The 115,343-nt window shown below is 57.2% G+C and carries 94 protein-coding genes, 1 tRNA gene, 3 pseudogenes and 1 riboswitch (1 of these 99 running past the window's edge); of the genes and pseudogenes, 66 read left to right on the top strand and 32 right to left on the bottom strand.

What is annotated here, in order from left to right; translation table 11 throughout:
- Window positions 1-1,126: the 3' portion of an FMN-binding glutamate synthase family protein gene (locus M0G74_RS00490; RefSeq protein WP_248213344.1), read on the top strand. It extends 419 nt beyond the left edge of the window; 1,126 of the gene's 1,545 nt are visible here — the last part of the coding sequence; its start codon lies beyond the left edge, outside the window; its stop codon occupies window positions 1,124-1,126.
- Window positions 1,127-1,147: 21 nt separating this feature from the next.
- Window positions 1,148-2,389, top strand: a complete 1,242-nt coding sequence (locus M0G74_RS00485; RefSeq protein WP_248213342.1) for a sodium:proton antiporter — start codon at window positions 1,148-1,150, stop codon at window positions 2,387-2,389.
- Between the two features lie 212 nt (window positions 2,390-2,601).
- Here M0G74_RS00485 and tdh read toward each other — a convergent pair whose 3' ends face one another.
- The 5 genes from tdh to M0G74_RS00460 all read right to left on the bottom strand — a co-directional run bounded on the left by tdh (window position 2,602) and on the right by M0G74_RS00460 (window position 8,765).
- Window positions 2,602-3,627, bottom strand: a complete 1,026-nt coding sequence (tdh, locus tag M0G74_RS00480) for an L-threonine 3-dehydrogenase (RefSeq protein WP_248213341.1) — start codon at window positions 3,625-3,627, stop codon at window positions 2,602-2,604.
- A 9-nt stretch (window positions 3,628-3,636) separates the two neighbouring features.
- A complete protein-coding gene (locus tag M0G74_RS00475) occupies window positions 3,637-4,836 on the bottom strand; it encodes a glycine C-acetyltransferase (RefSeq protein ID WP_248215270.1) in 1,200 nt (399 codons plus the stop codon).
- 295 nt (window positions 4,837-5,131) lie between these two features.
- On the bottom strand, window positions 5,132-5,347 hold the full coding sequence (locus tag M0G74_RS00470) for a hypothetical protein (protein WP_160152995.1): 216 nt from the start codon (window positions 5,345-5,347) through the stop codon (window positions 5,132-5,134).
- Between the two features lie 81 nt (window positions 5,348-5,428).
- A riboswitch (SAM-I-IV-variant riboswitch) is annotated at window positions 5,429-5,563 on the bottom strand.
- A 65-nt stretch (window positions 5,564-5,628) separates the two neighbouring features.
- Window positions 5,629-7,062: an aldehyde dehydrogenase family protein gene (locus tag M0G74_RS00465; RefSeq protein WP_248213339.1), complete on the bottom strand. Its 1,434-nt coding sequence runs from the start codon at window positions 7,060-7,062 to the stop codon at window positions 5,629-5,631.
- 62 nt (window positions 7,063-7,124) lie between these two features.
- Window positions 7,125-8,765: a 5-guanidino-2-oxopentanoate decarboxylase gene (locus M0G74_RS00460; protein ID WP_248213337.1), complete on the bottom strand. Its 1,641-nt coding sequence runs from the start codon at window positions 8,763-8,765 to the stop codon at window positions 7,125-7,127.
- A 258-nt stretch (window positions 8,766-9,023) separates the two neighbouring features.
- Here M0G74_RS00460 and pdxH point away from each other — a divergent pair, with 258 nt between their 5' ends.
- Window positions 9,024-9,662 carry a pyridoxamine 5'-phosphate oxidase gene (gene pdxH / locus M0G74_RS00455; RefSeq protein WP_248215268.1) on the top strand — a complete coding sequence of 213 codons (639 nt, stop codon included), beginning with the start codon at window positions 9,024-9,026 and terminating at the stop codon, window positions 9,660-9,662.
- A 155-nt stretch (window positions 9,663-9,817) separates the two neighbouring features.
- Here pdxH and M0G74_RS00450 read toward each other — a convergent pair whose 3' ends face one another.
- Window positions 9,818-10,942, bottom strand: a complete 1,125-nt coding sequence (locus M0G74_RS00450; protein WP_248213334.1) for an acyl-CoA dehydrogenase — start codon at window positions 10,940-10,942, stop codon at window positions 9,818-9,820.
- Between the two features lie 15 nt (window positions 10,943-10,957).
- Window positions 10,958-12,157 (bottom strand): acyl-CoA dehydrogenase family protein, encoded by a 1,200-nt coding sequence (locus M0G74_RS00445; protein ID WP_248213332.1) that lies wholly within the window; start codon window positions 12,155-12,157, stop codon window positions 10,958-10,960.
- 685 nt (window positions 12,158-12,842) lie between these two features.
- On the opposite strand from M0G74_RS00445, the gene M0G74_RS00440 reads away from it, so the two are divergent.
- Window positions 12,843-15,131, top strand: a complete 2,289-nt coding sequence (locus M0G74_RS00440) for a TonB-dependent receptor (protein WP_248213330.1) — start codon at window positions 12,843-12,845, stop codon at window positions 15,129-15,131.
- Window positions 15,132-15,239: 108 nt separating this feature from the next.
- A complete protein-coding gene (locus M0G74_RS00435) occupies window positions 15,240-16,217 on the top strand; it encodes an NAD(P)H-quinone oxidoreductase (RefSeq protein WP_248213329.1) in 978 nt (325 codons plus the stop codon).
- Window positions 16,218-16,455: 238 nt separating this feature from the next.
- On the opposite strand, the pseudogene M0G74_RS00430 reads toward M0G74_RS00435, so the two are convergent.
- From M0G74_RS00430 to xseA, 3 genes and pseudogenes are all read right to left on the bottom strand, one after another.
- Window positions 16,456-18,123: pseudogene (locus M0G74_RS00430) on the bottom strand (transporter substrate-binding domain-containing protein); the annotation flags it as partial.
- A gap of 456 nt (window positions 18,124-18,579) precedes the next feature.
- Window positions 18,580-20,850 carry a transporter substrate-binding domain-containing protein gene (locus M0G74_RS00425; protein WP_248213327.1) on the bottom strand — a complete coding sequence of 757 codons (2,271 nt, stop codon included), beginning with the start codon at window positions 20,848-20,850 and terminating at the stop codon, window positions 18,580-18,582.
- Between the two features lie 92 nt (window positions 20,851-20,942).
- Window positions 20,943-22,298 carry an exodeoxyribonuclease VII large subunit gene (gene xseA, locus M0G74_RS00420; protein ID WP_248213325.1) on the bottom strand — a complete coding sequence of 452 codons (1,356 nt, stop codon included), beginning with the start codon at window positions 22,296-22,298 and terminating at the stop codon, window positions 20,943-20,945.
- A 160-nt stretch (window positions 22,299-22,458) separates the two neighbouring features.
- Between xseA and guaB the strand changes: the two genes are divergently transcribed.
- The 7 genes from guaB (at window position 22,459) to M0G74_RS00385 (ending at window position 36,678) form a co-directional block, all read left to right on the top strand.
- Window positions 22,459-23,946 carry an IMP dehydrogenase gene (gene guaB, locus M0G74_RS00415; protein ID WP_160153005.1) on the top strand — a complete coding sequence of 496 codons (1,488 nt, stop codon included), beginning with the start codon at window positions 22,459-22,461 and terminating at the stop codon, window positions 23,944-23,946.
- A gap of 114 nt (window positions 23,947-24,060) precedes the next feature.
- Window positions 24,061-25,638, top strand: coding sequence for a glutamine-hydrolyzing GMP synthase (guaA, locus tag M0G74_RS00410; protein WP_160153006.1), 1,578 nt, complete (start codon window positions 24,061-24,063; stop codon window positions 25,636-25,638).
- Window positions 25,639-26,625: 987 nt separating this feature from the next.
- On the top strand, window positions 26,626-27,318 hold the full coding sequence (locus M0G74_RS00405; RefSeq protein ID WP_248213318.1) for a cellulose synthase operon protein YhjQ/BcsQ: 693 nt from the start codon (window positions 26,626-26,628) through the stop codon (window positions 27,316-27,318).
- Window positions 27,319-27,354: 36 nt separating this feature from the next.
- Entirely contained in the window at window positions 27,355-31,782 is a 4,428-nt protein-coding gene (gene bcsA / locus M0G74_RS00400; protein ID WP_248213316.1) for a UDP-forming cellulose synthase catalytic subunit, read from the top strand.
- Window positions 31,772-34,315, top strand: a complete 2,544-nt coding sequence (locus M0G74_RS00395; protein ID WP_248213308.1) for a tetratricopeptide repeat protein — start codon at window positions 31,772-31,774, stop codon at window positions 34,313-34,315. The genes bcsA and M0G74_RS00395 overlap by 11 nt, the downstream gene beginning before the upstream one ends.
- Entirely contained in the window at window positions 34,316-35,641 is a 1,326-nt protein-coding gene (locus M0G74_RS00390; RefSeq protein ID WP_248213302.1) for a cellulose synthase subunit BcsC-related outer membrane protein, read from the top strand.
- A gap of 119 nt (window positions 35,642-35,760) precedes the next feature.
- On the top strand, window positions 35,761-36,678 hold the full coding sequence (locus M0G74_RS00385; RefSeq protein WP_248213300.1) for a glycosyl hydrolase family 8: 918 nt from the start codon (window positions 35,761-35,763) through the stop codon (window positions 36,676-36,678).
- 106 nt (window positions 36,679-36,784) lie between these two features.
- Here M0G74_RS00385 and M0G74_RS00380 read toward each other — a convergent pair whose 3' ends face one another.
- Both M0G74_RS00380 and M0G74_RS00375 read right to left on the bottom strand, forming a co-directional pair.
- Entirely contained in the window at window positions 36,785-37,900 is a 1,116-nt protein-coding gene (locus tag M0G74_RS00380) for a hypothetical protein (RefSeq protein ID WP_248213295.1), read from the bottom strand.
- On the bottom strand, window positions 37,893-39,416 hold the full coding sequence (locus M0G74_RS00375) for an adenylate/guanylate cyclase domain-containing protein (protein ID WP_248213294.1): 1,524 nt from the start codon (window positions 39,414-39,416) through the stop codon (window positions 37,893-37,895). Before M0G74_RS00375 ends, M0G74_RS00380 begins: the two co-directional genes overlap by 8 nt.
- Before the next feature lie 387 nt (window positions 39,417-39,803).
- Here M0G74_RS00375 and M0G74_RS00370 point away from each other — a divergent pair, with 387 nt between their 5' ends.
- The 4 genes from M0G74_RS00370 to M0G74_RS00355 are packed head-to-tail and all read left to right on the top strand — an operon-like array spanning window position 39,804 to window position 44,280.
- On the top strand, window positions 39,804-40,622 hold the full coding sequence (locus M0G74_RS00370) for a hypothetical protein (RefSeq protein WP_248213291.1): 819 nt from the start codon (window positions 39,804-39,806) through the stop codon (window positions 40,620-40,622).
- 60 nt (window positions 40,623-40,682) lie between these two features.
- Window positions 40,683-41,732: a substrate-binding domain-containing protein gene (locus tag M0G74_RS00365; protein WP_248213290.1), complete on the top strand. Its 1,050-nt coding sequence runs from the start codon at window positions 40,683-40,685 to the stop codon at window positions 41,730-41,732.
- Window positions 41,729-43,264, top strand: a complete 1,536-nt coding sequence (locus M0G74_RS00360) for an iron ABC transporter permease (RefSeq protein ID WP_248213287.1) — start codon at window positions 41,729-41,731, stop codon at window positions 43,262-43,264. The genes M0G74_RS00365 and M0G74_RS00360 overlap by 4 nt, the downstream gene beginning before the upstream one ends.
- Window positions 43,264-44,280, top strand: a complete 1,017-nt coding sequence (locus M0G74_RS00355) for an ABC transporter ATP-binding protein (RefSeq protein ID WP_248213286.1) — start codon at window positions 43,264-43,266, stop codon at window positions 44,278-44,280. Before M0G74_RS00360 ends, M0G74_RS00355 begins: the two co-directional genes overlap by 1 nt.
- A 519-nt stretch (window positions 44,281-44,799) precedes the next feature.
- Here M0G74_RS00355 and M0G74_RS00350 read toward each other — a convergent pair.
- From M0G74_RS00350 to M0G74_RS00315, 8 genes are all read right to left on the bottom strand, one after another.
- Window positions 44,800-45,894 (bottom strand): OmpA family protein, encoded by a 1,095-nt coding sequence (locus M0G74_RS00350; RefSeq protein ID WP_248213283.1) that lies wholly within the window; start codon window positions 45,892-45,894, stop codon window positions 44,800-44,802.
- Between the two features lie 462 nt (window positions 45,895-46,356).
- A complete protein-coding gene (locus M0G74_RS00345) occupies window positions 46,357-47,127 on the bottom strand; it encodes an RNA methyltransferase (RefSeq protein WP_248213281.1) in 771 nt (256 codons plus the stop codon).
- Window positions 47,124-48,050, bottom strand: coding sequence for a Rossmann-like and DUF2520 domain-containing protein (locus M0G74_RS00340; protein ID WP_248213279.1), 927 nt, complete (start codon window positions 48,048-48,050; stop codon window positions 47,124-47,126). Before M0G74_RS00340 ends, M0G74_RS00345 begins: the two co-directional genes overlap by 4 nt.
- A complete protein-coding gene (locus M0G74_RS00335) occupies window positions 48,051-48,806 on the bottom strand; it encodes a pyridoxine 5'-phosphate synthase (protein ID WP_248213277.1) in 756 nt (251 codons plus the stop codon).
- Window positions 48,803-49,399, bottom strand: a complete 597-nt coding sequence (locus tag M0G74_RS00330) for a peptidylprolyl isomerase (RefSeq protein WP_248213274.1) — start codon at window positions 49,397-49,399, stop codon at window positions 48,803-48,805. The genes M0G74_RS00335 and M0G74_RS00330 overlap by 4 nt, the downstream gene beginning before the upstream one ends.
- A gap of 140 nt (window positions 49,400-49,539) precedes the next feature.
- Window positions 49,540-50,223, bottom strand: a complete 684-nt coding sequence (locus M0G74_RS00325) for a TIGR04211 family SH3 domain-containing protein (RefSeq protein ID WP_160153016.1) — start codon at window positions 50,221-50,223, stop codon at window positions 49,540-49,542.
- 72 nt (window positions 50,224-50,295) lie between these two features.
- Window positions 50,296-50,595, bottom strand: a complete 300-nt coding sequence (locus M0G74_RS00320) for a YciI family protein (protein WP_160153017.1) — start codon at window positions 50,593-50,595, stop codon at window positions 50,296-50,298.
- Window positions 50,596-50,652: 57 nt separating this feature from the next.
- Window positions 50,653-51,390: a VC0807 family protein gene (locus tag M0G74_RS00315; RefSeq protein ID WP_248215266.1), complete on the bottom strand. Its 738-nt coding sequence runs from the start codon at window positions 51,388-51,390 to the stop codon at window positions 50,653-50,655.
- 329 nt (window positions 51,391-51,719) lie between these two features.
- On the opposite strand from M0G74_RS00315, the gene M0G74_RS00310 reads away from it, so the two are divergent.
- The 5 genes and pseudogenes from M0G74_RS00310 to rluB form a co-directional block, all read left to right on the top strand.
- Window positions 51,720-52,700: a PHP domain-containing protein gene (locus tag M0G74_RS00310; RefSeq protein WP_248213273.1), complete on the top strand. Its 981-nt coding sequence runs from the start codon at window positions 51,720-51,722 to the stop codon at window positions 52,698-52,700.
- 49 nt (window positions 52,701-52,749) lie between these two features.
- The gene (locus M0G74_RS00305; protein WP_248213270.1) at window positions 52,750-53,373 is read left to right on the top strand and encodes an L-threonylcarbamoyladenylate synthase; all 624 of its coding nucleotides are present in this window, start codon (window positions 52,750-52,752) and stop codon (window positions 53,371-53,373) included.
- A gap of 204 nt (window positions 53,374-53,577) precedes the next feature.
- Window positions 53,578-54,420, top strand: a pseudogene (locus M0G74_RS00300) (ScpA family protein); the annotation flags it as partial.
- A gap of 305 nt (window positions 54,421-54,725) precedes the next feature.
- Entirely contained in the window at window positions 54,726-55,556 is an 831-nt protein-coding gene (gene scpB / locus M0G74_RS00295) for an SMC-Scp complex subunit ScpB (protein WP_248213261.1), read from the top strand.
- Window positions 55,553-56,377 (top strand): annotated as a pseudogene (rluB, locus tag M0G74_RS00290) (23S rRNA pseudouridine(2605) synthase RluB); the annotation flags it as partial. The gene scpB and the pseudogene rluB, both read left to right, overlap by 4 nt.
- 510 nt (window positions 56,378-56,887) lie before the next feature.
- Here the strand turns inward: rluB and M0G74_RS00285 are convergent.
- From M0G74_RS00285 to M0G74_RS00275, 3 genes are all read right to left on the bottom strand, one after another.
- Complete coding sequence (locus tag M0G74_RS00285) at window positions 56,888-57,598, bottom strand: SRPBCC family protein (RefSeq protein ID WP_248213254.1); 711 nt, start codon at window positions 57,596-57,598, stop codon at window positions 56,888-56,890.
- A gap of 162 nt (window positions 57,599-57,760) precedes the next feature.
- Window positions 57,761-59,134 carry an ATP-binding protein gene (locus tag M0G74_RS00280; protein ID WP_248213251.1) on the bottom strand — a complete coding sequence of 458 codons (1,374 nt, stop codon included), beginning with the start codon at window positions 59,132-59,134 and terminating at the stop codon, window positions 57,761-57,763.
- Window positions 59,135-59,139: 5 nt separating this feature from the next.
- On the bottom strand, window positions 59,140-59,844 hold the full coding sequence (locus M0G74_RS00275) for a response regulator transcription factor (RefSeq protein ID WP_160153023.1): 705 nt from the start codon (window positions 59,842-59,844) through the stop codon (window positions 59,140-59,142).
- A 231-nt stretch (window positions 59,845-60,075) separates the two neighbouring features.
- On the opposite strand from M0G74_RS00275, the gene M0G74_RS00270 reads away from it, so the two are divergent.
- The 3 genes from M0G74_RS00270 (at window position 60,076) to M0G74_RS00260 (ending at window position 61,707) form a co-directional block, all read left to right on the top strand.
- On the top strand, window positions 60,076-60,564 hold the full coding sequence (locus M0G74_RS00270; protein ID WP_248213249.1) for a Spy/CpxP family protein refolding chaperone: 489 nt from the start codon (window positions 60,076-60,078) through the stop codon (window positions 60,562-60,564).
- Window positions 60,565-60,770: 206 nt separating this feature from the next.
- Entirely contained in the window at window positions 60,771-61,322 is a 552-nt protein-coding gene (locus M0G74_RS00265) for a flavodoxin (RefSeq protein ID WP_248213247.1), read from the top strand.
- A 7-nt stretch (window positions 61,323-61,329) separates the two neighbouring features.
- Window positions 61,330-61,707, top strand: coding sequence for a hypothetical protein (locus M0G74_RS00260; RefSeq protein WP_248213245.1), 378 nt, complete (start codon window positions 61,330-61,332; stop codon window positions 61,705-61,707).
- A gap of 76 nt (window positions 61,708-61,783) precedes the next feature.
- Here the strand turns inward: M0G74_RS00260 and dapE are convergent, their stop codons facing one another.
- From dapE to map, 7 genes are all read right to left on the bottom strand, one after another.
- The gene (gene dapE / locus M0G74_RS00255; RefSeq protein WP_248213243.1) at window positions 61,784-62,914 is read right to left on the bottom strand and encodes a succinyl-diaminopimelate desuccinylase; all 1,131 of its coding nucleotides are present in this window, start codon (window positions 62,912-62,914) and stop codon (window positions 61,784-61,786) included.
- Window positions 62,915-63,330: 416 nt separating this feature from the next.
- Window positions 63,331-64,362 (bottom strand): 2,3,4,5-tetrahydropyridine-2,6-dicarboxylate N-succinyltransferase, encoded by a 1,032-nt coding sequence (gene dapD, locus M0G74_RS00250; RefSeq protein WP_248213233.1) that lies wholly within the window; start codon window positions 64,360-64,362, stop codon window positions 63,331-63,333.
- A 77-nt stretch (window positions 64,363-64,439) separates the two neighbouring features.
- The gene (locus tag M0G74_RS00245; RefSeq protein ID WP_248213230.1) at window positions 64,440-64,784 is read right to left on the bottom strand and encodes an ArsC family reductase; all 345 of its coding nucleotides are present in this window, start codon (window positions 64,782-64,784) and stop codon (window positions 64,440-64,442) included.
- A gap of 39 nt (window positions 64,785-64,823) precedes the next feature.
- Entirely contained in the window at window positions 64,824-65,492 is a 669-nt protein-coding gene (nth, locus tag M0G74_RS00240; RefSeq protein ID WP_248213228.1) for an endonuclease III, read from the bottom strand.
- A gap of 23 nt (window positions 65,493-65,515) precedes the next feature.
- Window positions 65,516-66,703 (bottom strand): succinyldiaminopimelate transaminase, encoded by a 1,188-nt coding sequence (gene dapC, locus M0G74_RS00235; RefSeq protein ID WP_248213225.1) that lies wholly within the window; start codon window positions 66,701-66,703, stop codon window positions 65,516-65,518.
- 65 nt (window positions 66,704-66,768) lie between these two features.
- On the bottom strand, window positions 66,769-69,504 hold the full coding sequence (locus M0G74_RS00230; RefSeq protein ID WP_160153032.1) for a [protein-PII] uridylyltransferase: 2,736 nt from the start codon (window positions 69,502-69,504) through the stop codon (window positions 66,769-66,771).
- A 135-nt stretch (window positions 69,505-69,639) separates the two neighbouring features.
- Window positions 69,640-70,410, bottom strand: coding sequence for a type I methionyl aminopeptidase (map, locus tag M0G74_RS00225; RefSeq protein WP_160153033.1), 771 nt, complete (start codon window positions 70,408-70,410; stop codon window positions 69,640-69,642).
- A 470-nt stretch (window positions 70,411-70,880) separates the two neighbouring features.
- Here map and rpsB point away from each other — a divergent pair, with 470 nt between their 5' ends.
- The 15 genes from rpsB to rnhB all read left to right on the top strand — a co-directional run bounded on the left by rpsB (window position 70,881) and on the right by rnhB (window position 86,405).
- A complete protein-coding gene (rpsB, locus tag M0G74_RS00220) occupies window positions 70,881-71,630 on the top strand; it encodes a 30S ribosomal protein S2 (protein WP_160153034.1) in 750 nt (249 codons plus the stop codon).
- A 120-nt stretch (window positions 71,631-71,750) separates the two neighbouring features.
- Complete coding sequence (gene tsf / locus M0G74_RS00215) at window positions 71,751-72,614, top strand: translation elongation factor Ts (RefSeq protein ID WP_160153035.1); 864 nt, start codon at window positions 71,751-71,753, stop codon at window positions 72,612-72,614.
- A gap of 314 nt (window positions 72,615-72,928) precedes the next feature.
- On the top strand, window positions 72,929-73,666 hold the full coding sequence (gene pyrH / locus M0G74_RS00210) for a UMP kinase (RefSeq protein ID WP_078084825.1): 738 nt from the start codon (window positions 72,929-72,931) through the stop codon (window positions 73,664-73,666).
- Window positions 73,663-74,220, top strand: a complete 558-nt coding sequence (gene frr / locus M0G74_RS00205) for a ribosome recycling factor (protein ID WP_160153036.1) — start codon at window positions 73,663-73,665, stop codon at window positions 74,218-74,220. Before pyrH ends, frr begins: the two co-directional genes overlap by 4 nt.
- The gene (gene uppS / locus M0G74_RS00200) at window positions 74,220-74,981 is read left to right on the top strand and encodes a polyprenyl diphosphate synthase (protein WP_160153037.1); all 762 of its coding nucleotides are present in this window, start codon (window positions 74,220-74,222) and stop codon (window positions 74,979-74,981) included. The genes frr and uppS overlap by 1 nt, the downstream gene beginning before the upstream one ends.
- A gap of 48 nt (window positions 74,982-75,029) precedes the next feature.
- A complete protein-coding gene (locus M0G74_RS00195; protein ID WP_160153038.1) occupies window positions 75,030-75,875 on the top strand; it encodes a phosphatidate cytidylyltransferase in 846 nt (281 codons plus the stop codon).
- Window positions 75,876-75,983: 108 nt separating this feature from the next.
- Complete coding sequence (ispC, locus tag M0G74_RS00190) at window positions 75,984-77,231, top strand: 1-deoxy-D-xylulose-5-phosphate reductoisomerase (RefSeq protein ID WP_248213224.1); 1,248 nt, start codon at window positions 75,984-75,986, stop codon at window positions 77,229-77,231.
- Window positions 77,232-77,236: 5 nt separating this feature from the next.
- A complete protein-coding gene (gene rseP, locus M0G74_RS00185; protein WP_248213222.1) occupies window positions 77,237-78,595 on the top strand; it encodes an RIP metalloprotease RseP in 1,359 nt (452 codons plus the stop codon).
- Between the two features lie 113 nt (window positions 78,596-78,708).
- Complete coding sequence (gene bamA / locus M0G74_RS00180) at window positions 78,709-81,276, top strand: outer membrane protein assembly factor BamA (RefSeq protein WP_160153041.1); 2,568 nt, start codon at window positions 78,709-78,711, stop codon at window positions 81,274-81,276.
- 133 nt (window positions 81,277-81,409) lie between these two features.
- Window positions 81,410-81,925 carry an OmpH family outer membrane protein gene (locus tag M0G74_RS00175; protein ID WP_160153042.1) on the top strand — a complete coding sequence of 172 codons (516 nt, stop codon included), beginning with the start codon at window positions 81,410-81,412 and terminating at the stop codon, window positions 81,923-81,925.
- Between the two features lie 30 nt (window positions 81,926-81,955).
- A complete protein-coding gene (gene lpxD / locus M0G74_RS00170; protein ID WP_248213215.1) occupies window positions 81,956-83,011 on the top strand; it encodes a UDP-3-O-(3-hydroxymyristoyl)glucosamine N-acyltransferase in 1,056 nt (351 codons plus the stop codon).
- 150 nt (window positions 83,012-83,161) lie between these two features.
- Window positions 83,162-83,599, top strand: coding sequence for a 3-hydroxyacyl-ACP dehydratase FabZ (fabZ, locus tag M0G74_RS00165; protein WP_160153044.1), 438 nt, complete (start codon window positions 83,162-83,164; stop codon window positions 83,597-83,599).
- A 175-nt stretch (window positions 83,600-83,774) separates the two neighbouring features.
- A complete protein-coding gene (gene lpxA, locus M0G74_RS00160) occupies window positions 83,775-84,554 on the top strand; it encodes an acyl-ACP--UDP-N-acetylglucosamine O-acyltransferase (protein ID WP_160153045.1) in 780 nt (259 codons plus the stop codon).
- Between the two features lie 55 nt (window positions 84,555-84,609).
- Window positions 84,610-85,737 (top strand): lipid-A-disaccharide synthase, encoded by a 1,128-nt coding sequence (lpxB, locus tag M0G74_RS00155; protein ID WP_160154895.1) that lies wholly within the window; start codon window positions 84,610-84,612, stop codon window positions 85,735-85,737.
- 53 nt (window positions 85,738-85,790) lie between these two features.
- Window positions 85,791-86,405 carry a ribonuclease HII gene (gene rnhB / locus M0G74_RS00150; protein ID WP_248213213.1) on the top strand — a complete coding sequence of 205 codons (615 nt, stop codon included), beginning with the start codon at window positions 85,791-85,793 and terminating at the stop codon, window positions 86,403-86,405.
- 63 nt (window positions 86,406-86,468) lie between these two features.
- Here rnhB and M0G74_RS00145 read toward each other — a convergent pair whose 3' ends face one another.
- Complete coding sequence (locus tag M0G74_RS00145) at window positions 86,469-87,740, bottom strand: HlyC/CorC family transporter (RefSeq protein WP_160153047.1); 1,272 nt, start codon at window positions 87,738-87,740, stop codon at window positions 86,469-86,471.
- A gap of 69 nt (window positions 87,741-87,809) precedes the next feature.
- Window positions 87,810-88,634, bottom strand: a complete 825-nt coding sequence (gene ccsA, locus M0G74_RS00140; RefSeq protein ID WP_248213211.1) for a cytochrome c biogenesis protein CcsA — start codon at window positions 88,632-88,634, stop codon at window positions 87,810-87,812.
- 141 nt (window positions 88,635-88,775) lie between these two features.
- On the opposite strand from ccsA, the gene ffh reads away from it, so the two are divergent.
- The 27 genes from ffh to M0G74_RS00005 all read left to right on the top strand — a co-directional run bounded on the left by ffh (window position 88,776) and on the right by M0G74_RS00005 (window position 114,662).
- Complete coding sequence (gene ffh, locus M0G74_RS00135) at window positions 88,776-90,203, top strand: signal recognition particle protein (protein WP_248213209.1); 1,428 nt, start codon at window positions 88,776-88,778, stop codon at window positions 90,201-90,203.
- Between the two features lie 255 nt (window positions 90,204-90,458).
- Entirely contained in the window at window positions 90,459-90,698 is a 240-nt protein-coding gene (rpsP, locus tag M0G74_RS00130; protein WP_160153049.1) for a 30S ribosomal protein S16, read from the top strand.
- A gap of 51 nt (window positions 90,699-90,749) precedes the next feature.
- Window positions 90,750-91,298: a ribosome maturation factor RimM gene (gene rimM, locus M0G74_RS00125; protein WP_248213207.1), complete on the top strand. Its 549-nt coding sequence runs from the start codon at window positions 90,750-90,752 to the stop codon at window positions 91,296-91,298.
- Entirely contained in the window at window positions 91,298-92,065 is a 768-nt protein-coding gene (gene trmD, locus M0G74_RS00120) for a tRNA (guanosine(37)-N1)-methyltransferase TrmD (RefSeq protein WP_160153051.1), read from the top strand. The genes rimM and trmD overlap by 1 nt, the downstream gene beginning before the upstream one ends.
- A gap of 78 nt (window positions 92,066-92,143) precedes the next feature.
- Window positions 92,144-92,494, top strand: coding sequence for a 50S ribosomal protein L19 (rplS, locus tag M0G74_RS00115; RefSeq protein WP_160153052.1), 351 nt, complete (start codon window positions 92,144-92,146; stop codon window positions 92,492-92,494).
- Between the two features lie 104 nt (window positions 92,495-92,598).
- On the top strand, window positions 92,599-93,519 hold the full coding sequence (gene xerD / locus M0G74_RS00110) for a site-specific tyrosine recombinase XerD (protein ID WP_248213193.1): 921 nt from the start codon (window positions 92,599-92,601) through the stop codon (window positions 93,517-93,519).
- A gap of 297 nt (window positions 93,520-93,816) precedes the next feature.
- Entirely contained in the window at window positions 93,817-94,566 is a 750-nt protein-coding gene (locus M0G74_RS00105) for a DsbC family protein (RefSeq protein WP_160153054.1), read from the top strand.
- A 227-nt stretch (window positions 94,567-94,793) separates the two neighbouring features.
- On the top strand, window positions 94,794-96,161 hold the full coding sequence (locus tag M0G74_RS00100) for a homoserine dehydrogenase (RefSeq protein ID WP_248213191.1): 1,368 nt from the start codon (window positions 94,794-94,796) through the stop codon (window positions 96,159-96,161).
- Window positions 96,162-96,244: 83 nt separating this feature from the next.
- Window positions 96,245-97,636, top strand: coding sequence for a threonine synthase (thrC, locus tag M0G74_RS00095; RefSeq protein ID WP_248213189.1), 1,392 nt, complete (start codon window positions 96,245-96,247; stop codon window positions 97,634-97,636).
- Between the two features lie 77 nt (window positions 97,637-97,713).
- A complete protein-coding gene (recJ, locus tag M0G74_RS00090) occupies window positions 97,714-99,444 on the top strand; it encodes a single-stranded-DNA-specific exonuclease RecJ (RefSeq protein ID WP_160153057.1) in 1,731 nt (576 codons plus the stop codon).
- 73 nt (window positions 99,445-99,517) lie between these two features.
- Window positions 99,518-100,429: a DMT family transporter gene (locus M0G74_RS00085; RefSeq protein WP_248213187.1), complete on the top strand. Its 912-nt coding sequence runs from the start codon at window positions 99,518-99,520 to the stop codon at window positions 100,427-100,429.
- Window positions 100,430-100,478: 49 nt separating this feature from the next.
- Window positions 100,479-101,105, top strand: coding sequence for a LysE family translocator (locus tag M0G74_RS00080; protein WP_248213180.1), 627 nt, complete (start codon window positions 100,479-100,481; stop codon window positions 101,103-101,105).
- 35 nt (window positions 101,106-101,140) lie between these two features.
- Window positions 101,141-101,644 (top strand): hypothetical protein, encoded by a 504-nt coding sequence (locus M0G74_RS00075; RefSeq protein ID WP_248213179.1) that lies wholly within the window; start codon window positions 101,141-101,143, stop codon window positions 101,642-101,644.
- A 34-nt stretch (window positions 101,645-101,678) separates the two neighbouring features.
- Window positions 101,679-102,212: a CinA family protein gene (locus M0G74_RS00070; RefSeq protein ID WP_248213176.1), complete on the top strand. Its 534-nt coding sequence runs from the start codon at window positions 101,679-101,681 to the stop codon at window positions 102,210-102,212.
- A 169-nt stretch (window positions 102,213-102,381) separates the two neighbouring features.
- Complete coding sequence (gene recA, locus M0G74_RS00065) at window positions 102,382-103,413, top strand: recombinase RecA (protein ID WP_248213173.1); 1,032 nt, start codon at window positions 102,382-102,384, stop codon at window positions 103,411-103,413.
- Window positions 103,414-103,415: 2 nt separating this feature from the next.
- The gene (locus M0G74_RS00060) at window positions 103,416-103,994 is read left to right on the top strand and encodes a regulatory protein RecX (RefSeq protein WP_248213164.1); all 579 of its coding nucleotides are present in this window, start codon (window positions 103,416-103,418) and stop codon (window positions 103,992-103,994) included.
- Between the two features lie 243 nt (window positions 103,995-104,237).
- Entirely contained in the window at window positions 104,238-104,987 is a 750-nt protein-coding gene (locus M0G74_RS00055) for a DUF969 domain-containing protein (protein WP_248213163.1), read from the top strand.
- A 2-nt stretch (window positions 104,988-104,989) separates the two neighbouring features.
- Window positions 104,990-105,937, top strand: coding sequence for a DUF979 domain-containing protein (locus M0G74_RS00050; RefSeq protein WP_248213155.1), 948 nt, complete (start codon window positions 104,990-104,992; stop codon window positions 105,935-105,937).
- A complete protein-coding gene (gene pcp / locus M0G74_RS00045) occupies window positions 105,934-106,569 on the top strand; it encodes a pyroglutamyl-peptidase I (RefSeq protein ID WP_248213152.1) in 636 nt (211 codons plus the stop codon). The genes M0G74_RS00050 and pcp overlap by 4 nt, the downstream gene beginning before the upstream one ends.
- Before the next feature lie 123 nt (window positions 106,570-106,692).
- Window positions 106,693-108,177, top strand: a complete 1,485-nt coding sequence (gene glpK, locus M0G74_RS00040) for a glycerol kinase GlpK (RefSeq protein WP_248213150.1) — start codon at window positions 106,693-106,695, stop codon at window positions 108,175-108,177.
- Window positions 108,178-108,292: 115 nt separating this feature from the next.
- A complete protein-coding gene (locus tag M0G74_RS00035; protein ID WP_248213148.1) occupies window positions 108,293-109,153 on the top strand; it encodes an alpha/beta hydrolase in 861 nt (286 codons plus the stop codon).
- A gap of 140 nt (window positions 109,154-109,293) precedes the next feature.
- The gene (locus M0G74_RS00030; protein ID WP_160153067.1) at window positions 109,294-109,479 is read left to right on the top strand and encodes a Trm112 family protein; all 186 of its coding nucleotides are present in this window, start codon (window positions 109,294-109,296) and stop codon (window positions 109,477-109,479) included.
- Window positions 109,480-109,522: 43 nt separating this feature from the next.
- Window positions 109,523-109,879, top strand: coding sequence for a histidine triad nucleotide-binding protein (locus tag M0G74_RS00025; RefSeq protein ID WP_160153068.1), 357 nt, complete (start codon window positions 109,523-109,525; stop codon window positions 109,877-109,879).
- Window positions 109,880-109,947: 68 nt separating this feature from the next.
- Entirely contained in the window at window positions 109,948-112,560 is a 2,613-nt protein-coding gene (gene alaS / locus M0G74_RS00020; protein WP_248213146.1) for an alanine--tRNA ligase, read from the top strand.
- Between the two features lie 159 nt (window positions 112,561-112,719).
- Window positions 112,720-113,958, top strand: coding sequence for an aspartate kinase (locus tag M0G74_RS00015; RefSeq protein WP_160153070.1), 1,239 nt, complete (start codon window positions 112,720-112,722; stop codon window positions 113,956-113,958).
- Window positions 113,959-114,173: 215 nt separating this feature from the next.
- Complete coding sequence (csrA, locus tag M0G74_RS00010) at window positions 114,174-114,368, top strand: carbon storage regulator CsrA (RefSeq protein WP_160153071.1); 195 nt, start codon at window positions 114,174-114,176, stop codon at window positions 114,366-114,368.
- Window positions 114,369-114,572: 204 nt separating this feature from the next.
- Window positions 114,573-114,662 (top strand) — tRNA-Ser (locus M0G74_RS00005).
- Window positions 114,663-115,343 lie beyond the last annotated feature (681 nt).

The raw sequence follows: 115,343 nt of genomic DNA, 5'->3' as shown, positions 1-115,343 counted from the left end.
GGGGGAAGGCGCCGCGCGCAGACCCTATACCACCCGCTCCATCTTCAATATTTCGGGCATGAGCTTCGGCGCCCTGTCGGTGCCAGCGGTGGAAGCGTTGTCGAGAGGCGCGGCCAAAGCGGGGATCTGGCTGAATACCGGCGAGGGTGGCTTGTCGCCCCACCACCTGGTGGGCGGTTGTGACGTCGTCTTCCAGATCGGTACCGCCAAATACGGTGTGCGGGACGCCGAAGGCAACCTGTCTGACGACAAATTGCGGGAAGTGGCGGCCCATGAACAGGTCAAAATGTTCGAGCTGAAACTCTCCCAGGGCGCCAAGCCGGGCAAGGGCGGCATATTACCGGGAATCAAGGTGACGCCGGAGATTGCCCGGGTGCGCGGTATTCCTGTGGGGATGGACTCCATCAGTCCCAATGGCCACCCGGAATTCAGGGATGTGGCCGGGCTGCTGGATATGATTGGTCATATTCGCGAGGTTACCGGTAAGCCTGTTGGTTTCAAGTGCGTGATTGGCAGCAGCGACTGGCTGCATGAATTGTGCGATTTGATCCGGCGGCGTGGCCCGGAGTCCGCACCGGACTTCATTACCATCGATAGCGCTGATGGTGGCAGCGGTGCCGCGCCCCAGAGTTTGATGGACTATATGGGGCTGCCGCTGAACCGCAGTCTGCCGCTGGTGGTTGATCTTATTGCCGAGTACGGGTTGCGCGAGCGCATCAAGATTATCTGCGCGGGCAAATTGCTGACGCCGTCCATGGTGGCCTGGGCGCTGGCGATGGGCGCCGACTTTATCAATTGCGGGCGCGGTTTCATGTTTTCCCTCGGCTGTATCCAGGCCATGCAGTGCAATAAAAATACCTGCCCAACGGGCGTTACTACCCACAACCCGGACCTGCAGCAGGGGCTGGATCCCATGGACAAGGCCGAGCGGGTTTACCATTACGCGCGCAACATGGTGTACGAAGTGGGCACCATCGCGCACTCCTGTGGTGTCCCCGAGCCACGCCAATTGCGCCGCGCTCATGTCGAAGTCATCAATGAGCGTGGTACACCGGTGCCATTGTCCGACCTGGTGCCGGAAGTAAAACCCAAATCCGTGATCGCCTCCGATCGCGATTCCCAATAATCGACCCTTCGGGAGTGAACCATGGAAGGCGTAACCACACTGGTCGGCCAGGGGTTGTATATGGCGGTTGCTGCGGTAGCGGGGCTATCGATTGCGCGCATTTTGAAACGGGACAATACCCTCGGTTGCCTGATTGCCGGGGTACTTGCGGGCATGCTGCTGCCGGTTTTCGACTACGACACCGGACTGCGTGCCGAAAACCTGCAGCAGCTGGTGTTCTTCGTAATCCTGCCGGTATTGATCTTTGACTCGGCATGGAAAATTGATCCCGACAAGCTGTTCCGCTGGTTGGGCCCAATCCTGCTGCTGGCCACCTTGGGCGCACTGATCTGTGCGTTGATTACCGCGATACTGGTTTACTACGGCATTTATCACCCCTCCGGTTTCCCCTGGCTGGCTGCACTGCTTACCGGCGCTATTCTTGCGGCTACCGATCCGGTCGCGATTGTTGCCCGGTTGCGAACAACCAATGCCAATGAAGAATTACTGACATTAGTCGAGGGCGAGAGCCTGTTTAACGATGCGGTGGCGATTGTGCTTTTCTCCCTGGTGTTGGGCATAGCCAGCCACAGTGCCATGGAGGGATCGGTGGCAACCGGAGAAGCCATCAGCGGCGCGGGTGGTTTTGCGCTTTATTTTGCAGTGGTTTTCTTTGGCGGGTTGGCGTTGGGTTCGCTTTGCGGGCTGGTGACGGCGATTGTGATTCTGTTTTTACGCTCTGCGGGTGCCGCGTTGATGGTGCTGGTACTGGCGGCGTTTGGCAGTTTCTATCTGGCAGAACATGTTGTCGGTGTATCCGGAATTATCGCGGTCGTGCTGTGCGCCATCGTGGCGAGGGCTTGCCTGCGTGAGCAGTACGAGACTTACCTGAGCCATGCTGAACCCACCTGGGAGTGGCTGAGTTTGCTATTTAATGCCCTGATCTTTGTGATCATGGGGCTGGTGATAACCTTCGAGATGTTTTCTCACCAGTGGTTGGCGATGATCATCGGGATTGTTGCGGCGATTGGTGCACGGGGCTTTGCAGTATTTTTGTTGGCGCCTTTTGCGCGTTATGTGGGGCCGCCGATTCCCGCGAACTGGCGTTTGATCTTGAGCTGGGGCGGTTTGCGGGGGGTAATTGCGGTGGCGCTGGTGTTGTCACTACCAACGGAGTTGCCTTACTGGTGGACAGTACAGTCGATGGTGTTCGGGGTGGTATTGTTTTCTTTGTTGGTGCAGGGGACTACGAGTACTCGCTTGATTCGGAAGTTGGGATCTTAGCGTTATTTCTCGTGTGATTTGTTGTGCTTGCGAAGTAATTGGTCTGAATTGAAGGGAGAGTGCTGGGAATTCGTTTTCAAAAGCGTCGGCAACAGGGATGTTGCCGACGCAGCGTACAGGGATGTATTCACAGCGGTTTTGAAAACGAATACCCAGTGCTCTCCCGCCACCGGGCCAGCTTCAGAGCAGTACCCTGAAGCCCGCAAGCCGTATTATTGCCAGTTAAGAATCACCTTTCCGGATTCCCCAGAACCCATGGTGTCAAAACCAGTCTGGAACTCATCTACCGGGAACTGGTGGGTGATGATCGGAGACAGGTCGAGGCCGGACTGAATCAGGCTGGCCATCTTGTACCAGGTCTCAAACATTTCGCGACCGTAGATTCCCTTAAGAATCAGGCCTTTGAAGATTACCTGGCTCCAGTCGATTGCCATCTCACCTGGGGGAATCCCCAGCATTGCAATCTTGCCGCCGTGGTTCATGGCCGACAGCATATCGCGGAAAGCGACAGCGACACCGGACATTTCCAGCCCCACGTCGAAACCTTCGGTCATGCCGATGTCTTTCATTACATCCGGCAGTTTTTCCTTGCTGACATTGACGGTGCGCGTTGCGCCCATTTTCTTCGCCAGCTCCAGGCGGTAATCGTTGATATCGGTAATGACCACATGGCGCGCGCCTACGTGGCGCGCTACCGCCGCGGCCATGATACCGATGGGGCCGGCGCCGGTGATCAGGACATCTTCGCCTACCAGGTCAAACGACAGCGCAGTGTGCACGGCGTTGCCGAAGGGGTCGAAAATGGAAGCCAGTTCGTCGGAAATATTGTCCGGGATTTTGAAGGCATTGAGTGCGGGAATCACCAGGTATTCCGCAAACGCGCCCTGGCGATCCACGCCCACACCGTAGGTGTTGCGGCACAGGTGGCGGCGGCCGGCGCGGCAGTTGCGGCAATGGCCACAGGTGATATGGCCTTCGCCACTGACTCTATCGCCCACTTTAAAGCCGGCCACTTCCTGGCCCATACCGACGACTTCACCCACATACTCGTGGCCCACCACCATGGGTACCGGAATGGTCTTTTGCGACCACTCGTCCCAGTGGTAAATGTGCATGTCTGTGCCGCAGATGGCAGTCTTGCGGATCTTGATCAACAGGTCATTGTGACCTGGCTCGGGTACCTCGACATCGGTCATCCAGATGCCGGGTTCCGACTTGAGTTTGGATAATGCTTTCATAACTACCGCTTAAATAATCTCGAGTTCTTTGCCGGCTTCAATAAAGGCATCAATGCAACGGTCCAGTTGCTCGCGGGTGTGCGCTGCAGACATCTGGGTGCGGATGCGGGCCTGGCCCTTGGGGACCACCGGGTAGAAGAAACCCACCACGTAAATGCCTTTCTCCAGCATTTTGTCGGCCATCTTCTGTGCCAGTGCGGCATCACCGATCATGACCGGGATAATGGCGTGGTCGGCACCGGCGAGAGTAAAGCCCGCTTCGGTCATACGCTTGCGGAAATACTGGGAGTTTTCCTGCAGTTGTTCGCGCAGCTCGCCGCCTTCCACCAGCATGTCCAGTACCTTCAGGGAGGCGGTGACGATGGCGGGGGCTACCGAGTTGGAGAAAAGGTAAGGGCGCGAGCGCTGGCGCAGCAGGTCGATGATTTCCTTGCGGCCGGAGGTGAAACCGCCGGAGGCGCCGCCGAGGGCTTTGCCCAGGGTGCCGGTGATGATGTCCACGCGTTCAACCACGTCGCAGTATTCGTGGGTGCCGCGGCCGTGGGCGCCCAGGAAGCCGACCGCGTGGGAGTCGTCCACCATTACCAGGGCGTTGTATTTGTCTGCCAGGTCGCAGAGGCCTTTGAGGTTGGCGATGACGCCGTCCATGGAAAAGACGCCGTCGGTGGCGATCAGTTTGGTTTTGGCGCCGGCGGCGTCCGCGGCTTTCAATTGTTCTTCCAGGTCTGCCAGGTCGTTGTTGGCGTAGCGGAAGCGCTTGGCTTTACACAGTCGCACGCCGTCGATGATGGAGGCGTGGTTGAGGGCGTCGGAGATGATGGCATCGTCCGGACCCAGCAGTGTTTCGAACAAACCGCCGTTGGCGTCGAAGCAGGAGGTGTAAAGGATGGTGTCTTCGGTCTGCAAGAATTCGGACAGGCGGGATTCCAGTGCCTTGTGGATGTCCTGGGTACCGCAGATAAAGCGCACGGAGGCCATGCCGAAGCCGTACTGGTCGAGGCCTTCTTTGGCGGCTTCGATCAGGTCGGGGTGGTTGGCGAGCCCGAGGTAGTTGTTGGCGCAGAAGTTGAGTACCTGGGTGTCATTGTTGACCTGGATCTCGGCGCTCTGTTGGGAGGTGATAATGCGCTCGCGCTTGTAGAGGCCATCCGCCTCAATCTGTTTCAGTTCGTCGCGCAGGTGCTGGAAAAATTGCTCGGGCTTGGACATGGCGTTTTTATTGGCTCCTGTCAGTGCTTTTGGCAGTAGAGAAATAGAGCGGGCATGAACAACTTTGGTGGCGGTGCCGCTACCGGGTGTGCCCTTGTGAGACACGCCGTAGACCCATCCATGGGGGCTCGGCTGCGGCCGTCCTGGCCGCAGACGGTCTCACAAGGGCACACCCGGTATCGACACCTGCGCATAAAGCTCAAACGTTGATTCACCAACGTTGAAAATTCAGCCGTAAGTGTAGGTTGGGCGCTCTTCTATAACGAGATTGCCCCACCGACACGGTTTATTCGGTTTATCCCACCAGCTCACAAGCCTTGTGGGCAGTGACCGGTGCGTCGCTGGCGCGGCAGTGGGTAGCGAAGGCCAGCGCGTCTTCCGTTGAGTCGAACAGTAGTTGCCACAGCAGAAGCTTATCGCTGCGTTTGACTGCCCTTACGGCCGTGCGGCTGCGCTGGGGGGCAATCTGGATTTCGATAACGTCGGTGCTGGATAGCGTAAAGTCGGACATGTTCCCTCCAAAAATTCTGGAGGGCTGACGGCGGAAGAGGCGATTCGTCAGTAAAAAAATCGCATCCCGGTAGGATTGCAACGCTGTAACCATGGTTGGTCCAGCGAGAGCCCCATCCTCTCCACAGGCTGTAACTGGTTACAGTCTGTGACGAGAAACCACCTTGCCCCGGTAGGCAGGTTGGCGTTGGCGTCAGCCACTCTCTTGATGTCGGGGGCAAAGATAGCGGCGGCGGAACGGGCAGTCAACCGCGCCGCCGGTAGTGGCGGCGCGTCAGGATTTTATCCGGGAAGTTGTACGGATTTCAGTTCAATAAACTCGTCCAGACCGGCTTCGCCGAACTCGCGGCCATTGCCGGAACGCTTGTATCCACCGAAGGGGACATCGTAGTTGAACTCGCCGCCGTTGACGAAGCAGAGGCCGGCTTCGATGCGGCGTACCACGGGCATGGCAGCCTCGGCGTCTTTGGCCCAGACGCCGCTGGAGAGCCCGTATTCGGTGTCGTTGGCAATGCGGATGGCTTCGTCCAAATCCTGGTAGGGAATCAGGCAGGTGACCGGGCCGAAGATTTCTTCGCGGGCGATGGTCATGTCGTTGGTGACGTCGGCAAAGACGGTGGGTTTGACGTAGAAGCCTTTGGCAAAACCTTCCGGAATTTCACTGCCACCGGTGACCATGCGCGCACCTTCATTGAGGCCTTTTTCGATATAGCTGCGCACGATTTCTCGCTGGCGTGCCGAGGAGAGGGGGCCCATATAGGCGTCTTTGTCGGTGCCCATGGCGATTTCCTCGGCCACACGTTTGGCAATGTTCACCGCTTCTTCGTAGCGCTCTGCGGGTACCAGCATGCGGGTCAGGGCGGTGCAGGTCTGGCCGCTATTGATAAAGACATCTTCGCAGCCCCAGCGCACGGCAGCTTCCAGGTCGGCGTCGGGGGTGATGATGAAGGGCGATTTCCCGCCCAGTTCCTGGGTGACCCGTTTGACGGTCGGGGCGGCATTTTTCGCGACTTCGATACCGGCGCGGGTAGAGCCGGTGAATGAGACCATGTCGATGTAATTGTGGCTGGAAAGTGCGGCGCCGACAATGGGACCTGCACCGGGCACCAGATTGAAGACACCCGCAGGCAGGCCGGCGGCGTCGATGATTTCCGCCATCACGTAATCCTGCAGCGGCGTCATTTCCGAGGGCTTCTGGATCATGGTGCAGCCCGCCGCCAGTGCCGGTGCCACCTTGCCCACGAACTGGTGCAGAGGATAGTTCCAGGGTGTGATGAATCCGCAAACCCCGACAGGTTCGCGCAGTACAACCGAGTGCGCGGCTTTCTCTGTTTTTTCCATCATCTCCGCGCGGTCGGCGTAATAGCGCATAGCGTAAATAGGGCCGTCGATATGCAGCCATTCGGTGATGTGCGGCGGGCAGCCCAATGCCTGGGATACGGCGTCGATCAGGTCCTGTTTGCGCGCTTCCATACCGTCGGCGATGGCGTGCATCAGGGCCTGGCGTTTGGCGGCGCGGCTGTGGCGCCACTCCTTGAAGGCGGCCTTGGCGGCGGCAACCGCGTCGTCGACATCTTCCAGTGTGCCCTGGATGACTTCACACAGGACTTCTTCGGTGGCGGGATTAACGACGGCGTGCAGGTTGCCGCCCTTGGAGTCGCGCCATTCGCCGTTGATATAGAGCTTATCCGTTGGCAGTTTGTTCAGATCGGTCATGGTTCTTCCACTGAGTGTATTTTGAAAAACGTTATCGCCAGGTTATCCACTGCAACCCTGGTTTAATCCGGAGCGGTGATTTCGATCAATGTCGGCGTTTTCCGCGCAAATGCGGAGGCCACCGCTTCGCTCAACTGTTCCGGCGTATCGATTCGGCAGCCCTCGGCGCCCATGGCGCGGGCGAGGGCGACGAAGTCCGGCGCGCGCAGGTTGACGCCCTCCTGCTCTACTGCCGCTTCATCCATAAAATCGCGGATTTCGCCGTAGCCACTGTTGTTCCACACCAGAATCGGCAGTGCCAGTTGCTGTTCCACCGCGGCCGCCAGTTCGCCCAGGGTAAACATGATGCCGCCGTCGCCAATCAAACCGATTACCGGGCGCGGGCTGGCCAGCGCTGCGCCGATGGCTGCGGGTAGGGCAAAGCCCAGAGTGCCGTAGCCGGTGGTGCAGGTGAGGTGACTGCGGGGCTGGAACAGGGGCAGGGCGTGGTTGGTGTTGTAGGCCAGCTGGGTGGAGTCGGTCACCAGAATGCCGTCTTCCGGCAGCGCATCGCGCAGCGCCTGCACCCAGGGGTAGCGGCTCTCGGATCCGGGCCACCATTCGCTGCGGCAACCGCGGATCAGCTCTTGCAGTTTCGCGGCGACACTTTGCCGCTGTTTTTCACTGGCTTCAGGCAGCACGCGGAGAAGCTGTTCAATGGTGGTCTTGGCGTCGGCACAGATGGCCAGGTCCGGCGTGGCGTTGCAGGTCAGTTGTGCCGGGTCTATATCGACGCGAATTAATTTGCCCTTGAAACGATAGTCCTCGCGCACCAGGTTGCGATCGGTTTCCGCGAGCTCCGTGGCAATGGCCAGCACCACGTCCGCATTTTCAATATGCTCGCGCACGCCGTTGAAGCTCAGGTTGGCGCCGCCGCACAGCGGGTGACGCTCGTCGACGATGCCTTTCGCCGCCAGTGACTGGAATACCGGTGCCGCCAGTTTTTCCGCCAGTGCCGTAGTGGCTTCAGCGCAGTGCTGGGCGCCGCCGCCGAGCAGGATGACCGGGCTCTTGGCACCTGCCAGCCACTTGGCGGCAGTCTCGACAGCATCGGGACCCGCGGCGGGCAGCGTGGGTGCGGGGGCGGCGCGGTAGTTGCCCAGCTGGCCGGGCATCGGTGCGGGAAACAGGTCGATGGGTATTTCGATATGTACCGGGCCCGGGCGGCTCGCACGCATCACCTGGAAGGCGCGCGCCAGGGCTTCCGGCAGTTGCTCAGCAGTGGAAACCGTATGTTGCCAGACGCAGAAGCCGCGACTGACATCCTGCTGGTTCGGCAGTTCGTGCAGGCGCCCGCGTCCCATGCCCAGGTCCTGGCGGCGGTTGACCGCGCTGATGACCAGCATGGGAATGGAGTCGGAATAGGCCTGGGCCATGGCGGTGGCGGCATTGGTGACGCCGGGGCCTGTGATCAGGAAGCAGACGCCGGGCTTGCCGCTGGCGCGGGCGTAGCCATCCGCCATAAAAGCCGCACCCTGTTCGTGGCGCGGGGTGATATGGGTCAAGCCGCTGCCGGGGAGGCCGCGATAGAGTTCGATGGTGTGAACCCCGGGAATACCAAATACGGTATCTACACCGTACTGGCGCAGCAGGTGCATCAGCACCTGGGCACAACTGGGAGATGTGTTCGGTTGCTCGGTCGCAGGATGGTCAGTTGATTGCATTGGCGGCATACCCTGAATTTTTTATTTCAAACGGTTACAAGCCCGTCATTGCGCTGGAGCCTACCGGGCGTAAAAAAGTCCTGCAAGCACCCGCAGAGTCTGCGTCTGACGCGCAGAATTCGCGGGATAATTGAGTGTAGTCACCGGGCATGGCGGGGAAAATTGCGCGAATTTGGATTTGGCACGCAACTGCGTAAACTTGCTGCCAGGTTATTTTGAATTCCCAGTACAAGAATCAGCAGTAAGGATATGACAGCGATGGAAATTGATCAGTGGCGACGCGAGTATCTTCAGGGTGGTTTGGAACGCGGTGACCTGGCGGATGACCCGATGAGCCAGTTCAACGCCTGGCTGGAAGAGGCCGTGCGGGCCGATATTTCCGATCCCAGCGCGGTGTGCCTCAGTACCGCGGATGCCTCCGGTCAGCCGTCCCAGCGTATTGTGTTATTGAAAGGCTTTGATGCCCGCGGCTTTGTGTTTTACACCAACCTCAAAAGCCAGAAGGCCTGGGATATTACCGCCAACCCCAAGGTATCCCTGCTGTTTCCCTGGCATTTCCTGGAGCGGCAGGTCATCGTCCGCGGTGTCGCCGAGCAGTTAACGGACGAAGAGGCGGATGCCTATTTTCGTACCCGTCCGAGAGATAGCCAGATAGCGGCCTGGGCCTCCCATCAAAGTGATGCGATTGTCTCTCGTCAGGTATTGGAAGAGCAGTTCGAGGCGTGCCGCCAGCGCTTTGATGGTGATGAGGTGCCGCGGCCAGAATTCTGGGGGGGCTACCGAATTGCGCCCCATGCGGTGGAGTTCTGGCAGGGCAGGGCGTCGCGGTTGCACGATCGTTTCGTGTTCCGTGCCATGGATGACGGTGAGTGGCAGGTGGAGCGGTTGAGCCCCTGATGTCATCCTTGATTTAGCACTTGATTGAGTCCTGATCGCGTATGGATAGTGAGTATTGATAGCAGTATTGATAGATAGTGCGATGGAGTCGCGAACGGCATAGCCTCTTTGCTATGCCGTTTTTTCGCCTTTCGCCTTTACCTTCCCGATTCCAGTCAGGCGCTGATAAAGCGCTGGGTATGGTAATCGGTGCTGCCAAACAGATACTGGATGCTGGTCAGGCGCTTGAACAGGTGTGCCACATCCAGTTCATCGGTGACCCCGATACCGCCGTGCAATTGCACCGCTTCCTGTCCCACCTTGCGCGCGGCCTTGCCAATTCTGCTTTTTGCGGCAGATACCGCTTTCGGCGCCAAGCCGTCGTTGGCATCCAACTGCATGGCGGCCATCATCAGGATCGAGCGCGCCTGTTGGCATTCAATAAACATATCTGCCATACGGTGCTGCAGGGCCTGGAAGCTGGACAGGCTGGTGCCAAACTGCTTGCGGGTGCGGGTGTACTCCACTGTTTTTTCCAGCGCACTTTCCATGGCGCCCACGGCTTCGGCGCAAATGGCGAGGGTGGCGCGGTCGATGATTTTTTCGATCGCGGGCAGGGAATGGCCTGCGCGTCCAAGGAGATTGGCTGCGGGTACGCGTACCTGGTCAAAATAAATTTCCGCCGCGTTATGGCCATCGACCGTTTTGTAGCTGTTGCGGGTAACACCCGGGCTCTTGGCGTCCACCAGCAGCAGGCTGACGCCCTCGGCATTGTCGGCATCGTCGGTGCGTACGGATACCAGCAGGGTATCGGCGGCAGCGCCGTTTAATACCAGGGTTTTATGCCCCTGCAGGACCAAGTTGTCCCCATCTACTTTGGCGCTGGTGGCAATATTGGCAAGGTCAAAGCGATGTTGTGGCTCCGCGAATGCAAACGCCAGTTGCAGGGAGCCTTCCATCAGGGGCAGCAGCCAGTCGTTTTTCTGCGCTGGTGATCCCGCCTCGGCAATCAGGCCCCCGGCCAGAATCGCGCTGGCCAGCAGCGGTTCGACGACCATCCCTTTGCCAAACTCTTCCATGACCACAATCAGGTCGACCGCGGACCCGCCCAGGCCACCGTCCTCCTCGGTAAAGGGCACCAGCAGCCAACCGAGTTCTGCGAACTGCTGCCAGTGATCGCGATTGAAGGGCGCGTTGCTGGTTACGGTTTTCTGGCGATGTTCAAAGGCGTAGTCCTGGCGAATAAACCGAATCACACTATCGCGCAGTAGTTGTTGTTCTTCGCTGAAAGAAAAGTCCATGGGGATTTCCTCCGGTTACAGGCCCAGCACGGCCTTGCAGATAATGTTTTTCTGGATTTCGTTACTGCCGCCGTAGATGGATGACTTGCGATTATTGAAATAGCGCAGCCAGCTGTTTACCGCAGAGTCCGATCCCACCCGTTCGCCATCAAACCCTTCGTCCAGCTGCCAGGGGACATAGGGCATGCCGCCACAAGCGGCAATTTCCGCGTGCAGCTCATCGATGGACTGGGCCAGCTCGGTGCCCTTGATCTTCAGGATGGAGGACTCGGGTCCCGGTGCCTGGCCGGTGCGAATGGCGTCCAGGGTGCGCAGTTCGGTGTACTCCAGAGCCAGGAGTTCAATTTCAACTTCGGCAAATTTGTGTGCAAACACCGGGTTATCCATCAATATGCCGGCACTGTCAGGGGTGTTTTCGGCCAGCTGACGGGCTCTCTGTAGCTGGCAGCGGGACTGGGCAACCCGCGCTATGTTGGTGCGCTCGTGGGTCAAGAGTACCTTGGCGTAGGTCCAGCCTTTGCCCTCATCGCCAATTCGGTTCTCTACCGGTACCCGCACATTGTCGAAGTGGACTTCATTGACCTCGCGATAGCCATCCAGGGTCAGAATAGGGGACAGGGAGATTCCCGGGGTGTGCATGTCGATGAGCAGGAAACTGATCGCTGTCTGGTTTTTCTCTGCGGGCGTACCGGTGCGTACCAGGCAGAAAATCCAGTCGGCGTACTGGGCCAGGGTGGTCCAGGTTTTGGTGCCATTGACGATGTAGTGGTCGCCGTCGCGGTAGGCCGTGGTTTTCAGCGAGGCGAGATCGGAGCCGGCATTGGGTTCCGAATAGCCCTGGCACCACCATACATTGCTGGCGAGAATGTCGGGCAGGAAGCGCTGCTTTTGCTCATCGTTACCAAATGAGAAGATCACCGGTGCCACCATTTTCATACCGAAGGGGATAACCTCCGGTGCACCGGCGAGGGCACATTCGGTTTCAAAAATATTCTTTTGTGTGGCGGTCCAGCCGGTACCGCCGTACTCCTCTGGCCAGTTGACGGCGGCCCAGCCTTGCTGGTATAGAATTTTCTGCCATCGCACGCAGTCTTCCTTTTCCAGGTGCATGCCGAGCAAGGTTTTTCGACGAATATCTTCCGGCAAATTTTCCTGTAAAAACTGCCTTACACTGCGGCGAAATGCCTGCTCTTCCGGCGTGTACTCGCTGTTCACAATCGAGTGACCCCCAATACTTTTTCTGGATGTGTTGGCTTACAGATTGGCGCCTGCAACAAACCTGTGCCACTACCGCCGGGGTAATGGCAGTCGTTTCAGATTCGTTTGAGGATTTCAGCCAGCTTCCCGTTCCGGTATCCGCCCTGGCCGTGAAGTTGGAGTGTGGCAGTTGACCGTCAGGCAAACTTTACCGAAGAGGTTATGGTGTGAAGGTAGCGCCGGGCACACACTCGATGATGCCAGCTGACCTATTTGTACTGTGGATACTCATTATTATTCTGTGCAATAGGGGGTGAGCGATAAACTGTTACCTAAGGAATCACTCATTCTCGCGATTGCTGCCCCGGTAGCAATTTGGAGAAGTCCGGAAACAAACCCCGGTGGTTTCTAATTGTGACGGCAGAGTCATTCATATGGGACTATTTCCGTAACTTACGTTTTGCGTTGTTCGGGATAAGCGGAATGAATTACTCAAAAAAATAAACTTTTGTAACGGAAAAACCTCTAGTAGTCTTTCCGCTGTCGGCCTCAATATGCGGTGGTTCACGGGGTCGATAGTAAACAGGACGGTTTGCTGGACTGATTCGCTGGTAGGGATCAACAGCGAGCGGTACAGTAGCGATTACCGCAGTTCTGTTGCTGGAAATTACATAAAAATAACTCGGTGCAATGGAGAGAAAACATGGGAAGCCAATCTGACGCTTTCACCTCACACGACTGTTCCAATACAGCGAAAGTCAAAACATCCAATTCCAGGAATCTGGTACTGGCCTCGGCCTGCTCCTTCGCTGCGATGTCGCTTGCATGCGGTGTGGGTACGGCGCACGCCGCAGGAAACTCTGTCGATACCCTGCTGGAAGAGGTCCAGGTTGTTGCGCGCAAGCGCGGGGACGCTGAGCGCCTGCAGGATGTCCCTGTCGCAGCGACGGCCTACTCTGGCGACCAGCTGGAAGCCCTGCAGACCCGCGACCTGGAAAGCCTCGCATTCAAAATGCCCAATGTGCAGATGGACGATGCCGGCACCATCAAAAGCACCGCCAACTTCACTGTGCGTGGCCTGGGGGTGAACAGCTCCATCCCGTCCATTGACCCCACCGTAGGTGTCTTTGTCGACGGTATGTACATGGGGATCAACGCCGGTGTAATCCTGGATCTGTTCGACCTGGAAGGGATCGAAGTACTGCGTGGCCCGCAGGGGCTCTTGTTCGGGCGCAACGTCACCGGCGGTGCGGTGGTGGTCAAGACCGCCAAGCCCACCGAGGAGTTTGCCAGCAAGATCCGCTTCTCGACCACGGCCCAGCAGGAAACCAACCTGGCGGGTACCGTTTCCGGCAAGATCAGTGAATCCGTGAATGGTCGCCTGACAGCCTACTACAGCGACGACAAAGGCTGGTTTGAAAACAAATTTAACGGTAACGATAACCTGGGCGCTTCCACCACGTGGTTTGTGCGCCCCAGCTTTACTGTTGACCTCGGCGAGTCGGCCGATCTGATCGTGCGCCTCGAGTCCGGTCATGTGGACGCGGACGGGCCCATCGGTCAAAACCGCGGTGATTTTTCGCCATTGATCGCAGCATCTGTGGGGGTTACCGATTGGGATAACAGTGAAGACTCCTTTGAGGTGGCGATTGACAACGAAGGCTGGGCTGAAACCGACTGGACCCAGGCAATTGCCGAGTACAACCGGGATGTGGCCTTCGGCAGCGGTACCATCACCAACATCCTCGCCTGGCGGGATTACGAGACCGACGGTGAAGGGGATATCGACTCCCTGCCGGTACACCTGTTCCACTCCTATAGCCTGATTGACCAGGATCAGTTGAGTAATGAGCTGCGCTACTCCGGTCGTTTTGGTGCTACTGCGATCACCAGCGGTGTCTACTGGTTTACCCAGGACCTGAAATATATCGAAGAGCGCGACCTGCTCGGTGGCGCGCTGGTGATGGCCGGTGGTGGTGTTCAGGATCACACCGCAATGGGTGTCTTTACCCAGGCCGACATCGACCTGAACGATTCCTGGGTACTGACCCTGGGCGGCCGCTACTCCAGCGAGGAGAAGAGCGCCGATATCGCCTCCATTATCCCCGGCAATGGTTGTGACCGGGAGGGTTGCACCACTTATGACTTCAGCGATACCGAGGAGTGGAGTGCTTTCACCCCGAAAGTGGGGATGCAGTGGCTGATCAGTAATTCTGCACAGGCCTATGCGGTGTGGACCAAAGGTTTCCGCAGTGGTGGTTACAACATGCGCAATACCGCCTTTGGTGAATCCCCGGGGCCGACCGATCAGGAAGAGCAGAACAGCTTCGAGATTGGTGCCAAGACCCAGTGGCTGGATGGCCGGGTAAAAACCAATATGGCGCTGTTCCACAACACCATCGACGACATGCAGCGGGAAGTGAACCTGCCCAGTGCCACCGCCGGTGTGGCCCAGCTGATTCGCAATACCGCCGACGCGACCATTCGCGGCGCCGAGTTTGAAATGATGGCCGGCTTGACCGATTCACTGCTGATGACCATGAATGTGGGCTATGTCGATGGTGAGTACGACGATATCTGGCTAGATCTCACTGGTGACGGTGTGGTGGACGGTGCAGACTACGGGCTGGAAATTCCCCGTCTCGCCCCCTGGACCTACGGTGTGGGCATGGTGCATGACCTGCAGCTCGGCAGCTGGGGCGCGCTGACCTCGCGGATCAACTACAACCACCGCGACGCCTCCGCCTATACCGACAACAACGCCGGTATGCTGAGCGAAGTGGAGATGGTGGACTTCAGCATCGGTTTCACCCCGGATTCCGGCAGTTACCGCCTGGCCCTGTTCGGCAAAAACATGCTGGATGAAGTCAGCGAAGGTAACGATACCCAGCTGCCGGGTATGTTGGGACCGGTAACCCTGGGCCCCAACTCTACCTTTACGCCGATCAACCGCGGTCGCATCGTGGGTATCGAGTTGAACTACGACATCTGAGTTTTATCTCACCTCACCTCCAGTCTTTTTGCCCGGCTCTGCCGGGCTTTTTTGTTGTAGGATCTGGTGCACTGATTACTGCACAAATTACACGGTGGGAGAAAACGGATGCGCTATATCGATCTGCCCGAAAACGGTGGCCCGGAAAACATGCAATTGGTCGAGGGACCATCGCCCCAGGTTGAGCCTGGGCAGGTGTTGATCAAAGTCGCCGCGGCTGGCGTCAACCGCCCGGATATCGTCCAGCGTGCCGGCTTTTACCCACCGCCCCCGGGGGCCTCCCCGGTTCTGGGGTTGGAAGTCGCCGGTGAAGTAGTGGCCGTCGGTGAGGATGTCCGCCGCTGGCAGGCGGGAGATTCTGTGTGCGCTTTGACCAACGGTGGCGGCTATGCGGAATTGGCTCTGGCGCCGGAGGAGCAGTGCCTGCCGATCCCGAAAGGGCTGAGCGTTATCGAGGCAGCAGCTCTGCCGGAAACGTTTTTTACCGTCTGGAGCAACCTGATACACAGAGCGAAACTGGAACCCGGCGAGGTGTTGCTCGTGCACGGGGGGTCTTCCGGTATCGGAACTGCAGCGATTCAGATTGCGCGGGAGCTGGGGGCCAGGGTTCTGGTTACCGCTGGTTCTGCCGAAAAATGTGCGGCCTGCAAGGATCTGGGCGCAGAGCGTGCCATCAACTACCGTGAGCAGGACTTTGTAGCGGCCGTCATGGAATACACCGATGGCAAAGGCGCCGATGTGATTCTCGATATGGTCGGCGGAGACTATGTCGATCGCAATATCCGTGCGGCCGCCAAAGACGGCCGCATCGTCAATATTGCGTATCTCAATGGAGCCAAAGTCGAGGTCAATATGCTGCCAGTGATGCTGAAGCGACTGACCCTGACCGGGTCGACCCTGCGCCCGCAGTCACCGGAAGTAAAGGCCGCTATTGCCCGGGACCTGGAGAAGAGAGTGTGGCCGCTGATAGAGGCGGGCAAAATTCGTCCGGTGATGGCGGCCACGTTTGCACTGGAAGACGTGGCGGACGCACATCGGTTGATGGAGTCGAGTGACCATATTGGCAAAATTGTGCTGACGCCATAATCGTCGCCAACAGACTCCCCGGGACAGATACCGCGCCTAAAATCAGTTCACCGGAAGCGACATTGGTGTAGGCCTGATAAAGCCTGCTGATCTTACGTACGTAGGCGACAGGTTCTGAGCCGCGCACATAGCCGTAGCGCGCCTGTTGAAAGTACTTCGGTTCGGAGAGCTTGAGCATGGCAACCTCCACATTGTCGAACCATTTGTTGGGATCGAGACCGATACTTTTCGCAAGACGTTGGGCATCCAAAAGGTGGCCTAGCCCGGCATTGTAAGGCGCGAGGGTAAACCACAGTTGCTCACTGACTGGGAGGGGGGCCTTGAAGCGATTGCGGACCCACTCCATATATTTAACGCCAGCCTTGACGTTCTTTTCCGGGTCGAAGAGTGGTGGCGGAAAGCCCATATCTTCACCCGTGCGTGGCATGACCTGCAAAAGTCCCTGGGCGCCTACAGGTGATACCGCTTTCGGGTTGAAGTTACTCTCCTGCCACATTTGCGCGACAATCAGGCGCCAGTCAAAGTTATATTCAAGCGCCGATGCCTGCACAATCCTGTCGTAGGGAGACAGTGCTTCACCTGGTATCACCCGCGCGGAGATTCTTTGCACCAGATGCTTATCCGGCTCGAAATAGGCCGCGAGCAGGTTGTCAAACTCTTTGCTTTTGCTAAATCCCTTAATAAACCGGTCGAACTGTCGCAAGAGGTCTTTGTGTCCCTGCTTGACCATCCACCCCTGTTGTTGGCCCTCGCTAACCTGCAGGCCGATGAGCAATTCCGGGCGTAGGGCCGCCTGAATATCAGCGATGTATCCGTCCTCAATGGTGGCCTCAAAGTGTCCCTCGGCGACTTTGTTAAGCACTTCCTCGAATGACATTTCGGCGGGGGCCACTTGGACATTTATATCGACACCGTGCTCCCGCAATTTTCGCGCGGTTTGGATAAATGAGGAGTAAGCGCGCAGGGTGATAGTTCTTCCCCGCAAGTCGTCAAGGGTTTCGATTTTGGGGTACTTCCGGTTGCTGATGATTTTCTCGGTGGTTTCGATAAATGGCGAGCTGAAGGTTACTCCCCGTTCAATACGGCTCTGGGTTATTGTTGTAGAGGCGCCGGCAATATCCGCTCGTCCATCCACCACCCAATCCACAAGGTCTTCTTCGTTGGGTACCACAACGATTTGTAACTGCAGTTTGTGCTTATCGGCGAAAGCCTTTGCCATGTCGTAGTCAAAGCCGCGCAAGACACCTTTCCACAGGTAATAACTGGTGGGTCCGTTATAGGTAGCGAAACGTATCACTCCCGATTCTTTGATGGCGTACCAGTGGGATGTGCGTTCCGGAACAGCATTGACCAGTGTTCGGGTAAGAAAGTTATTGATGCGGCTTTTCAGGCGCACTGCGTCCTTGCGGATAGCCCAGGCGATATTTTGCTCCGGTCCCACGGTGGCGCCAACCTTCAAATCATCGCGGTACTGCAACGTTTCTTCTGCGAGGTTTCGATGCAGGATGGTCACCGCGTTGTCTACTTCAGAAACCATGTCAAACACGGTGTCTCGTTTATCCGTCAAATATACTTCGCGGACCGAAAAGTTGGCATCGGGATATTTGGCAACGAGGGCGTGGGCCCGGTCGGCGTAGGTGCTGCCGGCAAGGACGATAAATTCCGTTCCCACCAGATTTTCAATATCGCTGATGTCTGGACCATTTTTTCCTGAAATCAAAACATCCGCAGTTTGTAATATTGGAATACTGAACCCTACAACTTCCTGGCGTAATGGCGTGATACTCATATTTTCCGCGACGATATCTACTTCGCCATCCTGTACCATGCGGAGTGCCTGTTCCGGAGATTGAGCAATATACCAGCGTGTGGGAAGGCCGATTCTTTTGGCAAAGTCTTCGGCCATTTGTCGGTGTGTCTGATTGACGATTGTTTCACGGGGAAGTATCGGCTGATTGTCACCGGTCAAGCTGACGAATCGGATGAGGCCACGCTTTTTGATCGCCGCTAGGTCTCCCTGTTCGATATAGTTTTCGTTCGCAGTGCGGTCTGAGGGTAAAGTAATCTGCTCAATCTCTTGCACAGATACATGTGGGGCTGACGCAGAATCGCGTCGATCACATGCTGCAATGCAGAGGGTCAAGAGTGCTATAAGCAGCGCGCCGAGGAGAGCTGCACGGCGATTTAACGGAGTTTTTTCTATTGCAATAACTATTCCCACTTTAGTGCCCTGAGACTTTAATAGTTTCCATTGCCAAGCTCTATGGTAAGGTCGTCGCAGGTAATATCCGATGACCTGCGTTGCGGCGATGGATATTGCACATGGCAGTTATGAAAACTTACTAAATCCTGGTTGCTCGACTTAATGGAAGCCTGTGTGTACTGGGGATTCGCAGCGCGATATCCAGAAGAGCGGGTTGCAAGGCATCATGCTCGGCGCGCGACTGCGCGGTATGTGAGTAAAATTCGGCACGTAGCGTAGGCGCAACGCAACTTCTCCCGGAGATATGTCTGTGTAGGCGCGGTAGAGCTTGCTGATGTTATGCACATACTGAACCGGCTCAGCGCCGCGCACATATCCGTAGCGGGCTTTTTTGAAATACCGCGGTTCTGAGAGTTTGAGCATCGCGGTTTCGACATTTCCGAACCAGACATTCGGATCCAGGTTCAGGTCTTTTGCCAGACGCTGGGCGTCGTACAAGTGGCCAATGCCGGCGTTGTAGGCAGCCAGGGAAAACCACAAGCGGTTTTCCAGGTTGATGTCGTCATCAAAGCGCTCGCGTATCCAGCTCAGGTATTTGACCCCAGCCTCGATTCCGCGCTTGGGTTCAAACAGCGGTGGTGGATACCCGACTTCCTCAGCGGTACGCGGCATAACCTGTAGTAACCCCTGGGCACCTACTGGCGACTCTGCCTTGGGGTCAAAGCTGCTCTCCTGCCACATCTGGGCAACGATCAGGCGCCAGTCAAATTCGTGTTCCTGCGCAGACTTTTTTGCGAGTTTGTCGTAAGGCGACAAGTCTTCGCCCGGCCTGATCCGGGTTAGTATTTTGTCGCTGACTGCCTTATCTGGTTTGAAGTAGTAATTGACTTTTTTTGCATACTGTTTGGATGCTTTGAACTCTTTGATAAAGGTATCGATTCTCTCCCGCAGGGATTTGTTTTCCTTGAGAACCATCCAGCCTTGGGGGAGTGGGTCACTGACCACCGGACCTGCAGTAAGACCCTCCCGCAGTGCAGCGCCTACTTCTGCGGCATCGGCGTCGACAATGGTGGCATCCAGCTCACCTTCTGCGACCATATTGACGATTTGCTCGTAGCTTACCTCCGGCTCGGCCAGCTCTATCTTTACCTGGATGCCGCTATCCTGTAGCGCTTTTGCGATGCTCTCAAAAATTGAAAAGGCGCGCAGAGTAAGAGTGCGACCATTCAAGTCCTGGACAGTTTTGATTGGCGGTTTGGCACTGTTGCTCAGGACCTGCTCGGCCATTTCGATGTAGGGCGTGCTGAAATCGACTCCGCGCGCCTTGCGCTCTTCGGTGATGGTGATCGAGGCGCCCGCAAAGTCACCGCGTCCCGCCTTTAGCCATTCGATCAGTTCCTGGTCATAGGGTACGACAATCAGCTCCAGCTCAAGGTTGTGCTTTTCGGCAAAGGCTATGGCGAGGTCGTAATCGAAACCCATCAGGGTGCCTTTCCACATGAAGTAACTGGTGGGGCCGTTGTAGGTGAGAAAGCGGATCACCTTGGATTTTTTGATCGACGCCCAATCGGACTTCCTTTCAGTCGGCGCCTTTACCATTTTTTTGGTGAGAAAGTTGTTGATGCGCAATCTGAGTTCGGGGGAGTCTTTGCGCATGGCCCAAACTATGTCTTCTTCCTCACTGAGGAAAGCGCCCTCCTTGAAGTCGTCCCGGTAGCCTTTTACCCCCTGCACAATATTACTGTCGAGAATGGTGACCACGTTTTTTCGGCGGTTGATATTGTCGAGCAACTGGTCGACGGTGTCGTTTTTCTGCAGCTCGCGCATCTCAAGTTTGGCGCCGGGAATTTTCTGTTTCAGCGCCTGGGCGGTGGCGACATAGGTGCTGCCCGCCATGATGGAAATAACAATATTGTCGAGTTTGTCCGGGTGCTCAACGTCAGGCCCGTTTTGCCCTGTAACCAGTTGTTGGCGGGAGTTCGCTATGGCCTCTGTCAGGTCAAAATTCTGTGCCCGCTCCTCGGTGCGGGTGAGGTTTCCGGTAAAAACATCGGCGCGGCCATTCTTGATCATTTCCAGCGCCTTTTCCGGTGAGGCTGCTGCGATCCAGTGTGGTTCGAGCTTGAGTCGCTTGGCGAGGTCTTCCGCCAGCTGGTAGTGCAACTGGGTCACAATGGCTGCGCGGGGAAGCAGATCCTCTTCACTGGTGGCCAGGGTGACGAAGCGGATGCTGCCGCGTTTTTTCAATGCGCTCAGGTCTCCCGATTCATCGTAGTTCTCGAAGCGGGTGTCCCTTTCTTTTTTGAATTCTTGCGGTGGTTCATTTCCCGGTGCGGGGGAGGGTGCTTTATTGTCGCACCCGACAATCAATCCGCAGAGAGTGAGTACCAAGACTGGCAATAGCAGGTGTTTCGAGAGAATCGCGCCCATGAATTACTCCGCTTTCGCAAATAAAGCGATTCAGCAATCCTAGGGTCACCGTGGAGAAATAGTTGTGAGGTGCGAAATGGCCGCTGCTGCAATCATTCAACCACAGCAGTAATTTCCCCTTCAGCCAGCCTGGCGTGGACTCTTTGTCCTGAAATCACATCCTGCGCACGACGTATGACCTGTTTCTGTTCATTCTGGACAATCGCGTAGCCACGATCCAGTACCGCCAGGGGACTGACACTGTTGAGCAGCTGGGCGGAGAAGCCTAGCTGCTCGCCCTTGTGTTGCAGCAGGGACGCAATGGATTTGTGCAGGCGCTGGGTTTGCTGTGATAGCTGTAACTGCGCACGCTGCAACTGTTGTCGAGGGTGAACTTGCGCCAGGGCACGCTCCAGTTGTGCCAGTTGCAGGGTGTTCGCCTGGGTGCGGCCGCGCATTGCCGCCTGTAGTCGAATCTCCAGATGGTCCAACCGCTGCGCGCGGTTCTGCAGTTGCTCCCGGGGGTGGCGGATGCGGTTGCCGACCAGCTGCACCTGCTGTCGCAAGTGGCGCAGTTGCAACTCTATGGCGCGTGTCAGCCGCCAGCGAGCTCCCTCGATTTCCTCGCTGAGTGCTGCGGCGTTGGCGCTGGCGATCTCCGCGGCGGCAGAGGGGGTGGGCGCGCGGACATCGGCTACCAGGTCGGCAATGGTGGTGTCGGTTTCATGGCCCACGGCTGAAATCGTTGGGATTGGGCAGGCGGCCAGGGCGCGGGCAACAATTTCTTCGTTGAAGGACCACAAGTCCTCCAGGGAACCGCCGCCGCGGCCGACGATCAACAGGTCGTGACGTTGCAGTCGCCCGGCAAGTGCAATGGCGTTGGCAATCTGCTGGGCAGCACCCTGTCCCTGCACGGCGACCGGGATCAGCTCGATTTTCGCGGCCGGGTAGCGTCGTCCCAGTACCTGGATCATGTCCCTTACCGCGGCACCAGTGGGGGAGGTGATGATGCCGATGGTGGTGGGCAGGTAGGGCAGAGGCTTTTTGCGCGCCAGCTCAAACAGGCCCTCGGCCTGTAATTTGGCCTTCAGCATTTCCAGCTGGCGCATCAGGGCGCCAAAGCCCGCTTCTTCCAGGTGCTCGATAATCAGCTGAAATTCACCGCGCCCCTCATACAGGCTGACCCGGGCGCGCGCCAGCACCTCGCGACCATTGCCGGGCTGGAAGCGCACACTGCGGTTGCGGCCCTTGAACATGGCACAGCGCACCTGGGCGCGAGCGTCCTTGAGGGTGAAGTACCAGTGGCCGGAGCTTGGAGCGGCGAAATTGGATATTTCGCCGCTGATCCACAGCAGCGGCACGCTGCCCTCCAGCAGATGTTTCACTTCCCGGTTGAGCTCACTGACGGACAGGACGGGGCGGCCGTCGGTGGGGAGTGGGTTAGGCGCGCCGGGGGGGGTGTGTAGCATCTGGGACTCTTCAGGACGATTTCAGGCGGCCAATATTGCAAGGATGGGTGCCCGCGTAAAGAGATTTGCCAATCTAGACTAAATAGGCTTTTGTTTCCGAGATCGTTGCGGCTATAATCGCGCCGATACCCATTCCCGCTCCCTTGAGGTTTGAGTGTCCATGTCTGAATCCGGTCTGCGCATTGCGCGCGAAGCCCTCACTTTTGATGACGTCCTACTTGTGCCCGGTTACTCCGAGGTCACGGCGAAAGACGTTTCCCTGAAGACAAAACTGTCTCGCAATATCACCCTGAACATTCCGCTGGTGTCCGCCGCTATGGATACCGTGACCGAGTCGCGTCTGGCCATTGCTCTGGCCCAGGAAGGCGGTATCGGCATTATTCACAAGAGCATGTCCATTGAGGAACAGGCTCTGGCGGTACGTGCAGTAAAGAAATTCGAAGCCGGTGTCGTCAAGGATCCGATTACTATCGAGTCCGACGCCACCGTGCGTGAACTGATCGCACTGACGAGCCACCACAACATCTCCGGCGTACCGGTGATGGACAAAGGTAATCTGGTCGGTATCGTCACCAGCCGCGATGTGCGCTTCCAGACCAATCTGGATATCCCCGTTGCCCAGATCATGACCTCCAGAGAGCGTCTGGTGACCTGTGCAGAGGGTGCCGCACCGGAAATGGTGCGTGAGCTGCTGCACAAACACCGCATTGAGAAAGTGCTGGTGGTGAACGACAAGTTCGAGCTGCGCGGCCTGATTACCGTCAAGGATTACAACAAGGCGGAACAGTATCCCAACTCCTGTAAAGACAGCGACGGCCGCCTGCGTGTGGGCGCCTCTGTCGGCACCAGCCCGGATACTGACGACCGCGTTGCGGCATTGGTAGAAGCCGGTGTCGATGTTCTGGTGGTCGACACTGCCCACGGTCACAGCAAAAACGTGCTGGATCGCGTGCGTCGTATCAAGGAAATGCACCCGCAGGTGGATGTCATTGGCGGCAACATTGCCACCGGTGAAGCGGCCAAGGCCCTGGTGGAAGCCGGTGCGGACGCCGTGAAAGTGGGCATCGGCCCCGGTTCCATCTGTACCACCCGTATCGTGACTGGTATCGGCGTGCCGCAGATCACCGCGATTGCCGAAGTGGCCAAGGCCCTTGAGGGTACCGGTGTGCCGCTGATCGCCGATGGCGGTATTCGCTTCTCCGGTGATATCTCCAAAGCGGTGGTTGCTGGCGCCTACTCGGTAATGATGGGTTCCATGCTCGCGGGTACCGAAGAGGCGCCTGGTGAAGTGGAGTTGTACCAGGGGCGTACCTATAAGTCCTACCGTGGTATGGGTTCCCTCGGTGCCATGTCGCGCACCCAGGGCTCTTCCGACCGTTATTTCCAGGATGCCAGCAAAGGCGCGGAAAAACTGGTACCGGAAGGTATCGAAGGTCGCGTGCCTTACAAAGGCCCGATTTCCGCCATCGTGCACCAGATGATGGGTGGCCTGCGCTCTGCCATGGGTTATACCGGCAGCGTCGATATGGACACCATGCGCAACCGTCCGCAATTTGTGCGGGTGACGGCTGCAGGTATGGGTGAGTCGCACGTACACGATGTGCAGATCACCAAAGAGGCGCCCAACTATCCTGTTGGCGGCCGCTAAAAATTGATACTCCGCATTCAATGCGGATTAAAAAACAGAAGTGCACTTTCAAGTGAACCGCAAACGGACCTCTCAGGGTCCGTTTGCCGTTTATAAAACCGTTACGAGTAAGCCATGAGCCAAGATATCCATTCCAGCCGAATTCTGATTCTCGACTTCGGTTCCCAGTACACCCAGTTGATTGCCCGCCGTGTGCGTGAGCTGGGCGTGTTTTCCGAGATTCGCGCATTCGATATGAGCGATGACGAAATCCGCGAGTACAACCCCAAGGGTATTATTCTCGCCGGTGGTCCGGAATCTGTTCCCGAAGAGGGCTCCCCACGCGCGCCACAGGCAGTGTTTGAACTGGGTGTGCCGGTACTGGGTATCTGCTACGGCATGCAGACCATGGCGCACCAGCTGGGTGGCGCGGTGGAAGGCAGTAATGTGCGTGAGTTTGGTTACGCCCAAGTGAAAGTTGAAGGGCAGTCCGCACTGCTGCACGACATCAAAGATCACCTGGACGACAGCGGCAGCGCGCTGCTGGATGTATGGATGAGCCACGGCGACAAAGTGGTAAAAATGCCGCAGGGCTTCGAGCTGATGGCCTCAACCCCATCCTGCCCCATCGCTGGTATGTACAACGCGGAAAAGAATTTCTTTGGCGTACAGTTCCACCCGGAAGTCACCCACACCCTGCAGGGCAACCGCATTTACGAACACTTCGTGATCGAGCTGTGCGGCTGTGAAAAACTGTGGACCCCGGAAAACATCATTGAAGACTCCATCGCCAAGGTGCGCGAGCAGGTGGGTAGCTCGAAAGTGCTGCTGGGCCTGTCCGGCGGTGTCGACAGCTCCGTTGTGGCGGCGCTGCTGCACAAAGCCATCGGCGATCAGCTTACCTGTGTCTTTGTGGACAACGGCCTGCTGCGCAAGAACGAAGGCGATCAGGTGATGCAGATGTTCGCCGACAACATGGGCGTGCGTGTTATCCGTGCCGATGCAGAAGAGGCGTTCCTTTCGCGTCTCGCAGGTGAAGACGAGCCGGAAGCCAAGCGCAAAATCATCGGCAACACCTTTATCGAAATCTTCGACAAGGAAGCCACCAAACTCAAGGATGTGAAATTCCTTGCCCAGGGCACCATCTACCCGGACGTGATCGAGTCTGCCGCCGCCAAGACCGGTAAAGCGCACGTGATCAAATCCCACCACAATGTGGGTGGTTTGCCGGAAGATATGGCGTTTGAACTGGTGGAACCGCTGCGCGAACTGTTCAAGGATGAAGTGCGCAAGATTGGCCTGGAACTGGGCCTGCCTTATGACATGGTTTACCGTCACCCCTTCCCGGGTCCGGGTCTCGGTGTGCGTATCCTCGGCGAAGTGAAAAAGGAATACGCAGACATCTTGCGCGAAGCCGATGCCATCTTTATCGAGGAGCTGCACAAGGCCGACTGGTACCACAAAACCAGCCAGGCATTTGTGGTGTTCCTGCCGGTCAAATCCGTCGGTGTAGTGGGCGACGGCCGCCGCTATGAATACGTGGTGGCGCTGCGAGCGGTCGAGACCGTCGACTTCATGACCGCGCGCTGGGCGCATCTGCCCTATGAGCTGATCGAGAAGGTCTCCAACCGTATCATCAATGAGATCGAACACATCTCACGGGTGACCTACGATGTTTCCAGCAAGCCGCCAGCGACCATTGAGTGGGAGTAATGGCTCCTCACTGGTAATCGCCAGTACTGTTGTGAATCCCGGTTGATGCTTGAAGCGTTTGCGCGCCAGCGATCAACCGGGTTTGCGCACAATACGCAAGGATGCGATCAAACCCCGTCCGACGGCGGCCGGGGGTGGTTAGCTGAAGGGTGGGGGCTAAGCCCTCCCTTTTGATCTGTCTTTTCTGGCTTGTCCTTCGTTCCTTTCTTCCTTCCTTCCTTCCTTCCTTCCTTCCTCCCCGCGGCTCTCCGTCTTGCCGAGGCGTCGACCTGTATTCAGTCGGTGGCGCATTTTAGGAAAATGAGACGGTAGTTTCGCTCAGTTTCGTAATGGTGCCGCAATAGTCTTGTGACACACTTCATCTTTCGCATCTTGTTGTACAGACTTCCCGGTTCTGTACTCTTGTTTCGAAGTGCGCTATAACGGGCGCCGAAATTTTGCGGAGTGTTCCTGTGGTAGGCCAAAAAATCACGGTCAGTCGCGGGCGGCAATGTTTCGAAAAATTTTTTATATAAATATCAATAACTTGCCAGTGCTGCCCAGTATGGATGTTCAGGGCGCAGCGGCAACTGTTATCACCATCACGGCCGAAATGTTACTTTAGGCACAGAAAGTGCATGTATCACAACAGTTGGTACTGACATACCGGCAACGAACTGACCGTTAAAAAGGATTTTGGGGGAGGTTAGACACCATGAGTTCACAATACCTGGAAGCATTGCCAGATTGGACTGGCTTTAATACCGCCAACTGCCCGAGTAACCGACAACAAGCAGAGGATGCGAAAGCGGTAAGATCCTGGCCTCTGTTTTTGGAGTTGTTGGAATCTGAAGCGGCAAAGCGCGCACAAGTCTTTGGTTCACGAGAGCCTGCTCCCCTGGAGCCGGTTGCCATCTAGCCCGATTTTCACGTCATTTTTTAGGATATGCACTTCTGGTGTATTGGTTTCCTATGTCGGGAAAAAAGTAAGGTCTAGAGGGAATTTCAGTGACCACAAAAGTACTTCTCAAATCTGTCTCCGGCGGCGTCGGTAAGTCATTCCTGGCCGCAAATCTCGCCAACCAACTTTTCAGTCAACAGCAGAAAGTGGTTTTGTTCGAGGTCAGTTTTTGCCCAGTGTTGCCGGTGTTTTTCGGCTCTCGCCAGCTCAGCTCCGAAATCCCGCCGTGGAAAATCCAGCAATACAAACTGCATGATGATTTCACCCTGTTTTGCCTTAAGGTCGACCACACTCGCCCGTTATCCGGTGTGGAATCCCTGTTCAGGAAGGCGCTCAGCGGCATTAATGACCTGCATTACACCGTAATCATCGATGCGCAATGTGGTCTCGAAAGCCTGTTTGATTCCGGTCAAATAAGCCTCAGCCTTGAAGTAGTTGCCTGTGAGCCCTGTTCGATCGCGACTGCCCGAGTCCATGAATCGGATTACGTCATTCTCAACAAAAAAGATCTCAGGTCACCGCTCTCCAAAGATGGTGTAACCCTTTCGCGAGAACTGTTTGGTGATCGGCTTCTCTGTGAAATTCATTTCGATATGGCCATCCAGGAAGCCTACGCAAACAAGCAACTGCTATCCGCATATGCACCGGCTTCCCCTGCATTACAAGATCTTATCCGGCTATCCGCTCAGGTGAGCGAGAGGTTGCCCCAACGAGGAGTTCTGGAACCACAACCAGCATAAGATCTCGCCCAATAATCATAAGGAATGGAATCTTTTATGTATTTCGTGTTGCTCGTTTTAGGGCTGGCCTTGACGACCGTCTTGGTTACTACGCCTCTTTCCATCGAAGCGCAAAGTATGTTCGGTGGCCTCGCGGTGGTGATGGCACTGGTTCTGATTGCCAAAAAAACCAGGGAACGCATGGTGATCATCGCCGTATTGTCGGCAATCGTCAGCTGGCGTTACATCTTTTGGCGGGCCACTGAGTCGCTAAATTTCGACGACCCTCTGGAAACTGTCCTGGGCTACGGTATGTTCGCCGGAGAGTTGTTTTTTCTGGGAATCCTGGCTCTGAGCTATCTGCAGAGTCTGTGGCCAAATGGGCGTATACCGGAAAGACTACCTGAAGATACGGCTTTGTGGCCGACAGTAGACGTCTATATACCCACCTATAACGAACCCCTCGATATGGTGGAAACAACGGTTATTGCCGCCAAAAATATGGACTGGCCGGAAGAAAAGCTCAGGATATATGTGCTGGATGACGGCCGTAGGCTTGAATTTGCCGATATGGCTAAAAAGCTCGGCGTTGGTTACGTTACCCGAAATGACAATAAAGGGGCCAAGGCTGGCAATCTGAATAATGCCCTGAGGCAAACCAACGGTGACATCATCACCATTTTTGACTGCGACCATATTCCCACCCGCAGCTTCTTACAGCTTACCGTCGGGTTTTTCCTGAAAGACAAAAAGCTCGCGCTGGTGCAGACCCCGCACCACTTTTACAACAATGACCCCTTTGAAAAAAATCTCTGGTCAGGCGACAGCGTGCCCAACGAGGGGCTGTTGTTTTATGGCTTGATTCAGGATGGCAACGATTTCTGGAATGCCAGCTTTTTCTGTGGTTCTTGCGCCCTATTGCGCCGTAGCGCAATCAACGAGATCGGCGGTTTTGCCACCGAGACGGTGACGGAAGATGCCCATACGTCCTTGCGCTTGCACCAGATGGGCTGGAACAGCGCCTACTTTAAACTGCCGCTAGCCGCGGGGCTGGCCACTGGCGCGTTGCGGGAACATGTTCAGCAGCGACTGCGCTGGGGACGCGGCATGTTACAAATTTTCAGACTGGATAATCCGCTGTTGATTCCCGGGCTCGGCTGGTCTCAGCGGTTGTGTTACCTGAGCGCCATGGTCAACTTCCTCTTTCCTCTGCCCAGAATCGTACTGCTGACTGCCCCCGTAGTATATCTGCTACTTGGCCTGAACTTGATGGCCGCAAGTCCCATTGAGCTACTCGCCTATGCCACGCCACACGTACTGGTGGCGGTTATGGCGACTCTGTATCTACAGTCCAAATACCGCCAGGCATTTTTCACGGAAGCGTATGAAACCACATTAGCATTCCACCTGCTGATACCTGTGATCCGAACATTGATGAATCCCAATAAGGGAAAGTTCAACGTAACCAACAAAAACCGGAGTGGCCAGGATACCTACTTTGACTGGATGATTGTTCTTCCACAACTATGCGTGACGTTGCTACTTATCGTTTCCGTTGGCAAGGCACTGGTTACCTTGTTTGAACCCGACCTGCCCGTCGATGAAATATGGTCGCTGAGTATCAATATCATTTGGGCAACGCTCAGTATATTGATCCTGCTGTTGTCGACCGCAGTAGCGGTAGAAAAGCGAGATGGAAGGCAGGCGCACCGGGTCAATGTTTCACTACCGGTCATGCTGCAATCGGAAAGCGGTTATTTGATGGCGGCTAACTTACAGAATATATCGCTAGGGGGAGCGAAGCTGCAGCTGACGGATTCCCGCTATGGAAGTAAACACCTTTTACCCGCGACAAATATGACGATGAGCGTTCCATACTCAGGTTCAGAGCTGCGGGTTACGGGGGAGTGCCTCGAGAGTGATGCAGGCGGTAATGTACGCATGAAATTTATGGCTGCAAGTAAAAAACAACAACAGGATATTGTGAAGATTATTTACGGTCGTACCAATGCTTGGGTGGGCTGGGACCATACGCAAGAAAAGGGTTTCTGGGGATCTATGGTGCACTTGATAAAAACTATTACGCATTTTTCTTTATGGGTACTGAGCGCGCCACTGAGAAAGAAGGAAAAATCTACGGAGAGGAACAGTAGCCAAAATGTGGAAGCGCGCGACTCTGCTGTCAATGTGCGCCAGTTGAGGCCGATTGAGCAGGTAAGATCTTTGGCCAGTTATTCGGTACCCTTGATACTTGTCTGCCTGCTGTCTTTTACTCCGGCTCCGGTAGCTGCGCAAGAAAGTTTCGGGGATGCAAGTGGCTTCCAGTATGAGCAGAGTAATCGCTTTTTACTGAACTTGAAGGACTTTGGGGTTTCCAGCCCGATCTATCTGCAGGGGCACGACAGCACCAGAGGCTTTTCATTTTCGCTGCGTTCTGACCAGGTGATTGCAAGCGCGACCATGGCGTTGCGGGTGGCAGTATCTCCAGGGCTAGATCCGGTTTCCAGCCATCTCTCGGTACTGATGAATGGTGAAGTTGTCCATACACTGGCGCTGGACCAGGATTTTATCAGTAGTAAAGAGGTTCGATTTCCGGTTTCCCCCTATATTTTCCAGACGAACAATACCCTTGAGTTCAAGGTGGTAGCCAACAAGTTGGGTGGAAATGAAGCCGGGGAGCGGGATGACAAAAGTGTCTGGATACAGATTAGCAACTCCAGCCATTTTGATCTTTCCTCCACGCATCTGAGTCTTGGGCTAAACCTCGCAAACTTGCCAGCGCCATTGTTTGATAAAAATGACAATCGGGAGCTGGTTCTTCCCTTTGTTTTCGCCGATAGCCCGTCCCTGAAAGTTATACAGGCGGCGGGGATAGCCGCATCCTATTGGGGTGCCTTGTCCAGCTATCGCGGGGCTTCATTTCCCGTTCTTTTTTCCGAGTTGCCGAAAGGTCATGCGGTGGTATTCCTTACCGAAGGGTCCTATCTGGATAATGTTGAAGGGCTCACTTTCTCGGGACCATCACTGGAAATCATAAGGAACCCCCGGGATGAATACGGCCAGTTACTTATCGTTAAGGGCAAAACGGAAAGTGACTTGATTGAGGCAGCAAAGGCGCTGGCGACCAGTGATGCTTTTCTGAGCGGGAAAGGAAGTGACGTTACCGAGCCGGAGCTGGCGCCAAGGAACGCATATGATGCCCCTGCCTGGGTACCAGATGATGGGCCAATTACCTTTTCAGAGGTGGATCAGAATGCCTCATTGGAAGGGTACGGGCTGAATCCCGGGTTGTTAACACTGAACTTCAAGGTGGCCCCGGATTTCTTTGTCTGGAACGACAAAGGATTTCCAGTCAAGTTGAACTTTCGCTATCCGGGTGCGGAATGGCTGGATCTGGAGCATTCTAGGCTGGATATCCTGATCAACGACCAGTACATAAAAAGCGTTACTCTGGAAGAAGTTTCGAATTCAGTGGTGTTCGAAGACTATTTACAGGCGAGCACCGAATTCAAAATTCCGCCCTACCTGGTGTATGGAGAGAACCAGCTGCAGTTTTTCTTCGACCTGAAACCCCGGGTGTACGCCCAGAATTACCGTTTAATGCCAGCGGGTTTGCGAACCAGCATCGATTCCATATCAACAATCGACTTTTCCAATGGCTACCGTTTTGCGCGAATGCCGAATTTGGCGTATCTGGCCCAGTCTGGCCTTCCATTTTCAAAAAAAGCGGACTTAGGCAGCACGGCGCTTGTAATGCCGGAAAGTGTTGTCGACGAAGAGACTCTGCAGGCGGTATTTACCTTTATTGCCAGCATAAGTGCTAAAACCGAGTACCCCGCTACCGGGCTCAAGATAACATCGTCAACCCTGGCGAAAGAGTTGGCCAATCATGACTTTGTCATATTTGGCGGATTTGATGATCAGCCTCTGTTTCGGGAGTGGTCAGGAAGTTCGCCGCTCTCGATCAATGATACCAATGTCTCCATCGCCCGGGCGCCAAACCTGACGCATTACTGGCGCCAGTTTAATAATGTCTTTTCAGAGGAGACGTTTTCACCGGATACCGCGGTAGTTCCGAGGCACTCTATGTCGGCTGCGCTGTTCTCCTACCAATCTCCGCTGAATGATCAGCGAACGATTGTCGGGATTCTTGCCAATAAGCCCGCCGGTTTATTGCAAACGGTAAATGCACTGAAGTCGAAAGAGGATAAATCCGGAATCAAAGGGGATTTCGTGGTCATCAAAGACAGTGAACTGATGAGCTTTACTTCCTCTCCCCCTTACTATGTTGGTGAGTTGCCCTGGCATGTCTACTTGCGCTGGATTATCAAGAACAATACATGGTTGATTCCACCCATGTTTCTCCTGGCGGTGGCCTTACTTTCGATTTTCCTGATCGGGAAAGCCCGCCGAAAAGCCAACAGGAAATTTGAAGCGCGAAAACAGCAGTTTGTGAACGGCAGGGAGGAGTTGAATGCACTATAAATCATCACGTACTGCATTTTCAGAACGGCCTGTAACCGCATTGTGCTGGATGACTGGCGTGGCTTTCAATTTAGTGCTTGGTGTTTCTCCCGGTGTGGCTCTGGATAGTCATGCCGACAGTCAGTCAGTATCTTCTGATACCCAAGAGAGTGCGATTGAAATCCTGTATCAGCAGGCGGACTTTTGGGAGGACCACAATCGGGGAGACCTGTCCCGCAATGCATTACATCGAATTTTGGCATCGGATGCTGGCGACTTAACGGCACGCTATCGCTTGGGGCTCAGTTATGCGAAGGAGAATGATCTGGTCGCGGCTGGTCTGGTTGTTCGTGAACTCTACGGGAGCAAACACGGAAAAGCCTATGCGGACCAGTTGGCCAGTGAGATCAAAAGCCGGAGTTTTGATGAGCGTGCAGTAGCCCGCGCGCGCAATCTGTCTGAGAACGACCATCATGAAGAAGCGGTGGCCATTTATGAGGGCCTGTTTGCAGGTCGCGAGCCGAACGGGCCCATGGCGATTGAAATGTATTACGCCATGTCTGCCGTCGAACAGTTTCGCGAAGTCGCTATTTCCGGGTTGGAAAGACTGATAAACAATCAGCCGGGTAACCGCGATGCACAACTGGCACTGGCGAGAGTCCTAACCTATGAGGAAGGTACCCGCCGGCAGGGGCTGGACTTGCTTGATGGTCTGAATGGGGCTCCCGGAGCTTCTGATACGCTGGCAAACGACAAGCGCAATGCGTTGTTGTGGCTTCAGGCTAGCCCGGGAGACCTGCAACGTTATGAAGAGTACCTGGAGAAGCACCCGGAAGATGATGAAATTCGTCAAAAGCATTCCCGGATTCTGACCAGCGTCGATCCGAATACGTCTGCTGGACAGGTGGCCATCGGATATCGTTACCTGAATGCGGGCAGACCGGTTCAGGCAGAGCAAGCCTTTCAGCAGGCGCTGTCCCTCTCTCGGGATGAGGTGGATGCGTTAGCGGGCTTAAGTATCATTTTGCATCGGCGCGGGCAGCATGATCAGGCAATGGCGTTATTGCGTCAGGCGGAAAGCCGAGATGCGAAAACCCGACTGAAGTTTTCAGAGTTGCGACAAAGTGTCAGTTTCTGGTCCCAGCTCGGTTTGGCTGAAAAATACTTGGCTCAAGAAAAGCCTGATGAAGCCCGGCATATGCTCACATCCATGTCCACTTCCGACAATAGTCAGCAGCTCGAATTGTCGTTGATGAATTACAAAGTGGCGCTGTCATCTGGAGAATCGGCGCTGGCTGAACGCTGGCTGCGTGAGTCGATGAAAATCAACAGTGCGGATGAGCGTGCGCAAATCGCCTTGCTGGATCTGTATCTGGATCGTCGAAATTTGACGGGGCTCGCTGCAATCATCAGCCAGCATGATAAGCAGAATGGCAGTCGGCCGGTCAGTACTCTCCTTCAGTCGAAGTTGTTTCGTTGTAAGGCCATCCTTGCGGAAAGTCGCAATGAGAATCAGCTGGCGGGCGAGTTCTTTCGCAAAGGGATTGAGCAGAACGATAGTGACGTCTGGATTCGCCTTGACTTTGCCCGTTACCTGGCGCGGACACGTGACGAAGCGGCGGGTACGGAAGAAGCCGAAAAAATCCCGGTTGTCGGGCGTATACGTAACGATGGATTGTTAGCCAGAGCCTTGTATTTTAATGAACAGCAGCACTGGGCGAAGGTAGTCCGATATCTACAGGGTATCGATGTTGAGTCCCAGACCCCCGATGGGGAGCGTATCTTGCGCGAGGCGCTGTTCCGGCAAAATCTGGAAAGCGTTCTGGCGGCGGGCGAGCTTCGCGGAGGGACGTCGGTTGAAGGTGCGCTGCTTAGGTTATATGAGTCTGAAACCAGCATACCTGATCGTGCGGTATTCCTGGTCGATGCCATGCAGACACTCAATCTTCAATCGACTGCAGTCGCCATTGCACGCCAGGCGTTAGGGCGGAAGCGGCATGAGTTGAGCATCCAATCCCAGTTGGCATTGATACGGTTTCTGATTGATCAGGGAGTCGTCGACACGGGCGGCCAAATAATTTCTGAGTTGGAGCAGTCTCCGGATATTGGCGCGGCAGTAGCCCGTGACATAGCCGCAACCCAGTTGCACCTCGAACATCACTTCGCTCTGGAAAATATCCGCAAAAAGAATTTTCGAAAGGCGGATGAACATCTTGCTTCGGCCAACCGATTAGATCCCGGTAATACCACGACGTTGCGCCTTCGGGGTCAGCTGGCGAGGAGTGAGGGGCGATTCGGAGAGTCGGTGAGATTCTATCAGCAGGCCATTAAGGCCAATCCCAAGGACTTGTGGGCAATCAAGGGTGCGGTTGGTTCGGCCATCGTGGATGGCGATTTGAAAATGGCGCGCTCAATCGTACAGGCGGCGTTGATCGAGCTGCCTGAAGAACCGGATGTCTATGAATTGATATCCCAGATCGCACAATCCGCACACGATGCAGACCTTGCCATCGAGGCCATGGCCTATTCCCGTAAACTGAAAAGGAGACAGTAAATGGTCTCGTATTACTCCGTTAACAAGAAGTTGATGTTCACAATTTGCCTTTTGGCTTTTCCGTGTTTTGTTGCTGCGCAGTCGGAAGCCGAAGCTGAGTCTGTGGTAGAGGGATTCTCAAGAAAACTTGAGAATATCGATGTAGAGGCAAGTCGGACCCGGGTTGAAGTGAAATCTGATGGGCTGACGGATTTAGCACCAGTTCCGGTAGCCAGCGAGGATGACAATATTCGACGGTTATACCGCGACAGTATGCACTATGCTGGAGGCGGCTTTCATATCCGTTATCGTAAAGGTGAAGAAGGACTGGATAAACTGGTAGAAACCCGAATGCCCGTCGAAATGAACTTCAATGTGGGGTTGGGGCGTGCCAGTTTTGAACTTACGCCGGTATATCTTTCATCTGGTGAACTCTCTTCCAGTCAATACAAGAATCGGTATTTCGCTACTAACGGGCTCTACGATCCGGACGACCGTGTGGATGGGGCAGATTCGAATAATCAAGGTGGTGTATCGTTCGGCGTTACCTACGAAATAGGTGGTTTCTCGTTAAATGCGGGAACTACACCGGTAGGGTTTGCTCAGTCAAATGGTGTTGGCGAGTTCTCATTTGATCACGCCTTCGGCGGTGGTTTTAATTTTGGTGTCAGCGCCTTCCGAAAGCCGGTTACGGATAGTGTCTTGTCCTATGCCGGCCTCGAGGACGAGCTAAGCGGTGAAACCTGGGGGGCGATCATTCGCAATGGTGGTAGCTTCAGGCTCGGGTATGACGCTGGTGGGTTTGGAGTTTATTCAGACTTTATCAGCGCTATTTATAGCGGGGAAAATGTCCCTGACAATGACTACTTTCAATATACTGGTGGCATTTACTTTATTCCCTACCGCGGAGAAAGCCTGCAAATCAGCGGTGGATTCAATATCACCTACTTCGAGTTTGAGAAAAACCTCCGATTCTTTACTTTTGGTCAGGGCGGTTACTTCAGTCCGGAGTTGTTTTATTCCGCATCGATTCCTTTCAGCCTGACGTATACCCAGGAAAGAATATCTCTGTCTGTCGACTTGACTGTCGGTTTTCAATATTTTTCCGAAGAGTCGGCTGATTTTTATCCCTATGAGCCCAGTCTGCAGGCGCAGCTCGAAAGCCTGGAGCTCACGCAGCCCGTCGCGTTCGAGGGGCAAACCCAAACCAAGTTTGCCAACAAGATCGGTGTTCGTTTGGACTACTTCCTGACCGATAATTTCAGTGCTCGAGCAAGGCTCGAATCCCAGAGTGCTGCGGATTACGAAGAGTCGGTGTTTGGTGTGGATATGGAGTATCGATTCTGAAACGTTTAGTGTTTCTCCGTCAGGCCATTCTCGGACTCGGACTATGCCTGCTACTGATAACCCCATCTTTGGGTGGGGTGAAGGTGCCTCCTCGGGCCGTTGATCTTCAGGAGTTTTCGGTGTTGTGGCAACAGTATGCCAAGGCCTTTGTGGAAGACAGCGGTCGTGTGGTTGATGATTACCACAAGATGACCCACAGCGAAGGGCAGGGGAGCGGTATGCTCTTTGCGGTAATGGCGAATGACCGTACTGCTTTTGAGAGGATCTATTCGTGGACGGAGCGCCATCTTCGCAGGCCCGATGGTCTCTATGCCTGGAAGTGGCAAGATGGTCGGGTCGCCGATATCAATAACGCCTCCGATGGCGATATTCTTATTGCCTGGTCACTTTTGAAGGCCTATGAAGCCTGGGGTGATGAAGTCTTTTTACAGAAATCACTGGCCTTGCTGGACGCGATAAAGTTACTGCTTGTCACCCGGGAATACGGTTTCACGGTGCTTCTGCCCGGTAGCCTGTATTACGAGAAGCCGGAACGCACCGTTATTAACCCGTCTTATATTGTGTTGCCCGCACTGGTGGACTTCGCTCGATATGATGACGCTACTTTTTGGAATGGTTTTTATCAGGACAGTCTGCAGCTCCTTAAGCGGGCCAGTGCACTTGGTCAGGGGGTCACGACAGACTGGATGCAGGTATCAGAGCAGGGGCTGGCATACTCTGAAGAGCACGATCCAGTATTCGGTTATGACGCGATCAGGGTGCCGCTGTATTTAGCCTGGGCCAATGAGCGGGCCTTGTTGCAGCCATACCTGTCGCTCTGGAACAAGTTGGGCGGGGTTGATAAGGCACCGAGTACTTATCATCTGCTCGATGGCGGCCGCTCCGCTTACTCACCGGAACACGGTATTGTGGCGATACGCAAATTGGCCGCTAATCTACCGCTGCCTAATGAGCCGGGGGTGGCCGCGCAAGGCTATTACTCGTCGAGTCTGGTCCTGTTTGCCCATTTAGCGAGTCACTCACAGGCGCACCCCTGAAGTTTATTCTTGGGTTTTTGGCGTATGGACTATTGATGGGGTGGATTCTTGGTGGATGGATTCTAGGTGAATGTACCTTCGTCCAGCAGGCGCCGGGCCTCAGATCTCAAGGCTGAGCGTTGGCGGGTATTGTCAGTGCGCGCAGGTTTTTCAGTAGGTTTTCTGCTCGCGCGATATTGCTCACCAGTTGTACATTGTCCGGGGCCAGGGTGCTGGCCTCACGCCAGACATACAGCGCTTGCTCGATTTTTCCCTCACTGTATAAATCATTGCCCCGTTTAATTGCGGCGTCCACGCGGGCATCCAGCTGGGATTGGAACTGTGATTGCAGCGGTAACAGCTGTGGGTGCTGCGGAGATTGTTGTCGCAGTTGTTCCAGGTACTGCCGCGCACTGGGCAGGTCGCCGGTATCCAGTGCCTGCTGTAATTCTGCGATGGGGACTTGGGCAGCCTCTACCGGCGTGGTTATGGCCGGTATCGGTTTGGTGCGACTGCGGTTTTGACGGGAGTGTTGGTTGAGGTGTCGGCTGAGGAGTGCCTGGCTCTGCGCCAGTTGTGCCTGTAGGTCAGCATCCTGCTGGAGGTCGTCGCCGTATAGCCCTCGAGCAATTTTCAGCGCGCGCTGGGCCATCTCATAATCTTCGCGCTTCTCGCGCGCTATGGCTTGCTCTACATATTCGTGCAGTGCTTGCGCTGATGCCCGGCGCTTGCGGTTGTAGTTTTTCAGTTCGAGCCAGGTCAGAGCGGCTGGGCCATTGAGTTGCTGCAAGCGCTGGTAGGCTTCGGCATCTTTGAGTAGCTGCTCGCCACGGTGTATCTCAAGTTCCATGCGCACGCGCTCTTCCCGCAGCTGGCGCCGAGTGGCCAGTTGCAGTTGCGCACTGATCAGAACCTGGCTGTCTGGCAATACTCTTGTGGCACCTTTTAATAGTTGTTCGGCGCCATGCCAGTCATTCTGGTGTTCAAGAGTGCTCGCAGTGCGGATGACATCGCGCTCGAATTGTTGCAGCTCGCCGCGTAACTGTTTGATTTGATTCTGTTGGGCCGGTGTCGCGGTGTCCAGTTGCTGCAACTGATCGAGCTCGGCCGACTGCCGGCGAACCAGCTGCAGGGTATCGGGCGAAAAACCTTCCAGGTTCTGCGGTGCGGGGATCAGGCTGCATGCCGGCAGTAGCGGCATCAGGAGCAGCCACAGGAGATACCTCGCAAGCCGGTCAGGCATGGTCGACAGCCCGCAGGCCGGGTTGGTGTGTGCCACTGGTCATTAAATTATGCAGATTGGCTTCCAGCTGTGCCTGATCGTCGCAATGAATATTCTGCACCGAATAGATTTGTACCGGTGTCGATTTGCCGCGAATCGACAGGTTCTGTCCGGCGTGCGCGGTGATGCGTGGCTGTAACATGGTAAACAGTTGTTTTCGGATGATGGTTTGATCCGGCTGGGCTTCACTGCACAGCCGGGATGCCAGGTTTACGGCATCGCCGACCACGGTGTATTCCATGCGTTCGTCGGAGCCAAGGTTACCTGCAAGCATGGCACCGCTGTTGATGCCGATGCGAAAGTGCACTTCGGGACGGCCGTCAGCGCGACGCTGCTCGTTCAACTGTGCCGCTAGCCGCTGAATCAATATAGCGCAGCTGACCGCATTGAATGCGTGGTCACTATCGTCTTCCAGAATTCCAAACACCAGCATCGCACAATCGCCGATAAATTTGTCGACTACCCCGCCATACAATGAACAGGCGCGCGAGATATAAGAAAAATATTCGTTTAACAGCTCTGAAACCTGGCTTGGCTCCAGTTTTTCCGACATGGCGGTAAAGCCGGTGATGTCGGCGAACAGCACCGTCGCTTCGATGGGCCTATCCACCAGCCGAACTTCATCCAGGTTGGCCAGGACCTTATCAGCAACATTCTTCGACACGTAGCGGGAAAAGACCTGCTCGACCTGGGATTTCTTCAGCAGACCCGCCGCCATATTGTTGAACCCTTCGAACAGAAAACCGAGTTCATCGTTGCGCCGCTGGTCGATGCGGGTTGCGAGATTGCCGCGGCCGATTGCCCTGGTCGCCTCCATAAGGTGGTGGATGGGGAGCGACAGGCGCCGGCTCAGCCAGTAGGCCAGCAGTGAGGCGAGTAGAGTCATGCCCAGGGTGGCGTAAATAATGGCATTGCGGGCGCTGGTTGCGGCCTGATCCATCTGTGAGGCCGATAGGGTTACCACGACAGAACCGACCCTGACGCCCTGGTAGGTGGCTGGTGCGACAAAGCTGATCAGTCGTTCGCTGGCGCCATCTGCGGTTTCCCGGAACCAGGGTTGGGCCCTGGCAGTGCCCGCGGCAAACAGATGGCGGGGTATTTCTGGCTGGATCCCGGTCGCCGAGAGCAGAGCGCCATCATGGTCGTAAATACCTGCACCGAGAACCTTGCCGTCCATCCCCAGGTTAGTGGTTAGCAGGCGCAGATTCAGGTTGTTCTCCGACAGAATCGGCTCGCTGGACAGCTTTGCCAGCTGCAGTGCCATGGTATTGCCGAAATCCTCCAGTTGCGACCGCATCAGGCGGTTCTGGTTGTCGCTGATGAATATCCCCAGGCTCGCCATGCCCAAGACCAACAGCAGTGTCATAACCAGGGCCAGTTTGAAGGCAATAGGGATATGGCGGGGGAGCAGCCTGGCCAAGCGCACATGTAGGCCGTCGGCAATTTGCCGCAACGTAGCTTTGGCCTTAGTGATCAAGGGGGTTGCTCTCCTCTGGATATTCGGGGTGAAGGGTGTGGTTGGATGGGGACTATACCAGTTCTTGGGCTGCCACTAGGAATCCCGGTTGTGCAGGCGGATTTTTTTGCCTTCGGTTTCCGGTTTGAGCGGTTCAGGTGTGCTCTGGTCGCGGCGGAAGGAAGGTGAAAAACAGCGTCCAGACTGGTAATATCCCGCTGCAATTGCAGGTGTCGATGGCGATTCACATTTCGCCGCGCTGCCAGAGCTGGCTGATTGTCCACTGTGCCTTTGGCCTCGATCAGGATCGGGGGGCGGGGGTGAGGCGTACTTGCAAGCCGTACTTTATTCCATCTTTGATAATGAGTATCATTTGCGAGATTTGACGCAATAAAAGAGTGGACGTTTATGCAAGCTAAATATTCTGTACAAAAGCGTCGAGGCCTCGGCCTGGCGATCGGCTTTGTTACCCTGCTGGCCGCGGGCCAGGTATCCGCCAACGGCGCCATCGGTGACCACGTCAATGAGCTGAAAGCACATATCGGTTCCTACACCGAGGAAGTGAGCTGGCTGGTTGGCAAGTACGGTGAAGTGGTCGACAGCTACGAGAAAAAAGGCCAGAAAGCCACTGACACCAATGTCATGGTGGAGTATTGGGAAGAGGTGGACTTCCACTCCGCGATTGAAACCAATTACGTGCCGGTGTACGCCAATATCTGGCAGGGCATCTTCGGGGTAAAACAGGCGATCGAAGCCGGTGCGCCCATTGCCAAGGTGCGTGAAGAACAAGCCAAATTGAACCAGGCCCTGTGGCAGGGGCTGGGTGCGGTGAAGCTCGCGTCCCAGTTCCAAGAGAAAGGCCTGCTGGCGAAGGTGCAGACTACCGAGACTGAGCCGACCACTATGCCGGAAACTCTGGACGATATTAAACATCGCCTGGATCGCGTAGTGGCCAAGTACGCGGAGAAGCTGCCAGAGGCGGCCACCAATATTGTCCACGATACCTACCTGCACCGTTTTGAAGGTGTCGAGGGTGCTTTGATCGAGCAGGATGCCGCGCTGGTTGAGGACCTGGAAAAAGATTTCAATGTAACGCTGCCCCAGGCACTGGATGGCAAAACCAGCGTTGATGACGTGCGCAAAGTGGTAGAAGCCATGCAGGCCAAGCTGGACAAGGCTAAAAGCCTGCTGTTGGAAGCGGAAAAGAAACGTAAAGACGTCTTTTAAGGTGCTGCCGGCAACGCTAGGGTTGCCGGCTTTGCTCTTTGGATTCAGTAAGGAATAAATGTGCAGCGCAGAGCTTTTATGCATGGCCTGGCTGCGGTTGGCGCGCTGGGCTGTCTGCCGGCAGCCCGCGCACTGGCCGCGAGTCCCACGGCTACGTCCATAGGAAATGCCATCTCCGTCGACCAGCTCCCCAAGCTGGAGGGTGACCTCACCCTGTATCTCGGGCGCGGGGAAGGTGGTCTTTACGAAAATGTTCTCGAAGCGATCAAGAAGCGCAATCCCAAACTGAACCTGAAGATCCGTCGTGGCGTTACTGCGGCGCTGGCGAATACCATCGTGGCTGAGGCCAAGGCGGGTGTGCGTCGGGCAGATGTGTTCTGGGCGGTGGATTCTGGTGCTGTCGGCGTTGTGGCCGATGCTGGTCTTGCGCGCCCGCTCCCCGCGGCGCTGACGGATCAACTCAAGCCTGGCTTCCAGTACTCCCACTGGGCGCCGGTCACCGGGCGCATTCGTACTCTTCCTTACAATACAGATCGCCTGAGTGCAGACCAGATTCCCGACAGCATTATGGCGCTGGCGGATAGCAATCTGTCCATCGGCTGGGCGCCGGCTTACGCGGCCTTCCAGTCGTTTGTGACGGCCATGCGCCTGCTGGAGGGCGACAAGGCCACCGGCGATTGGCTGCGTGCGGTCAGCCAGCGGGCCAAAACCTACGCCGGTGAGCTGGGTGTGGTGATGGGCGTTGAGCGCGGTGAAGTCGATGTGGGCCTCGCCAACCACTACTACACCCTGCGTTTGAAAAGCGGTAAACCTGACGCCAGTGTCGATCTGGCGTTTACCAAAAATGATGCCGGCTGCCTGGTCAATGCGGGAGGCGTGGTTGCCCTGAGTGAGGGCGATCTGCCAACTAACTTTATCCGCTACCTGTTGACCCGTGAAGTACAGTCGTATCTCGCTTCCGAGGCTTTTGAAATTCCACTGGTCAATGGCGTGCAGCCACCAGCGGGGCTGGTCCCTCTGAGCAGTATTTCTCCCCCCAAGGTGGATCTCACCCAGCTGGCTGACCTGCGCCCGACGCTCAATCTGATGCGCAGCGTCGGCGTGCTATGACCCTCAGATCTCTGCTGCGCTGGCCGGCGTCATACCCACTGGCCCTGGTGATCGCGCTGATGGCGCTGGTGCCGGTGGGGGTACTGTTTGGTCTCGCCTCCGACGAGGCGCAGCTGTTTGACGCCCATAACCTGAAAGTACTGACCAATACCCTGCTGTTGATGGTGTTTACGGTACTGGGGTCAATTTTGATCGGGGTACCGCTGGCGCTGTTGACGGCCTATGTACAAATGCCCTGGCGCCGCCTGTGGTTGATTCTGCTCGCTGCCCCCCTGGCGATTCCCAGTTATATCGGTGCCTTCACCCTGTATGCGGCTTTTGGTCGCGGTGGTGAGATTGAAAACCTGCTCGGTTTGCCGATGCCGGCAATGGATGGTCTGGTAGGGGCCACCATTGTCATGATTCTTTATTCCTACCCGTTTGTGATGCTCACCACCCGGGCCTCACTACTCAGCCTGGACGCCAGTCTGGTCAATGCTGCCCGCACTCTGGGAATGAGCCTCGGGGTTAGCCTGTGGCGGGTTGTATTGCCCCGGGTTGCTACCGGTATCGCTGCCGGCGGTCTACTAGTGGCGCTTTACACCCTGTCGGATTTTGGTACGCCCGCCATCATGCGCCTGGATACGTTCACGCGGGTGATCTTCGTGGAGTACAACGCCTTCGGGTTGAGCCAGGCGGCGATGCTGTCCCTGCAGCTGCTGGTGATTGTTGGCCTGGTGCTGTTTCTGGAGTCCCGGGTGCGCGGAAGCCGCGAGCGGCCGGGGCGTCACCTCACCATCTGGCCGGGGCGCGGGCAGCGACTGGTCATCGCTCTGTCCGTTGTGCCGATTCTGGTGCTCGCCATAGTGCTGCCACTGGCGGTGTTTGGCATCTGGCTGGCTCGCGAGGGCACTGAGGGGTTTGAGTTCAGTTACGCGTGGAATTCGGTGCACGCCTCCTTGCTGGCGGCAATATTCGCGGTGATTCTGGCGGTACCGGTGGCGCACGCCGCCATTGCCGGTCGCGCCGGGCGACTGATGGAACGCATGACCTATTTCGGTTTTGGTGTGCCCGGCATCGTGATGGGGACGGCGCTGGTCTACGTTGGCCTGCAACTGCCATTCCTGTACCAGACCCTGGGCTTGTTGGTGCTCGCTTACGTGCTGCGCTTCCTGCCGCTGGCGGTAGGTTCGGTGCGCTCTACAGCCGAGGGCCTGGATCCGAGCCTGGTGAAAGCGGCGCGGGTACTGGGAGCCAGCCCGCGAGAGGCCTTCCAGCGGGTGACTCTGCCGCTCACCGTGCGCGGCATGGTGGCCGGTGCTGCCCTGGTATTTCTCGAGGCCATGCGCGAGCTGCCGGCAACCCTGATGCTAGGGCCCACCGGATTTGAAACCCTGGCCACCTACTTGTGGCGGGTGTACGAAGCGGGGTATTTTGGTCGCGCTGCTATTCCCGGTTTGCTGCTGGTGCTGATGTCTGCACTGGGGCTTGCGCTGATGTTGTCCGGTGAGCGCCGGGCCGAATTTGATGTTACTGAGACCCCCCATTCCTGATGCTTAAGGTTAGCAATCTGACGGTAAATTACGGCACCACCGCCGTAGTGAAGAGCCTGAACCTGGCCCTGGCAGAGGACGAAGTCCTGATGCTGGTGGGCCCCACTGGATGTGGTAAAACGACCATTCTGCAGGCTCTGGCGGGGCTGATTCCCATTGCCAGCGGTGAGATTGCGCTTGGCAGCTGGCACGCCAGCGCTACCAAGCCGGTGCCGCCCGAAAAGCGCAATGTGGGCATGGTGTTCCAGGACTTCGCGCTGTTTCCGCATCTTACCGTCGAGCAAAACGTCTGCTTTCGCCTGAGTAACACAGCGCTGGCGGATCACTGGCTGAACCTGCTGGGGCTGGACAAGCTCCGCCATGCCAAACCGGCACGCCTCTCCGGCGGGCAGAAACAGCGGGTGGCCCTGGCGCGTACCCTGGCGCACGAGCCGGCGTTCGTGCTGCTGGATGAGCCCCTGTCGAATCTGGACGCGGCACTGAAAGACAACCTGCGCTGGGAGATCCGCGAGGCGCTGAAAGCGGCCGGTGTACCCGCCATCTGGGTAACTCACGATCAGGAAGAGGCCCTTTCGATTGGTGATCGCGTCGGTATTCTCAATGGCGGAGTGCTGGAGCAACTGGATACGCCTGAAAAGTGCTTTTCGGAGCCTGCCAGCCGATTTGTGGCGCGCTTTCTGGGGGAGGCGAGCTTCCTGCCGGGCGATCTGAATCAGAATCAGGTCATTACCGCGCTGGGACCTGCGCCGGGTATACCCATTGGCGGTGCGGCCGGTGATGTGGATTTGTTGCTGCGGCCAGACGATCTGTCGCTGGTACCGTCAGAGCTTGGTAACGCCGTGATCGACTGGGTGCGTTATGAAGGCTGTTCTCGTCTCTATGCGGTGCGTCTGGCGGGCGATACGCAACTGCGAGTGCGTACCAGTCATGAAGTGCGGGCCGAACCCGGACAACGCGTGCAGATGGCAATCACTACCACCCACCCCCTGGCGGCCTTTTCGCGAAGCAGCGCCTGATGAAATCAGCACCCGGATATCTCCGGGTGCTGATTATCGAAAGGGCTTCTCCACGCCACTTGCCAAGACCCCACTACACGGGTCAGATCAGCCTCCGTTGTACCCTTCAAGTGCTTTGGTGACTTCCTCCGCCAATTCGCGCACTACCTCTGTGCTAGCGTGTTTTTTCCGCCACTTATTCCGCCTTTGATCGCTTTTTTGGTAGCTCCTTAGGGCTAACGGAAAAAGCTTTCCACAGCCAGAGGTGAACCAAATCAGGCCATCAGTTACAATGGAAAATTGTCAAGATAGTTTTGGACTTATTTGTAACCTGTTGATTTTAAAGGAAAAAGATAATTTGGTTAATTTTTCCTCACAATCTGGTTACACCAGCGCATGGGGGCTGGCGGCGTTTTCCTGATAGTTGCTCACAGACATATCCACAGATTCTGTGGATTGTGAATAAAAAAACCCGGCAGAGGCCGGGTTTTGTGCTACTTCGGAAATTATCCCCAGTGACTAGGGGGAATTCACCGCTGGCTAGCGGAATTTCAACTCTACCCGCCGGTTCTGGGCCCGGCCCGCATTGGTTGCATTGCTGGCAATAGGCTGGGTTTCGCCGTAGCCGCGGGCGCTGATGCGTGAAGCGTTTACACCCCGCTCAACCAGGTAGCGGCGCACAGACTCCGCACGTCGGCCCGACAGTCCCAGGTTGTAGTCGTCCTTGCCCATGTTGTCGGTGTGGCCGGCAACCTCTACCTGGGTGTTGGGTTGATTGCGCAGGGACTGCACCACCTTGTTCAGTGATGTTTTGGCTGAACTGGTCAGGGTCGCGGAGTTGGTTTCAAACTGGATGTTCTCCAGGGTGATGGTCTGGTCGGCAACCACGCAGCCGTACTCATCGACGTCGGCGCCAGGCAGCGTATCCGGGCAGCGGTCATTCTGGTTCAGTACGCCGTCGCCATCATCATCCAGGTTGACCGGTGCCGGGGGCTCCACCGGCTTGGGTGGTTCGACGTATACCGGAGCCGGGGCGGGCGTCTGGTGAAGAGGGATGCTCAGGCCGAACCCGAATTGCCAGTCGTCCATATTGCTGGCAAAGAAGTCGTACAGGTAGCGAATCTCGGCACGTACTTTTATCCCGCTACGGCTGATGGCGCCACTGGTGAAGCCGGCACCGACGTTGAGGAAGGCGTTGGTTTCCTGAATGCCGTAGTTAAATTTCGTATTGTTGTGTGAGACGCCGACCCCCCCCAGGAGGAAGGGGGAGTAGCCGCGGCGGCCGTTAAAGTGATAGACCGCATCCATTCCCAGCCCGGTGAGATCGTTGTCGCTACTGGGTATCAGGTCACCGGTGTACACGAAAGGCGTGGCCACAACCGGCGCGGGCACAAAGCTGTTGGTGTCCTCGTCCAGTTTTGTGCCAAAGAGCTGCACTTCGGTGAACCAGTTTTCGTCGGTCTGCCAGCCGAAGGTGCCGCGCAGGCCGGCCGCCTGCCGGTCGGTATTGCGATCGGAATCTACGCGGGTCAGGAAGGGCATGATATCGATGTAGCGATCTTCCTGGGCGGTTGTGGGGAGAGCGGCGGTGGCGGCAATTAGGGCGATCCCCGCCGTAGTTTTCTTCAAAAGCATAAATGGCATCCTTGGCTTTATCGTTTGCTGCATTGAGCTGAATGTCAGAAGTTGGTGTCTGGAAATACCTTGTCAGTACCAGTAAATACCTGTCAGTCCATGTGCTTCGCGCCGCGACCGACTTCAAACATGACCGGATCACTGAATCCGTTGTTATCCCCGTTACTTATTAGTTGATCTCTGCGACTTTTCCAATGTATCGGCTCCTCAAACGAAAATTTCTGGCGGAAAAAGTTTTTTCTGGTTGCGATATATACAGAGTAGGCAGGGAAAGATAAAAATTTTGGCGCCCACTGGTGAATCGGTATCGATGCGCATGTGAAGCGGCCAATGTACAGCGGGGAGTGAGCAGCGGGGATTGAAAGCGGAATACGGAAAGTTTTTTTACCTGGGGGCGGGATAGGAAGTGGCAGGCCCGTAATACTCAACTTGTCACGGGCCTTCTGTCATATAGCTTCCGTATCAGAACTGGTGCCGGAAACTGATCAGGGCGGCGGTAATGGCGACATTCAGGCTTTCCACATCGTTTTGCATCGGGATGCGCAGGCGGTGGCTGCAGGTTTCGGAGACGGCAGTACTTACCCCGTGGGTTTCATTGCCGAGCACGAAAATATTGGGCGCCGCGGTGTCGATACTGCGCAATGTGTCTTTGGCGTGGGAGGACAGAGCACAGACCCGGGCGCCTTGTTCGGCAAATTTTTTCAGCACAGGTGCCAGCTGTTCACATCGCAAGATACGGGTTTTGAACAGGGTGCCGACACTGGCCTTGATCACCAGCGGATCTATTTGCGCACAGCCTTTGCGTGGCAGCAGTATGCCGTCAATACCACCGGCGCAGGCGGAGCGAATAATCATGCCGAGGTTTTGCGGATTGGTGATGCCATCCAGCGCCAGCAATTCAAAATGCTCGTTGTGTTGTTCCTGCAGAAAGGCTTCCGCGGTGCCGTAGCGGGGAAGCGCGAGATCCAGTGCCACCCCTTGATCCTGGCGCGCATTTTTTGAAATACGTGAGAGCCCTTTTCTGTCCAGATAGGCAATTTCAATATTGCGTTCAGACGCCAGCTGTTCGATACGGCTGATCAGCTGATCTTTGCGGTTGCTGTCTGCCAGGTGCAGCTTGTGCACGGGAAGGCTTGAATCTTCCAGTGCTTCCAGTACGGGCTTGCGTCCGTAGATCGTCAGCAGGCTGTCAAAAAAAGCGCGTTTTTTCAGGTATTCGGGGGAGTCGGTCACGTTGGTTTTTCGCTGAACAGGGTTTTCAATTGGAGGCTGAGGGCAGTGCTGAGGCCTGCGTTTGTTGCCAGTGGCAGTGCCGCTTCGCCCAGTGTGCGATATACCCTTGCCAGGTGGGGTGCATCTTCTGGCAGGTGCGCGGCCAGTTCTTCCAGTGCGTCGAGTTGCCGGGTTACGGTGCGGATATCCCCCCTTACCAGAGGCCCCGTCAGAGCGTTTTGCGGACCCAGGGCGAAGTTGTTTTGGGCCGTCTGCAGCACGATGGGGGCCAGTAGTTGTTTGGCGGTAGCGTCATCAATACCGGCTGCGGCAAAGGTGCGCAGGCTGAGGTCCATCAGTACCGTCAGGTAATTGCAGGCCATTACCGACCCCGTGTGATAGAGCACTTTCTGCTCCGGGCTCAAGCGGATGCAATGGCAGTCGAGTGCCGCGAAGGCGGTGGCCAGAGTGTCTACCGCCGTTGGTGCGCCCTCTAGTGCCACCGTGGCGCCGGGCAAATCAGTGAGCGAACGTTGCGGGTCGGCAAAGCTGTGTACCGGATGGGCACTGGCCAGGTTTGCTCCGGTACAGGCGCTCAGCGCACTGGCGGGCAGCGCACCGCTGCAGTGAAATACCAGCGGTGACGACGTTTGGCCCGGCTCGTTGTCAGTACCATTTGACTGGAAAGCGGCCAATCTGGTCGCGAGTTGCGTCGCGACCGATTCAATCTGATCATCTGCAACCGCAATCAGCCACAGGTCCGCTGGTGGCATTGTCTCAATGCTTGCTGCGGCGTTGCCGGCACCAATAAAGGCACAGGCATCGGCGCTACTGTCCGGGCTGCGATTGAATATGGCGCCAATCTGAAAAACATGCCGCTGCTGCCACAGGCTTGCCAGGGTACGGCCGAGGCGGCCGGCACCGATCACATTCAGTGTCTGCAACTATTTGCCCGCCAGGCAATGGACGTAGGCGGCTACGGCATTGCTCAGCCCCATGCTGATGGCATCCACAGTGAGTGCGTGGCCAATGGAGACTTCCTGCAAGCCGGGGAGGGTGCGGTAGCGGGGCAAGTTGATCAGGTTGAGGTCGTGGCCGGCGTTGATGCCTAGGCCCAGGTGCAGCGCGTGTTCGGCGGCAGCGCAGTGAGCGGCGAATATCGATTCCAGGTCGCTGCTCTGGCGGGCAACGGCTTCCGCATAGGGGCCGGTGTAGAGCTCGATACGGTCTGCGCCCACTTCGCGGGCCAGACCTATCTGGGTTTTGTCCGGGTCCATAAACAGACTGACACGGATACCGGCATCCTTGAGTTGCTGAATGATGGGCTCCAGGCGCGCGCCATCTTTATTCAGGTCGAAGCCGTGGTCAGAGGTTAGCTGGTCGTCGCTGTCTGGTACCAGGGTGCACTGCTGTGGCGCGGTTTCCAGTACCAGTGGCAGTAGCCCGGGGTAGCTACCACTGGCGCCGGCAAAGGGGTTGCCCTCGACATTGAATTCAATATTGCGGCTGGCACAGAGCGCGGAAAGATCGCGCACGTCACCGGGGCGGATATGGCGCTGGTCGGGACGCGGATGCACGGTGATACCGTCAGCCCCTGCGTCCAGGCAGGTGCGCCCGTGGGCAACCACATCGGGATAGTTGCCCTCGCGAGAGTTGCGAATCAGGGCGATTTTGTTGAGGTTGACGCTGAGTGCAATCACTGGCCGCTGTCTCCCGTATCACTGTCTTTACGCTGTGCTTTCAGTATACGCACCGCCATATTTGGCGCATCGGTGAAGGCTTTGTGCTGGCCCCGTGGCTCGGCAGCAATCTGCTGCACCACGCTCATGCCCAGCAGCACTTTGCCGAATACGGTGTAGCCGGGTTTGTCGGCACTGCCGTCCAGGCGGCTGTTGTCGACCAGATTGATGAAGAACTGCGAAGTGGCGCTGTTGGGGTCGTTGGTGCGTGCCATGGCGATGGTGCCACGCGCATTGGACAGCCCGTTGTCTGATTCATTTTCTACCGGGTCGAGGGTCGGCTTTTCCTGAAAGTCGAAGGTGTATCCGCCACCTTGGGCCATAAAGCCGGGAATAACGCGGTGAAAAATGGTGCCGTTGTAAAAGCCACTGTCGATGTAGGCGAGAAAGTTCTCAACGGTTTTCGGCGCCTTGTCCGCATAGAGCACCAGCTCGATGGTGCCGAGATCGGTTTCCAGTTCCACGCGGGGATTGTTCGTGACCGCCAGCGCAAGGCTGGAAAGGCAGAGCAATGTGGCGGTGCAGAGGGCATTGATAATCGAGAGGCGTTTCATACTGTAGTCCGTTAGCTAAAACAAAAAGGCCCGGTCGCTGACCGGGCCTTGGGGGGCCGGTTCAGAAATTCTAACCGGCGCCCAGTTGTGCGGCAAAGTGGAATGCGGCTCTAAACGCTAAGTTAACAGCCCGCTTGCAGTTAATTGGCCCACTCGGAGTGGCGCTTGCGCGGGCGGAAGTGCGGTGCAACCAAGGCCAGAATGGCCCCCATCAATACCGAGAAGGCGCCATACATAAACCATTTCTGGGTGTCGTTGCTGGACAGGCGCTGGATTTCCGCGTGATCCATGGCCTGCTTCTGTTTCAGCAACTCGTGCTGGTTGAGCAACTTCTGGTGACGCTGATTGAGGGAGACCGCATCGGCAGACAGGGTCTTCAGTTCTTTCAGTTCCTTGGCCATTGCTTCGGCCCGGTCCTGTTCTGATTTCAGGGCGGTGGTCAGCTTGCCATTTTCCTCTTCCAGACGGCGTACCTCGCCCCCGAGGTTGCCCTGCAGGCTTTCAATATGTTCCAGGCGCGCCTCGGCCTGAGCCAGTTTGATCTTTGCTACCGGCTCATTTTCCAGATATTGGCGACGAACCCAGCCTTCTTCACCACCGGGGGTGCGCACTTGTGCCCAGCCGGTATCCGGGGAGTCCTGCAGCAATGTCAGTTTGGTGCCGCTGGGCAGGCCGCGATGCAGAATACGGAATTCATTGCCCTGGCCCGAGCGCATGGGTACATGCAGTTCGTCGGTGATATACCGCTCGGAACTGAGTGCCTGGCTGTGGCTGGCGCCGAGGGTAATCAGGGTGGCGGCGATGGAGGTGAGGAATCTTTTCATGGTCGGCGATATATCTTTACGGGGACTTTTTATCGTTGCTCGGTTGGATGCAATCTGATCGGGGGTGGCGACTCAGGGTAAAACCAGTTTGTAGGGTTTCACCGTCACTCCGGCGTAGACACCGGCTTCCACATAGGGGTCGGCATCGGCCCAGGCCTGGGCTTCCTGCAGTGAAGGGAATTCCGCAACCACGAGGCTGCCGGTAAAACCCGCTTCACCGGGGTCTTCACTGTCGATGGCCGGATGTGGACCGGCAATCAACAGGCGCCCCTGGTCTTTGAGGTCGTTCAGGCGCGCAATATGCTGCGGGCGTGCGCTTTGGCGCAGGGGCAAGCTGTTTTCAACATCCTGGCTGATGATGGCATACCACATAGACGAGTTCTTTCCTGGATTTTTAGTTATAGGTTGTGTGTGAATTGGCGGCTGCGATTATTGCTGCACCACAATTTCTTCCAGTTTCAGCCCGGTGAGTTTGCCGATACTGCGGAACAGGAAGAAGAGCGCGAACATCAGAATGACGGTCGCGGGCACAAAAATAACCGGGTAGCTCATGGCGGTCATTTTCCCCAGTTCCGCATTAAATGCCTCGGTACCGGGGGGGCTGACGAGCATGATTTTCGCCAGAATGTAATTGAGCGCGGACGACAGGAAGAATGAGCCGGCGATCATCCACGAAGTGTGCATCAGGGTGCGGTCAAATGCCGCGGTATTGCCATTGCGGTTCAGCGCCCGGGCAATTTTATCGGTATCGAGAATACGGTCGTTGTAAATAAGGGTTTTTACCAGCGGCCAGCGGGTGTACAGGGAAGCCATGGTGGCGACCCCCAGCAATCCGGGAATGGCGGCCTCTTTGATCGCCATGTATTCCGCATCCAGCTCCAGCAGGCTGATGCCGCCGGTGAGGAGGATACTGATGATCCCCAGCGCGGAGAAAAAGTTGACCTTGCCAGAGCTCAACAGGTCGCGCAGCCCGTACAGCAGCGGGAAGGCGAGCGCCACTACAATGGCCCACTTTGTGCCCAGCCAGTCATCGCCGGACAACTTGGTCAGGATCAGGGTGGGAATAATAATGTTGATGAGCAGGTTGCCGAGAAAGCTCTCTTTCTTCGGGGCTTTTGTTTGCTCAGCTGTTTGCTCAGCGGTGGGGGCTGTCGGCTCACCCGCCATTTCATCAGAAACAGGAGCGGACAGGCTTGGATTGCGTTGATTGCTATCGGTCATGGTCTGTTCCGGTGATAATGCCCGCTGGCTGACGTTACAGCTGTCAGTGGCGATAGTGGTTCCCCCTAAAGCGGGGCCTTATCCCTGAAACCGGTGAACCGGTCTGGTACGCGGAGTTTTAATCCATTTCAGCACGCTGAGACAACGGCAAATGGCGCTAGTTCCATGACTAGACCCATAAAACGTTTCTCATCGAGCCCTTCTCAAAGAACCCAATGACTATAGCCCCTGAAGCAGCCCCACAAGTAAACCTGGAAATAGCCTCGGAAACGCCCATGGCGAGAGAGACACATCAGACAAACCCGGCTCCGGGGCAGGATTCCTCTGGAGCTATTTCGCTGACTGCCAATGCGCTTTCTGGTCAGGTGGACCTGCACTGCCACAGCACCGCGTCTGACGGTATTTTAAGCCCTTCGGAGCTGGTGTCGAGGGCGAATTCTGCAGGTGTGACGCTGTTGGCGCTTACGGATCACGACACCCTGGACGGCCTCGCCGAGGCGCAGGAAGCGGCCAGTCAGTCAGGGGTGACCTTACTGCCGGGTATCGAGCTGACTGCGCTTTGGGGGCGGCGTGTGGTGCATATTGTCGGGCTTAATGTGGACTGTGCGGCCAGTGAACTGCAGGGGGCCATCGCAGAGCGCACGCGGCTGCGTGAGCAGCGGGCACAGCAGATCGCTGAACGCCTGGAGAAACGTGGCTTTAGCGGGGCCTACGAAGGAGCCAGGGCGCTGGCTGGAGAGGGCATTATCGCGCGTCCGCATTTTGCGCGCTGGATGGTGGCGTCCGGTCACGTGAGCGATACCAGCAAGGCATTCAAGCGCTACCTTGGGGCCGGCAAAATTGGCGATGTGACCGTGCAATGGCCGTCCATAAAAGACACCATCGACTGTATTGCCAGCGCAGGCGGCGCTGCGGTACTGGCGCATCCACTTAAATACGGTCTGACCCGCAGTCGCATTCAGGCGCTACTCACCGATTTTTGTGCGGCAGGGGGCCGCGCAGTGGAAGTCGTGTGCGGTCAGCAGAATCCGGTGCAAACCCGGGAAATCCTGTCGTTGATGGAGAGGGTCAATTCCCAGCCTGCAGAGGGTAGCGCGGGGCAGCAATGCTCGACTGGACCGTCACTGCTCGCGTCCCTGGGGAGTGACTTCCACCAGCCGGATCAGCCCTGGCGGGCGCTGGGCTCGGTGCGACTGCCTGCAGGCGTCGAGCCAGTGTGGAATCTGTGGCAAACTGGCGGCCTTAAATGTCGGTAATGTCAGCGGTATGAGTACCGCTGTCTCTTTCAAATAACAGGGGGTAGTTGTGGCGCAGTTCTTCCAGATTCATCCGGAAAACCCACAGGAGCGGCTGATCAGTCAGGCCGCGGATATCGTATCTGCCGGTGGCGTTATCGTATTTCCCACGGATTCCGCTTATGCCATTGGTTGCCGGCTTGGCGAGAAACTGGCGGTGGAGCGTATCCGCGCCTTGCGCAAGCTGGATAAGGATCACAACTTCACCCTGATGTGCCGGGACCTGTCCGAGCTGGCCAGCTACGCCAAGGTGGACAATCAGATGTTCCGCCTGTTGAAAAACCACACCCCCGGTCCCTACACCTTTATTATGCCGGCCACATCCGAAGTGCCCCGCCGCCTGGCTCATGCCAAACGCAAGACCATCGGCCTGCGGGTGCCCGACAACCCCATTGTGCAGGGATTGATCGCCGCCCTGGGCGAGCCTTTGATGAGTTGTAGCCTGATCATGCCGGGGGAGGATCAACCCCTGATTGACCCCTACGACATCCGCGAAACTCTGGAGCATCAGGTGGAGCTGGTGATCGATGGCGGCTTCTGCGGTATGGAGGCAACTACGGTGGTGGATCTGACCGGTGACGAGCCGGTCCTGGTGCGCCAGGGCTGTGGTGCAATTGATGAAATTCTCGGCTGACACTGATGTATAATCGCGCGTTTGGTTTTGCCGAAGGGCTGCAGTGTGTCCAGTGACGAAATAGAAGAAGCGGTAGCGGCCGGTGTGGCAAATGATGCCGGCAATGCTAAGACGGCTGAGCCGGTTGAAACGGCTGAATTGCACACCGCTGCTGACGCGGAAGTCGCGGATACTGAAGGTGAACAGCGCGTCACTATCGAACTGGTGGACGAAGCGGCGGTAACGGATGCCGCAGCAGACGGCACTGCCCAGGGCAGTGGCCCGCGCCAGGGGGAAATGCCGTTCGCCATGGTGGAGGGCAAAGCCTTCACCAACCTGCCCAGCGACCTGTATATCCCGCCGGACGCCCTGGAAGTCATTCTCGAGGCCTTTGAAGGGCCCCTCGACCTGCTGCTGTACCTGATTCGCCGCCAGAATCTGGACATTCTCGAGATCAACGTTGCCGACATCACCCGCCAGTACATGGGCTATGTCGAAATGATGACCGCGATGCGCTTCGAGTTGGCGGCGGAATATCTGGTGATGGCGGCCATGCTGGCCGAGATCAAGTCGCGCATGCTGTTGCCGCGCCCACCGGAAGCGGAAGAAGAGGAGGGGGAAGACCCCCGTGCGGCGCTGATTCGCCGCCTGCAAGAATACGAGCGCTTCAAAACCGCGGCGGAAGATATGGACGAACTGCCGCGCATGGGGCGGGATGTCCACCAGGCCAGTGCCACTGGCCCGGATCGCAAGCTCACTCGCCCCGAGCCGGAAGTGGACCTGAAAGAGGTACTGGTCGCTCTGGCCGATGTGTTGCGCCGTGCGGATATGTTTGAGAGTCACCAGGTGGAAAAAGAGAAACTTTCCACCCGCGAGCGCATGACCCAGGTACTGGATAAGATCCGCCACCGCCAGTTTGTGCCCTTCGTCAGCCTGTTCAAGGCGGAAGAGGGCCGTCTGGGCGTGGTGGTTACCTTCCTGGCAGTGATGGAGCTGGTGAAAGAGTCCCTGCTGGAGCTGGTTCAGAACGAAGCCTTCGGTGCCATTCATGTCCGCGCCCGCGGTGAAGTAGAGCAGCCGTCCGACGAGTTGGATGATGACGCTGAGTTCATGGATGATGATATCGACGCCGAGCGCGATACTGTCGCCAATGCGGAAGACGCACAGAGCTTTGGTACGCCGGAATCGGAAGTGACGAGCGGCACCGAATCAGACTTCGATGACGAGGTGCCGCAGGTCGCGGAGAATCCAGTGGTTGCTGTGGCGGAGCCCGGTACTGATTCCGGACTTGAACCAGATCAAGAACAAGAAACCTCTGTTGAAACCGCGGATACCCCGCCGGTGTTCAGCTGAACCCGAGTGAACGCGAGAAAATGAGTATTGCCCCGGAATTGTTGCGCCGGATTGTGGAAGGCGCATTGCTGGCAGCCGCCCAGCCGCTGTCGGAAGACCGCCTGCTGTCACTGATCGACGAAGGCGAGCGCCCGGAAAAGGCGGCGCTGAAAGAAGTCCTGGAGCAGATTGCCGAAAACTGTGTCGAGCGCGGCTTCGAGCTGCGCCAGGTGGCCAGCGGCTGGCGCTTTCAGGTGCCGGAAGATCTGGCTCCCTGGGTCAACAAGCTGTGGGAAGAAAAACCGCAGAAGTACTCCCGGGCTACCCTGGAGACACTGGCAATCATCGCTTACCGCCAGCCGATTACCCGCGGCGATATCGAGGAAATCCGCGGTGTCGCGGTGAGTTCCCATATCGTCAAAAGTCTCTCGGAGCGCGGTTGGATCAAGGTGGTGGGGCAGCGGGACGTGCCCGGCAAGCCCTCCCTCTACGCGACCACCCGCGAATTCCTCGACTATTTCAATCTGAAAAGCCTCGAGGACCTGCCGACCCTGGCGGAAATCCGCGATATCGAAAGCCTGAATGCGGCGTTGGATCTGGGCGATGTTCCCCCGCCGGCGGCAGCGGAGGACGGTGAAGTGGAGGGGGAAGAAACCCCGGAAGCGCCAGAGTCCCAAGCGGTAGAGCTTGGAGATGCGGCGGATGAATCCGAGACCGCAGATGCGGAACAAGCCTCTCCGGCCGTGACCGAAGACTACGCTGAAGAAATGGAAAATGCAGAAGCGGACGCAGAAGGCGCCGAGACTGCTCACGACGAGCCGGAAACGCTTGTTGAAGATGAATTCAAATCCCCGGAAAACCTCAATTCATGAGTAATGACGCAGCGCCAGCGGGCGAAAAACTGCAAAAAGTATTGGCCCGAGCGGGCTTGGGTTCGCGCCGGGAAATGGAGCGGGCCATCGAGGCGGGAAGAGTGACCGTCAATGGTGAAGTGGCCGGGCTCGGCGAGCGGGTCAGTGACGATGATCAGATCGAATTTGACGGCAAGCGCCTGTCCGGCGGTGAAGAAAATCGCCTGCGGGTCATCCTGTACAACAAACCCATTGGCGAGATTTGCTCGCGCCACGACCCGGAAGGGCGTCCCACGGTTTACGATCGCCTGCCCCGTCTGAAGAGCGGGCGCTGGATTTCTGTCGGGCGGCTGGACTTCAACACCAGCGGCCTGCTGCTGTTTACCAACAGTGGTGAACTGGCTAACAAGCTGATGCACCCTTCCTCGGTGATTGACCGCGAGTACCTGGTGCGGATTCAGGGCCAGGTGGACGAGGAAATGAAACGGCGCCTGGTGAAAGGCGTGCAGCTGGAAGATGGTGAAGCCAAGTTTACCGACATAGTGGAAAGTGGTGGTGAGGGTTCCAACCGCTGGTTTTACTGTGTGGTCATGGAAGGGCGCAACCGCGAGGTCCGCCGCCTGTGGGAATCCCAGAATGTGCGCGTAAGCCGCTTGAAGCGGGTACGTTACGGCAGCGTGTTTATCCCGTCTCACGTACGCGTGGGGCAGTGGATCGAAATGGAGCCGCGCGAAATCGATGACCTCTGTGTTACTGCCGGTCTGCCCAGACTGGGCCAGCGACCGCTGACCCAGGCCGAGAAAGAAACCCTGCAGCGCCAGCGTCGCAAGCTGCGTAAATCGCCGGTTCCAGCCGGGGGCAAGGCGACAGCGGCGGCGGAACCCGCTCGGGCGAGCGACAGGCGGACTGCTGATAAGCCGGAACGCAAAGGGCCGGCTGGTACGGCGGCCAAGCCCCGCGGAAAGCCATCATTAGGCAGCCCGGATAAGCGCGCGGGCGCGGGCAAGGCATCGCAAGGATCAAAAGGTGCGGGGAAAGGCCCGGCAAAGGGCCCGACCAAGAGCTCGGGGAAAGGCCCGGCAAAAGGTTCGACAAAAAGCCCAACTAAAGGCCCAAGGGAACGTCGCTCTGGTAAATAGTCCGGTGCGTGAAAAACACAGCACGACAAATGAAATAGGCAGCGTAAGCTGCCTTTTTCATTTGGGTGTCGCGCGGCCCTGAGGCTGTTTGCGTGGGTTAAATATTCGCTCAGGGCTGCATGTTCATCGCTCAGGGCTGCATGTTCTTCGCTCAGGGCTGCATGTTCTTCGCTCAGGGCTGAATATTCGCAGCTCAGCTCAGCTCAGCTCAGCTCATGGCTGTGGCTGTTCCTCCGGCTGGAACTCTTCAAGCGCGTCGCCATCGGTATCCGGAACCTCGAGGTCGTCGCCCTCGATGATCTGGTTTTCCATGCCTGGGTCTATCTCTTCCGGCTCGATGGTACCGGGCTCTTCGGTGGACGGCGTGGCATTTACAGGCGGGGCCGCCTCGTTGCCGGAAGCACTTTCGGCCTCAACGACAGACTTCAGTTTTTGCAAACCCTCTTGGTAGGATTTGCCCACCATCTTCGACACCATCAGTCCCATCCAGCGGGCGATGGGGCTGCTGCCCATTTCGGAAGAAAATGACCAGGTTACATTGGTGCCACTGCCCTGCGGTTGCAGTGCGAATTCTGCCTTGGCGGTACCCTGGTCACCGAAGTCCAGGTCGGTGGCAACCCGGGAATAGGGTTCGCTGGCGGTAATGGTCTGGGAGCCCTTGCCCACGCTGGGGTTGTCACTGGTCCACTTCATGACTGCCCCGTTGCCTTCGGAAAAACCCTCGTAACTGTACTGGGTCTCGGGGTCAACCTGGTACCAGGGGGACCATTTATTGAAATTGCGGAAATTGTTCAGGTAGGGGAAAACCACCTCTGGCGGCTCGGCGATATAAACACTGCGCTCGGTCGTGGCCACCCGAGGGAAGAGAAAGCCGGCGAGTACCAGCAAGGCGAGAAAAATCAGAATATACAGTATCCAGCGCATGGCGGACTCCCCCGTCAGACCCGAGTAATTGAACCGGTATTTTGAGGCCAAGCCCCGGCCCGGTAGAGGCTGGACAATGGAGTGGCACTCGCTCGGTTCACTGCTTTGGAGTGTACTGGCTGCTATGACGGTTCGCCAGTTCGCGCGTTTTTTGTGCCCTTTTTAAAAACTGGTATCCAGCAGTGGCAAGGTCATGCGCACACACAGGCCGGCGCCGTGCGCATTAAAGGCTTCGATCTTGCCGTGGTGCTGCGCCAGGGTGCGCTGGGCGATGGCCAGGCCCAGGCCAAAGCCTCCGCTCTCGCGGCTGCGCGCCTCGTCGGTGCGGTAGAAGGGGCGGAATATCGCCTGTAACTCTTCTGCGGGCACACCATTACCAGAGTCGGTGACATCAATCTGGCACTCGTTTTTACGGTGTTGAACATTCACCGTAACCCGTCCGCCCTGCGGGCTGTATTTAATGGCATTGCGCAGAATGTTTTCCAGCGCCGCGGTCAGGGAGCTGCCACGGGTGGCGACCAGTAGCTCGTGGTCGTCGCATTGGCTGACAAAGTGCAATTGTTTTATTGCCGCCTCGTCTTTCAGGTCGTCAATGAGCGCTGCTAACAGGCTGTTAATCTCAACCACATCGTCCAGCGGGCGCTCGTCGCTGCCACTAACCGGCAGGGACAGGATGTCGGCAATGATGTCTTCCAGGTAGTCTGCCGCTTTGCCGATCTTGTCCAGTTCCGGGTCCAGTGCCTGAACATTTTTTTGTCGGGCGATACCCAGCGCCACCTGCAGGCGAGCGAGGGGTGAGCGCAGCTCGTGGGAGACATCCTTGATCAGTCGGCGCTGCTCCCCCATGGATTCCTGCAGTTGTGCGGTCATGGAGTCGAAGTCCGCCGCCAGCTCCCCCAGCTCCCGGCCGTGCCCGTGCAGTGCCGGGGCAACCCGATAGCTGAGGTCACCTGCGGCGACGCGCCGGGTGGCGACCCGCAGGTTGTCCATCGGCTTACTGAGGTAGCGTGCCAGCCAGTAGCAGGCCAGCCCAGAGGCCAGGGTGGCGAGTACCAGGATTTGCCAGAAATTGCGCAGCAAGAAGCGCAACAGTAGTTCTTCCTTGCTTTTACCGGCAATGAATACAACCCGCAGGCTGTCACTTCCGCGCTGGGGAATGAAGAAGCCGACGCTCGGTTTCTTGTCCACCAGCCCCCGTGTTTCCCGATTGCGGTAATTTAGCGCGCTGAACAGGGGGGCCATGGATCGGGGCAGGGCACGTCCAAGGACTTCTGCTCCGCTGCCGTCAATCGCGAAAATGCGTTGTTGAATTTTCTTGGGTTGGCGCTCCAGCCAGTGCCGGAAATGATCGGTGCCGTGGCGGCGGGTCATGCGCAGATTGTCGGTAATCTCGCGGAAGAGCTCCGGCCCTTCCCAGCGGTCTTTCTGGCGCGGATCGCCAAACTCCCGGATATGGGTAATGTAAACCGCTGATAGCACCATGATGACTGCGGTAAGCCAGGCACCCAGAAACATTCTTCCGAACAGGCTGCTCATGCTGCTTAAGCCTGACTGCTGGTAAGCATATAGCCAGCACCGCGTATGTTGATGATCAGCTCCCGGCTGGCGCCTTGCTCCGCCAGCTTCTTGCGGATGTTGCTGACGTGAACATCGATGGAGCGGTCATAGGGCATCAATTTGCGCCCCAGGGCCTGCTCCGTCAGTACCTCTTTGCTGACGACCTCACCGGCATTTTCCACCAGTACCTTGAGCACGGAAAATTCTGCGCCGGTCAGGTTGACGGGCTGGTCTGCCCAGAGGCACTGGTGCTCTCTGGGCATCAGGCGCAACTGGCCGCTACTGAGGTTGTCGTCGCTGGTCTCCACTTCGGTACGCCCGCGGCGCAGTATCGCCCGCAGCCGAGCGGCCAGTTCCCTGGGGTTGCAGGGTTTGGGCAGGTAGTCATCCGCGCCCATTTCGAGCCCGACGATGCGGTCTACGGTATCGCCCTTGGCGGTCAGCATCACCACGGGCAGGGAGTGGCTGGGGTTGCCAGCGTCTTCCCGCAGTTTGCGCAACACATCAAAGCCATTGTGCACCGGCAGCATCACATCCAAAACCAGTGCATCGAAGGGCTGGCTGCGGGCCAGCTCCAGGCCTCGGCCGCCGTCGTTGGCAACGGTGACCGCAAACCCTTCACCCAACAGAAACTCTTCCAGCAGCTCTGTCAGTTCGGTGTCGTCGTCGACCAGTAGGATATGGCTCATGGCTGATTGGTGTCCGCTATGTTACATCGTTGTTGGGGCCATTATATGTCCAGAGGGGCGGGCACTTGGGGGAAGGTTTTGCGCGTTTTACCGTTCTTAACAAATGTTTACCGCCGTTATCCCCTGTTTACAGTCCGTGAGCCTAGTATGCACCTACCGACTCGGGAAAAGCGAAACGCAGACATATCGCCAAAGCGGTATCAACAATCAGCATCACTAGAGGATGAGTCTATGAACAAATGGAAAGCACTTGCCGGTAGCCTGGTACTGGGTAGCGCGTTGGCCACGTCCGGAATGGTAATGGCCTTCCCCGATGGGGATCACAGACCTCGCGGTCACCACAAAGGCGGCCATCACCACGAACGCATGTTCGAGCGCCTGGCGGAGGAGCTGGACCTGACCGAAGGGCAACAGGCGCAGCTGAAAGCCAATCGCGAGGCAGGTAAAGAGGCGCGCAAGGCCGATCGCGAAGCGATGCGCGAGGTACACATGCAGCTGCGCGAGGCCATTGAGTCCGACGCCGATCAGGCGACCCTCGACAGTCTCGGAGCCAAGCTGGGCCAGCTGGAAGTCCGCAAAATGCAGCGGATGCAGGAAAAACGCGTGCAGTTTGAGTCCATCCTGACCAACGAACAGAAGGCCAAACTGGAACAGCTGAAAGCCGAGCGCAAGGCCCGTCACGAAGAGCGCAAGCAGCGCTGGGAGCGCGATGAAGATTAATTAGCGGTCAATCAGTCGCTTCTCGGCCCGCCGGCGCCCACCCCAACAGCCGGCGAGCCATCCCCCTGGGCCCCTGCAACTGCAGGGGCTTTTTTTATCTGCTCAATGTTGGGAAAATGCCCGCCCCGCTGGTGCGGCCTGGCGAAAGTCTAGTGCGAGCCCGGCACCTGCCCCAGAGGGCAGCATTTGGCAGTTGAGGAGAGATTGTGAGCAAGATCGGCCTGTTTTATGGCAGTGACGAGGGCAATACCGAGAGTATTGCCCAGCGAATCGCCGCCCGTCTGGGCGAGGAACGGGTGGATATTCACGATATCGCCGACGTTACCCAGCTGGAGATTGCAGATTACGACCAGCTAATCCTGGGCATTCCCACCTGGGACTTCGGACAGATCCAGTCCGACTGGGAAGATTTCTGGGAGGATGTGCAGGAAATCGACTTTACCGGCAAGACCGTGGCCCTGTTCGGTCTCGGTGACCAGTTCGGCTATGGTGACTATTTTCTCGACGCCATGGGCATGCTGCACGATGTGATTGTGGCCAAAGGTGCTGCCATCATCGGACATTGGCCTACCCAGGGCTACGAGTTTGAAGCGTCCAAGGCCGAAGTGGCTGGGCAGAACATTTTTGTGGGTCTTGCCATCGATGAAGACCAGCAGGAAGAACTGACCGGTGGGCGCCTCAATGCCTGGTGTCAGCAGATTGCCGAGGAGTTTGACCTCGACGGTGGTGCCGACAGCGTCACCGAGCTTGAGGACTGAGGGCGCAATGGCCGACTCCAATAAAAAGTCTCTGCAGGAATTCTGGCCCTGGCTCGCGGACCACTGCAACTGCATTCTCCGCGCAGGCTCTCCCGATTCAATCCTCTACGACGATGAGGATTTCCACTGGCGATTTGCCCAGGAAAACCAGCAAACGCTGCTGGTACAGCTGGTGCGTGGCAAGCGCCTGGTGGGCGAAATTTTTGTGGAACCGGAATTGATCAGCTCGGTGCGTGCGACACCGGGTGACAAAGACGAAGTGATTTTCGACCTGATGGCCGAGGCCGATGGACAGGAGCAAGTACTTTACTACTTTGTGATGGCCCACGGTTTTGATGACAGTGAGCCGCCGCAATCGGCGAGCAAGCATGGTCGCCTGCATTGATACCGTTGCAACTATCTGCACTCCCATAAAAAAACGCGGCTTGAGGCCGCGTTTTTTTATGGGCTGACCACAGTGTTTAACTGGCCAGCAAGCCCACCAAAATTTCCCGGTACATATCTTTTACCAGATCCAGATCGTCGGCCTTCACGCACTCATCCACCTTGTGGATGGTGGCGTTGACCGGGCCCAGTTCCACAACCTGTGCTCCGGTCGGTGCGATAAAGCGCCCGTCGGAGGTACCACCGGCGGTGGAGAGTTCGGTGTCGCGACCGGTGACTTTCTTGATGGCTGCCTGCGCAGACTCCACCAACGGGCCTTCGGCGGTCAGGAATGGCTGGCCAGAGAGGTTGAAGTCGGCTTCGTATTTGAGACCGTGCTTGTCAAAAATCGCACGGGCGCGGCGCTCCAGGTCTTCCGCGGTGGTTTCGGTGGAGAAGCGCCAGTTGCACACGACTTTCACATCGCCGGGAATCACATTGGTGGCACCGGTGCCGCCGTTGATGTTGGAAACCTGGAAGCTGGTGGCCGGGAAAAAGTCGTTGCCCTGGTCCCACTCTTCCGCTGCCAGTTCGGCGAGCGCCGGTGCCAGTTTGTGCACCGGGTTTTCCGCCAGGTGCGGGTAGGCGACGTGGCCCTGGATGCCGAACACGGTGAGCTCCAGGCCCAGTGAGCCGCGACGGCCGTTTTTGATGACGTCACCGGCGAGGGTGGTGCTGGAGGGTTCGCCTACCAGGCACCAGGTAATCTTTTCGTTGCGCTTTTCCAGCCACTCGACCACTTTCACGGTACCGTGTTTGGCCGGACCTTCTTCGTCACTGGTGATCAGGAAGGCGACACGGCCTTTGTGATCCGGGTGGGCGGCGACGAATTCTTCACAGGCTACAACCATGGCGGCGAGGGAGCCTTTCATGTCTGCGGCACCGCGGCCGTAGAGCATGCCGTCGACGATTTTCGGCTCAAAGGGCGGGTGTTGCCAGTTGGCTTCGGGACCGGTTGGGACTACGTCGGTATGGCCGGCGAAGGCAAATAACGGACCTTCTTCGCCGCGCACGGACCAGAAATTATCGGTATCGCCGAAACGCAGGTGTTCGGTTTTGAAACCGATTTTTTCCAGGCGTTCCAGCATCAGTTCCATGCAACCGGCGTCTTCGGGGGTGACAGACTGTCTGCTAATCAGGTCGCAGGTGAGTTGTACTGTTGGGGTCATAGTTTTTGGCTCCGTGGCTTTTTGTTTGGAGCACTGTTCCTGTTTTGTGGCGGCTTGCCTGCCGGGGGCTGTTCGCGAGACACGCCGTGAACCCATCCCTGGGGGCTCTTCTAAAACATCCCTGTTTTAGAAGGTCTCGCGAACAGCCCCCGGCAGGCAGGCCTTCGCGTTGAAGTTGATTACGCTAAATTAATTCAGTAGGGCGACCTTTATGTCCGACTCGGAGTGCAAGAGGTCGTCTGAAGGCAAAGCGCTGGGTGGAGCCTTTCGGAACCGTCGGTGCCATGGATGGCACCGACGGAGCGTACAGGGATGTATTCAAGGGGGGCGCCTAGCCCGATTCCGGAAAGCTCCCCCTGATGATCTGCCGCCACCGGGTTTAATCAATGCGAACCCGATAACCAGCAGGTCAATATTTAGTTGCTATGCAACTCCGCATTCAACTCCACCGCACTCTTGTTGGTCAGACACTCAACCGCACCAGTGCTGGAGTTACGACGGAACAACAGGTCAGATTTGCCCGCCAGATCGCGCGCTTTTACTGCTTCAACTTCTGCACCCTTGTCGTCCAGAACGGAGACTTTGGTGCCGGCAGTGATGTACAGGCCGGACTCTACGGTGCAGCGATCGCCCAGGGGGATTCCGGTGCCGGAGTTGGCGCCGAGCAGGCAGCCTTCGCCAAGGGAGATTACGATATTGCCGCCGCCGGACAGTGTGCCCATGGTGGAGCTGCCGCCGCCCAGGTCAGAGCCTGCACCGACAAATACACCGGCAGAAATACGGCCTTCGATCATGCCGGGGCCCTCGGTGCCCGCGTTAAAGTTCACGAAGCCCTCGTGCATGATGGTGGTGCCTTCGCCCAGGTAGGCGCCCAGGCGCACGCGGGCGGTGTGGGCGATGCGTACGCCGGTAGGCACTACGTAGTTGGTCATTTTCGGGAACTTGTCCACGCAGGAAACTTCCAGCAGCTCGCCCTTGAGGCGTGCTTCCAGCTGGCGCTGTGGCAGTTCCTGCAGGTCGATGGCGCCCTGATTGGTCCAGGCGACGTTGGCCAGCTGGCCGAAGATACCGTCCAGCTTGGTGCCGTGGGGTTTTACCAGGCGATGCGACAGCAGGTGCAGCTTCAGGTAGGACTCAGGCACGGACTGGGGCGCTTCGTCGCTGTGCAGCACCACTGCGACCAGCGGACGCTGGCTACTGGCGAACTGGCGCAGGATGGCGGCTTGCTCGCTGGCGCCGGCGCTTTCCAGTTGATCGGCCAGCGGTTGCAGTTGTGCTTCTTCCAGCGCAACGGCCACATTGCCGCCGTCGATGTTGAGGGTGCTGGTTACGGCGCTGGCAATGGCGTCAGCCGGATTCAGGAGCGGCTGGGGGAAGTAGACTTCGAGCCATTCGCCCTTGCTGTTGCAGGTGCCGACGCCGAAGCCGATGCTGTATAGGTTGCTCATGTTGGTTTCCTTTTCCTGAGTCTGAAATTCTGTTGATGAATCTGATAGCGATTTAAATTTATTGCGCGAAACCGGCGCTACTTCACAAATGAGGCGTAGGTGTCCGCCTTGAAGCCAAACAGGGTTTCGTCGCCTTTGGTCATTACCGGGCGCTTGATCAGTGTTGGGGTTTCCGTGGCCAGGGTGGCTGCACTGCCGTTGTCCATTGCATCTTTTTGCGCGTCATCCAGTGCGCGCCAGCTGGTGGAACGGCGGTTCAGGACTTGCTCCCAGCCGAACGCTGCCAGCCAGTCCGACAGCGGTACGCTGTCCATGCCATTGTCGCGGAAGTCGTGGAAGCGGTATTCCACTTCATTCTGTTCCAGCCACTTGCGGGCCTTTTTTACGGTGTCGCAATTCTTGATGCCGTAAAGGGTAATCATGGTGTTTCCTGTCGATTCATAAGCGGGCCGGATACCGGATCAGGCCTTTTTGGTTTTCTTGGGATTTTTGCGCGCGGGGTAGCAGGTGGTACAGATCTCACACACGGTGCCGTCGCAACCGCGGGCACTGCAGAATTCGCGGCCGTAAAAAATGATCTGTAGATGCAGCTTGTTCCATTTCTCTTTGGGGAACAGGCGCTTGAGGTCTTTCTCTGTCTGCGCGACATTTTTGCCGGAGCTGAGCCCCCAGCGCTGGGCCAGTCGGTGAATATGGGTGTCTACCGGAAACGCCGGGTGACCAAAGGATTGCGCCATGACCACGCTCGCGGTCTTGTGACCGACACCGGGCAGGGTTTCCAGTGCGGCCATATTTTCCGGTACCTGGCCGTGGTATTCGTTGACGAGAATTTCCGAAAGCTTCTGTATCGCTTTGGATTTCTGTGGCGATAGGCCACAGGGGCGGATGACCTCGCGGATTTTCTCTACCGGCACCTTTGCCATGTCGTAGGGATTGTCTGCCAGCTCCCACAGCGCCGGTGTAATCTGGTTGACCCTTTCATCGGTGCACTGGGCGGAGAGCAGTACTGCCACTAATAGGGAGTAGGCATCGAAGTGGTCGAGGGGAATCGGGGTTTCCGGGTAGAGGTCTTCCAGCCTGTGCAGGATGTAATCGACCCGCTCCTGTTTTAAAAGATTTTTTGCCGTCATCTTGTTCGCCTGTACCCAGGCTCCTACATCGAATTGCTACCGCAGAATTGGCGAATACGTTTCGCCGCTTCAATGCATTCCTCCAGGGTGGCCACCAGGGCCATGCGCACATACGCGGCACCCGGGTTTACGCCATTGGCTTCGCGGGCCAGGTAGGCGCCGGGGAGCACGGTGATGTGTTGCTGGCGGAACAGCTCGCGGGCGAAGGTTTCGCCGTTGCCCACTTTGGGCCACAGGTAAAAGCTGGCTTCCGGTTTTTCCACTTCCAGGCAACCGTCGAGTATCTCCAGTACCGCATCGAATTTCTGCCGGTAAAGGTCACGGTTTTCTTTCACATGCTGTTCGTCCTGCCAGGCAGCAATGGAGGCGTACTGGGTGGGCACCGGCATGGCGCAGCCGTGGTAGGTGCGGTACAGCAGGAATTTTTCCAGAATGTCGGCGTCGCCGGCGACGAAACCGGAGCGCAACCCGGGGAGGTTGGATCGCTTCGACAGACTGTGGAAAACCACGCAGCGGTGGTAGTCATTGCGGCCCAACTCTGCACAGGCCTGCAGCAGGCCGGCGGGGGCATTGCCTTCGTCGAAGTAGAGCTCGGAATAACATTCGTCCGAGGCAATGGTGAAGTCGTACTGGTCGGCAAGCGCGATCAGTTGCTTGAGGTCATCGGTGCTGAGCAGTGCACCGGTAGGATTGCCCGGCGTGCACAGGTAGAGCAGGTCACACTGCTCCCAGACCGACGCGGGCACTGCCGCAAAGTCCGGCTTGAACTGGGTATCCGCGCTGCAGTTGATGAAGTGCGGTGTGGCACCGGCGAGAAACGCGGCGCCCTCGTAGATCTGGTAGAAGGGGTTCGGCATCAACACCTTTGAGCCGGGGGATACCACTGCCTGGGCAAACGCGAACAGTGCTTCACGGGTGCCGTTCACCGGAATGACCTGAGTGTCTGCACTCAGGCTGTCGAGTTTGAAGCGATGGCACAACCAGTTGGCGATGGTTTCCCGCAGTGCATCCAGCCCCTTGGTCAGGGGATAGGCAGAAAGTTTGTCCAGGTTGTCGATCAGCTCGTCGCGTACAAAAGCGGGGGGCGCATGTTTGGGCTCACCGATGGACAGGGCGATATGGGCAAGATCCGCCGGCTCTTCAATGCCCGCTTTCAGTTGTGCCAGCTTGGCAAAAGGGTAGGGCTGCAACTGCTGCAAATTCGGGTTCATGGTCGAGTTTCTGCTTGTCCGTTTTTCTGTTTTTGATCGTGTCTTCACGCAGTGGCTGACTTGCGTCAGGGCTGCGGCGGCAGTGTGGCCTGATGGGCATCCAGCTCCTGGCAGATGGCCTGCTCGAGGGTTTCGATCAGTTGCATATCAGTGAGCGGCTGATCGTCGGCATCGGTGATATGGAAAATATCCTCGACGCGCTCCCCCAGCGTGGAAATCTTGGCGTTGTGCAGTCGCAGGTCGTGGGTAATGAAAATCCGCGCGATCCGCGCCAGCAGGCCGGGCCTGTCGGCACTGGTGATTTCCAGAGTGCTGTAGGTATCTTCCGGCTCGGTGGAAATATGAGCCTGGCTCGGCAGGTGGAACATTTTCAGGCGGCGCGGAGTGCGGCGCTTGATGACCTTGGAGTAGTCCTCCACCAGTTTCAGTTCTTGCTGCAGGGTATTGCGAATCTGCTCTAAACGATGCGGTTCGTCCAGCAGTGGCTGCCCGGATTCATCCAGCACATAGAAGGTGTCCAGGGTGTAACCGCCGGCGGAGCTGTAGAGGCGCGCATCGTGGATGTTCAGGTTCAGCATATCCAGGCCGGTGACAACCGCGGCGAAGACGTTGGGTCTGTCCGGGGTGTAGACGAATACCTCGGTGGCGCCGTCGTGTTCACCGGGACCCGAGTTGCGGGTCAGTACCAGGGTGTCGCTGTCGGCGTCCCGGTTCGGGTCTTTCTGCAGCTGGTAAATGGCGGCCGTGTGCCAGGTGATATTGTCGGCGCTCTCGCGTACGAAATAGTCCTCGCCCATCTCCGACCAGATATCTTCCACCGCCAGGCTGGGCAAGCCCATGGCGCGCAGCATATTGCGGGCCTGTGCCTGGGTTTCCTCGTAGATTTCATCGCGGTCGATGGGGTTTTCCAGGCCGCGGCGCAGGGCGCGCTGGGTGTACTGGTAGAGCTGGCGCATCAGGCTGGCACGCCAGCTGTTCCACAGGTCCGGGTTGGTGGCGTTGATGTCGGCCACGGTCAGCGCGTAGAGGTAATCCAGGTGTTCGCGGTCGCCCACTTCGGCGGCAAAGGCGTGCACTACTTCCGGGTCGGTAATGTCCTGCTTCTGGGATACCGCACTCATCAGCAAGTGTTTTTCCACCAGCCAGCACACCAGGCGGCGGTCGCGGGCCGAAAGGCCGTGTCGGCGACAGAAGGCGTCCGCGTCGATGACGCCCAGTTTGGAGTGATCGCCGCCGCGCCCCTTGGCAATATCGTGATACAGGCCGGCGATATACAGCAGCTCCGGCTTGCGCATGCGCGAGAGAATTTCCGCGGCCAGCGGGAATTTGTCCCAGGCGTCGTCGCCGCGGAAGCTGCGCATGTTGCTCACCACCTGCAGGGTGTGCGCGTCCACGGTATAGATGTGGAAGAGGTCGTGCTGCATCTGCCCGGTAACCCGGCCAAATTCCGGCAGGTAGCGCCCGAGGATGCCGTAGCGGGTCATGCGGGTCAGCTGCGTGGACAGGCCGCGGGGGCTGCGCAGCAGTTGCATGAACAGTCGCGCATTGGTCGGATCTGCACGGAACTGGTCGTCGATCAGGTGACGGTGTTCGCGGATCAGGCGGATGGTGGAGGCCCGCACCCCGTGAATTTCCGGGTTGTTGGCCATCAGCACAAATATTTCCAGCAGCGCTGGCGGGTACTCGATAAAGGTGCGGGTGACCGCGGCTTCGATGGTATTGCCGCGCAGCTGGAAGCGCTCGTTAATGGGGGTGACCGGCAGGTGTTTACCGCGCTGCAAAATGACCTCATCGAGGAATTGCAGCAGTACATCGTTCAGCTCCCGCAGGGCCATAACGATGCGGTAATAGGTGTGCATGAACTGTTCGACAGCGAGGTGGGTGTCGTTGTCCTTGTAGCCGAACTCCCGTGCCAGTTCGCGTTGGTAGTCGAACAGCAGCCGCTCTTCCGGTCGCCCGGCCAGCAGGTGCAGGCCGTAGCGTACCCGCCACAGGAAATCCTCGCCGGACTGCAGAATGGCGAATTCTTCCTCGGTGAAGAATCCCTTGCCCTGCAGTTGTTTCAGGGTGCGTACCTGGAAGTAACGCTTGGCGACCCAGTTGATGGTCTGGATGTCGCGCAGGCCGCCGGGAGCATTTTTGATATTGGGCTCGAGGTTGTACTCCGCACCGCGCTGTTTGCGGTGACGCTCCTGTTGCTCGTCGTACTTGGCGCTGAAAAACTTGTCGGCGGGCCAGACGTTTTCCGGTGTCATGCGCTCGGTCAGGGTTTCGCACAGGCTGGGGTTGCCAACCACGGTGCGACATTCCAGCAGGTTGGTGGCGACGGTGATGTCCTGGGCCGCCATCTCCACGCAGTGGTCGATGGTGCGGACCGAGTGGCCGATATCCAGTTTCAGGTCCCACAGAAAGGCGACCAGGCGTTCGATATTGTCGACGGTGGCCTCGTCCGGCTTGTCTTCGGTGAGGATCAGCAGGTCGATATCGGATTTGGGGTGCAGTTCGCCGCGGCCGTAGCCGCCCACCGCCAGCAGGCTGATGTTCTGGGACCACTGGAACTGGTGCCAGGCGTAGTGCAGCAGGCAGTCCACAAACAGGGCGCGCTCGTAGACCAGGGTGCGCACATCCTCGCCTTCGCGGAAACGCCGCGCCATATGGGTGTTGGCGGCGCCGGCAGCGTCCTTGAAAATTTCCAGTGTGGGCCTGGTGCCCTCCGCCAAATCGCGGCGGAAGCGCGACTGGTCAAAGAAAAACAGCGGTTTTTCAAAGTGCGGGATCTGGGCCAGCTGCTTGGCATTCATCGGTATCGATTCCGGGTTCGGCGCGGTGAGCAGGCGAGGTCGCTCTGCTCCCGGGCCGGTTGTTCCTTCCCTGGCCGCTATTGGCCACATTCACGCGGAGATGACGGTGTGAGCGCCTGGGGAGGCGCCCGTCAGTTAAAAGGACTCTTCCTTGCGCGCGGTCAGAATTTCTACACCGGTGCCGGTTACGACCATGGTGTGTTCCCATTGCGCGGACAGGCGGCGGTCGACGGTGACCGCGGTCCAGCCGTCGCGCAGTACGCGACTGCCGGGTTTGCCGGCGTTGATCATGGGTTCAATGGTAAAGGTCATGCCTTCTTCCAGCACCTGTCCGGTGCCCGGCTTGCCGTAGTGCAGTATCTGCGGGTCTTCGTGGAAGACGTCGCCGATGCCGTGACCGCAGAAGTCCTTCACCACGCTGTAGTAGTTGCTCTCGGCGTGCTGCTGAATCACATGGCCGATATCGCCGAGGGTAGTGCCCGGGCGGACAATGTCGATGGCTTTGTACAGGCATTCCTGTGTGATCTTGACCAGGCGTTCTGCGTGGGTCGCGGGCTTGCCGACGAAATACATCTTGGAGGTGTCGCCGTACCAACCATCTTTGATCACGGTGACATCGATATTGATGATGTCGCCTTTCTTCAACACTTTGGACTCCGACGGGATGCCGTGACAGATAACCTCATTCACCGAGGTGCAGATGGACTTGGGGAAACCGCGATATCCCAGGCAGGCAGGAATGGCCTGCTGTACGTTGACTATATAGTCGTGGCAGCGGCGATCCAGTTCTTCCGTGGTGACGCCGGGGACTACATATTCACCAATCATTTCCAGCACCTCGGCGGCCAGGCGGCCAGCGGTGCGCATTTTGGCGATTTGTTCCGGTGTTTTTACGGCGTTGGTCATGAATCTTCCCAGATTAGTGATGAACGTTACTGCGTGGTCAGTCTTGGGGCGCCGCTCTCACAGGGCCGGTTTGCGGGCTGAGAATATGGTGAGAGTCTGGTGCGGCGCGATATTGTAGCGGAATTGCCGGGCGGCGGCATTAAGCTGTCTCTATCATGGTCATTGAAAAACGGGGCTTGCGGCGGAGAGTAAAGCCGGCGGTGGCAGCTTTTGCGCTTCCAGCTCCGTGGCATATGTGGTATAAAGCGCGCCGCTTTGGGCGGTGCCCGGAGTGAAACTAAACATCGGGGCAAGGTTTTCCTGTCCTGAACAAACGCCGCACATATACCGGCACATTCGCCTGGGTGTCTTTGTCAGCACTGTAATGCAGTGGTGATAGGGATTGGTGAATGGGGTGTATGGAGGATGTAACCCGGGAAGTGATCGGCAGTCGTTAAGCCCGACGCTTCCGTCTGATATTGAGGTTTTTTATGCCGCAAGTAAGCATGCGCGATATGCTGCAGGCTGGTGTGCACTTTGGCCACCAGACCCGCTACTGGAACCCGAAGATGGGTCAATTCATCTTTGGTGCCCGCAACAAGATTCACATCATCAACCTGGAGCACACTGTTCCAGCGTTCAATGAAGCCCTGCAAGTTATCCGGGGTATGGCTGCTCAGAAGAAGAAAGTTCTGTTTGTTGGCACCAAGCGCGCTGCGCAGAAGTCCATCAAAGAGCAAGCCGAGCGCTCAGGTCAGCCCTACGTCAGCAACCGCTGGTTGGGTGGCATGCTCACCAACTACAAAACCATCCGTGCTTCCATCAAGCGTTTCCGCGACCTCGAAACCCAGTCTCAGGACGGTACCTTCGAGAAGCTGACCAAGAAAGAAGCCCTGATGCGCACTCGCACCATGGAGAAGCTCGAGCGCTCCATCGGCGGTATCAAGGACATGGGCGGCCTGCCGGACGCACTGTTCGTGATCGACGTTGAGCACGAGCGTATCGCCATCCAGGAAGCCAACAAGCTGGGTATCCCGGTGATCGGTATCGTTGATACCAACAGCAGCCCGGAAGGTGTTGACTACGTAATTCCTGGCAACGATGACGCCATTCGCGCCATCAAGCTGTACACCACTGTTGCTGCCGACGCTATCCTGGCGGGTGCTGCAGACGCTGGTGCCAGCACTGCTCAGAACGAGTACGTAGAAGCTGGTGACGACCAAGCCGCAGCTGCGGAATAAGTCGCGAACGACTGGCGGTGTAACATTTTTACGTTACGCTGCAGGGAAAAGGGGCCACTTATCCGGCCCCTTTTTTTCAAATCCATCAAAGAATTTGAATCTGAACCCGAGGATTGAATCATGGCGATTACCCCGTCAATGGTAAAAGAACTGCGCGAGCGCACTGGCCTGCCGATGCTGGAGTGCAAAAAAGCACTGACTGAAGCGGATGGCGACATCGAAAAAGCGATTGAAGACCTGCGCAAGGCATCCGGCCTGAAAGCGGCCAAGAAAGCTGGCCGTACCGCCGCTGATGGCGTTGTAGCCGCAAAAGTTGCCGAAGACGGCAGCTACGGTGTTCTGGTAGAAGTGAACTCCGAAACTGACTTCGTTGCTCGCGACGACAACTTCAAGGCGTTCGTTGCCAAGGTTGTGGACAAGGCATTTGCTGAGCGTCAGGTAAATGTTGCTGCACTGATGGAAGGTGAGCTGGAAGAGGCCCGTGAAGCGCTGGTACAGAAAATCGGTGAGAACATCGGCGTTCGTCGTATTCAGCTGGTTGAAGCGCCGGTTGTGGGTGCCTATGTGCACTCCACCAACCGTCTGGCGGCTATCGTAACCCTGAGTGCCGGTGACGTTGAAACCGCGCGCGATGTGGCCATGCACGTAACCGCGGTAAACCCGCAGGTTGTGAAGCCGGAAGATATGTCCGAGGAAGTGCTGGAAAAAGAGAAGGAAATCATCAAGGCCCAGCCGGATATGGAAGGCAAGCCTGCCGAAATCGTCGAGAAGATGATGGGCGGCCGTATCAAGAAGTTCCTCAAGGAAAACAGCCTGGTGGAACAGCCTTTCGTCAAGAACCCGGAAGTTACCGTTGCCAAACTGGTAAAAGACGCTGGTGGCGAAGTTGTGAGCTTCGTGCGTTTTGAAGTGGGTGAAGGTATCGAGAAGGAAGAGGTGGACTTCGCAGCGGAAGTTGCCGCTCAGGTTAAAGCCAGCTCTTGATGTCTGAAATCGCCGGCAACCTCTTGGTTGCTGGCGCCAGCGGGGTGCTCCCGGTGTGTTCGTTAGAATACCGCCGGGGCGCCCCGCTGTGGTATCTGGCCAACAGGAATTTTCGTTCAAAATTTGAACAGCTGGGCTGCGCAGGCAGCTGAATATAGAGTTAGTAGCCAGGCCAGATCGGCGAGCGCGGTGGGAAACCATCGGCAAAGCCATAGGTAATGCGTCGAATTTGTTGTAATGTTCGGCGGGCGCGAACCGGAACGCCGGTTGCGTCTCAACCAAGAATTTAGCCCGTGACAGTTGAGGAACAAGGGATGCCAGGTATTAAAGACCGCAAGTACAAGCGAATCCTGTTAAAGCTCAGCGGAGAGGAGCTGATGGGCGAGCAGGGGTTTGGAATCAGCCCCAAAGTGCTGGACAAGATGGCACTGGAAATTGGTCAGCTGGTAGGTATCGGGGTGCAGGTCGGCCTGGTGGTCGGCGGTGGCAACCTGTTCCGTGGCGCGGCCCTGAATGCGGCTGGTCTCGACCGGGTAACCGGAGACCACATGGGGATGCTGGCGACAGTCATGAATGCACTGGCGCTGCGCGATGCCCTGGAGCGTTCGAATATTTCCTCCCGGGTCATGTCAGCCATCCAGATGAGCGGTATTGTCGACCACTACGATCGACGCGCAGCCATCCGTTATCTGGAGCGTGGTGAAGTACTGATTTTTGCCGCGGGTACCGGTAATCCGTTCTTTACGACCGACTCTGCAGCCTGTCTGCGCGGAATCGAGATCGAGGCGGAGATGGTGCTCAAGGCCACCAAAGTGGATGGCGTTTATTCGGCCGACCCGGTACTGGTGCCCGACGCCACCCGTTATGACCGCCTCACCTACGACGCGGTACTCGACAAAAAGCTCGGTGTTATGGATTTAACCGCAATCTGCCTCTGTCGCGAGCACAACATGCCTGTGCGGGTTTTCCGGATGGATAAAACTGGCGCGCTGCTGAATATCGTTGTCGGCGGCGAAGAGGGCACACTTATTGAAGAGGATGTGAATCAGTGATTGACGATATCAAGAAAGACGCCGAAGGGCGCATGAAAAAAGCCCTGGATGCCCTGGGTAGCAATTTCAACAAGATCCGCACCGGCCGTGCGCACCCGAGCATTCTCGACGGAATCCAGGTGTCCTACTACGGTAGCGATGTGCCCCTGTCGCAGGTGGCCAATATTACCGTGGAAGACGCGCGCACCCTGGCGGTAACCCCCTGGGAAAAGCCGCTGGTACCGGATATTGAAAAGGCGATCATGAAGTCCGACCTGGGCCTCAATCCGAGCACTGCCGGTGCGGTCATCCGTATCCCGATGCCAATGCTGACGGAAGAGACCCGTAAGAACTTCACTCGCCAGGCCAAAAGTGAAGCGGAAAGTGCGCGGGTTTCCATCCGCAACAATCGCCGTGACGCACTGGCCGAAGTCAAAGCGCTGGTGAAAGAAAAGGAAATCTCCGAAGACGACGAGCGTCGCGCCGGAGACGAGATCCAGAAGCTGACAGACAAGTACGTTGCCGAGGTGGAAAAAGCACTGGCGGCAAAAGAAAAGGACCTGATGGAAATCTGATGTCTGTAGGCGGTACTGGTGTGGATGCACACGAGCAGGCGGGACCGCGCCACGTAGCCATCATCATGGATGGCAATGGACGCTGGGCGGCGCGCCGGGGCTTGTCGCCCTCCGCCGGCCACAAGGCGGGCGTCGAGCGGATCCGGGATCTGATCGAGGCCTGCAAAGAGCGCCATGTCGAGGCGCTTACCCTGTTTGCCTTCTCCAGTGAGAATTGGCAGCGCCCACCGAAAGAGGTGGAGTTGCTGATGACGCTGTTCCACTCCTACCTGCGGCGCGAGGCGCGCCGCATGCAGGAGCAGGGAATCCGCTTGCGGGTGATTGGGCGCCGGGATCGCTTTTCGCCCCGTTTGCAACGGGCGATCACTGAAGCGGAAACGCTCACCCGGGATGGCGACAATGGCACCCTGGTGATTGCAGCGGATTACGGCGGCCAGTGGGATATTGCCCAGGCGGCCAGGACGCTGGCGCAGCAAGTGGTTGACGGTCTGCGTACGGTGGAGTCCATCGACGATACCGCCTTGTCAGAACATGTACAGCTGGCAGATTTGCCGCCGGTGGATCTGTTGATCCGCTCCAGTGGGGAGCAGCGGATTAGCAATTTCATCCTCTGGCAAGCGGCTTATAGCGAATTTTACTTTACAGATACCTTGTGGCCGGATTTTACGGTCAGCGAGCTGGATGCCGCACTTGCGGCTTACCGGTATCGTGATCGCCGTTATGGCGGGCGCAACGAAGACGGGCTGGAAGCGCAGGCCTGAGGGCGCGCTGAACCGGCCACCGAAATAAAACTGATCAAGGGTTGAACGGTGCTAAAACAAAGAATAATTACCGCGCTGGTGTTGGTTGCTCTTTTTCTGGGGCTGCTTTTTTTCGTGCCCATGCAGTGGTTCGCGATTGTGATTGCTGCAGTCATCCTGCTGGGTGGCTGGGAGTGGGCCAACCTTTCCAATCTGAACAGAGCTTTGCGCTTCGTCTTTCTGGCAGCGCTGGGTGCGGCTCTGGTTGCGACCGCTGACTACGTATTCCAATTCGATTTTTCCAGTCCTGATACCGGCCGGGCACGCCAGATTCTGGCCGTGGCCTGTGGTTGGTGGGCGCTGGCCTTCCTGTGGGTGCAGGGCTACCCGGCCAGTGCCATGCTGTGGGGTAACCGCTGGGCGCGGGGCGTTATCGGCCTGGTGGTGCTGGTGCCTGCCTGGCTGTCTGTGGTTATTTTGCAGGGCCTGGAGCACGGTGCCTGGCTGGTTTTGTTTGTTGTTGCGGTTGTGGTGGCCGCCGATGTGGGCGCCTATTTTGTTGGGCGCAAATTCGGCAAGCACAAGCTGGCGCGGGAAGTGAGTCCCGGAAAGTCCTGGGAGGGCTTTTTCGGCGGTCTGGCCGCCTGTCTGATCCTGGCATTGGGAGTATCGATCGCATTTGATCTGCCGACAAAAAATACTGTGCTGTTTACGTTCGGGGTGCTGGTTACGGCACTGGCTTCGGTCATTGGCGACCTGGTGGAGAGTATGTTCAAGCGCCACCGGGGCATTAAAGACAGCAGTCGGATCCTGCCGGGGCACGGCGGTATTCTCGATCGCCTCGATAGTCTCACCGCGGCACTGCCGGTCTTTACCATGGCGGCACTGGCCAGTGAGCTACCCAAATATTTGTAAGATTCTTCCACTCGCCCCGCTGACGTTTGTGCGGCGAGCTGCTGAAATTTCGGCCTTTGCACCGGCGAATGCCTGTGCACTGTACAGCCGTTGAGGTAAACCGTTTCAATGCAATCCACGACCCCTGACTCCACTGCAATACAACCGGTTTGTGTGCTCGGGTCCACCGGCTCCATTGGTGTCAGCACGCTCGATGTGTTGGCCCGCCATCCGCAAAAATACTCGGTGTTTGCGCTTACCGCCCGGGACAGAATCGAAGAGCTGGCACAGCAATGTCGCCGCTTTGCCCCGAAATATGCGGTGGTACTCGATCGGGAGAAGGCGCTGCAGTTGCAGGCGCTGTTGCGGGGAGAACAGGGCGATACCGAAGTGCTCTGGGGGGTGGACGCCCTGTGCCAGGTTGCCGCAGACGAACGGGTTGCCGTGGTCATGGCTGCCATTGTGGGGGCGGCGGGTTTGAAACCGACTCTTGCGGCGGTGCAGGCGGGGAAGAAAGTGCTGCTGGCGAACAAGGAATCGCTGGTGATGGCTGGGCCCCTGTTCATGGCAGCGCTGAACCAGAGCGATGCGCAGCTGCTGCCCATTGATAGCGAGCACAATGCCATTTTTCAGTGTCTGCCGTATCCCTGTGACAGCCTCAGCGATGCTGGGGTTGAGCGGATTCTGCTCACGGGCTCCGGTGGTCCCTTTAGAGCCACCGCGCCAGAAGCCCTGGATAGCGTCACGCCGGAACAGGCGTGTAATCACCCCAACTGGTCCATGGGGCGCAAAATTTCCGTGGATTCCGCCACCATGATGAATAAGGGGCTGGAATTTATTGAGGCCTGCTATCTGTTCCATGCGGCGCCTGGGGATATCCAGATCGTGGTACACCCGCAGAGCATCGTGCACTCCATGGTGCAGTATCGGGATGGGTCGCTGCTGGCACAGATGGGTAACCCGGATATGCGCACGCCCATCGCCCATGCACTGGCATTCCCCGAGCGTATCGACAGTGGTGTCGCCGCGCTGGACCTGATTACTCAGGGCCGGCTGGATTTTGAGGCACCGGATGAGGCGCGCTTTCCCTGTCTGCGACTGGCTCGAGAAGCCATGGAGGCGGGTGGCAGTGCGCCCACTACCCTGAATGCGGCGAATGAGGTCGCCGTGGATGCATTCCTTGCGGAGGCCATCCCCTTCACTGGTATTGCCCGCTCGATAGAAAAGGTCATGAAAACTACCGAGGTGGTTGAACTGACAGACCTGGAAGCAGTCGAACAGGCTGATCGGAATGCTCGTGAGCGGGCGATGGAAGTACTGAATGAGCTGTACGGCCTGCATCTGGACGAGCAGCGCCCTCAAACGAGATCAATGTAACGCCCATGTTAGATATCTTACAGACAGCAGTCTGGGCCCTGGTGGCCCTCGGTGTCCTGGTGAGCTTTCACGAGTTCGGCCACTTTATCGTGGCGCGCTGGTGTGGCGTCAAGGTGCTGAGATTCTCCGTGGGCTTCGGCCGTCGGCTGTTTTCCCGCTACGATCGTCACGGCACGGAATTTACCATCTCCGCGATTCCCCTTGGTGGCTATGTCAAATTTCTGGACGAGCGCGAAGGGAGTGTCGCGCCCGATGAGCTGGATCAGACGTTCAACCGCAAAAATGTCTGGGCGCGTATGGCGATTGCCGCGGCGGGTCCATTTGCCAATTTTCTGCTCGCCATAGTGCTCTTCTGGGGCGTGTTTATGGGCGGGACTTCCGGCCCTGTGCCGGTGGTGGATGAGGTGGAGGCCGGTAGCCTGGCCGCCTATGCCGGGCTGGAGTCTGGTCAGGAAATTCTTGCCATCGACGATCAGCCAACGCCCACCTGGCAGGCGCTGAACTGGCAGCTTGCCAACCGACTGGGTGATAGCGGGCATATCAAGTTTTCCGTGCGCTACCCGGATTCCTCCCTTGAATACCACATGTATGCGGATATTGACCGCTGGCTGGCCGGGCAGGAAGTGCCCGATCCTCTGCAGGAAATCGGCGTCAAGTTGTGGGTGCCCTCAGTCAGTATGAAACTGAGCCAGGTGGTGCCCGAAAGTCCGGCAGAGCAGGGCGGTTTGCAGGCGGGTGATGAAATTATCGCCAGTGATGGTCGCGAGTTTGACAGCTGGGATGCCTGGACCACTTATATCAAGGCGCGTGCTGAGCAAGCGGTCAGGGTCTCGGTGCTGCGCGATGGCACCGAGTTGGATGTCAGTGTTACCCCGGAAGCCGTGACACTCGAAAATGGCGATGAAATAGGCCGTATCGGTGTGCTGCCGGTGGGTGCCGCCTGGCCGGAAGATCGCGTGCGCCGATATCACTACGGTGTGCTGGGTGCCTTCAGTAAAGGACTGGAGGAAACCTGGAGCAAGACGGTATTTACACTGCAAAGCCTGAAGAAGCTGCTTTTCGGACAGCTCTCCACCCGTAACTTGAGTGGCCCAATTACCATTGCTAAAGTGGCCGGCACTTCGGCGGATGCTGGCTGGCAGTCATTTTTATCACTGCTGGCGCTACTGAGTATCAGCCTTGGCGTATTGAACCTGCTGCCAATCCCGGTTCTCGACGGCGGGCACCTCCTCTACTACGGTATTGAGGCCATAAAGGGATCCCCTGTGTCTGAGAAGATACAGATGATTGGCCTGCAGGTTGGTATGGCCATGGTACTGGGGATCATGGCGCTGGCGCTGTACAACGACATATTGCGCCTCTAACTCGAAATATTGTGTCTTCGGGGCTCCACTGGTGGTGAGTCCTGAAGCCTATTGATGGTTGAACGGGCCCTTTGGCCCGGCTGGAATTGCGAATAAAAACTCGGAACTAGTAGATGAAAGATTTCCTGAAAGCGGCTTCGCTTGGTTTGGCACTGCCGATTGCTGCCTATGCCCAGTCGTTTGTAGTCAACGATATTCGCGTGGAAGGCCTGCAGCGGGTTTCGGCGGGTACTGTTTTTGCCGCTTTGCCAGTGCGGGTTGGCGATCAGATTGAAAGTGTGGAAATTCAGAGTGCCACGCGTGCCCTGTTCCGCACCGGTTACTTTCAGGACATCCAGATCGGCCGTGAGAGTGGCGTGCTCGTCATCACGGTGCGCGAGCGTCCGGCGATCTCCAAGATCGAAATTACCGGTAACAAGGCGATCAAGACCGAAGATCTGCTTAAGGGCATGAACGACAACGGGCTTGCCGAAGGCCAGATTTTCAAGCGCGCCACCCTGGAAGGTTTGGCGCAGGAACTGCAGCGTCAATATGTTGCTCAGGGCCGCTACGGCGCCAGTGTGAAAACCGAAGTCAAAGAGCTGCCGCGCAACCAGGTCGAGTTGAAGGTCGTGGTGGATGAAGGCTCAGTGGCCGCGATCAAGCACATTAATGTGGTCGGCAACAGCGCCTTTTCCGATGAGGAGCTGGGGGAAATTTTTGAACTCCAGACCACCGGCTGGCTGTCCTGGCTGAACAGCGACGACAAATACTCACGGGAAAAGCTCACCGGCGACCTCGAGCGCCTGGAATCCTATTACCTCGACCGCGGTTACCTCGAGTTCAAAATCGACTCCACCCAGGTGTCCCTGAGCCCGGACAAACAGAGTGTATTCATCACCATCAATATCACAGAAGGTGACGTTTACACCGTGTCGGATGTGGAGCTGGCCGGCGACCCTGTGGTGACTGAGGAAGAAATTCGTCGCCTGCTGCTGGTGCGCAAGGGGCAGACCTTCTCTCAGGTTTTGATGACCACTACCTCCGATTACATTACCAAGCGACTGGGTAATGAGGGCTATACCTTCGCGGAAGTGAACGGTATGCCGGAGGCTAATGAAGAAGATAAAACGGTTAAGGTGACCTTCTTCATCGACCCGGGTAAGCGCGCTTACGTGCGTCGGATTAATTTCCGCGGCAATACCCGCACATCGGATGACGTGTTGCGCCGGGAAATGCGTCAAATGGAATCCGCGTCTGCTTCCTCCGCGCGTATCGAGCAGTCCAAGGTGCGACTGGAGCGCCTCGGTTACTTTAAAGAAGTGCAGGTGGAAACCACCGAAGTACCGGGTACTTCCGACCAGATCGATGTTGAATACACCGTAGAAGAGCAGCCGTCCGGCACCATCGGCGGCACCGTGGGTTACGCTCAGGGTAGCGGCCTGGTGCTGGGTGCCAATGTGCAGGAGAACAACTGGCTGGGTACCGGCAAATCCGTCGGCTTTGCGGTCAACACTTCCCGATACCAGTCGGTGGTGAACTTCTCCTACACCGACCCTTATTTCACACCGGATGGTGTAAGCCGCGGTTTCAACGTGTTTTATCAGGAGCGGGATTACTCCGAGATCAACCTGTCCAGCTATAACACCACCACCTACGGTGCGGGCCTGAGCTTCGGTTATCCGATCTCTGAAATCTCCCGTGTTGGCCTGAATATCGGTTTTAACCACCTGGAACTGAGTACACACAGCAATTCTGTACAGGAAATTATTGCCAGCCCGCGTCCGGATGCTGGTGTCACCGGACAGGTTTCTCAGGATGACCTGGCGGCTATTTCAGAAGAGTTGGCGGAAGCGGTGGATACCGACGTCAACCTCGACCTGAGTATGCCGGTGGATACTTCGCTGCTGAATACGAATCTGAACGGATTTGTGGATCTGTATGGCGATGAGTTTGATACCTGGTCTCTGACGACCTCCTACGCGCGCTCCACCTTGAACCGCGGTATTCTTGCGACCCGAGGCGCGTCTCAGCGCGCCTCTCTGGAAATCGCGCTGCCGGGAGGGGATCTCGAGTACTCCAAATTCATTTATACCGCGCAGTACTTCCGCCCGCTGACCAAAGACCTGACCCTGCGTCTGCGCACTCGCCTGGGCTACGCGGATGGTTACGGCGATACCGAGCAGATGCCGTTCTTTGAAAACTTCTACGGCGGTGGTTTCGGCTCTGTGCGCGGCTTTGAGCGCAATACCCTTGGTCCGCGCTCAACGCCGGCGGAGACCTACAGCCTGGTGAGCTGTGCGGTTGAAGACGGGGTTTACTCCAAGGCCTGTTACGTACTGGATCCGGATACCGGTGAACTGGTTACCCAGTCAACGGGTCGTAGACCACAGCCATTTGGTGGCAATATCCTCGTAGAAGGTAGTGCCGAGGTGATTTTCCCGATTCCGTTCGTGAAAGATCAGCGCTCCATGCAGTCTGCGTTTTTTGTGGATGCGGGTAATGTTTTCAGCACTAGCTGTGGCGTATCTCAGCTCAACTGTTACGATATTGACGCCCGGTACATCAATGTGTCCGCCGGTATCGGCCTGACCTGGATTACCGGCTTTGGTCCGCTGACCTTCAGTTTGTCCAAGGCGCTGGAGCAAAACGAGGACGACGATGTGGAAGTGTTCCAGTTCTCATTGGGTAACAGCTTCTAACTCGTGCAGCGTCACCCGTGGTGATCCAATGCTTCGGCAGTCACCAGGTGGGCAGTACAACGATTCAATAACGATTCAATAATAACGGGCACTCAGAGGAGTGCCGCAACTTACAGAGATACGGAGAATTAACGTGTTCAAACTTGTTAAAACAAGCGCAATCCTGCTGGCAGGCCTTCTGTTTACTGGCGCAGCTGTGGCGCAAACCAAGGTGGCTGTGGTCAACATCCAGGCTGCAATCATGAGCACAGAGAAAGCGACCTCAAAAATCAATGCGCTGAAAACCAGCTCCGAGTACTCGCAGCTGCAAAACAGCGCGGAAGGTATTCGCGCGGAAGTACAGAAAATGGCGGAAGACGCGCAAAAAAATGGCGTTACCTGGTCTGACGAGCAGAAAGCAGAGCAGCAGCGCAAAATGAATTTCAAGCGCTCTGACTTCGAGACCGCGGTGAAAAAGCTGCGCGCAATGGAAGGCCAGGCCGTTCAGGAAATCCAGAAAGACCTGTTGCCGAAAGCCAAGGCGGCCCTGGAAGCAGTGATCAAAGAGAAGAAACTGGACCTGGTACTGGATGCCAATGCGGCAGTTTACGCCGGTACCGGTGCCAACCTGACCGAAGAAGTGGTCAAGCGCCTGAACGCGGCGAAGTAATTTTACGGCAAGTTCCCGCGATTAGAATTCATGACAAAGAGCAAACAGCCAACACTGGCGCAGTTGGCTGAAACGCTGGGCGCGCAGTTGCGCCTGGCGGATGGGGCCAGCGGTGACCAGATCCCGTCTGGCCTGAATACCCTGCAAGACGCCAGTGACAGTGAAATCAGTTTCCTGGCCAGTGCCAATTACCGGCGTTTCCTGGCAGATACCCGCGCCTGTGCGGTACTGGTTACCGAGGATCAGGCCGAGACTTGCCCGGTCACCGCGCTGATCGTATCCAACCCCTACCATGCCTTTGCCGTTGCAACGGCGATTTACGATAACGCACCGCAATATTCTGCGGGTATTGACGCGCTGGCTTCGGTTCATCCGACGGCAGACGTCGATGCCAGTGCCTATATTGGTCCTGGTGCCGTAATCGAGGCGGATACGAAAATTGCGGCGGACGCGATTATCGGTCCGGGTTGTGTGGTCGGTGCCGGTAGTGAAATCGGTGCGCGAACACGCCTGTTTCCGGGGGTGGTTATCTACCACGGTTGTTTTATTGGCGCAGACTGCATCATCCACAGCAACACCATCATCGGCGCAGATGGCTTTGGTTTCGCCCCCAGCCAGGGGCGCTGGACCAAGATCCACCAGCTCGGCGGTGTTGAAATCGCTGATGAAGTGGAAATCGGTGCATGCAGTTGTATCGATCGCGGCGCACTGGGAAATACCCAGATCGGTCGTGGGGTGAAGATCGACAACATGGTGCAAATCGCTCACAATGTGCAAATTGGTGACTACACAGCCATGGCAGCTTGCTCCGCGGTAGCGGGCAGCGCAATCATCGGTAAACACTGCACCATTGCTGGCGGCGCGGGGATCGTTGGTCACGTAACCATCGCCGATCGCAGTCATGTCACTGCCCGTACGTTGGTTACTAAATCTATCGAAGCGGCTGGTTCTTACTCCAGTGGCACACCTTTCTCTGAAAGCCGCTCCTGGCGAAAGAATGCGGTGCGTTACGGGCAGCTGGATCAGATGGCTCGCCGGCTTACTGCGCTCGAAAAGGCGCTAGAGCAGGCGCAGGGCGAAGAGTGACCCGGGGATAGATAACCCTGGATAGATACTCTCGGGGAAAACTTGTCCCTGATGGGCGCGATTGCCGCAAGGGCGCGCGCGCCAAAAATTTTTTACTGTTTAAATTCGGGGCGTACGACGCCCCGAAGTGGTTTCTGGGAACAATTTGCCATGATGGACGTACAAGAAATTCGTCAATACTTGCCGCACCGCTATCCTTTTCTTCTGGTTGATCGCGTTGTCGAACTGGAAGAGGGGAAATCAATCACGGGTTACAAGAATATCTCGATCAATGAAGAGGTGTTCAATGGCCACTTTCCCGAGATGCCGATTTTCCCCGGTGTCATGATTGTAGAGGCGCTGGCTCAGGTTTCCGGCATCCTCGGTTTTAAAACCCTGGGGCAGAAGCCGGAAGACGGCTATCTCTACCTGTTCGCCGGTATCGACAATGTGCGCTTCAAGCGTCAGGTAGTCCCGGGTGACCGACTGCAGCTGGAGTCTGTGGTGGTATCCGAGCGTCGCGGTATCTGGAAGTTTGCCGGTAAAGCCAGTGTTGATGGTGAGCTCGCGGCATCGGCCGATATTCTCTGCGCGGTCAAAAAGATCTGATCCGTCACTCAGGCAGAAATGAGTCACAATGATCAGGCTTCATTGTGACCAAATTGTTTTTTATGTTCGTCGGTTGGGGTTAGAGTATCGGCGCCAAAAGCGACGCCGGTACCCGCCTATAGTGGGCCAAGGGCCGCGGAGCGAAACCCCGAGCCGGTGAGGAGAAAGCCACAGAATGCAGACCAGAATTCACCCGACCGCGATCGTCGATGACTCGGCAACGATTGGTGAAGGGGTGCAAATTGGCCCCTATTCGATCGTGGGCCCAGACGTGGAAATTGGCGACGGCTGTGAAATCGCATCCCACGTGGTGCTCAGTGGGCCCACCAAGCTGGGCAAGAACAACCGCATCTACCAGTTTTCCTCTGTTGGCCAGGATACCCCCGACAAAAAGTACCAGGGGGAGCCTACAACGCTGGTGATTGGCGATAACAATGTGATTCGCGAAGGGGTCACCATCCACCGTGGAACCGTCCAGGATCGCGGTGAAACCACCATTGGCAATGACAATCTGCTGATGGCCTACGCCCATATCGGTCACGACAGTGTCATCGGTAATCACACCATCCTCGTAAACAATGTTGCCCTGGCGGGGCATGTGTATGTGCGCGACTGGGCCATTCTCAGTGGATATACCCTGGTACACCAGCACTGCACCATTGGTGAGCACGCCTTTACTGGTATGGGCGCGGGCATTGGCAAGGATGTGCCGGCTTATGTCATGGTTGCTGGCAACCCGGCCGAGGCCAAAACCATTAATGCCGAAGGGTTGCGCCGCCGGGGATTTTCCCGTGAAGAAATTGCGCTGATCAACAAGGCCTACAAAATTGTATACCGTCGCGGTCTGACCACAGACGAGGCGCTGGAATCTCTCGCGCAGTTGCGCCAGGAGTCTGCCGTCATTGAGCCCTGGATCGACTCTCTCAAGAACTCCGCGCGCGGTATCGTCCGCTAATTGCCGGTAGTGAGGTAACGCTGTGTCAAAGCAGGGATCAGTGCTGCGTGTCGGCATGCTCGCCGGCGAAGCGTCCGGTGATATTCTGGGGGCCGGGCTCATTGCCGCTCTTCAGAAGCGTTTCGATAAAGTCGAGGTAGTCGGCATCGCCGGGCCGCGGATGCAGGCGTTGGGCGCTGAGTCGCTGTTTCCAATGGACCGCCTTTCGGTGATGGGCCTGGTGGAGCCGCTGAAGCGGTTGCCGGAGCTGCTGAAGATTCGCCGTTCCCTGCGGCAATATTTCATTGCCAATCCGCCCGATGTTTTCATCGGCATTGATTCCCCGGATTTCAATCTCGGCCTCGAAGAATCCCTGCGCTCTGAGGGTATCCCTACGGTGCACTATGTCAGCCCTTCCGTGTGGGCCTGGCGCCAGGGGCGAATCAAGAAGATCGCGCGCGCTGTGGATCATATGCTCACGCTGCTGCCATTTGAGGCAGATTTTTATCGGGAACACGAGGTCCCGGTGACTTTTGTAGGGCACCCGCTGGCGGATGAAATACCGCTGGATGTGGATGTGGTCGCCGCCAAACGGGCACTGGGGTTTTCTCCGGACGACGAAGTCGTGGCGTTGCTTCCGGGCAGTCGCGGTGGTGAAGTGCGCTTGCTGGGCCCGCTGTTTTTGCAGGCCGCGCTGTGGTGCTCCCAGCGTCGCGGCAATCTGAAGTTTGTATTGCCGGCGGCCAGTGCCGAGCGCAAAGCGCAGCTGGAGCAACAGTTGTCGCAGTTACCGGGCATCGGGGATTTGCCCCTGACCCTGTTGGATGGCAACTCGCAGCAGGCGCTGGCCGCAGCAGATGCGGTACTGATTGCCTCCGGCACGGCCACCCTTGAAACCATGCTGATGAACAAGCCGATGGTGGTGGCCTACAAAATGGCCGCGCTGTCATATGCGATCTTTTCGCGGATGTTGCACACGCCTTGGGTTTCCCTGCCGAATCTGTTGGCCCAGAAAGAGCTGGTGCCGGAAATACTCCAGGATGACGCTACCCCCGAGGCATTGGGTGCTGCGATATTGAACTACTTCGATGACCCGCTTCTGGGGGACCGATTGCGCAGGGAGTTCAGTGAGCTGCACCAGGAATTGCGACGCGACGCTTCAGAAAAGGCCGCAGACGCAATCTGTAACCTGATTTCCCCTTAATTTTTCGAGCGATTTCTGTTCGCTCTTCCGATAAATATCCGGCCTGTCTCTCAATGAAAACCAAGTCTACTTTGCCTCCTTACGTCAGCCCTTACTCTGGTACTTTGCTCGCCGGTGTGGATGAGGTCGGCCGGGGTCCTCTGGCGGGGGATGTAGTTGCGGCCGCCGTGATACTGGACCCTGAAAACCCGGTGGCGGGCCTGGCCGATTCGAAAAAGCTGACAGAGAAGAAGCGCGAATTATTGTTTGATGAAATTCGGGAAAAGGCGCTGGCGTTTGCTGTTACCCGCGCAACCATAGAAGAGATCGACCAGCTCAACATTCTGCACGCCAGTCTGCTGGCCATGAAGCGGGCGGTGGAACAGTTATCCGTGCAGCCGGAATTCGTCCTCGTGGATGGCAACCGCAAGCCCAACTGGCACTATGCCTGCGATACGGTGGTCAAGGGGGATGATCGGGTCGCTGCGATTGCCGCAGCCTCGATTCTGGCCAAGGTCACGCGGGATCGGGAAATGGTCGCGCTGGACAAGGAGTACCCTGGGTACGGCCTCGCAGGGCACAAGGGTTATCCCACAAAGGTGCATATGGAGGCGCTGGAGCGCCTGGGGGCAAGCGATATTCATCGCAAGAGCTTTGGGCCAGTGCGCCGCCAGTTGGAGCTGATCTGACGGCGCTAGGAAAATGTTAGGAAGGCGACCGCGGACGGGCGATGATCAAGCTGTCGCCCAGGTTTAGCTGCCGGCCTTTTTAACCCGGGCGCTGGTGATCATCTTGTCGGACACTTCGACAATCTCGATCAGGTAGTCCTGGATATACAGGCTGATATTGCCTTCGGGGATACTCTCAAGGTGTTCCATGATCAGTCCGTTGAAGGTCTTGGGGCCGTCAGTGGGCAGCTCCCAATGCAGGGTGCGGTTGATTTCCCGAATGGAGGTGCCGCCATCCACCAGGTACCAGCCATCGTCCTGGGCGATGATCTCCTCGTCGTCACTGGGTACCGGGCTCGCGGTGAAATCCCCCACAATCTCTTCCAGCAGGTCTTCCAGGGTTACGATGCCCATGACCTCGCCGTATTCGTCGACCACCAATCCCATGCGTCGCTTTTTCTGCTGGAAGTTCATCAGCAGCGTGGGGAGTGGCGTGGCTTCCGGTACGAAGTAAGGTTCGTTCAAATGTGACTTGAGGGTCTCTGCGGTCAAGGTTTCCGGGCCATCGCGGAGTATCTGCGCCGCGCGCCGCAGGTGCAGAATACCGACGACCTGGTTGATGTCGCCGCGGTACACCGGCAGGCGGGTGAAGCTGCTTTCAGACAGTTGGTGCAGTATCTGTTCCGCGGAATTGTCCAGGTCGACGCCGATCACTTCATTGCGCGGAATCATGATGTCTTCCACCGTGGCCTGGTCCAGGTCCAGCACATTCAGCAGCATGCCTTTGTGCTTGGTGGGGAGCAGGGCACCGGATTCAAACACCACCGAGCGCAGCTCTTCCGGGGCAAGGTGTTCAGCCTCGGACTCTTTGCCCGCCTCAACGCCCACAAGGCGTGCCAGCCAGTTGGAGATGCTGCCCACCAGCCATACAAAGGGGGAGAGCAGCCACAGCAATGGTCGCAACACCAGGGTGGCGGGAAAGGCGATTTTTTCCGGGTGCAGTGCGGCGATGGTCTTCGGGGTTACTTCCGCGAAAATCAGAATGACCACAGTCAGAGCGGCGGTGGCATAAAACACGCCCGCTTCGCCGTAGAGCCGGGTAAATACAGCACCGGCGATGACCGACGCGAGAATATTGACCAGGTTGTTACCGATCAGGATAACGCCGATCAGCTTGTCCGGCCGTGACAGCAGCTCGACCGCGCGCTTGGCGCCGCGGTGGCCGGTCTTGGCCTGGTGGCGCAGGCGATAGCGATTCAGCGCCATCATGCTGGTTTCGGAGCTGGAGAAGAAAGCAGAAATAACTATCAGCAGGCCTATCAGAGCGAAGAGTAGGCCGGGAGGCAGGTCGTTCAAGGGGGAACTCTTTTTATTGGGGTAGGGCGATATTGGAACAGATCGCAAGAGGTCGCAAGTCGGGCGACCTCAGCGTTGCGGGAAAAATACTTCCAGCGCCAGTTTGCTGCCGAAAAACGCCAGCATCAGTATGGCAAAGGCCGACAGGGTCCAGCGAACCGCGGTGTTGCCGCGCCAGCCCTTTTTCCAGTGTCCCCATAGCAAGATGCTGTACAGGATCCACGCGAGTATCGACAGTGCCGTTTTGTGTACCAGGTGCTGCGCAAACAGGTCGTCCACAAACAGGGCGCCGGTGACCAGGGAGGCGGTCAGCAGCAGTTGCCCGAAAGCGACAAGCCCAAACAGCAGGCTCTCCATGGTCTGCAAGGGTGGCAATAGGCGACTGATGCCCGAGGGGCGGTGGTTATGTAGCTGCTGGTTGAGCCAGTAGAGATAGATGGCCTGCAGGGTTGCCAGTGTCAGCAGTGCATAGGCAGAAATCGAGAAGAGGGCGTGGGCGGCAATGCCCGGCGAAATCTGGGAGCGAGGGGTAGCTCCTGCCCAGGCGTGCACTGCCCCCAGCTCGGCCAGCGCCGCCAGCGGCGCTATGGCGAGAATCAACAGCGTGAGCTTGTGGCGTAAAGACAGGCATAGGAGTAGCAGGGCGACTGACCAGGTAATCAGCGACAGCATTGCCAGCAGATCGAAGCGGAAGCCATTGTCTGCCAGCAGGGTGAATTTGAGGGAAATGCCGTGTGCAATGACGGCAAAGGCAAACAGGCCCAGTAGCAGGGGCTGCCGCGCCGCTTGAGATTGGCGAGACAAGGCTGTGGCCGCTACTACTGTAGTGGCGATGTAGAGAGCGATTGCCATCCAGTGGGCCAGAGTCGCCATGGAAATAGATCCGTCGTGCATTATCTGTTTAATCCGGGCCGGCAGTGTGTCACAGCGCGCCTGTGCTGGAAAGCCCGGCTGGGCTATACTGCCGCGTTTTTGGAGCCCCCGGACTTTGCCGGGGCGCCGCAGCTGGCCGAATTTACGATTTGAGAAGGTGATATGTTCGATAACCTGAGCGACCGTTTGTCGTCTGCATTGAAGAAAGTCACGGGTAAGGCTCGTCTGACGGATGACAATATCCGCGACACCCTGCGCGAAGTGCGCAAGGCGCTGCTGGAGGCGGATGTGGCCCTGCCGGTAGTGAAGGACTTTGTCCAGCAGGTGCGCACTGCGGCAGTGGGGCAGAAGGTCAGCAAGGCGCTGAACCCCGGGCAGCAGTTCGTCAAAATCGTGCAGGATGAGCTGGTCAAGGTGATGGGCGAGGCGGCGACGCCGTTGAACCTGGCGGTGCAACCGCCCGCGGTGATCCTGATGGCGGGCCTGCAGGGTGCCGGTAAAACCACCAGTGTGGCCAAGCTCTCCAAATACCTGCAGGAGCGTGAAAAGAAAAAGGTAATGGTGGTCAGTGCGGACGTCTATCGGCCCGCGGCGATCAAACAGCTGGAAACCCTGGCGGGCGAGGTGGGCGCAATTTTCCATCCGTCGCAGCCGGACCAGAAGCCGGTGGATATCGCTCGTGGCGCCGTCGAGGCAGCGCGCAAACAGTTTGCCGATGTGTTGATCGTCGATACCGCGGGTCGCCTGCATATTGATGATGAGCTGATGGATGAGATTCGCGAACTCCACAGTGAGCTGAATCCGGCGGAAACCCTGTTCGTGATTGACGCCATGATCGGTCAGGACGCGGTAAATACCGCCAGCGCCTTTAATGACGCTCTGCCGCTCACCGGCGTAGTGCTGACCAAGGCGGACGGTGATGCCCGCGGTGGTGCCGCGCTGTCGGTGCGTCATGTGACCGGCAAGCCGATTAAATTCATTGGCGTCGGTGAAAAAACCGATGCCCTGGAAACCTTCCATCCGGATCGTATCGCCTCCCGGATCCTCGGCATGGGCGATATCCTCTCCTTGATTGAGCAGGCCGAGCAGACCATCGACAAGGCCAAGGCCGAAAAGCTGGTCAAGAAGGTGCAGAAGGGTAAGGGTTTCGATCTGGAGGATCTGCGCGACCAGCTGCAGCAGATGCAGAATATGGGTGGCCTCGGTGCCCTGATGGACAAGATGCCCGGCATGGGCGGCCTGGCGCAGGCGGCGCAACAGGCAGATATGGGCAAGGAGTTCCGCCGTATGGACGCCCTGATCGGTTCCATGACCCCGGAAGAGCGCCGCAACCCGGATATTCTCAGTGGTTCTCGCAAGCGCCGTATTACCGCGGGTTCCGGCACCCAGATCCAGGATCTGAATCGCCTGCTCAAGCAGCACAAGCAGATGGGCAAAATGATGAAAAAGCTCAAGGGTGGCGGCATGAGCAAAATGATGCGCGGTCTCGGCGGCCTGCCTGGTATGGGCGGTGGTGCCGGTGGTGCCGGTGGTATGGGTGGGCTGGGCGGTATGCCTGGTGGCCTGCCGCCGGGCTTCCGCAAGAAGTAACGGCGGGCTTTGGCTGGCGGCCTCGGTGGGATGGAATGTGCTGGTATCGGGCGGGGATATTCGCCGCTATACAAACCAGATTCCGTACATTAGAATACGCCGCCTTCCAGCAGGCCTTGGCCGCTGGACTATCGATTTTAAACCGATGATTTAAAAGCAGATTCCTGCAGTAGCGGGGTCTGAATTACCGCCGTGAGGCGGGATGTACCGGTCGCCCAGTGTGACTGGCAAGTGTTGAAACTACAGGATAGCTACATGGTAACCATTCGTTTGGCTCGTGGCGGTGCGAAGAAGCGCCCTTTTTATCACCTGACTGTGACTGACAGCCGCAAATCCCGCGACGGTCGTTTCATTGAGCGTGTTGGCTTCTTCAACCCGGTTGCCCGCGGTCAAGAAGAGCGTCTGCGCGTTGATCGCGAGCGCGTTGAGTTCTGGGTAGGTCAAGGCGCTCAGCTGTCTGATCGCGTCAGCAAGCTGCTGAAAGAATCTGCCTGATTCCTCTTTACCTGATTGTCTGAACTTTTGTCCGAACGCTGGGGTAGCTCCGTGACTGAACATTCGGTTGTTAGCGAAGATTTAGTCACCGTAGGGCGTATTACCGCGGTTTACGGGATCCGTGGCTGGTTGAAGGTGCACTCCTTTACCGAGCCCATGGAAAACATTCTGCAGTTTTCCCAGTGGTGGCTGCAGGACGCAAAGTTAGCCGGTCAGTGGCAGTCTCTCGATATCGATGGCGGCAAGCGCCACGGCAAAGGCCTCATCGTACATATCAAGGGAGTGGATGACCGCGACATCGCGGCCCAGTTCTGCCAGAGAGATATCGCCGTTGTCCGCAGCGAAATGCCGCAGCTGGATGAAGGCGAGTACTACTGGCACCAGTTGCAGGGGCTGCAGGTGGTGAGCCAGTTTGAAGGTCGCGAACATCGCTTCGGCGAGGTGGTGCGGCTGATGGAGACCGGAGCCAACGACGTAATGGTGGTTCGCGGTGGGGAAGATGGGCGCGAGCGCCTGATTCCATACCTGCCTGGCGAATTCATTACTGAGGTGGATCTGGAAGCCGGCGTAATTACCGTCGATTGGGACCCGGAGTTCTGATGGCGGCCAAGCGCGTGGCGCTGGTGAGTATCTTTCCGGAGATGTTCGCCGCACTGACCGACTACGGTATCAGTGGGCGGGCGGTGAAAGATGGCTTGCTTGAAGTGCGCTGCTGGAATCCCCGGGATTTTACCAGCGACAGGCATCGCACCGTGGACGACCGCCCCTATGGTGGTGGTCCGGGCATGGTGATGTTGCCGGAACCGCTATCGCAGGCACTTACCGAGGCGCGCAGCTGGGCCGGTGAGACCGGTCCAGTAAGATCCATTTACCTGTCCCCCCAGGGGCGGCAGTTGGATCAGGGCGGTGTGGAGCATTTGTCCGAGAGTGGGAACCTGGTCTTACTGGCCGGCCGCTACGAAGGGGTGGATGAGCGCATCGTCGAGTCGCTGATCGATGAGGAATGGTCGATAGGTGATTATGTACTGAGCGGCGGTGAGTTGGCGGCGATGGTGATGGTAGATGCGATCACCCGCTTGATACCCGGCGCTCTGGGGCACGACCAGTCTGCGGTGGAGGACTCCTTCGCTCAGGGATTGCTGGACTGCCCGCATTACACGCGCCCTGAAGATTATCGGGGCAAAAAGGTTCCGGAGGTTTTGCTTTCCGGAAACCACGAAAGAATACGCCGCTGGCGTCTCAAGCAAGCCTTGGGGCGCACGCAACAGCGCCGGCCTGATCTGCTTGAAAAGCTGGCGCTGAGCCCGGAGCAGGCAAAACTGCTGGACGAGTTCCTGCAGGAATTGCCGCCGGGAGAGCAGAATTAATATCGAATTCGCCGGGAGGCGTGAGTAATTCGGTGATCTAGCCGTGAGGCTACACAAAACCCTTTTGGAGAACTCCAAATGACCAACAAAATCATCCAGCAGCTGGAAAATGAACAGCTGAAAGCCGAAATGCCTGAGTTTGCCCCGGGCGACACCATTGTCGTTCAGGTAAAGGTAAAAGAAGGTAACCGCGAGCGTCTGCAGGCGTTTGAAGGTGTGGTAATTGGCAAGCGCAATCGCGGCCTGAACTCCTCTTTCACCGTGCGCAAAATCTCTCACGGCGTTGGCGTAGAGCGTACTTTCCAGACCCACAGCCCGCTGGTAGACAGCCTGACTGTTAAGCGTCGTGGTGACGTTCGTCAAGCCAAACTGTACTACCTGCGCAACCTGACTGGTAAAGCAGCGCGTATTAAAGAAAAACTCGGCTGAGTTTGTCTTTCGCGAAAAAAACCGGAGCTTGTCTCCGGTTTTTTTATGTCCTGAGATAATAAGCTGAAGGCGCGGGTTTTCGGCGGGTGTGATTAAATCGCAATATGAAAAGTTCCCAGGACTCAGTACTTCCACAGGAGGCCCAGCAGCAAATCGCTGCCTGGCTAGATTTGCTGTGGGCGGAGCAGGGCATCAGCGATCATACCCGTGCAGCTTACGGGCGGGACCTGAAAGCGTTCGCGGCATTTTGTGAGGAGGTCGGCAAGCCTCTGTGTCAGGTTGCGCGGGAGGACATACTGGATTACCTGGGGCAGCGCCATGCCGGCGGCCATTCGGCCCGCTCCAGTGCCAGGGCCCTCGCGGCAATGCGCAGCTTCTACCGGCACTGTTTGCGCCAGAGGTTGATTGAGCATGACCCGGTGGCCCTGATTGATAACCCCAAGTTGCCCAAGCCATTACCCAAGTCGTTGTCTGAGGCGGATGTGGAGGCGCTGCTGGCGGCGCCGGATACCGAGGTGGCTATCGGTCTGCGCGACCGGGCGATGCTCGAGCTGCTCTATGCCTGCGGGCTCAGGGTCAGTGAGCTGGTGGAATTGCGTATCTCACAGCTCAACTTGCGTCAGGGGGTGGTGCGGGTATTTGGCAAGGGGCGCAAGGAGCGGTTAGTGCCCATGGGGCGGGCTGCCGAGCGCTGGTTGCAGCGCTATTTGACGGTGGCGCGTCCGGAGTTGCTGGCAATGGGAGAGAGTGATGCCTGTTTTCCCGGCCGCGGTGGCAACCCGATGACCCGTCAGACCTTCTGGTATCGAATCAAGCATTGGGCGCAGGTGGCGGCGATTGATAAGCCGCTGTCACCGCATACGCTGCGCCACGCATTTGCGACACATCTGCTGAATCATGGTGCCGATTTGCGGGTGGTCCAGCTGCTGCTAGGGCATTCGGATCTTTCCACTACCCAGATCTATACGGCGGTGGCACAGGCGCGGCTGCAGTCCCTTCATGGGGAGCATCATCCACGTGGTTGAAGGTCGAGGCTGAAGGTCGAGGCTGAAGGTCGAGATTGAAGGCTGGCTGCGGGCATCTTTGTCCGCGAGGGAGACTTTTCGGTCGCGCTGGGGTTGCCGCTGGTCGAGAAAGTGGGGCGTGTCGGTGGTTTTGCGATCCCGGGTGTAGTAAAACGCGTCGTGTACTGCTCGGCAACATTGGTTTGGTGCCATACTGGGCTGGAACCGCGGGCCGCAGGGGCGGTCCAAAATAAAACGTTAATCCCTAGCCGCGAACACTGGCAGTAACAACGACGAATTATCTGGAGCGAATCGAACATGACCTTTCTTGCCAAGCCTCTGACTGCGCTCGTTGCTGCCGCCTCACTCCTGCTGGGGCAGGGGGCTGTTGCAGCAGTGGATGACGCTGTTGCCAAACAGATTAAGGCCAAGCTCTCCGCCGGAAACCCCCAGGCGAAATTTGGGGATGTGCGTGAAAGCCCGATGCCGGGGCTTTACGAGGTGGAAGTGAACGGCGGGAATGTATTGTTTGTGTCCAAAGACGGCGGTCACTTCATCGCTGGAGACCTGTTCGAGGTCAAGCCGGAGCAGGTGGTAAATATCTCCGAGCAGCGCCGCGGACGTGCCCGCGCTGCGGTCATGGATCAGCAAGACCTGGACGATATGATCGTCTACTCCCCGAAAGGTAAGGCTAAAGCCCATATCTACGTCTTTACCGATGTGGACTGTGGTTACTGCCAGAAACTGCACAATGACGTGCCTGAGCTGAATCGGCGCGGTATTGAAGTGCGCTACCTGGCGTTTCCCCGTGCGGGCCTGAATTCCGTAGGTTATCGCAAGATAGCGACCGCTTGGTGTGCGGACGACCCCAACAAAACCCTCACCGATCTGAAAAACCGTAAAAACGTACCCATCAAAGTGTGTAACGACAACCCGGTTGCGGCGCAGTACAAGCTGGGGAACGAGGCAATTGATGTGCGCGGGACCCCGACCATTGTGATGGAAGACGGTACTGTGGTTCCCGGTTATCTGCCGCCGGATACGCTGGTCAAGGCGTTGGGTATCTGATACCGGACTAGTGGAGCTCTTGGGGGCTTCCCCGGTCGCATGAGAAAAGGTCGGCTCTGCCGGCCTTTTTTATGCTCCGGGTTTGAGGATGGTTGCAGGTTTCTTGATCAGCCTGCGCAATTTTATTGACAATTTCCCCCCTGTCTCAGTAAGGTTGTCGACCTTTTTATGATTTATACGCCAGATATTGCGCTGCGATCTTTCGCAGCCATGCGCGGAGGGAAGTTGTGAGCGCATTCGCCGATGAAGCCACCAAGGTCTCAGAAAATTCTTTAGCTGCGGGTTCCGTACCGGCAGTGCGTATCGGTATTTGCGGTCTCGGGACCGTGGGTAGCGGTACCGTCAATGTTATGGCGCGCAATTGCGAAGAAATTGCCGCCCGTTGTGGCCGTCCGGTGGAGATCGTTCAGATTGGAGCCCGGCGTGATAACCCGGCCAGTGATACCAGCCGCCTGAACATCACTCGTGAGATTTTTGATGTCGCCAACAATCCCGATGTGGATGTGCTGGTTGAGCTGATCGGTGGCACTACGGTTGCCCGTGAGTTGGTATTAACGGCTATCGCCAATGGCAAGCATGTGGTTACCGCCAATAAGGCGCTGATTGCCGAGCACGGCAATGAACTGTTTGCGGCCGCTGCTGAGCGCGGCGTAACCATCGCTTACGAGGCGGCCGTGGCGGGTGGTATCCCGATTATCAAATCCCTGCGAGAGGGGTTGGTCGGCAACCGTATTCAGTGGTTGGCAGGCATCATCAACGGTACCGGCAACTATATCCTGACCGAAATGCGCGAAAAGGGCCGTAGCTTTGAAGAAGCGCTGGCCCAGGCCCAGGCCCTGGGCTATGCCGAGGCCGACCCGACCTTTGATGTGGAGGGTATCGACGCGGCGCATAAACTGGTGATCATGGCTTCTCTGGCCTTTGGCATGCCGCTGGCATTCGACAAGGTGTATACCGAGGGCATCAGCGGTGTTGCCAAAGAGGACATTCGTTATGCGGATGAGCTGGGATATCGCATCAAGCATCTGGGGATTGCCCGCCGTACCAACGACGGGGTGGAGCTGCGGGTGCACCCGACCCTGATCCCTCAGCGTCGCCTGATCGCCAACGTGAATGGCGTGATGAACGCGGTGCTGGTAAATGGCGATGCCGTCGGTCCAACCTTGTATTACGGCGCCGGCGCCGGCGCCGAGGCAACGGCGTCTGCCGTGATCGCAGACATTGTGGATGTAGCGCGCACCCTGCATGTGCGACCGGACCAGCGAGTGCCGCTGGCGGGTGTGACCCAGGATAGCCAGGGTGGTCTCGATGATGTGTTGCCCATGGGTGATACCGAAACCAGTTATTACATGCGTATTTCCGCGTTCGATAAACCGGGTGTCATGTCCCAGGTGGCGAAGATCTGCAGCGACCAAGGGATCAGTATCGAAGCGCTGATTCAGCATGAGCCGGCGGAAGACGAAGAGCTGGTACCGGTGGTCTTGCTGACCAGTCGGGCTAGAGAGTCACAGCTGCAAGAGGCGGTGAACCAGATCGAGGCCCTGGACAGTATCCAGGGGCCGGTAGTCCGCATCCGTGTAGAGCCTTTGGGCTGACCAGAAGACCTCGGGCGGGTGTGCCGTGCGCACCCGCCGCCTTCCCATTTTTAGCTAAATAGCCATAACGAAATCCAATCACTGTGAAATTTATCAGCACCCGCGGCCGTGCGCCGTCTCTCAGTTTTGCCGATACCGTACTGGCCGGCCTCGCCAGTGACGGCGGCCTTTACGTACCGGAAAAGCTTCCCCAGTTTAGTCGCGAAGAAATTGCCGAAATGGCGGGCCTGGATTACCAGGAATTGGCGTTCCGCATTATGTGGCCCTTCGTTTCGGAAGATCTGAGTGAAGAGGAGATGCGCGGTATTATCGAGCGCGCCTATGCCAATTTCCGCCACGATGCCATTGCGCCGCTGGTGCAGACCGGGCACAACGAGTGGGTAATGGAGCTGTTCCAAGGGCCGACCCTGGCGTTCAAGGACTTTGCCCTGCAGTTCCTCGGGCAGCTGTTTGACCTGTTGCTGAAAAAGCGTGGGGAAAAGGTCGTGGTATTGGGGGCAACCTCTGGTGATACCGGCTCTGCCGCCATCGAGGGTTGCCGTCACTGCGAAAACATCGACATCTTTATCCTGCATCCGCATAACCGGGTTTCGGAAGTGCAGCGCAAGCAGATGACCACGGTGCTGTCGGACAACGTGTTCAATATTGCTCTGGAAGGAAATTTCGATGACTGCCAGAACATGGTCAAAGCCAGTTTCGCCGACCAGTCCTTCCTGCCGGATGGGCGCCGTCTGGTGGCGGTCAACTCGATCAACTGGGCGCGGATCATGGCCCAGATCGTCTATTACTTCCACGCGGCGTTGAGCCTCGGCGGCCCCCATCGCCCGGTGAACTTCTCAGTGCCCACCGGTAATTTTGGGGATATATTTGCCGGTTACCTGGCGCGTGGTATGGGGCTGCCCATTAACCAGCTGGTGATTGCCACCAACGCCAACGATATTCTGCACCGCTGTATCAGCGCCAACGACCACTCGCCCCAGCCGCTGGTACACAGCCTGTCGCCGAGTATGGATATCATGGTGTCGAGCAACTTCGAGCGCCTGTTGTTCGACCTTTACGGCCGCGATGGCGCTGCGGTGGCCGAGCTGTTGGCCGATCGCACCGCACCCCTGAAACTTGATGACAAGATTCTCGACAATGCGCGGAAGCTGTTTGCCTCCGAGCGCGTTGATGATGAGCGCACTGTCGAAGTCATTCGCGAAGTATTTGCATCCACCGAGTATCTGCTCGACCCACACACCGCCATCGGCGTTGAAGCTGCACGCCGCGCGCGTAAATCCAAGGCGGAGCCCATGGTGTGCCTGGCTACAGCGCACCCCGCCAAATTCAGCGATGCGGTGGACAAGGCCTTGCCGGGCACCCAGGTGCCGCTGCCGCACCATATGCAGGACCTGATGCAGCGGGAAGAGCGGTTACAAGTGCTGGATAACGACCTGTCTGCAATACACGATTTTATTGCCCGCACACTGGGTTGAGTAAAGGCCGCCGGACGGTAGAATGACGTTTTGCCACGCCCAGTGGCAAACCCGATCAACCGACCCGACCGGAAGCCATGAGCGCAATCATCCGACGACGGCCAGTGGATTTGTCCACTGGCCGTTTTACGTCCTCTACCCCTGAAATCCTGCAACGTGTCCTGCTCGGTCGCGGGGTCAGCAGTGACGATGAGCTGGATCATCAGCTCACCCGACTGCACAGCCCGACTTCCATGCGCGGCGTGGAGGCGGCAGTGGCCTTGTTGGCGGACGCGGTACGCGAGCAGCACAAGATCCTGATTGTTGGTGACTTTGACGCGGACGGCGCTACCAGTAGTACGTTGGCGGTGCTGGCGCTGGGCGCGCTCGGCGCTGGGGCGGTAGATTTTCTGGTGCCCAATCGCTTTGAGTTTGGCTATGGCCTGACCCCGGAGATTGTCGAGGTTGCCCGGGAATACCATCCGGATCTCCTGATTACGGTCGACAACGGTATCAGCAGTATCGATGGTGTTGCCGCCGCCAAGGCCGCGGGCCTCAAGGTGATTGTCACCGATCACCATCTCCCCGGCAGTGAATTGCCGGAGGCGGATGCCATCGTCAATCCCAATCAGCCTGAGTGTGAATTCCCAAGTAAAAATCTCGCCGGCGTCGGTGTGATCTTCTATCTTCTCAGTCGCCTCAAAAGTGTGTTGCAGCAGCAGGGCTGGTTTGACGAGTCCGGGGTTGCTGCACCCAATATGGCGGAGTATCTGGATCTGGTGGCCCTGGGGACAGTGGCGGATCTGGTGCCACTGGACCATAACAACCGGGTGCTGGTGCACCAGGGTATTGCGCGTATTCGCGCCGGTCGCTGTCGCCCGGGTATCCAGGCATTGATGGAAGTGGCAGGGCGGGATCGCGCCCGCCTTTCCACCACGGACATCGGTTTTATCCTCGGGCCGCGTATTAATGCGGCGGGCAGGCTGGATGACATCGGCACTGGTATTCGCTGCCTGTTGACCCGGGACCCGCAGGAGGCGCGGGAGTTGGCTGCCGAGTTGGACTCGCTCAACCGCGACCGCAAGGCGATCGAGGCGGGGATGCAGCGTGAGGCGATGGCGGCGCTGGAAAAGCTGCAGTTGGGTGAACAGGGGTTGCCCTGGAGCCTGTGTCTGTACGATGCCGAATGGCACCAGGGCGTGGTGGGTATTCTTGCCAGCCGTATCAAGGAGAAGTACCACCGCCCGGTGATCGCTTTCGCCGATGGTGACAATGGTCTGATCAAAGGCTCTGCCCGCTCCATCCCCGGGCTGCATATTCGCGATGCTCTCAGCGATGTGGCCGCGGCGCAGCCACACTTGATCAGCAAGTTCGGTGGTCACGCAATGGCCGCGGGTCTGAGCCTGCCGGTGGAGAATCTTCCTGCGTTTACCGAGGCGTTTGAAACAGCGGTACGCAGCCGTCTGTCGGCGTCGCAATTGCAGGCGGTCATTGAGACCGACGGCGAATTGCGCGCTGATCAATTCTCAATGGAAACGGCGGCGGTATTACGCGCCTGTGCGCCCTGGGGGCAGGCGTTCCCCGAACCGGAGTTTGACGGTGAGTTTCTGCTGTTACAGCAGCGAATTGTCGGCGAGCGCCACCTGAAAATGGTCGTGGCGCCGCTCTCGGCACCGCAACTGGCACTGGATGCCATTGCCTTCAATATCGATGCGGATTTCTGGCCGGCCCAGGTTGAGAAGGTGCAGCTGGCGTACAAACTGGATATCAACGAGTTCCGCGGCCGTCAGTCCTTGCAGCTGATGGTCAGCCAAATAACCCCTGTGTAATTGTCAGTTGTGAGCGGCACCGCGATTGCGCGGTCCGTCGCATCTGCGTTGAAGTTGTTGTCAGGTAATTCCCATGAATCAAAAACAGGCAAAAGCCGAATTATTACTGGTGTTGGCAGCGCTTTTCTGGGGGCTCGCATTCGTGCCCCAGAAAATTGCGATGGCGCATATCGAGCCCCTGGCATTTAACGCCTGGCGCTTTTTTCTAGGTGGGCTGCTGCTGTTGCCGATAGTTTACTGGCTCTCATCTCGTCGGGACGTACAGCCGGGCGAGGAGGGTGGAGCAACCATTCATCACCGCTGGCGCAAGTGCCTGCCCGGTGGCGCTGTGCTCGGTTTCTGGCTATTTCTCGGTGCCGCACTGCAGCAGGCAAGCCTGCTGTACACCACCGCCGGTCGAGCCGGTTTTATTACCGGCTTCTACCTGCTGCTGGTGCCGGTGATCGGGCTGTCGCTGGGGCACAAGACCAATCGTTGGACCTGGGCCGGGGTCGCCCTGGCCCTGTTTGGCCTTTACTGGCTGGCGGATTTCTCCGAGGAGGCGCAACTGATCGGGGACCTGATGGTGTTTGCGAGCGCGTTTGTATTCGCGATCCAGGTACTGTCGGCCGATTACCTGGTGCATCGCTACGATGCGCTGCGGTTGGCGGCGATCCAGTTTCTGGTGTGCGGACTGCTGTCTGCCATTGCGTCCTTCGTGGTGGAATCGCCTTCGCTGCAGGACGCTGCCGATGCCGCCTGGCCCATTGCCTATATGATGGTATTTTCTACTGCTATCGCGTTCACCTTTCAGCTTCTTGGGCAGCGTAATGCAGCGCCTTCTCACGCCACGGTGATCATGAGTCTCGAATCGGTATTTGCAGTAGCGGCGGGCTGGTTGTTCCTGAACGAAATGCTGAGCGCGAAGGAGCTTGTCGGCTGTGGTTTGATGCTTTCCGGTATGGTGATCAGCCACTATGGCAATCACAACGGAACGCACCATTAATAGGTCGGTTTCTGAACGGGTTGGTTTCTGAAGGGGTCGGTTTCTGCACATGATTGACTGGTCGCTATTGGCGCTATTTGTGCCGACGTTTTTCTTCGTTTCCATCACGCCGGGTATGTGCATGACTCTGGCGCTCACCATGGGGATGGCCTTTGGCGTGCGCCGCACCCTGTGGATGATGCTGGGGGAGTTATGCGGTGTCGCCGTAGTGGCGGTGTCCGCGGTGTTGGGTATCGCCGCCTTTATGTTGAAGTATCCCGGTGCCTTTCAGGTCTTCAAATACTGTGGCGGGGCTTATCTCGTCTACCTGGGTGTTCAGATGTGGCGCGCTCGCGGGCGTATGGTGCTGGTGGAGTCAGCCACTGGTGCTCAGGCGCAGATTCCAGCCGTGAATATGGTGGTGCAGGGGTTTGTTACCGCGGTGGCCAACCCCAAAGGCTGGGCATTTTTTATTGCCTTGCTGCCGCCGTTTATTGATCAGGGTAAAGCGCTGCTGCCTCAGATAACGGTACTGCTCGGGATTATTCTGGGCCTGGAGTTTATCTGTATGCTGATTTACGCCAGTGGTGGTCGCACACTCAGCAAATTATTGCACCGGGGCGAAAATGTGCGCCTTATGAATCGTATCGCGGGCACCTTGATGCTGGGCGTGGGGGTATGGCTCGCGCTAAGCTGACGGTAGAGGGATCAAACTGAACATAAGGAGATGAGATGAAGGCTGGAAATTTGTTTGTGCCGCTGCTGATGACTGTGCTGATGCTACTGGCAGGTTGCGGTGAACGCGGTGCGCAAAAATCGGGTCAGGTGCCGCAGGCTGGCGCCAACGTTGAAGCCGGATCGGCTGCTGGTCAGGCCGAGGAGGCGCCCACGTCTGAGACAGAGTCCGCTGAAGGCAGTGTGCAGCTTGCGGATACCCTCTGGGTTATGCAGGCTCGCGGCAGCCGCCAGTGTGAAGGTGGCGGTCTGTCGGTAGAGCAGAGTCGCGGCAAACTGGTACAGGGTGGTATTACGGTCATTGAGTCCCGCTGCGGTGTGCGCAAGGACCGAATGTACCCCTCGGTATGCGGTGGTGCCACGGGCGATATCCTGTTACATCGAATAAAAACTGAATTGCTGGATGCCGCCCTGGAGTTGGGCTTTGATCCGGCGGGCAAGGTGCCTTACGAGTTTTCAAGCTGTAAGGACCGGGGAGCGGGCGGCCCGGTGGATCGATAAATGTTATTGCTCTGGACGTTTGGGGGGAATCCTGGTGGGAAGCAATCTCGATGCTTCGGGTCTCGGTATTGACGAATTGGCGGCTGCGCTCGGCAGCGCCCTGCAACAGCTCAGCTGGCGGGTAACCACAGCGGAATCCTGTACCGGTGGTGCCATTGCGGCCGCGATCACTTCCGTGGCGGGATCGTCTGCCTGGTTTGACGGCGCGGTAGTTTCATACGCGGACCGTATCAAGCGGGACTTTCTCGGTGTGGACCAGCGCGACCTGGATACCGTCGGCGCCGTCAGCGAGTCGGTGGCCCGGCAGATGGCAGTAGGGGTCTTGAATCGGCTGGACGCGAACCTGTCTGTTGCCGTTAGTGGTATTGCTGGCCCCGATGGTGGTAGTGAGGACAAGCCTGTGGGCACTGTCTGGATTGCCTGGGCGCACAGCCAGGGGCAGGAGCCCGTAGAGGCGGGCGCCGTGTGCATGCATTTTCACGGCGGCAGGAGAGATATTCAGCGGCAGACGGTGGCGGAAGCACTTAAGCGGATGCTGGCGGTTGTCGAGGCCCACTGCAAATCGTGACTGGCTGGTGACTTTCGGCGGGTATTGCGGCGGGTATTTCACCGGGTTTTCCCTTCTCCCCGTTTCCTCTGGCTGTCGCCGGGCTAATTCCGGATTACTGGTTGCTTATACAGTAATTTTTCTCTAAGCTTCCCTCCCATCACCAAACGTCAAGTACACGGGAAGGGTCATGGATTCCAACAAAGACAAAGCTTTACAGGCGGCGCTGTCACAGATCGAGCGCCAGTTCGGCAAGGGCACCGTCATGCGCATGGGGGATAAGGGCCGTGAGCGTATCCCCGCGATTTCTACCGGCTCCCTCGGGCTGGATGTCGCCCTCGGTATTGGCGGCCTGCCTCGCGGCCGTATTGTTGAAATCTACGGTCCTGAATCTTCCGGTAAAACCACGCTTACCTTGCAGGTAATCGCCGAGGCTCAGCGCAAGGGCGGCACCTGTGCCTTCGTGGATGCGGAGCACGCGCTGGATCCAATCTATGCCGAAAAGCTCGGTGTCAATGTGGACGAGCTGATCGTATCCCAGCCGGACACCGGTGAGCAGGCGCTGGAAGTGGCCGATATGCTGGTGCGCTCCGGTGCGGTTGACGTGCTGGTCGTGGACTCCGTAGCGGCCCTGACCCCGCGTGCGGAAATCGAAGGTGAAATGGGTGATACCCACGTTGGCTTGCAAGCGCGTTTGATGTCTCAGGCCCTGCGCAAGCTGACCGGTAATATCAAGAACACTAATACCCTGTGCGTGTTCATCAACCAGATCCGGATGAAAATCGGGGTGATGTTTGGCTCCCCGGAAACCACTACCGGTGGTAATGCGCTCAAGTTCTACTCCTCTGTTCGCCTGGACATCCGTCGCATCGGCTCTGTGAAAGAGGGCGATGAGGTGGTGGGCAACGAAACCCGGGTCAAGGTAGTCAAGAACAAGGTGGCTCCACCCTTCAAGCAGACCGAGTTCCAGATCATGTACGGCCAGGGTATCAACCTGCTGGGTGAAATTGTCGACTACGGCGTGAAGTTGGGGCTGATTGACAAGGCTGGCGCCTGGTACAGCTACAAAGGCGACAAGATTGGCCAGGGTAAGGCCAATGCGGTGAAATTCCTGAAGGAAAATACCGATATCCGCAATGAAATCGAAGGCCAGCTGCGTGCGCAGTTGCTGGAAGATGCCGCACCGGCACAGCCTGAAGAGCTGGAAGCTGCGGAAGACTGATCTTGTCTTTCCCCCAAGATACCATCGGCGGCAGCGTAGAGTGGCCGCCGGTGGAATCCCCCGTAGATTCGACGGCCTCGGCCCTGTCACCATCCTCCGCATCTTCCCGGGGGGAGTCCAAAGCGCTCACCCAGGCCCTGTATAATGCGGCCATCGACCTCCTCTCCCGTCGGGAGCACTCCTGTCAGGAGCTGCGACGAAAGCTTTCCGCAAAGCACCCCGAGGCGAATTTCGACGAAGTACTGTCGCGATTGCAGGCACTTAATTACCAGTCCGATCAGCGCTTTGCGGAGGTGTTCTGCCGTTCGCGGGTACAGCGGGGGCAGGGTCCTCTGCGTATTCGCCGTGAGTTGCAACAGCGTGGTGTCCATGGCGATCTGATTGCCAGCGCCCTGGAACAGGCCGAAACGGACTGGTTCGCTCTGGCTGCCGAGGTGTTACAGCGCAAATTTCGCGGGGCAATCAATCCTGCACTGCCACGCGAACAGCAATTCAAAGAGCGCGCCAAACGACAGCGTTACCTGGCTTACCGCGGCTTTTCCTCGGACGCTATCGCCTGGGCTATTGACGCAGATTGCTGACCAGCTTCGTTCCCCTCCCATCGTTTCCCCCCTTAGTTTGCCGGTATTAAAACGCCGCCGCATAAAATCTGACCAGTTCCAGTCTGTAGGACAGCTTTCGATTAGCCGAGTCTGGATATGTCCTTCATAATGGCGCACAGGTCAACAGTTGTGGGCTGCACACTCCACAAGGAGTGATCAAATACAGGCTCGAAAGGGAGTAGCTAGGCCTGGCGACATGTAAAACAGAGAAAGGCTTACCTTATGGATGCCGTTTCCTACTGGCCCCTTGTGGGTGTCCTTGTGGTTGCTGCAGGTTTTGCCCTGCGGATGAATCCTCTGCTGGTGGTGACCCTGGCGGGTCTCGCAACGGGCACCGCCGCCGCTCTGCCGTTTACCAACATACTTGAAGCCCTCGGTGAAGGCTTTGTTCACACCAGAACACTCTCCCTTATCCTGGTTCTGCCACTTGCCGTAGTCGGCCTGCTGGAACGCAATGGTTTGCGGGAGCAGGCCGCTCGCTGGATATCCCGGTTCAAAAGCATCTCCACCGGGCGTCTCCTGGCCCTATACCTGTTTATCCGTGAAACCAGTGCGGCACTGGGCTTGACCAGTCTGGGCGGGCATCCACAAATGGTGCGGCCTCTGCTTGCGCCAATGGCAGAGGGCGCTGCGGAAAAATCCCTCGGGTCTTTGAGCGACGATGAGCGTCAAAAACTGCGCGCCATGTCTGCCGCGACCGATAACGTGGGTCTTTTCTTTGGTGAAGATATCTTTGTGGCCTTTGGCGCCGTTGTTTTGATGTATACCTTTTTGGCCGAGCGCGGTTATGAAGTTGAGCCCATCCATATTGCACTCTGGGGTATACCGACGGCGCTTTGCGCATTGATCATCCACGGTATCCGGGTGTTGCGCCTGGATCGCCAGTTGGCTAAGGCGCGCAGCGCCTCCAGTGTCTCCGATACCTCTACTGCCGCCACGACCGACGTAAACATCGCGCCGGAGGGGCAGTAATCGTGCTGAAAATTGAATTCTTTTACGCCATTGCTGGATTGTTGCTGTTGGCGAATGCGGTGCTGACCGCGCTTGACCGCACTCGTGCCAAACGCTGGCCGACGGCCATATTCTGGGGGCTGTTTGGCGTTCTGTTTCTTACCGGCGACTGGTTGCCGAGTGCGCTGAGCGGTGCGCTGGTGCTGCTCATGTGTCTGCTTGGAGGGTTTAATCTGGTAGCAGGCAAACCCGCGGCTGAGCCCGACCAGCAGCGAGCCCGGAGTGGTGCCGATCGGCTCGGTAGCAAACTGTTCTGGCCGTCTCTGGTGATCCCGGGCTTTACCCTGGTGGGCGCGCTGGGTTTCCCCTTTCTTGCCAGCCACGGATTGACGCTGGTAGATCCCGCCAAGTCGACTCTGGTGAGTCTTGGGATTGCCTGTTTGCTCGCGTTTGTACTTGCTTGCCGGTTTACACGGGAGGCCCCCATCCAGGGGTTGAGGGAAAGTGCCCGGTTAATGGATTCCATCGGCTGGGCCATGTTGTTGCCACAGATGCTTGCGACCCTGGGGATCCTGTTTGCACAGGCCGGTGTAGGCGATGCGGTAGCCGACCTCGTGGGGCAGCTGTTGCCGGAAGGGCAACGATTCTGGGCGATAGTGGCATTCGCCGTAGGCATGGCGCTGTTCACCATCATCATGGGCAATGCGTTTGCCGCTTTCCCGGTGATTACCGCCGGTATTGGCATCCCGTTCCTGGTGGTTGAATATTACAGCAACATTGCCGTGATGGCGGCAATTGGCATGTTCTGTGGTTACTGCGGGACCCTGATGACACCAATGGCAGCCAATTTCAACATCGTACCGGCGGCGCTGCTGGAGTTGAAGGACCGAAATGCCGTAATCAAGGCACAGGTGCCGACGGCACTGATGGTCCTCGTCGCGAATATCGGCCTCTTGTGGTGGTTGCTGTGAAAATATTACTGACCGGATTTGAGCCTTTTGGTGGTGAATCCATCAACCCGTCCTGGGAGGCTGTTAAATCCCTGCAAGGCTACCGGGATCTGGTGGATACCCTCGAGTTGCCCTGTACCTTTGACCGGTGTTTGCAGGTGCTGGAGGATCGGGTCAGAACGCGGGCTCCGGATATCATTCTTGCTGTGGGTCAGGCCGGCGGCCGCCCCTCCATCAGCCTGGAAAAGGTCGCGATCAACCTCAATGAGGCCCGGATTCCGGACAATGCCGGTGAGCAGCCTCTCGGTACCCCGGTGGTGCCGGACGCTCCCGCAGCCTACTTCAGTCAGTTGCCTCTGAAGCGGCTGATGGCAACGCTCCAGGAGTGCGGTATACCGGCGGACCTCTCTTACACGGCGGGCACTTTTGTCTGTAATCATCTGTTTTATGGCGCCAGCCACCTTGCCCAACAGTTGCCCCAGCAGCCCCGTGTGGGCTTTGTGCATATTCCCTACCTGCCGGAGCAGGCTGCTCGCCACCCGGGCAGCCCGAGCATGGCACTTGCCACGCTTTGTGAGGCGATGAGGCTGATTTGTGATGCGTTGATTGCCGGAGGGGAGGAGATTGACCTGATTACGGGAACCACGCACTAGGACGCCGGTAGCGTTATACTCAGGACTTGCTTCCTGCAGCCTCCGGTATTCGGTGGCTGCAGGTATGGATAGGCGATAAGGGCTCGGAAGCGGGCCGATAATAACGAATCGCGAGGACTAGCGATGATCCTCTCCATTGACCAGGGCACCACTGGCACCACGGCATTTGTGTTTGACGATGCCGGTAGGCTTATTGGTCGTAGCTATTCGGAATTCCCCCAGTATTACCCCCACCCCGGCTGGGTCGAGCACGATGCGGATGAAATCTGGCAGGTAACCCTGAAGGTTTGTGCTGCGGCCTTGCAGCGCGCGAGTGTCGACGCCAGTGCGCTGCGGGCTCTGGGTATCACTAACCAGCGGGAAACCACGATCCTGTGGGACCGGAAAACCGGTGCGCCGGTGCATCGTGCGATTGTCTGGCAGTGCCGTCGCTCTGCGGATATCTGTGCAGAGTTACGCGGCGCCGGGGCTGAGTCCTTGGTGCGGGCAAAAACCGGCCTTTTACTGGACGCCTATTTCTCCGCCAGCAAACTTCGCTGGATTTTTCAGCAATCCCCAGAGCTCCACCGCAGGGCCCGAGCCGGCGACCTCTGTTTTGGTACCGTGGACAGCTGGCTGATCTGGCGGCTCACCGGCGGCAAGTCCCATGTCACGGACCACACCAATGCCAGTCGAACCCTTCTGTATGACCTGGAGCGACGGGACTGGGATGATCAGCTGTTGGCTCTGTTCGATTGTCCGCGCGCCATCTTGCCCGAGATCAAGGCGTCTGCGAGCGTGTTCGGTCAAACTGACCCCGCTGCGTTCCTGGGGGCAACTGTGCCCATTGCCGGGGTTGCAGGCGACCAGCAGGCGGCGCTGTTCGGGCAGGGCTGTACCCGCCCGGGCAACCTGAAAAATACCTATGGCACAGGTTGTTTCATGCTGGCTTTTGCCGGCGGCGAGCGCCCGCTGGTACCCGATGGTCTCCTCACGACCATTGCCTGCGGCCAAGGTGGTGAGCCGCAATATGCCATTGAGGGATCGGTTTTTAATGGCGGTGCGGCAGTGCAGTGGCTGCGAGACGACCTGGGGGTAATCCAGCAAGCGGCAGAAACCGAACAGATAGCGTTTGGCATCCCGGATACCCGGGGTCTATACCTGGTGCCGGCATTCAGTGGGCTGGGCGCCCCGCACTGGGATTCGCAGGCGCGAGGAGCGCTGTTCGGTCTTACCCGCGGCGCGGGCCGCGCTGAACTCGTGCGGGCGACACTGGAATCCATCGCCTATCAGAGCCATGAGCTGGCGGACTTGATGGCGCAGGCGCTAGGGGTGGAGCTGCAGTGCCTGCGGGTGGATGGTGGTGCCAGCGCGAATAATTTTCTGATGCAGTTTCAGGCGGACATTTCCCGCCTGCGTGTTGAGCGGCCACGGCAAATCGAGTCTACGGCCGTGGGTGCTGCACTATTGGCGGGTTTGGGTGCGGGAATATGGAACGGTGTGAACCTCCCGGAATGTCTTCTGGACATAGAGCAGGATTTCCTGCCGCAAATGGGAGAGCTACAGCGTCGCGAGCTGCTTAGTGGTTGGGGTAAGGCGGTGGCGGCATGCCGGGTGTACAAACCCTAGATTTCGACGGTTGAGTGGAGGGGGTTCTGGCGGAGGGCAGCGCCTTGTGAGCCCGAAATACTCCGATCACATTCTGCTGGCAAAATCCGGACATAACGATAAGAAGGAGAGAGCCGTGTACTTTGAATCCCGTGGTATCCGAATGCACTACCGGCGCTGGTGGGTAGAGGGCGCGAATGGTGTGGTTGTTATATCTCATGGTTTGGGAGAGCACAGCGGCCGTTACCGGGAACTGGCGCGAAAACTGAACAGTAGCGGTTACAGTGTTTACGCTCTGGATCACTACGGACATGGTCAATCTCCCGGGGGAAGGGGGGACATCGACGCGTTTTCGGATTACTCCCTTGACCTGTGCCGTTTTATTCAGCTGGTGCGATTCGAAAACACCGGTCAGCCGCTGCACCTGCTAGGACATAGTATGGGCGGCGTCATTGCCTGTGGCAGTGTGGTTTTGCCTAGTGGAGACTGCACGGTCGAGAGCCTGATTCTTTCCGCCCCGGCATTTAAAGGCCGCAAAGAACCTGGTGCTGTAGAGGTGGGGTTGATCCGGTTGCTGGAAAAACTGTGCCCGAGGTTGCCGCTGTCGAATCGCCTGGACACCCGGTGGATCAGTCGTGACCCAGCGGTGGTAGCTGCTTATGGTGGCGACGATCTGGTGCACGACAGGGTGACGCCGCGATGGTTTATCGGGTATCAGCAGTTTCGCGCGCAGTTGCTGGCGAAGCCCGCGGCGGTGGAGGTACCATGCCTGATGCTGCTGCCCGGGGAAGACCGCTTGGTTGACTCTGAAGTCAGTTGCACCTGGTTTGACCGCTTGCAGGGGGATACCCATCGTCTTTGCCACTTTCCTGCGGCCTACCACGAGGTGTTCAACGAGCCCGGCACTGGCGACGAAGCCCTTGCACTACTGATTAACCACCTGAATGCGATCTCCAGGCATGGTGTTCTTCCACAGAGGGAGTCGGCCGCTGGCTGAACCCCGCCTTCCATAATTGTCGGCGGCCACCCAAATTCATCGGGTGGTCGTGAAAACCCCCAAAAAGCGTTGTACCATACGCGGTCATTTTTAACCTGCAGCCGTGGATTCCGGGGCTGTGGGCTTGTATAGAGCGAGTCATGGACAAGAAACTACTTAGCCTGCTGGTCTGCCCGGTCAGCAAGGCGCCACTGGAATACCGTGAAGAGTCTCAAGAGCTGGTGTGCAAGGCCAGTGGCTTGGCCTACCCGATTCGAGACGGTATTCCGGTCATGCTGGAATCCGAGGCCCGGCAACTGACCGTGGACGAAAAACTGGAAAAGTAACCCGGCTGACCCCGAGCCCGTGCCGGGATAGGCAGGAGATGCCATGAGTGAAGTCAGTGTTTTCAGTCGGATCATTGCCGGCGAGCTTCCCGCCCGGCGGTTCTATGAAGATGAACTCTGTGTGGTCATTGAAGACCGGTCGCCCCAGGCGCCGACACACCTGTTGATCATTCCCCGGAAACCCTTGGTCAACCTGGCCGATGCACAGATGGATGATGTACCGCTTCTCGGTCATTTGATGTGGGTGGCTTCTGAGATGGCCCGTCAGTTGAAGCTGGAAGAGGGGTTTCGACTGGTGATCAACAATGGCCGCGGGGCGGGACAAACGGTTTTTCACTTGCACATACACTTACTGGCCCAGCGCAAAATGCCCGAGGCTGGCCTTGCTGAAGACCTGTAAAAAATGGCGATTGGCGCTGCTGCAGGCGGCTCCGATAAATATTTACTGACGATGTGGAAATTGGCTGGATGAAGAGCGCACAGATACGCGAAGCATTTTTAAATTATTTTGCCGAGCAGGAGCACACCCGAGTGCCGTCCAGCTCACTGGTCCCGGGCAATGATCCGACGCTGCTATTTACCAACGCTGGCATGGTGCAGTTCAAGGATACCTTCCTGGGCCAGGAGTCTCGTCCCTATGTGCGGGCCACCAGCTCTCAGCGTTGTGTACGTGCCGGTGGCAAACACAACGACCTGGAGAACGTCGGCTATACCGCCCGTCACCATACCTTTTTTGAAATGCTGGGGAACTTCAGCTTTGGGGATTACTTCAAGCGGGAAGCGATTCAGTATGCCTGGCAGTTTCTGACCCAAACCCTTGGGCTTCCGGAAGAGCGCCTGTGGGTTACGGTACACATCAGCGATGACGAAGCTGCTGATATCTGGCTGAAGGAAGTGGGTGTCAGTGCAGATCGCTTCTCCCGCCTGGATGAAGATAACTTCTGGCAAATGGGCGATACCGGCCCCTGTGGCCCCAGTTCCGAGATTTTTTACGACCACGGTGAAGACGTCCCTGGCGGCCCTCCCGGTTCTGAAAATGATGATCTCGACCGCTACATCGAGATCTGGAATCTCGTATTCATGCAGTTTGAGCGCTCTGCGGATGGGGAGTTGCACCCGCTGCCGAAACCCTCGGTGGATACCGGTATGGGGCTTGAGCGTATCGCTGCTGTTATGCAGGGCGTGCATTCCAATTATGAAATCGACCTGTTTCAGGCGCTGTTGAAAGCGGCGGGTGAAATTGTTGGTTGCACTGATACGGAAGAAAAATCCCTGCGGGTTATTGCGGACCATATTCGGTCCTGTTCCTTCTTGATTGCGGATGGTGTTATGCCATCCAACGAAGGTCGTGGTTTTGTGCTGCGCCGTATTATCCGCCGTGCAGTGCGCCACGGTCACAAGCTGGGCCACAAGGAAATCTTTTTCTACAAGCTGGTTGCAGCGCTGGTTCAGGAAATGGGCGAAGCCTATCCCGAGCTGCGTGAGAAGCAGGCACTGATAGAATACGCATTGCGCAAAGAAGAAGAGCAGTTTGCCAAAACCCTGGACAAAGGCCTGGCACTGCTTGATGACGCGCTGGAATCACTCGAGGGCACCGAAATTCCTGGAGAGCTGGTGTTTACCCTCCACGATACCTACGGATTCCCTACAGATCTGACCCAGGATATTGCCCGCGAGCGCGGCTTGACCCTGGATATGGCTGGCTACGAAACAGCGATGGAAGCTCAGCGCGAACGCGCTCGTGCCGCCGGCAAGTTCAAGCAGGATTACACTGGCAGCCTGGATATCGAGGGGGCAACAGAGTTTCTCGGTTACGAAGGCACCTCTGCTGAGGGCAAGGTGGTCGCTATCATCAAAGATGGTGAGCAGGTAAATCAGCTGACAGAAGGGGAGTCCGGTGCGGTTGTACTGGATCGCACACCTTTCTATGCAGAGTCCGGTGGTCAGGTTGGTGATAGTGGCTACCTGCGCGCTGCTTCCAGCCGCTTCGAAGTGTCTGACTGCACCAAACTGGGCAGCCACCATTTGCACCAGGGCAAGCTGCTTGCAGGTTCTCTATCGGTAGGGGATATGGTCGAGGCGGAAGTGGCTGGCGATGTACGCCAATCCACAGCCCTGAACCACTCTGCAACGCACCTGCTACATGCGGCGCTGCGCAAAGTTCTCGGCGAGCATGTCACCCAGAAAGGTTCTCTGGTGGATTCCGAGCGGCTGCGTTTCGATTTCTCACACCCGGAAGCGGTTACCATCAAGCAGTTGCGGGCTATTGAAGCCCTGGTCAACAGCCAGATTCGCGCCAATTCTCCGGTGACTACCGAGGAAACCGATATTGAGACCGCCAAGGCCAAGGGCGCCATGGCCCTGTTTGGTGAAAAATACGGTGACACGGTGCGCGTGCTCTCCATGGGCGAGAAAAGTGATGCCGGCACCTTCTCTGTGGAGCTGTGTGGCGGTACCCACGTAAATCGCACTGGCGATATTGGTTTGCTGCGAATTGTCGGCGAGAGCGGCATCGCGTCTGGCCAGCGCCGAATTGAAGCCGTGACCGGCGCCCATGCACTGGCGCTGTTCGATCAGGCTCAGCAACGCCTCGATCATACCGCCGCGCTGTTGAAGGCCCGCCCTGAAAACCTGGCGGACAAGGTGGAGCAGCTTCTGGCCAACAACCGCAAGCTGGAAAAAGAGCTCGCGCAATTGAAGACTCGCCTGGCAAGTGGCGCCGGTGGTGATCTTTCCAGTCAGGCGGTCGAGGTTGCCGGCATCAATTTGCTGGCGGTATCGGTTGAAGGGGCCGACGCCAAATCCCTGAGAGATCTGGCCGATCAGATGAAGAACAAGCTGGGCAGCGGTGTCGTACTCTTGGCTGCGCCGGGAGAGGGGAAAGTTGCCTTGGTGTCTGCGGTCACCAAAGACCTGACCGGTCGCCTGGCAGCGGGTGACTTGATGCGCTTTGCGGCCGGCGAACTCGGCGGCAAGGGCGGCGGCCGTCCCGATATGGCGCAGGGCGGCGGGGTCAATGCCGATGCTTTGCCGGGCCTGTTGAAAGCTGTGCCGGACTGGGTGAAAAATAATATCAAGTGAAACGATTAGCCGAAAATGCCGCTGGCTGCGTAGCTGCCGGGGGATTTTCGGTTTGATTTCCGTTTTTTCAGTTGATTTGCCCGGATTTTGGTGATTTAGTGCGCGACGCGCGCGCGATAGGCGGCGCGCGCTTTGGCAGTAGTAAGGAACACTAGAACGATGAGTTTGTTCGTGCAGAAATATGGTGGCACTTCAGTGGGCTCAGTGGAGCGCATTGAGGCTGTGGCCGACAAGGTGGCGGGTTTCAAAGCCCAGGGCCACGATATGGTCGTGGTGCTTTCCGCAATGAGCGGGGAGACCAATCGCCTGATTGATCTGGCGCGCCAGATTCAGGAGCATCCCGATCCGCGGGAGATGGATGTTCTGGTGTCAACCGGTGAGCAGGTCACTATTGCGCTGTTGAGTATGGCGCTTAAAAAACGGGGCTATGATGCCTGCTCTTATACGGGTGGGCAGGTCAAGATTCTTACCGACAATGCCCACACCAAGGCCCGAATTCAGCGCATTGACGTAGAGCGTATGCGCAGGGATCTGGGCGCCGGTAAGGTTGTGGTAGTGGCCGGTTTCCAGGGTGTCGATGAAGAGGGCAATATCACGACCCTCGGCCGCGGTGGATCCGATACCACGGGTGTGGCCCTGGCAGCAGCGCTGGATGCGACAGAATGCCAGATTTATACCGATGTCGATGGGGTATACACCACCGATCCTCGGGTTGTGGATAGTGCACGTCGCCTGGAGCGCATCACCTTTGAAGAAATGCTGGAAATGGCCAGCCTGGGGTCAAAGGTTCTGCAGATTCGAGCGGTGGAGTTCGCCGGAAAATATAAAGTGCCTTTACGTGTGCTCTCAACCTTCGAGGAAGGCAATGGCACGCTGATTAGTTTGGATGAGGAAGAGAGTGAGATGGAACAGCCTGTAGTTTCCGGCATAGCGTTCAATCGCGATGAGGCAAAACTGACAATCCGCGGTGTGCCGGATACCCCCGGGGTAGCCTGCCGTATCCTGGCGCCGGTAGGGGCTGAAAATATTGAAGTTGACGTGATCGTGCAGAATATCAGTGCGATTGATGGCACAACCGATTTCACCTTTACCGTCCATCGCAACGACTTGAGTAAAGCGCGCAAGGTACTGGAGCGGGTAGCGGAAGAGCTGGGTGCTCGCGAAGTGGTTTCTGACGACAAGATTGCCAAGGTGTCCATCGTGGGTGTTGGCATGCGCTCACACGCTAACGTGGCGTCACGGATGTTTGAGGCCCTTGGGGAGGACAACATCAATATTCAGATGATCACAACTTCAGAAATCAAAATTTCGGTCATCATTGATGAGCGCTATCTGGAACTGGCGGTACGAGCGCTTCACAGTGCATTTGAGCTTTCTGAATCTAAAGTCAGCGAATAACTATAACCAGAGTGATGGATGGCGGTAGCAACCATTTCAATTTGGTTGTTTGGCGTGTGGTACGACCTGTTGAGATTTTCTGCGACTGGGCGATACTGAATAAAGTGACGGACAAGGTTCTCGGTTTGCAGCTTTCTCGGGTTATCATGCCCCAAGGTGCGGGCCAGGGATAACCGGTCGTACCAAATCACAGGATGATCAAGGAGAAGTAGGTAATGTTAATTTTAACCCGCCGAATCGGTGAGACACTGATGGTTGGTGACAATGTGACCGTTACCGTTTTGGGTGTGAAGGGCAACCAGGTACGCATCGGGGTCAACGCGCCGAAAGAGGTAGCGGTTCACCGTGAAGAGATCTACCAGCGCATTCAGCGTGAAAAACAGTCCTCCGATGAGGGCAGTGCTGACTGAGGTTAGTCCGCCAGAAGAGGGGCCGCGATCGCGGCCCTTTTTTGTGCCTGTATGAATTGTGGCCGTTTTTAAAAAAAGCCAAAAAGTTATTGATTCCCCATTGATTTTTACCTCGCCGTTGGTATGATGCCGCTCACTTTCAGCAGCCAAGACCAATTGTTTGAGGTTGCTGCAGCTTTGAAGTTTAGAGCGTGAAAGTTGTACGGTGAGGTGGCCGAGTGGCTGAAGGCGCGCCCCTGCTAAGGGCGTATGGGGTTAAACTCATCGAGGGTTCGAATCCCTCCCTCACCGCCATTTAAAAACACTCTCTCAGGAGGGTGTTTTTTTATGTTCGAAGTTGGCGATTTTCGGCTTCGGCAGGCGAGCAGAGTGCTTGCCCAGTGTCGTGAAAAGTTTTTCAAAAACTGCTTGCGGCAACTTGGGTAGCCCCGTATAGTTCGCGCCCTCACCGCTGCAGGGGCAACCCAAGGCGCGGCGAGGTGGCAAGTTAGCTAGTTGATTTTCAAAGAGTTTTCTCTGAAAAAGAATTTCAAAAAGAGCTTGCCAAACGAGATTGGCGCCATATAATGCGCGTCCTTCTCGGGGTCACCGGAACGGTGATCGAGGCTGAAAAAGACGTTGTTTTTAAACGCTTTTCAGTCTCAAAGAAGTCTGCAAAAAGCACTTGCTTCAGCAGATTGGATGTGTAGAATACGCGTCCCACAGTGAGGGCCTGGCGCTCCACTGAGTTGTTTAAAAATTCGATCAAGCAATATGTGTGGGTGCTTACGGAGCGATGAATCGATATATCTGACTTCGGTCAGAAAAAGATTTATCGGAAGTAAGTAACTCATGTCAATGAATTACGTAATGAGAACCTTCGGGTTCGAGTTTTATTCCGAGCAAGATTAAGTCCTGGCTGGCCATTGATTTTTAATGGCATGAGCAGTTGGGCGACTCTTTAAACTGAAGAGTTTGATCATGGCTCAGATTGAA

It is taken from the genome of Microbulbifer sp. CAU 1566 (assembly GCF_023156515.1).
Taxonomy (GTDB): domain Bacteria; phylum Pseudomonadota; class Gammaproteobacteria; order Pseudomonadales; family Cellvibrionaceae; genus Microbulbifer.
The sequence above is the reverse complement of the archived record's forward strand: the minus strand, read 5'-3'. Positions and strand labels throughout refer to the sequence as shown.

What these genes read in the sequence shown, in the direction of transcription:
- M0G74_RS00485 (WP_248213342.1), top strand. Translation starts at nt 1,148, where the DNA reads ATGGAAGGCGTAACCACACTGGTCGGCCAGGGGTTGTATATGGCGGTT.
- tdh (WP_248213341.1), bottom strand. Translation starts at nt 3,627, where the DNA reads ATGAAAGCATTATCCAAACTCAAGTCGGAACCCGGCATCTGGATGACC.
- M0G74_RS00475 (WP_248215270.1), bottom strand. Translation starts at nt 4,836, where the DNA reads ATGTCCAAGCCCGAGCAATTTTTCCAGCACCTGCGCGACGAACTGAAA.
- M0G74_RS00470 (WP_160152995.1), bottom strand. Translation starts at nt 5,347, where the DNA reads ATGTCCGACTTTACGCTATCCAGCACCGACGTTATCGAAATCCAGATT.
- M0G74_RS00465 (WP_248213339.1), bottom strand. Translation starts at nt 7,062, where the DNA reads ATGACCGATCTGAACAAACTGCCAACGGATAAGCTCTATATCAACGGC.
- M0G74_RS00460 (WP_248213337.1), bottom strand. Translation starts at nt 8,765, where the DNA reads ATGCAATCAACTGACCATCCTGCGACCGAGCAACCGAACACATCTCCC.
- pdxH (WP_248215268.1), top strand. Translation starts at nt 9,024, where the DNA reads ATGGAAATTGATCAGTGGCGACGCGAGTATCTTCAGGGTGGTTTGGAA.
- M0G74_RS00450 (WP_248213334.1), bottom strand. Translation starts at nt 10,942, where the DNA reads ATGGACTTTTCTTTCAGCGAAGAACAACAACTACTGCGCGATAGTGTG.
- M0G74_RS00440 (WP_248213330.1), top strand. Translation starts at nt 12,843, where the DNA reads ATGGGAAGCCAATCTGACGCTTTCACCTCACACGACTGTTCCAATACA.
- M0G74_RS00435 (WP_248213329.1), top strand. Translation starts at nt 15,240, where the DNA reads ATGCGCTATATCGATCTGCCCGAAAACGGTGGCCCGGAAAACATGCAA.
- M0G74_RS00425 (WP_248213327.1), bottom strand. Translation starts at nt 20,850, where the DNA reads ATGGGCGCGATTCTCTCGAAACACCTGCTATTGCCAGTCTTGGTACTC.
- xseA (WP_248213325.1), bottom strand. Translation starts at nt 22,298, where the DNA reads ATGCTACACACCCCCCCCGGCGCGCCTAACCCACTCCCCACCGACGGC.
- guaB (WP_160153005.1), top strand. Translation starts at nt 22,459, where the DNA reads ATGTCTGAATCCGGTCTGCGCATTGCGCGCGAAGCCCTCACTTTTGAT.
- guaA (WP_160153006.1), top strand. Translation starts at nt 24,061, where the DNA reads ATGAGCCAAGATATCCATTCCAGCCGAATTCTGATTCTCGACTTCGGT.
- bcsA (WP_248213316.1), top strand. Translation starts at nt 27,355, where the DNA reads ATGTATTTCGTGTTGCTCGTTTTAGGGCTGGCCTTGACGACCGTCTTG.
- M0G74_RS00395 (WP_248213308.1), top strand. Translation starts at nt 31,772, where the DNA reads ATGCACTATAAATCATCACGTACTGCATTTTCAGAACGGCCTGTAACC.
- M0G74_RS00390 (WP_248213302.1), top strand. Translation starts at nt 34,316, where the DNA reads ATGGTCTCGTATTACTCCGTTAACAAGAAGTTGATGTTCACAATTTGC.
- M0G74_RS00380 (WP_248213295.1), bottom strand. Translation starts at nt 37,900, where the DNA reads ATGCCTGACCGGCTTGCGAGGTATCTCCTGTGGCTGCTCCTGATGCCG.
- M0G74_RS00370 (WP_248213291.1), top strand. Translation starts at nt 39,804, where the DNA reads ATGCAAGCTAAATATTCTGTACAAAAGCGTCGAGGCCTCGGCCTGGCG.
- M0G74_RS00360 (WP_248213287.1), top strand. Translation starts at nt 41,729, where the DNA reads ATGACCCTCAGATCTCTGCTGCGCTGGCCGGCGTCATACCCACTGGCC.
- M0G74_RS00355 (WP_248213286.1), top strand. Translation starts at nt 43,264, where the DNA reads ATGCTTAAGGTTAGCAATCTGACGGTAAATTACGGCACCACCGCCGTA.
- M0G74_RS00350 (WP_248213283.1), bottom strand. Translation starts at nt 45,894, where the DNA reads ATGCTTTTGAAGAAAACTACGGCGGGGATCGCCCTAATTGCCGCCACC.
- M0G74_RS00330 (WP_248213274.1), bottom strand. Translation starts at nt 49,399, where the DNA reads ATGAAACGCCTCTCGATTATCAATGCCCTCTGCACCGCCACATTGCTC.
- M0G74_RS00325 (WP_160153016.1), bottom strand. Translation starts at nt 50,223, where the DNA reads ATGAAAAGATTCCTCACCTCCATCGCCGCCACCCTGATTACCCTCGGC.
- M0G74_RS00320 (WP_160153017.1), bottom strand. Translation starts at nt 50,595, where the DNA reads ATGTGGTATGCCATCATCAGCCAGGATGTTGAAAACAGCTTGCCCCTG.
- M0G74_RS00315 (WP_248215266.1), bottom strand. Translation starts at nt 51,390, where the DNA reads ATGGCGGGTGAGCCGACAGCCCCCACCGCTGAGCAAACAGCTGAGCAA.
- M0G74_RS00310 (WP_248213273.1), top strand. Translation starts at nt 51,720, where the DNA reads ATGGCGAGAGAGACACATCAGACAAACCCGGCTCCGGGGCAGGATTCC.
- scpB (WP_248213261.1), top strand. Translation starts at nt 54,726, where the DNA reads ATGAGTATTGCCCCGGAATTGTTGCGCCGGATTGTGGAAGGCGCATTG.
- M0G74_RS00285 (WP_248213254.1), bottom strand. Translation starts at nt 57,598, where the DNA reads ATGCGCTGGATACTGTATATTCTGATTTTTCTCGCCTTGCTGGTACTC.
- M0G74_RS00280 (WP_248213251.1), bottom strand. Translation starts at nt 59,134, where the DNA reads ATGAGCAGCCTGTTCGGAAGAATGTTTCTGGGTGCCTGGCTTACCGCA.
- M0G74_RS00275 (WP_160153023.1), bottom strand. Translation starts at nt 59,844, where the DNA reads ATGAGCCATATCCTACTGGTCGACGACGACACCGAACTGACAGAGCTG.
- M0G74_RS00270 (WP_248213249.1), top strand. Translation starts at nt 60,076, where the DNA reads ATGAACAAATGGAAAGCACTTGCCGGTAGCCTGGTACTGGGTAGCGCG.
- M0G74_RS00260 (WP_248213245.1), top strand. Translation starts at nt 61,330, where the DNA reads ATGGCCGACTCCAATAAAAAGTCTCTGCAGGAATTCTGGCCCTGGCTC.
- dapE (WP_248213243.1), bottom strand. Translation starts at nt 62,914, where the DNA reads ATGACCCCAACAGTACAACTCACCTGCGACCTGATTAGCAGACAGTCT.
- dapD (WP_248213233.1), bottom strand. Translation starts at nt 64,362, where the DNA reads ATGAGCAACCTATACAGCATCGGCTTCGGCGTCGGCACCTGCAACAGC.
- M0G74_RS00245 (WP_248213230.1), bottom strand. Translation starts at nt 64,784, where the DNA reads ATGATTACCCTTTACGGCATCAAGAATTGCGACACCGTAAAAAAGGCC.
- nth (WP_248213228.1), bottom strand. Translation starts at nt 65,492, where the DNA reads ATGACGGCAAAAAATCTTTTAAAACAGGAGCGGGTCGATTACATCCTG.
- dapC (WP_248213225.1), bottom strand. Translation starts at nt 66,703, where the DNA reads ATGAACCCGAATTTGCAGCAGTTGCAGCCCTACCCTTTTGCCAAGCTG.
- M0G74_RS00230 (WP_160153032.1), bottom strand. Translation starts at nt 69,504, where the DNA reads ATGAATGCCAAGCAGCTGGCCCAGATCCCGCACTTTGAAAAACCGCTG.
- map (WP_160153033.1), bottom strand. Translation starts at nt 70,410, where the DNA reads ATGACCAACGCCGTAAAAACACCGGAACAAATCGCCAAAATGCGCACC.
- rpsB (WP_160153034.1), top strand. Translation starts at nt 70,881, where the DNA reads ATGCCGCAAGTAAGCATGCGCGATATGCTGCAGGCTGGTGTGCACTTT.
- tsf (WP_160153035.1), top strand. Translation starts at nt 71,751, where the DNA reads ATGGCGATTACCCCGTCAATGGTAAAAGAACTGCGCGAGCGCACTGGC.
- pyrH (WP_078084825.1), top strand. Translation starts at nt 72,929, where the DNA reads ATGCCAGGTATTAAAGACCGCAAGTACAAGCGAATCCTGTTAAAGCTC.
- uppS (WP_160153037.1), top strand. Translation starts at nt 74,220, where the DNA reads ATGTCTGTAGGCGGTACTGGTGTGGATGCACACGAGCAGGCGGGACCG.
- ispC (WP_248213224.1), top strand. Translation starts at nt 75,984, where the DNA reads ATGCAATCCACGACCCCTGACTCCACTGCAATACAACCGGTTTGTGTG.
- rseP (WP_248213222.1), top strand. Translation starts at nt 77,237, where the DNA reads ATGTTAGATATCTTACAGACAGCAGTCTGGGCCCTGGTGGCCCTCGGT.
- bamA (WP_160153041.1), top strand. Translation starts at nt 78,709, where the DNA reads ATGAAAGATTTCCTGAAAGCGGCTTCGCTTGGTTTGGCACTGCCGATT.
- lpxD (WP_248213215.1), top strand. Translation starts at nt 81,956, where the DNA reads ATGACAAAGAGCAAACAGCCAACACTGGCGCAGTTGGCTGAAACGCTG.
- fabZ (WP_160153044.1), top strand. Translation starts at nt 83,162, where the DNA reads ATGATGGACGTACAAGAAATTCGTCAATACTTGCCGCACCGCTATCCT.
- lpxA (WP_160153045.1), top strand. Translation starts at nt 83,775, where the DNA reads ATGCAGACCAGAATTCACCCGACCGCGATCGTCGATGACTCGGCAACG.
- lpxB (WP_160154895.1), top strand. Translation starts at nt 84,610, where the DNA reads ATGCTCGCCGGCGAAGCGTCCGGTGATATTCTGGGGGCCGGGCTCATT.
- rnhB (WP_248213213.1), top strand. Translation starts at nt 85,791, where the DNA reads ATGAAAACCAAGTCTACTTTGCCTCCTTACGTCAGCCCTTACTCTGGT.
- ccsA (WP_248213211.1), bottom strand. Translation starts at nt 88,634, where the DNA reads ATGCACGACGGATCTATTTCCATGGCGACTCTGGCCCACTGGATGGCA.
- ffh (WP_248213209.1), top strand. Translation starts at nt 88,776, where the DNA reads ATGTTCGATAACCTGAGCGACCGTTTGTCGTCTGCATTGAAGAAAGTC.
- rpsP (WP_160153049.1), top strand. Translation starts at nt 90,459, where the DNA reads ATGGTAACCATTCGTTTGGCTCGTGGCGGTGCGAAGAAGCGCCCTTTT.
- trmD (WP_160153051.1), top strand. Translation starts at nt 91,298, where the DNA reads ATGGCGGCCAAGCGCGTGGCGCTGGTGAGTATCTTTCCGGAGATGTTC.
- rplS (WP_160153052.1), top strand. Translation starts at nt 92,144, where the DNA reads ATGACCAACAAAATCATCCAGCAGCTGGAAAATGAACAGCTGAAAGCC.
- xerD (WP_248213193.1), top strand. Translation starts at nt 92,599, where the DNA reads ATGAAAAGTTCCCAGGACTCAGTACTTCCACAGGAGGCCCAGCAGCAA.
- M0G74_RS00105 (WP_160153054.1), top strand. Translation starts at nt 93,817, where the DNA reads ATGACCTTTCTTGCCAAGCCTCTGACTGCGCTCGTTGCTGCCGCCTCA.
- recJ (WP_160153057.1), top strand. Translation starts at nt 97,714, where the DNA reads ATGAGCGCAATCATCCGACGACGGCCAGTGGATTTGTCCACTGGCCGT.
- M0G74_RS00085 (WP_248213187.1), top strand. Translation starts at nt 99,518, where the DNA reads ATGAATCAAAAACAGGCAAAAGCCGAATTATTACTGGTGTTGGCAGCG.
- M0G74_RS00080 (WP_248213180.1), top strand. Translation starts at nt 100,479, where the DNA reads ATGATTGACTGGTCGCTATTGGCGCTATTTGTGCCGACGTTTTTCTTC.
- M0G74_RS00075 (WP_248213179.1), top strand. Translation starts at nt 101,141, where the DNA reads ATGAAGGCTGGAAATTTGTTTGTGCCGCTGCTGATGACTGTGCTGATG.
- recA (WP_248213173.1), top strand. Translation starts at nt 102,382, where the DNA reads ATGGATTCCAACAAAGACAAAGCTTTACAGGCGGCGCTGTCACAGATC.
- M0G74_RS00055 (WP_248213163.1), top strand. Translation starts at nt 104,238, where the DNA reads ATGGATGCCGTTTCCTACTGGCCCCTTGTGGGTGTCCTTGTGGTTGCT.
- glpK (WP_248213150.1), top strand. Translation starts at nt 106,693, where the DNA reads ATGATCCTCTCCATTGACCAGGGCACCACTGGCACCACGGCATTTGTG.
- M0G74_RS00030 (WP_160153067.1), top strand. Translation starts at nt 109,294, where the DNA reads ATGGACAAGAAACTACTTAGCCTGCTGGTCTGCCCGGTCAGCAAGGCG.
- M0G74_RS00025 (WP_160153068.1), top strand. Translation starts at nt 109,523, where the DNA reads ATGAGTGAAGTCAGTGTTTTCAGTCGGATCATTGCCGGCGAGCTTCCC.
- alaS (WP_248213146.1), top strand. Translation starts at nt 109,948, where the DNA reads ATGAAGAGCGCACAGATACGCGAAGCATTTTTAAATTATTTTGCCGAG.
- M0G74_RS00015 (WP_160153070.1), top strand. Translation starts at nt 112,720, where the DNA reads ATGAGTTTGTTCGTGCAGAAATATGGTGGCACTTCAGTGGGCTCAGTG.
- csrA (WP_160153071.1), top strand. Translation starts at nt 114,174, where the DNA reads ATGTTAATTTTAACCCGCCGAATCGGTGAGACACTGATGGTTGGTGAC.